The sequence below is a fragment of the Pseudomonas sp. NPDC089407 genome, from assembly GCF_044900445.1.
Lineage (GTDB): Bacteria > Pseudomonadota > Gammaproteobacteria > Pseudomonadales > Pseudomonadaceae > Aquipseudomonas.
Genome location: NZ_JBJDNB010000022.1, coordinates 11,941 through 114,918 on the forward strand (window position 1 = coordinate 11,941; position 102,978 = coordinate 114,918).

General features: G+C 62.8%; 92 protein-coding genes and 1 pseudogene. 49 read left to right on the plus strand and 44 right to left on the minus strand.

Features of this window, described 5'->3' with window-relative positions; translation table 11 throughout:
* Positions 1–763, minus strand: a 763-nt coding sequence (locus ACI2KG_RS17515; protein WP_404662739.1) for a hypothetical protein, incomplete at its 3' end; no start/stop codon positions are given.
* A gap of 521 nt (positions 764–1,284) precedes the next feature.
* Between ACI2KG_RS17515 and ACI2KG_RS17520 the strand changes: the two are divergent.
* The 8 genes and pseudogenes from ACI2KG_RS17520 to ACI2KG_RS17555 all read left to right on the plus strand — a co-directional run.
* Positions 1,285–1,512, plus strand: a pseudogene (locus ACI2KG_RS17520) (TyrR/PhhR family helix-turn-helix DNA-binding protein); the annotation flags it as partial.
* Between the two features lie 166 nt (positions 1,513–1,678).
* A complete protein-coding gene (gene gltS, locus ACI2KG_RS17525) occupies positions 1,679–2,884 on the plus strand; it encodes a sodium/glutamate symporter (protein WP_404662740.1) in 1,206 nt (401 codons plus the stop codon).
* A 384-nt stretch (positions 2,885–3,268) separates the two neighbouring features.
* A complete protein-coding gene (gcvH, locus tag ACI2KG_RS17530; protein WP_404662741.1) occupies positions 3,269–3,652 on the plus strand; it encodes a glycine cleavage system protein GcvH in 384 nt (127 codons plus the stop codon).
* A gap of 11 nt (positions 3,653–3,663) precedes the next feature.
* A complete protein-coding gene (gene gcvP, locus ACI2KG_RS17535) occupies positions 3,664–6,519 on the plus strand; it encodes an aminomethyl-transferring glycine dehydrogenase (RefSeq protein WP_404662742.1) in 2,856 nt (951 codons plus the stop codon).
* Positions 6,520–6,721: 202 nt separating this feature from the next.
* Entirely contained in the window at positions 6,722–8,098 is a 1,377-nt protein-coding gene (locus ACI2KG_RS17540; protein WP_404662743.1) for an L-serine ammonia-lyase, read from the plus strand.
* Positions 8,099–8,125: 27 nt separating this feature from the next.
* A complete protein-coding gene (gcvT, locus tag ACI2KG_RS17545; protein ID WP_404662744.1) occupies positions 8,126–9,247 on the plus strand; it encodes a glycine cleavage system aminomethyltransferase GcvT in 1,122 nt (373 codons plus the stop codon).
* Positions 9,248–9,605: 358 nt separating this feature from the next.
* The gene (locus tag ACI2KG_RS17550) at positions 9,606–9,818 is read left to right on the plus strand and encodes a cold-shock protein (RefSeq protein ID WP_086979009.1); all 213 of its coding nucleotides are present in this window, start codon (positions 9,606–9,608) and stop codon (positions 9,816–9,818) included.
* Positions 9,819–9,916: 98 nt separating this feature from the next.
* The gene (locus tag ACI2KG_RS17555) at positions 9,917–10,405 is read left to right on the plus strand and encodes an RDD family protein (protein ID WP_404662745.1); all 489 of its coding nucleotides are present in this window, start codon (positions 9,917–9,919) and stop codon (positions 10,403–10,405) included.
* 172 nt (positions 10,406–10,577) lie between these two features.
* Here ACI2KG_RS17555 and lptG read toward each other — a convergent pair whose 3' ends face one another.
* Positions 10,578–11,639, minus strand: coding sequence for an LPS export ABC transporter permease LptG (gene lptG / locus ACI2KG_RS17560; protein WP_201200085.1), 1,062 nt, complete (start codon positions 11,637–11,639; stop codon positions 10,578–10,580).
* The gene (gene lptF, locus ACI2KG_RS17565) at positions 11,632–12,747 is read right to left on the minus strand and encodes an LPS export ABC transporter permease LptF (protein WP_201200083.1); all 1,116 of its coding nucleotides are present in this window, start codon (positions 12,745–12,747) and stop codon (positions 11,632–11,634) included. The genes lptG and lptF overlap by 8 nt, the downstream gene beginning before the upstream one ends.
* A gap of 301 nt (positions 12,748–13,048) precedes the next feature.
* Between lptF and ACI2KG_RS17570 the strand changes: the two genes are divergently transcribed.
* The 5 genes from ACI2KG_RS17570 to rlmF all read left to right on the plus strand — a co-directional run bounded on the left by ACI2KG_RS17570 (position 13,049) and on the right by rlmF (position 19,524).
* Positions 13,049–14,542 (plus strand): leucyl aminopeptidase, encoded by a 1,494-nt coding sequence (locus ACI2KG_RS17570; RefSeq protein WP_404662746.1) that lies wholly within the window; start codon positions 13,049–13,051, stop codon positions 14,540–14,542.
* Between the two features lie 50 nt (positions 14,543–14,592).
* Positions 14,593–15,021: a DNA polymerase III subunit chi gene (locus tag ACI2KG_RS17575; RefSeq protein ID WP_404662747.1), complete on the plus strand. Its 429-nt coding sequence runs from the start codon at positions 14,593–14,595 to the stop codon at positions 15,019–15,021.
* Positions 15,022–15,026: 5 nt separating this feature from the next.
* The gene (locus tag ACI2KG_RS17580; RefSeq protein ID WP_404662748.1) at positions 15,027–15,392 is read left to right on the plus strand and encodes a DNA polymerase III subunit chi; all 366 of its coding nucleotides are present in this window, start codon (positions 15,027–15,029) and stop codon (positions 15,390–15,392) included.
* 217 nt (positions 15,393–15,609) lie between these two features.
* Positions 15,610–18,456, plus strand: a complete 2,847-nt coding sequence (locus ACI2KG_RS17585) for a valine--tRNA ligase (RefSeq protein ID WP_404662749.1) — start codon at positions 15,610–15,612, stop codon at positions 18,454–18,456.
* 117 nt (positions 18,457–18,573) lie between these two features.
* Complete coding sequence (gene rlmF / locus ACI2KG_RS17590) at positions 18,574–19,524, plus strand: 23S rRNA (adenine(1618)-N(6))-methyltransferase RlmF (protein WP_404662750.1); 951 nt, start codon at positions 18,574–18,576, stop codon at positions 19,522–19,524.
* 50 nt (positions 19,525–19,574) lie between these two features.
* On the opposite strand, the gene ACI2KG_RS17595 is transcribed toward rlmF, so the two are convergent.
* Positions 19,575–19,856, minus strand: coding sequence for an HU family DNA-binding protein (locus ACI2KG_RS17595; protein ID WP_003255106.1), 282 nt, complete (start codon positions 19,854–19,856; stop codon positions 19,575–19,577).
* Between the two features lie 370 nt (positions 19,857–20,226).
* Between ACI2KG_RS17595 and yejK the strand changes: the two genes are divergently transcribed.
* The gene (gene yejK, locus ACI2KG_RS17600) at positions 20,227–21,234 is read left to right on the plus strand and encodes a nucleoid-associated protein YejK (RefSeq protein WP_404662751.1); all 1,008 of its coding nucleotides are present in this window, start codon (positions 20,227–20,229) and stop codon (positions 21,232–21,234) included.
* A 124-nt stretch (positions 21,235–21,358) separates the two neighbouring features.
* Here the strand turns inward: yejK and ACI2KG_RS17605 are convergent, their stop codons facing one another.
* The 4 genes from ACI2KG_RS17605 to ACI2KG_RS17620 form a co-directional block, all read right to left on the minus strand.
* A complete protein-coding gene (locus ACI2KG_RS17605) occupies positions 21,359–21,652 on the minus strand; it encodes a GIY-YIG nuclease family protein (protein ID WP_404662752.1) in 294 nt (97 codons plus the stop codon).
* Positions 21,645–22,121 (minus strand): nuclear transport factor 2 family protein, encoded by a 477-nt coding sequence (locus ACI2KG_RS17610; RefSeq protein ID WP_404662753.1) that lies wholly within the window; start codon positions 22,119–22,121, stop codon positions 21,645–21,647. The genes ACI2KG_RS17605 and ACI2KG_RS17610 overlap by 8 nt, the downstream gene beginning before the upstream one ends.
* A 180-nt stretch (positions 22,122–22,301) precedes the next feature.
* Positions 22,302–23,582: a CynX/NimT family MFS transporter gene (locus ACI2KG_RS17615; protein WP_404662754.1), complete on the minus strand. Its 1,281-nt coding sequence runs from the start codon at positions 23,580–23,582 to the stop codon at positions 22,302–22,304.
* 13 nt (positions 23,583–23,595) lie between these two features.
* Entirely contained in the window at positions 23,596–24,246 is a 651-nt protein-coding gene (locus ACI2KG_RS17620; RefSeq protein ID WP_404662755.1) for a FadR/GntR family transcriptional regulator, read from the minus strand.
* Positions 24,247–24,384: 138 nt separating this feature from the next.
* On the opposite strand from ACI2KG_RS17620, the gene ACI2KG_RS17625 reads away from it, so the two are divergent.
* Positions 24,385–25,581 (plus strand): alkaline phosphatase family protein, encoded by a 1,197-nt coding sequence (locus ACI2KG_RS17625; RefSeq protein WP_404662756.1) that lies wholly within the window; start codon positions 24,385–24,387, stop codon positions 25,579–25,581.
* 188 nt (positions 25,582–25,769) lie between these two features.
* Here the strand turns inward: ACI2KG_RS17625 and hisC are convergent, their stop codons facing one another.
* The 10 genes from hisC to ACI2KG_RS17675 form a co-directional block, all read right to left on the minus strand.
* Complete coding sequence (gene hisC, locus ACI2KG_RS17630; protein ID WP_404662757.1) at positions 25,770–26,816, minus strand: histidinol-phosphate transaminase; 1,047 nt, start codon at positions 26,814–26,816, stop codon at positions 25,770–25,772.
* Between the two features lie 2 nt (positions 26,817–26,818).
* Positions 26,819–28,144: a histidinol dehydrogenase gene (hisD, locus tag ACI2KG_RS17635; protein WP_404662758.1), complete on the minus strand. Its 1,326-nt coding sequence runs from the start codon at positions 28,142–28,144 to the stop codon at positions 26,819–26,821.
* Positions 28,145–28,423: 279 nt separating this feature from the next.
* Positions 28,424–29,059 (minus strand): ATP phosphoribosyltransferase, encoded by a 636-nt coding sequence (gene hisG, locus ACI2KG_RS17640; RefSeq protein ID WP_404662759.1) that lies wholly within the window; start codon positions 29,057–29,059, stop codon positions 28,424–28,426.
* 93 nt (positions 29,060–29,152) lie between these two features.
* Positions 29,153–30,418 (minus strand): UDP-N-acetylglucosamine 1-carboxyvinyltransferase, encoded by a 1,266-nt coding sequence (gene murA, locus ACI2KG_RS17645; protein ID WP_400615380.1) that lies wholly within the window; start codon positions 30,416–30,418, stop codon positions 29,153–29,155.
* A 23-nt stretch (positions 30,419–30,441) separates the two neighbouring features.
* Positions 30,442–30,681, minus strand: a complete 240-nt coding sequence (locus ACI2KG_RS17650) for a BolA family protein (protein WP_003255121.1) — start codon at positions 30,679–30,681, stop codon at positions 30,442–30,444.
* A gap of 117 nt (positions 30,682–30,798) precedes the next feature.
* Positions 30,799–31,101, minus strand: a complete 303-nt coding sequence (locus ACI2KG_RS17655) for a lipid asymmetry maintenance protein MlaB (RefSeq protein ID WP_404662760.1) — start codon at positions 31,099–31,101, stop codon at positions 30,799–30,801.
* Positions 31,098–31,745 carry a phospholipid-binding protein MlaC gene (locus tag ACI2KG_RS17660; RefSeq protein ID WP_400615374.1) on the minus strand — a complete coding sequence of 216 codons (648 nt, stop codon included), beginning with the start codon at positions 31,743–31,745 and terminating at the stop codon, positions 31,098–31,100. Before ACI2KG_RS17660 ends, ACI2KG_RS17655 begins: the two co-directional genes overlap by 4 nt.
* Positions 31,746–31,754: 9 nt before the next feature.
* Positions 31,755–32,240, minus strand: coding sequence for an outer membrane lipid asymmetry maintenance protein MlaD (gene mlaD, locus ACI2KG_RS17665; protein ID WP_201198762.1), 486 nt, complete (start codon positions 32,238–32,240; stop codon positions 31,755–31,757).
* A complete protein-coding gene (gene mlaE, locus ACI2KG_RS17670; protein WP_201198760.1) occupies positions 32,240–33,037 on the minus strand; it encodes a lipid asymmetry maintenance ABC transporter permease subunit MlaE in 798 nt (265 codons plus the stop codon). The genes mlaD and mlaE overlap by 1 nt, the downstream gene beginning before the upstream one ends.
* Positions 33,037–33,846 carry an ATP-binding cassette domain-containing protein gene (locus tag ACI2KG_RS17675; protein ID WP_085623991.1) on the minus strand — a complete coding sequence of 270 codons (810 nt, stop codon included), beginning with the start codon at positions 33,844–33,846 and terminating at the stop codon, positions 33,037–33,039. The genes mlaE and ACI2KG_RS17675 overlap by 1 nt, the downstream gene beginning before the upstream one ends.
* A 245-nt stretch (positions 33,847–34,091) precedes the next feature.
* On the opposite strand from ACI2KG_RS17675, the gene ACI2KG_RS17680 reads away from it, so the two are divergent.
* From ACI2KG_RS17680 to ACI2KG_RS17725, 10 genes are all read left to right on the plus strand, one after another.
* Positions 34,092–35,066: an SIS domain-containing protein gene (locus ACI2KG_RS17680; protein WP_404662761.1), complete on the plus strand. Its 975-nt coding sequence runs from the start codon at positions 34,092–34,094 to the stop codon at positions 35,064–35,066.
* Positions 35,066–35,590: an HAD family hydrolase gene (locus tag ACI2KG_RS17685; RefSeq protein ID WP_201198754.1), complete on the plus strand. Its 525-nt coding sequence runs from the start codon at positions 35,066–35,068 to the stop codon at positions 35,588–35,590. Before ACI2KG_RS17680 ends, ACI2KG_RS17685 begins: the two co-directional genes overlap by 1 nt.
* Positions 35,591–35,598: 8 nt before the next feature.
* Complete coding sequence (lptC, locus tag ACI2KG_RS17690) at positions 35,599–36,171, plus strand: LPS export ABC transporter periplasmic protein LptC (RefSeq protein ID WP_404662762.1); 573 nt, start codon at positions 35,599–35,601, stop codon at positions 36,169–36,171.
* Entirely contained in the window at positions 36,158–36,682 is a 525-nt protein-coding gene (gene lptA, locus ACI2KG_RS17695; protein ID WP_029887549.1) for a lipopolysaccharide transport periplasmic protein LptA, read from the plus strand. The genes lptC and lptA overlap by 14 nt, the downstream gene beginning before the upstream one ends.
* Positions 36,683–37,408 (plus strand): LPS export ABC transporter ATP-binding protein, encoded by a 726-nt coding sequence (lptB, locus tag ACI2KG_RS17700; protein WP_027595607.1) that lies wholly within the window; start codon positions 36,683–36,685, stop codon positions 37,406–37,408.
* A 174-nt stretch (positions 37,409–37,582) separates the two neighbouring features.
* Positions 37,583–39,076, plus strand: a complete 1,494-nt coding sequence (locus ACI2KG_RS17705) for an RNA polymerase factor sigma-54 (RefSeq protein ID WP_404662763.1) — start codon at positions 37,583–37,585, stop codon at positions 39,074–39,076.
* A gap of 79 nt (positions 39,077–39,155) precedes the next feature.
* The gene (hpf, locus tag ACI2KG_RS17710; RefSeq protein ID WP_003255135.1) at positions 39,156–39,464 is read left to right on the plus strand and encodes a ribosome hibernation-promoting factor, HPF/YfiA family; all 309 of its coding nucleotides are present in this window, start codon (positions 39,156–39,158) and stop codon (positions 39,462–39,464) included.
* A gap of 12 nt (positions 39,465–39,476) precedes the next feature.
* A complete protein-coding gene (gene ptsN / locus ACI2KG_RS17715; protein WP_201198746.1) occupies positions 39,477–39,941 on the plus strand; it encodes a PTS IIA-like nitrogen regulatory protein PtsN in 465 nt (154 codons plus the stop codon).
* A gap of 2 nt (positions 39,942–39,943) precedes the next feature.
* On the plus strand, positions 39,944–40,798 hold the full coding sequence (rapZ, locus tag ACI2KG_RS17720) for an RNase adapter RapZ (RefSeq protein ID WP_404662764.1): 855 nt from the start codon (positions 39,944–39,946) through the stop codon (positions 40,796–40,798).
* A 19-nt stretch (positions 40,799–40,817) separates the two neighbouring features.
* Positions 40,818–41,090: an HPr family phosphocarrier protein gene (locus ACI2KG_RS17725; protein ID WP_056795941.1), complete on the plus strand. Its 273-nt coding sequence runs from the start codon at positions 40,818–40,820 to the stop codon at positions 41,088–41,090.
* Between the two features lie 158 nt (positions 41,091–41,248).
* Here the strand turns inward: ACI2KG_RS17725 and ACI2KG_RS17730 are convergent, their stop codons facing one another.
* The 6 genes from ACI2KG_RS17730 to pmbA form a co-directional block, all read right to left on the minus strand.
* Positions 41,249–42,142, minus strand: a complete 894-nt coding sequence (locus ACI2KG_RS17730) for a ZIP family metal transporter (protein ID WP_404662795.1) — start codon at positions 42,140–42,142, stop codon at positions 41,249–41,251.
* Positions 42,143–42,153: 11 nt separating this feature from the next.
* Positions 42,154–42,765, minus strand: a complete 612-nt coding sequence (locus tag ACI2KG_RS17735) for a superoxide dismutase (protein WP_400615362.1) — start codon at positions 42,763–42,765, stop codon at positions 42,154–42,156.
* Between the two features lies 1 nt (position 42,766).
* Positions 42,767–43,228 (minus strand): hypothetical protein, encoded by a 462-nt coding sequence (locus ACI2KG_RS17740; protein WP_404662765.1) that lies wholly within the window; start codon positions 43,226–43,228, stop codon positions 42,767–42,769.
* A gap of 27 nt (positions 43,229–43,255) precedes the next feature.
* Positions 43,256–44,632, minus strand: a complete 1,377-nt coding sequence (locus ACI2KG_RS17745) for a class II fumarate hydratase (protein ID WP_404662766.1) — start codon at positions 44,630–44,632, stop codon at positions 43,256–43,258.
* Positions 44,625–45,026, minus strand: a complete 402-nt coding sequence (locus ACI2KG_RS17750) for a FagA protein (RefSeq protein ID WP_400615355.1) — start codon at positions 45,024–45,026, stop codon at positions 44,625–44,627. Before ACI2KG_RS17750 ends, ACI2KG_RS17745 begins: the two co-directional genes overlap by 8 nt.
* A 243-nt stretch (positions 45,027–45,269) precedes the next feature.
* Entirely contained in the window at positions 45,270–46,616 is a 1,347-nt protein-coding gene (gene pmbA / locus ACI2KG_RS17755; protein WP_404662767.1) for a metalloprotease PmbA, read from the minus strand.
* 253 nt (positions 46,617–46,869) lie between these two features.
* Between pmbA and yjgA the strand changes: the two genes are divergently transcribed.
* The gene (yjgA, locus tag ACI2KG_RS17760; RefSeq protein WP_027595596.1) at positions 46,870–47,388 is read left to right on the plus strand and encodes a ribosome biogenesis factor YjgA; all 519 of its coding nucleotides are present in this window, start codon (positions 46,870–46,872) and stop codon (positions 47,386–47,388) included.
* 141 nt (positions 47,389–47,529) lie between these two features.
* Here the strand turns inward: yjgA and tldD are convergent, their stop codons facing one another.
* From tldD to mreB, 8 genes are all read right to left on the minus strand, one after another.
* On the minus strand, positions 47,530–48,969 hold the full coding sequence (tldD, locus tag ACI2KG_RS17765) for a metalloprotease TldD (protein WP_400615349.1): 1,440 nt from the start codon (positions 48,967–48,969) through the stop codon (positions 47,530–47,532).
* A 2-nt stretch (positions 48,970–48,971) separates the two neighbouring features.
* The gene (locus tag ACI2KG_RS17770; RefSeq protein ID WP_404662768.1) at positions 48,972–49,823 is read right to left on the minus strand and encodes a carbon-nitrogen hydrolase family protein; all 852 of its coding nucleotides are present in this window, start codon (positions 49,821–49,823) and stop codon (positions 48,972–48,974) included.
* A gap of 8 nt (positions 49,824–49,831) precedes the next feature.
* A complete protein-coding gene (locus tag ACI2KG_RS17775) occupies positions 49,832–53,659 on the minus strand; it encodes a YhdP family protein (RefSeq protein WP_404662769.1) in 3,828 nt (1,275 codons plus the stop codon).
* 88 nt (positions 53,660–53,747) lie between these two features.
* On the minus strand, positions 53,748–55,205 hold the full coding sequence (gene rng / locus ACI2KG_RS17780) for a ribonuclease G (protein ID WP_404662770.1): 1,458 nt from the start codon (positions 55,203–55,205) through the stop codon (positions 53,748–53,750).
* Positions 55,206–55,260: 55 nt separating this feature from the next.
* Positions 55,261–55,872, minus strand: coding sequence for a Maf family protein (locus ACI2KG_RS17785; RefSeq protein WP_404662771.1), 612 nt, complete (start codon positions 55,870–55,872; stop codon positions 55,261–55,263).
* A 32-nt stretch (positions 55,873–55,904) separates the two neighbouring features.
* Positions 55,905–56,393, minus strand: a complete 489-nt coding sequence (mreD, locus tag ACI2KG_RS17790) for a rod shape-determining protein MreD (protein ID WP_400615340.1) — start codon at positions 56,391–56,393, stop codon at positions 55,905–55,907.
* Entirely contained in the window at positions 56,393–57,445 is a 1,053-nt protein-coding gene (gene mreC, locus ACI2KG_RS17795; RefSeq protein WP_400615735.1) for a rod shape-determining protein MreC, read from the minus strand. The genes mreD and mreC overlap by 1 nt, the downstream gene beginning before the upstream one ends.
* 166 nt (positions 57,446–57,611) lie before the next feature.
* A complete protein-coding gene (gene mreB, locus ACI2KG_RS17800) occupies positions 57,612–58,649 on the minus strand; it encodes a rod shape-determining protein MreB (RefSeq protein WP_003255163.1) in 1,038 nt (345 codons plus the stop codon).
* 205 nt (positions 58,650–58,854) lie between these two features.
* On the opposite strand from mreB, the gene gatC reads away from it, so the two are divergent.
* The 5 genes from gatC to ACI2KG_RS17825 all read left to right on the plus strand — a co-directional run bounded on the left by gatC (position 58,855) and on the right by ACI2KG_RS17825 (position 63,700).
* A complete protein-coding gene (gatC, locus tag ACI2KG_RS17805) occupies positions 58,855–59,142 on the plus strand; it encodes an Asp-tRNA(Asn)/Glu-tRNA(Gln) amidotransferase subunit GatC (RefSeq protein ID WP_400615337.1) in 288 nt (95 codons plus the stop codon).
* Between the two features lie 15 nt (positions 59,143–59,157).
* Positions 59,158–60,609, plus strand: a complete 1,452-nt coding sequence (gene gatA, locus ACI2KG_RS17810) for an Asp-tRNA(Asn)/Glu-tRNA(Gln) amidotransferase subunit GatA (protein WP_404662772.1) — start codon at positions 59,158–59,160, stop codon at positions 60,607–60,609.
* 11 nt (positions 60,610–60,620) lie between these two features.
* A complete protein-coding gene (gene gatB, locus ACI2KG_RS17815; protein WP_404662773.1) occupies positions 60,621–62,066 on the plus strand; it encodes an Asp-tRNA(Asn)/Glu-tRNA(Gln) amidotransferase subunit GatB in 1,446 nt (481 codons plus the stop codon).
* Positions 62,067–62,221: 155 nt separating this feature from the next.
* On the plus strand, positions 62,222–62,596 hold the full coding sequence (locus ACI2KG_RS17820; RefSeq protein WP_404662774.1) for a septal ring lytic transglycosylase RlpA family protein: 375 nt from the start codon (positions 62,222–62,224) through the stop codon (positions 62,594–62,596).
* A gap of 60 nt (positions 62,597–62,656) precedes the next feature.
* Positions 62,657–63,700: a calcium/sodium antiporter gene (locus ACI2KG_RS17825; protein ID WP_404662796.1), complete on the plus strand. Its 1,044-nt coding sequence runs from the start codon at positions 62,657–62,659 to the stop codon at positions 63,698–63,700.
* Positions 63,701–64,027: 327 nt separating this feature from the next.
* On the opposite strand, the gene ACI2KG_RS17830 is transcribed toward ACI2KG_RS17825, so the two are convergent.
* The 4 genes from ACI2KG_RS17830 to ACI2KG_RS17845 form a co-directional block, all read right to left on the minus strand.
* Entirely contained in the window at positions 64,028–65,389 is a 1,362-nt protein-coding gene (locus ACI2KG_RS17830) for an amino acid permease (RefSeq protein ID WP_404662775.1), read from the minus strand.
* Positions 65,390–65,445: 56 nt separating this feature from the next.
* On the minus strand, positions 65,446–66,387 hold the full coding sequence (locus ACI2KG_RS17835; RefSeq protein WP_404662776.1) for an AEC family transporter: 942 nt from the start codon (positions 66,385–66,387) through the stop codon (positions 65,446–65,448).
* A 214-nt stretch (positions 66,388–66,601) separates the two neighbouring features.
* Positions 66,602–67,162: a response regulator transcription factor gene (locus tag ACI2KG_RS17840; protein WP_400615326.1), complete on the minus strand. Its 561-nt coding sequence runs from the start codon at positions 67,160–67,162 to the stop codon at positions 66,602–66,604.
* Positions 67,162–68,418, minus strand: coding sequence for an ATP-binding protein (locus tag ACI2KG_RS17845; RefSeq protein WP_400615324.1), 1,257 nt, complete (start codon positions 68,416–68,418; stop codon positions 67,162–67,164). The genes ACI2KG_RS17840 and ACI2KG_RS17845 overlap by 1 nt, the downstream gene beginning before the upstream one ends.
* Before the next feature lie 202 nt (positions 68,419–68,620).
* Here ACI2KG_RS17845 and ACI2KG_RS17850 point away from each other — a divergent pair, with 202 nt between their 5' ends.
* From ACI2KG_RS17850 to ACI2KG_RS17890, 9 genes are all read left to right on the plus strand, one after another.
* Entirely contained in the window at positions 68,621–69,337 is a 717-nt protein-coding gene (locus tag ACI2KG_RS17850) for an SIMPL domain-containing protein (RefSeq protein WP_404662777.1), read from the plus strand.
* Positions 69,338–69,736: 399 nt separating this feature from the next.
* Positions 69,737–71,362: an ABC transporter substrate-binding protein gene (locus ACI2KG_RS17855; RefSeq protein ID WP_404662778.1), complete on the plus strand. Its 1,626-nt coding sequence runs from the start codon at positions 69,737–69,739 to the stop codon at positions 71,360–71,362.
* A gap of 146 nt (positions 71,363–71,508) precedes the next feature.
* Complete coding sequence (locus ACI2KG_RS17860) at positions 71,509–73,101, plus strand: ABC transporter substrate-binding protein (protein WP_404662779.1); 1,593 nt, start codon at positions 71,509–71,511, stop codon at positions 73,099–73,101.
* Positions 73,102–73,335: 234 nt separating this feature from the next.
* Positions 73,336–74,715 (plus strand): OprD family porin, encoded by a 1,380-nt coding sequence (locus ACI2KG_RS17865; protein WP_404662780.1) that lies wholly within the window; start codon positions 73,336–73,338, stop codon positions 74,713–74,715.
* Positions 74,716–74,792: 77 nt separating this feature from the next.
* Positions 74,793–76,403, plus strand: coding sequence for an ABC transporter substrate-binding protein (locus ACI2KG_RS17870; protein WP_404662781.1), 1,611 nt, complete (start codon positions 74,793–74,795; stop codon positions 76,401–76,403).
* 91 nt (positions 76,404–76,494) lie between these two features.
* Positions 76,495–77,505, plus strand: coding sequence for an ABC transporter permease subunit (locus ACI2KG_RS17875; protein ID WP_201198680.1), 1,011 nt, complete (start codon positions 76,495–76,497; stop codon positions 77,503–77,505).
* A 10-nt stretch (positions 77,506–77,515) separates the two neighbouring features.
* On the plus strand, positions 77,516–78,442 hold the full coding sequence (locus tag ACI2KG_RS17880) for an ABC transporter permease subunit (RefSeq protein WP_201198679.1): 927 nt from the start codon (positions 77,516–77,518) through the stop codon (positions 78,440–78,442).
* A gap of 10 nt (positions 78,443–78,452) precedes the next feature.
* Positions 78,453–79,421: an ABC transporter ATP-binding protein gene (locus tag ACI2KG_RS17885; protein WP_400615309.1), complete on the plus strand. Its 969-nt coding sequence runs from the start codon at positions 78,453–78,455 to the stop codon at positions 79,419–79,421.
* Entirely contained in the window at positions 79,421–80,389 is a 969-nt protein-coding gene (locus ACI2KG_RS17890) for a peptide ABC transporter ATP-binding protein (protein WP_400615307.1), read from the plus strand. The genes ACI2KG_RS17885 and ACI2KG_RS17890 overlap by 1 nt, the downstream gene beginning before the upstream one ends.
* 137 nt (positions 80,390–80,526) lie before the next feature.
* Here the strand turns inward: ACI2KG_RS17890 and ACI2KG_RS17895 are convergent, their stop codons facing one another.
* Positions 80,527–80,712 carry a hypothetical protein gene (locus tag ACI2KG_RS17895; protein ID WP_404662782.1) on the minus strand — a complete coding sequence of 62 codons (186 nt, stop codon included), beginning with the start codon at positions 80,710–80,712 and terminating at the stop codon, positions 80,527–80,529.
* Between the two features lie 32 nt (positions 80,713–80,744).
* Positions 80,745–81,644 (minus strand): hypothetical protein, encoded by a 900-nt coding sequence (locus ACI2KG_RS17900; RefSeq protein ID WP_404662783.1) that lies wholly within the window; start codon positions 81,642–81,644, stop codon positions 80,745–80,747.
* Between the two features lie 212 nt (positions 81,645–81,856).
* Here ACI2KG_RS17900 and ACI2KG_RS17905 point away from each other — a divergent pair, with 212 nt between their 5' ends.
* On the plus strand, positions 81,857–82,657 hold the full coding sequence (locus tag ACI2KG_RS17905) for a helix-turn-helix domain-containing protein (protein ID WP_404662784.1): 801 nt from the start codon (positions 81,857–81,859) through the stop codon (positions 82,655–82,657).
* A 63-nt stretch (positions 82,658–82,720) separates the two neighbouring features.
* Positions 82,721–84,127, plus strand: a complete 1,407-nt coding sequence (locus ACI2KG_RS17910; RefSeq protein ID WP_404662785.1) for an NAD(P)/FAD-dependent oxidoreductase — start codon at positions 82,721–82,723, stop codon at positions 84,125–84,127.
* Positions 84,128–84,527: 400 nt separating this feature from the next.
* Here ACI2KG_RS17910 and ACI2KG_RS17915 read toward each other — a convergent pair whose 3' ends face one another.
* A complete protein-coding gene (locus ACI2KG_RS17915) occupies positions 84,528–86,111 on the minus strand; it encodes a peptide chain release factor 3 (RefSeq protein ID WP_404662786.1) in 1,584 nt (527 codons plus the stop codon).
* Between the two features lie 548 nt (positions 86,112–86,659).
* Between ACI2KG_RS17915 and ACI2KG_RS17920 the strand changes: the two genes are divergently transcribed.
* From ACI2KG_RS17920 to ACI2KG_RS17935, 4 genes are read left to right on the plus strand one after another with little or no spacing between them, the layout of a single operon-like run.
* Positions 86,660–87,373: an ABC transporter permease gene (locus tag ACI2KG_RS17920; RefSeq protein ID WP_043196954.1), complete on the plus strand. Its 714-nt coding sequence runs from the start codon at positions 86,660–86,662 to the stop codon at positions 87,371–87,373.
* 13 nt (positions 87,374–87,386) lie between these two features.
* Positions 87,387–88,301 carry a glycine betaine ABC transporter substrate-binding protein gene (locus ACI2KG_RS17925; protein ID WP_404662787.1) on the plus strand — a complete coding sequence of 305 codons (915 nt, stop codon included), beginning with the start codon at positions 87,387–87,389 and terminating at the stop codon, positions 88,299–88,301.
* The gene (locus ACI2KG_RS17930; protein WP_400734555.1) at positions 88,298–88,951 is read left to right on the plus strand and encodes an ABC transporter permease; all 654 of its coding nucleotides are present in this window, start codon (positions 88,298–88,300) and stop codon (positions 88,949–88,951) included. Before ACI2KG_RS17925 ends, ACI2KG_RS17930 begins: the two co-directional genes overlap by 4 nt.
* Positions 88,948–90,105 carry a betaine/proline/choline family ABC transporter ATP-binding protein gene (locus tag ACI2KG_RS17935; RefSeq protein WP_201198659.1) on the plus strand — a complete coding sequence of 386 codons (1,158 nt, stop codon included), beginning with the start codon at positions 88,948–88,950 and terminating at the stop codon, positions 90,103–90,105. Before ACI2KG_RS17930 ends, ACI2KG_RS17935 begins: the two co-directional genes overlap by 4 nt.
* Positions 90,106–90,240: 135 nt before the next feature.
* On the opposite strand, the gene ACI2KG_RS17940 is transcribed toward ACI2KG_RS17935, so the two are convergent.
* From ACI2KG_RS17940 to ACI2KG_RS17950, 3 genes are all read right to left on the minus strand, one after another.
* A complete protein-coding gene (locus tag ACI2KG_RS17940; RefSeq protein ID WP_404662788.1) occupies positions 90,241–92,670 on the minus strand; it encodes a TonB-dependent siderophore receptor in 2,430 nt (809 codons plus the stop codon).
* Between the two features lie 108 nt (positions 92,671–92,778).
* Entirely contained in the window at positions 92,779–93,741 is a 963-nt protein-coding gene (locus ACI2KG_RS17945) for a FecR family protein (RefSeq protein ID WP_404662789.1), read from the minus strand.
* Between the two features lie 20 nt (positions 93,742–93,761).
* Positions 93,762–94,259: an RNA polymerase sigma factor gene (locus ACI2KG_RS17950; protein WP_404662790.1), complete on the minus strand. Its 498-nt coding sequence runs from the start codon at positions 94,257–94,259 to the stop codon at positions 93,762–93,764.
* 494 nt (positions 94,260–94,753) lie between these two features.
* Here ACI2KG_RS17950 and ACI2KG_RS17955 point away from each other — a divergent pair, with 494 nt between their 5' ends.
* Positions 94,754–95,917 (plus strand): type III PLP-dependent enzyme, encoded by a 1,164-nt coding sequence (locus tag ACI2KG_RS17955; protein ID WP_012270610.1) that lies wholly within the window; start codon positions 94,754–94,756, stop codon positions 95,915–95,917.
* A gap of 156 nt (positions 95,918–96,073) precedes the next feature.
* On the opposite strand, the gene ACI2KG_RS17960 is transcribed toward ACI2KG_RS17955, so the two are convergent.
* Both ACI2KG_RS17960 and ACI2KG_RS17965 read right to left on the minus strand, forming a co-directional pair.
* Positions 96,074–96,823, minus strand: a complete 750-nt coding sequence (locus ACI2KG_RS17960) for a tetratricopeptide repeat protein (protein WP_404662791.1) — start codon at positions 96,821–96,823, stop codon at positions 96,074–96,076.
* 3 nt (positions 96,824–96,826) lie between these two features.
* Complete coding sequence (locus ACI2KG_RS17965; RefSeq protein WP_404662792.1) at positions 96,827–97,507, minus strand: Fe2+-dependent dioxygenase; 681 nt, start codon at positions 97,505–97,507, stop codon at positions 96,827–96,829.
* A gap of 222 nt (positions 97,508–97,729) precedes the next feature.
* Here ACI2KG_RS17965 and ACI2KG_RS17970 point away from each other — a divergent pair, with 222 nt between their 5' ends.
* Positions 97,730–100,033, plus strand: coding sequence for a TonB-dependent receptor (locus ACI2KG_RS17970; RefSeq protein ID WP_404662793.1), 2,304 nt, complete (start codon positions 97,730–97,732; stop codon positions 100,031–100,033).
* A gap of 253 nt (positions 100,034–100,286) precedes the next feature.
* Positions 100,287–102,842, plus strand: a complete 2,556-nt coding sequence (locus ACI2KG_RS17975) for a PepSY domain-containing protein (protein ID WP_404662794.1) — start codon at positions 100,287–100,289, stop codon at positions 102,840–102,842.
* The last annotated feature ends 136 nt before the right edge of the window (positions 102,843–102,978 follow it).

The following is a 102,978-nucleotide window of genomic DNA, read 5'->3' on the forward strand; positions in this document are numbered from 1 at the left end:
CCCGTGCCGCGGCTTCTGCCTCCGCCTGGGCCCGTGCCGCAGCTTCTGCCTCCGCCTGGGCCCGTGCCGCGGCTTCTGCCTCCGCCTGGGCCCGTGCCGCAGCTTCTGCCTCCGCCTGGGCCCGTGCCGCGGCTTCTGCCTCCGCCTGGGCCCGTGCTGCGGCTTCTGCCTCCGCTCTCTGTTGCGCCTGCGCAGCATGAAGAGCTTGTTGCAGCGCTGCTATCTGCGCTTGAAGCATTTGTATTTCGGCTTCTCGCAACTGCACCCTGTAAGCGGCACGATACGCGGCATTCAAAGCCTCCTGAACATTCGCAACTTTTATACGCCCAGTTGCAATATTCTGAAAAGTGGCACCGGCATAATATTCAGCAGTCTTACCAAATGGCGACGATCCGTAATAGCTATTCGCCTGTTCCCGCTGCTGAACTAAGTCAGCTATTTTATTTTCCAACAAAACTGACCGAGCAGCGATATCGCCCTGAAGGCTCGAAATATTCGATTGCGGGGCGTTACCCCGCTCATTACGTACAGCAACGACTTCTTGCTCAAGTACGGCAGCCAGCGCTGACAAACGTTCAAGATAAACCAACTTGGCCGAATCATCAGCTATCTTCATCGCGCTCGCGGCGGATACCTTAAAACCATCCAGAATCGGCCCCACATGATTGGCAACACTGCCCCCAGGTGCAGAAGCACCAGGGCGTGAAGGCTGTGCCCCGACAAAAGTTGGCGGCAGTATGACTTGTCTTTTTTTTCGACCCACAGGTATCTCCTTAAGAAACTTCTCATTAGCTTCGTGCGCGGCGATCACAACATTCGCTATTCGCGTTAATACTCATAACGAAAGATGCCGAAAAAAGTAAACCAGCCAAATTTCCACCCCCATCATCGAATGCAACTCGCTGCTGCGCCATTCCCAACCTAATACAAAACCTCGAAAAAAGTAGATGCCTCATTAAAAAACAGACAAGGCCTACAAGGGCGGGATCACTTTCATACAGACACTTCGCAACCATCACCCATTAAATGCTGATTACTGCCACATTATATTGAGGACCAAAGCACAAGCATGCACTAGGCTGAAAGCCTTGAAGAATAATCCAGATCATCCGTATTAATGCCAACACACAAGCCTTAGGTGCTTGTGCGCAAGGGCTTGATCTTCATACCGGTAATAGTTTCGGGCAACCCATATCATTTTGATGCCAAACAAGACAGACGGGCAGCAAACGAAGATCAAATTGTTGAATTGCCAAGGGGTAACCCCTGCATTGCCAGGCAGTTGAAAGCAAAAGAGTGAACATTGGTGACGTAGCTACCGCAGGTCCATCGGTAGCGCGACGCCATGTCGAAGCGGCGAGCCTGGAACAGGCGGTAGGGGATATCGAGCTTGAACTGCTTGACGGTTGTACGCCTGTTGCCCTCAGCCCGGCAGCTGGCAGGCGCCTGCAAACAGGCCGCACCGCCGTTGCCCAGCGCATGCGTAAATACGGAATACCCGGTAAAGCCTGATAGCTGCTGTAAAACCCCGGTTGTTATTCGGGCTTTTCCTACACAGGTGAAAGATACTCTCCCACGCATGCCTCGTAGAATGGTGACAGTGTAATCCCACCTGTCACCCCACTTATCCGCCGCAGAACGGAGGGTGGTTCGCTACTGGATATAACGAGAGCACCTGATGTTTGAACTCGATTTTTACGGGACACTTGTAGCCGCCTCTTTAGTGCTGTTACTAGGACGCGGCCTGGTCGCACGCATTGGTTTCTTGCGCACTTACAACATTCCAGAACCGGTTGCCGGCGGCCTGGTAGTCGCCTTGGCACTGCTGGCATTGCGCAGTTTTGATGTCCACGTGCAGTTTGATACCTCGCTGCAAGCCCCCTTGATGCTGGCGTTCTTCGCCACCATCGGCTTGAGCGCAGACTTCGCCAGCCTGAAAAAGGGCGGCCGCGTAGTCAGCGTGTTCCTGCTGGTGGTCACCGGCCTGCTACTGGTACAGAACGGCATGGGCATCGGCCTGGCCACGGCATTGGGGCTCGACCCGTTGATGGGCCTGCTGGCCGGCTCGATCACTTTGTCCGGCGGCCACGGCACCGGCGCGGCCTGGGGAGCAACGTTCAGCGAGAAGTTTGGCCTGGCCTCGGCCTCCGAACTGGCAATGGCTTCTGCCACCTTTGGCCTGGTACTGGGTGGCCTGATTGGCGGCCCCGTCGCGCGGCTGCTGATCAAGCGGGTAAAAACACCCGGCCTTGAAGAAGAAGTTCCGCAACTGCCCAAGGGCTTTGAGCGCCCCGACAAAGAGCGCCTGATCACTTCGTTTTCAATTGTCGAAACACTGGCGCTGATCGCGGTCAGTTTGCTCGCTGGCTCGTTGCTTAATGGCGTGTTGAAAGGCACCGCATTCGAACTGCCAACGTTCGTTTGTGTGTTGTTCGTCGGTGTATTGCTGCGCAACGGGCTCTCGGCCTTCGGCTTCTATCATGTGTTCGAGCGCGAAGTCTCGGTACTGGGCAACGTCAGTTTGTCATTGTTCCTGGCTATTGCCTTGATGTCGCTGAAACTGTGGGACCTGGCGGCACTCGCCTTGCCATTCTTTGTATTGCTCGGCGCACAGACGTTGGTCATGGCACTGTTTGCGATCTTCGTAACGTTCCGGGTCATGGGCCGGAACTATGATGCAGCGGTGCTGGCTGCCGGGCACTGTGGCTTTGGCCTGGGCGCTACGCCCACCGCGATCGCCAACATGCAGGCGGTGACCCAGCGCTACGGCGCCTCGCCTATCGCCTTCCTCGTGGTGCCGATGGTGGGGGCGTTCTTCATCGACATCATCAATGTCATCGTGATCAAGTTGTACCTGGCATTACCGATGTTTGTCGCGGGTTAAGCGATTTTCTCCTGCACTGGCCCATCGCCGGCAAGCCAGCTCCCACAGGATGAGTGCAACCTTCAGCATTGCATAATTCCTGTGGGAGCTGGCTTGCCGGCGATAGGGCCAGCGCAGGCAATGTAATGATTTAAATACACCGTACCGAAATCAATACAAAACCATTCCAGTGCGTCTACGCAAGGGTTTGATCCCCAAACCCTTTTCCATATTCCTCCCGTTGTAGCGATTTCATTCCAAAAGCATGACCAAGTGATTACGCCAAATCCTTAAATGATTGATTTAACAGACTTTTTATAGATTGGCCGCTTTTTTGCTAAGGGAATCCTAACCCCAAGAGCGCGGAGCCACCGCGCCCTACGCCCTGCTTCCCGAGGATTCCCCATGAGCGAGTTGCGTTTCACTGAAGATCACGAATGGCTGCGCGTCGAAGCCGATGGCAGCGTCACCGTGGGTATCACTGCCTACGCCCAGAACGCCCTTGGCGACGTGGTTTTCGTGCAACTGCCAGAGTTGCAGCAGTATGAAAAAGGCAGCGAAGCCTCCACCGTCGAGTCGGTAAAAGCCGCCAGCGGCGTGTACATGCCGCTGGCCGGCGAGGTGGTCGAGGTTAACGCCCAGCTTGAAGACAGCCCGGAACTGGTCAACGAAGACCCGATGGGCGAAGGCTGGTTCTTCCGCTTCAAGCCAGCCGATGCGGCCGCCGTCAGCGCCCTGCTCGACCAGCATGCCTACGACCGCTTGCTCAAAGCCAACGACGACGCCTGAGGAACCCCGCCATGACCTTCAACCTCGGCACCGCCAACGAATTCATCGCCCGCCACATCGGCCCGCGCGCCGCTGACGAGCAGGCCATGCTCGCCGCCCTCGGCTTTGACTCGCTGGAAGCCATGACCGCTGCGGTCATCCCCGACAGCATCAAGGGCACCAGCGTGCTCGGTTCACACGACGGCCAGAGTGAAGCCGATGCACTGGCCGCACTCAAGGCCATCGCCGGCAAGAACCAGCTGTTCAAGAGCTACATCGGCCAGGGTTACTACAACACCCACACCCCGGCGCCGATCCTGCGCAACCTGCTGGAAAACCCGGCCTGGTACACCGCCTACACCCCGTACCAGCCAGAAATTTCCCAGGGCCGCCTGGAAGCACTGCTGAACTTTCAGACCCTGATCAGCGACCTGACCGGCCTGCCGATCGCCAACGCCTCGCTGCTCGACGAAGCGACCGCTGCCGCCGAGGCCATGACCTTCTGCAAGCGCCTGTCGAAGAACAAGGCCAGCCACGCGTTCTTCGCCTCGGTACATTGCCACCCGCAAACCCTCGACGTGTTGCGCACCCGTGCCGAGCCGCTGGGTATCGACGTGGTGGTCGGTGACGAGCGCGAACTGGGTGATGTCAGCGCCTTCTTCGGCGCGCTGCTGCAATACCCGGCCTGCAACGGTGACGTGTTCGACTACCGCGAGGTGGTACAGCGCTTCCATGGCGCCAACGCGCTGGTGGCCGTGGCTGCCGACCTGCTGGCCCTGACCCTGCTGACCCCTCCGGGCGAATTCGAGGCCGACGTGGCCATCGGCAGCGCCCAGCGCTTTGGCGTGCCACTGGGCTTCGGCGGCCCGCACGCGGCGTACTTCGCCACCCGTGACGCGTTCAAGCGCGACATGCCTGGCCGCCTGGTCGGCGTCTCGATCGACCGTTTTGGCAAGACTGCCCTGCGCCTGGCCATGCAGACCCGCGAGCAGCACATCCGCCGCGAGAAGGCCACCAGCAACATCTGCACCGCCCAGGTGCTGCTGGCCAACATCGCCAGCATGTTCGCCGTGTACCACGGCCCGGCCGGCCTCAAGCGCATTGCCGAGCGCACCCATGCGCTGACCGCGATCCTGGCCGCCGGCCTGAAAGCGCTGGGCGTACAGGTAGCGGGCAGCAGTGCCTTCGATACCCTGACCCTGGCCACCGGTACTTCCACCGCCAGCCTGCATGCCCTGGCACGCGCCCAAGGCATCAACCTGCGCCAGGTCGACGCTGCCCACCTGGGCCTGTCGCTGGACGAAACCAGCAGCCAGGCTGACGTCGAAGCGCTGTGGCAGCTGTTCGCTGGCGACCAGGCACAACCTGACTTCGCCACGCTGGCCGCCAGCACCGGTTCGCTGCTGCCTGCCGCCCTGCTGCGCCAGTCGGCCATCCTCGAACACCCGGTGTTCAACCGCTACCACAGCGAAACCGAGCTGATGCGCTACCTGCGCCGCCTGGCCGACAAGGACCTGGCGTTGGACCGCAGCATGATCCCGCTTGGCTCGTGCACCATGAAGCTGAACGCTGCCAGCGAAATGATCCCGGTCACCTGGGCCGAGTTCGGCAACCTGCACCCGTTCGCCCCGGCCGAGCAGAGCCAGGGCTACCTACAGATGACCACCGAGCTGGAAGCCATGCTCTGCGCCGCTACCGGCTATGACGCCGTGTCGCTGCAACCCAACGCCGGCTCGCAGGGCGAGTACGCAGGCCTGCTGGCCATCCGCGCGTACCACCGCAGCCGTGGCGAAGGCCACCGTGACATCTGCCTGATCCCGTCGTCGGCCCACGGCACCAACCCGGCCACCGCGAACATGGCCGGCATGCGCGTGGTGGTCACTGCCTGCGACGCCCGCGGCAACGTCGATGTCGAGGATCTGCGCGCCAAGGCCATCGAGCACCGCGAGCGCCTGGCCGCGATCATGATCACCTACCCGTCGACCCACGGTGTGTTCGAGGAAGCGATTGGCGAAATCTGCGCGATCATTCACGACAACGGTGGCCAGGTGTACATCGACGGTGCCAACATGAACGCCATGGTCGGCCTGTGCGCCCCGGGCAAGTTCGGCGGCGACGTTTCCCACCTGAACCTGCACAAGACCTTCTGCATTCCGCACGGCGGTGGTGGCCCGGGCGTCGGCCCGATTGGCGTCAAGTCGCACCTGGCGCCGTTCCTGCCAGGCCATGCGCAGCTGGAAAACACCCAGGGCGCGGTGTGCGCTGCGCCGTTCGGCAGCGCCAGCATCCTGCCGATTACCTGGATGTACATCCGCATGATGGGCGGTGCCGGCCTCAAGCGTGCCTCGCAGATGGCGATCCTCAACGCCAACTACATCGCCCGCCGCCTGGAAGACCACTATCCTGTCCTGTATACCGGCGGCAATGGCCTGGTGGCCCACGAGTGCATCCTCGACCTGCGCCCGCTGAAGGACACCAGCGGCATCAGCGTCGACGACGTGGCCAAGCGCCTGATCGATTTCGGCTTCCACGCCCCGACCATGTCCTTCCCGGTGGCCGGCACGCTGATGATCGAACCGACCGAAAGTGAGTCCAAGGAAGAACTGGACCGCTTCTGCAACGCGATGATCCAGATCCGCGAAGAAATCCGCGCTGTCGAGAACGGTAGCCTGGACAAGGACGACAACCCGCTGAAAAACGCCCCGCACACGGCGGCCGAGCTGGTTGGCGAATGGGCCCACGGCTATAGCCGCGAGCAGGCGGTGTACCCGCTGCCGAGCCTGGTGGAAGGCAAGTACTGGCCGCCGGTCGGCCGGGTCGACAACGTGTTCGGCGACCGCAACCTGGTGTGCGCCTGCCCGTCGATCGAGAGCTATCAGGACGCCTGATCCGGCGTTCTGGCCTCATCGCCGGCAAGCCAGCTCCCACAGGGACCTCACCGCTTCCAAGGCAGGTGCAGTAGCTGTCGAAGCTGGCTCGCCAGCCCCCAGGGCTCACCTGTTTTTCGAAGCAGATGCAGTACCTGTGGGAGCTGGCTTGCCGGCGATCGAGTGCGCAGCACTCGCCTTTACCTACCGGAGGGAATGAGCAATGTCACTGAGCGTCTTCGACCTGTTCAAGATCGGCATCGGCCCCTCCAGTTCACACACGGTCGGCCCGATGCGCGCCGCGGTGCGGTTTGCCGAAGGCCTGCGGCGTGACGGCCTGCTGACGCGCACTGCCAGCGTCAAGGCCGAGCTGTATGGCTCGCTGGGTGCCACCGGTAAGGGCCACGGCAGTGACAAGGCTGTGCTACTGGGCCTTGAAGGCGAACACCCCGACCTCATCGACACCGACAGCATCCCCGCCCGCCTGCAGGCCATTCGCGACAGCGGCCGCATCAATTTGCTCGGCGAGCACAGCATTGCCTTTATCGAAAAGCAGCACCTGGCGATGATCCGCAAGCCGCTGGACTTCCACCCCAACGGCATGATCTTCCGCGCCTTCGACGATGCCGGCCTGCAAATCCGCAGCCGCGAGTACTACTCGGTGGGCGGTGGTTTTGTCGTCGACGAGGACGCCGCCGGCCACGACCGCATTGTCGAGGACAGCACCGTGCTGGCCTACCCGTTCAAGACTGCCAAGGAACTGCTCGGCCACTGCACCGCGCAAAACCTGTCGGTGAGCCAGGTGATGCTGGCCAACGAGGCGGCCTGGCGCCCGGAAGCCGAAACCCGCGCCGGGCTGCTGCGCATCTGGCAAGTGATGCAGGATTGCGTCGAAGCCGGCTGCCAACATGAAGGTATTCTGCCCGGCGGGCTCAAGGTCAAGCGCCGGGCACCGGCCCTGTATCGCCAGTTGAGCCGCCACCCGGAGGCCAGCCTGCGTGATGCGCTCTCGGTGCTCGACTGGGTCAACCTCTACGCCCTGGCGGTAAACGAGGAAAACGCCTACGGCGGGCGGGTGGTTACCGCACCCACCAATGGCGCCGCAGGCATCGTACCGGCGGTGTTGCACTACTACATGCGCTTCGTACCGGGCGCCAGCGAGGACGGGGTGGTGCGCTTTCTGCTCACCGCCGCCGCCATCGGCATCCTGTACAAGGAAAACGCCTCCATCTCTGGCGCCGAGGTGGGCTGCCAGGGCGAGGTTGGCGTGGCCTGCTCGATGGCCGCCGGGGCGCTGTGCGAAGTGATGGGCGGTAGCGTGCAGCAGGTCGAGAATGCCGCTGAAATCGGCATGGAACACAACCTGGGCCTGACCTGCGACCCGATCGGCGGGCTGGTCCAGGTGCCCTGCATCGAGCGCAACGCCATGGGTTCGGTGAAGGCGATCAACGCCGTTCGTATGGCCTTGCGTGGCGACGGGCAACACTTTGTGTCGCTCGACAAGGTCATCCGCACCATGCGCCAGACCGGCGCCGACATGAAAAGCAAATACAAAGAGACCGCCCGTGGCGGCCTGGCCGTCAACATCATCGAATGTTGACCCTACAACAACAGCAAGGAGTCACCGATGTCCGAAACACTGCTCAAGACCCCACTGCATGCCCTGCACCTGGAACTGGGTGCGCGCATGGTGCCGTTCGCCGGCTACGACATGCCGGTGCAGTACCCGCTGGGCGTGCTCAAGGAACACCTGCACACCCGCGAGCAGGCCGGCCTGTTCGATGTCTCGCACATGGGCCAGATCACGCTGCGCGGCGCAGATGCGGCCAAGGCCCTGGAAAGCCTGGTGCCGGTGGACATCATCGACTTGCCGGTGGGCATGCAGCGCTATGCCATGTTCACCAATGAGCAAGGCGGCATCCTTGACGACCTGATGGTCGCCAACCTGGGCGACGACACGCTATTCCTGGTGGTCAACGCCGCCTGCAAGGACCAGGACCTGGCTCACCTGCAAACGCACATCGGTAGCCGCTGTGAAGTGCAGCCGCTGTTCGAGGAACGTGCCCTGCTGGCCCTGCAAGGCCCGGCTGCGGTCAAGGTGCTGGAGCGCCTGGCCCCGGAAGTGGCAAGCATGACCTTCATGCAGTTCCGCCCGGTGAAACTGCTGGGTGAAGACTGCTTCGTCAGCCGCTCGGGCTACACCGGCGAAGACGGCTACGAGATCTCGGTACCGGCCCACGCCGCCGACGCCCTGGCCCGCCGCCTGCTGGCCGAGCCGGAGGTACAGCCGATTGGCCTGGGCGCTCGCGATTCGCTGCGCCTGGAAGCGGGCCTGTGCCTGTATGGCCACGACATGAACAGCGAGACCACGCCGATCGAAGCCAGCCTGCTGTGGGCAATTTCCAAGGTGCGCCGCGCCGACGGCGAACGTGCGGCCGGCTTCCCGGGCGCCGAGGCAATCTTTGCTCACCAGCGCGACGGTGTCGCGCGCAAACGTGTCGGCCTGTTGCCGCAAGAGCGCACGCCCGTGCGTGAAGGCGCGGACATTGTCGATGCCAACGATAAACCGGTCGGCAAAGTGTGCAGTGGTGGTTTTGGCCCGACACTCGGCGCACCGGTTGCAATGGGTTATATCGAGAGTGAACATGCCGCAGTCGACACCGCGCTGTTTGCCGTGGTGCGCGGCAAAAAGGTTGCCTTGAAAGTCAGCAAAATGCCTTTTGTGGCACAACGTTACTACCGTGGTTGAAACAGCTTTGTGAAGGTTAGGGGCAGGCACTCCATATTCGTTTTCGAACCTGCCCAATAACTTTTGAACATAGCGCCAGGCCAGGCGCCATGCCGTTTCCGACAAAGCGGTCGGTTATCGGCAAACGGCCGATTTTCCATACGACCAAGGGCTTGTTTTTCGCTCGGGAGTTGGCGTACATTCACTGCACTGTGTTTGCATGGGTCGCAACAGTTCGTGACCTGGGCCAGTAGCCGAGATTTGCTACAACCCGTTCGACGTCTCTTACTTTCCTGCAAAACAGCCCAGTAATCTTTCGCTTACAAAAAAGTGCGAAAGTAACTGTCATCAAAATTTAAGCTTCATAGGAAATAAGACAATGGCTGAGCGTCAGAACGGTACCGTCAAGTGGTTCAATGACGAAAAAGGTTACGGCTTCATCACCCCAGAAAGCGGTCCGGATCTGTTCGTGCACTTCCGCGCCATCCAAGGCAACGGCTTCAAGAGCCTGAAAGAAGGCCAGAAAGTGACCTTCGTCGCTGTACAAGGCCAAAAAGGCATGCAGGCTGACGAAGTCCAGCCAGAAGCCTGATACTTCTAAAAAAGAGCCCCTGCGTTGACGCGCAGGGGCTTTTTTTTGCTTGCAATTCCATAGAATGAGCCTTTTTTGCCTCTGGAGCTGCCCAAGCGATGCCCAAGCCTTACCTTAATCCTCAGGGTGACTTCCCCCCCGCTGGCCTGGGCCGACGGCTGGCCGCCATGTTCTACGACTTCCTGCTTTGTACTGCACTGCTGATCGTGACCGCCGGCGCGTACAAGATGATCCAGATGGCGATCATCGGCGAAGCACGCATGCGCGAGCTGACCGAGGTCGGCGCACTGGACGGCGACCCGCTACTGTCGACGGTGTTGCTGTTTGCCTTGTTCGGCTTCTTTGCCAAGTTCTGGACCCATGGCGGGCAGACCCTGGGCATGCAGGTGTGGGGCGTGCGGGTGCAGAACGCCGATGGCTCGGCCATCAGCCTGTGGCAGGCGCTGCTGCGCTTTGTGGTGTCGATTGCGTCGTGGCTGTGTTTGGGGCTGGGGTTCTTCTGGGTGTTGATCGACAAACGCAAGCGTGGCTGGCATGACATTTATTCGGAAAGCCAGTTGGTGCGGGTGCCGAAGCAGAAGAGATAATCCGGACCTTGTGTTGCCTGTTCCGGCCCTATCGCTGGCAAGCCAGCTCCCACAGGTACTCCACAGATCCTGAGGCTTGTGGAGTACCTGTGGGAGCTGGCTTGCCGGCGATAGGGCCATCAGCCACAAGAAAGCCGACCCTGAGGTCGGCTTTCTTGTGCAGCTCAGGTCATCAACCTGCCCGGCGCAACAACCACACACCGGCCAACGCACAGATACCCGCCGGGATCACCACCGCCAGCAACGGCGGGAAGCCGAACACCTGGCTCGAAGGCCCCAGCAGGTCCTGGCCAATACGGAACACGAAGCCCACCAGCACACCGGTGAACACGCGCTGGCCAAGGGTCACCGAACGCAGCGGACCAAAGATGAATGAAATCGCCATCAGCACCAGCGCCGCAGTAACCATCGGTTGCAGTACCTTGGTCCAGAACGCCAGCCAGTAACGGGCATTGTTCAGGCCTTGGTCAGACAGGTAGTGGATGTAGTCCCACAGGCCGGTGATCGACAGCGACTCCGGCGCCAGGATCACGGTATTGAGCAACTGCGGGGTCAGCGATACATCCCAGCGCTCGCTTGGGGCCTTCACCACCTCGGTGTGATCACCGCGGAAGAAGGTGGTGCTGACATCGCTGAGCAACCAGTGATCGTCATTGTACTGGGCACGGCGAGCAAAGCTGGATGTCTGGATTTTGCGCTCGCTGTCGAAGCGGTAGCGGGTTACCCCCAGCAGCAGGCCGTTGGGCTGCACGGCGTTGATGTGCACGAACTCCTCGCCCTGGCGGTGCCACATACCACGCTTGGAGCTCTGCGCCTCACCACCGCCCTGGGCCAGGGAACGGTCGGCCTGGGCCTTGTTCTCGGTCACCGGAGCCACGTACTCGCCGATCAGCAGGCCAACCAGCATCAGTACCAGCATCGGTTTCATCACTGCCCAGACAATGCGGCCGATGGAAACCCCGGCGGCACGCATGATGGTCAGTTCACTGCTGCTGGCCAGGCTGCCCAGGCCAATCAGGCAGCCGATAAGCGCGGCCATCGGCAGCATGTCGTACAGGCGCCGCGGTGCGGTCAGCAGCACGTAGTTGCCAGCTTCCATCACCGTGTAGGTGTCACTCAGGTCGCTCATCTCATCGATGAAGGCGAACAGCGAAGCCAGACCGAGGATGATCCCCAGCACGGCCAGGATGGCCAGCAGCACGCTCTGGCCGATGTAGCGATCGAGCTTAGCCATGGGCCACCTCCGCACGGCGGGCGGCGCGCTTGAGGCGCAATGGCTCCCAGTACATCAGGCCAAGGCCGATCAGCAGGAACAGGCCGTGGACCCACCACATGCCCAAGGCAATCGGCAGCTTGCCCTTCTCGAGGGCGCCGCGCACGGAAATCAGCATTGTCAGGTAAGCCATGTACAGAAGAATTGCCGGCAGCAGCTTGAGGAAGCGGCCCTGGCGCGGGTTGACCCGGGACAATGGCACCGCCAGCAGCGTCACCACGAACACCAGGATGGGCAGCGACAGCCGCCATTGCAGCTCGGCGCGCTCGCGCAGGTCGGTCTTGCCGAACAGGTCGAGGGTCGGGATGGCTTCGCGCTCGGTGACTTCCTCGGCGACTTCCGGCTTGGGCAGCAGGACGCCATAGGTGTCGTACTTGATCGCACGGTAATCGGCCTGGCCGGGGTTACCGTCGTAGCGGTAGCCGTTTTCCAGCACCAGGTACCGATTGCCATCGGCCTGGATTTCCTGGTGGCCCTTTTCGGCGACCAGCACCGACGGGGCACGGTCCTTGGTTTTATCCTGGTTGAAGCGTTTTTCGGAGATGAACACACCACCGAGCTTGACGCGGTCGTCCGACAGCTGCTCGGTGTAGGTCACCCGCGAACCGTCACGCAAGGTCTGGAAACGGCCCGGAACCAGCGTGTCGAACTCGGTCAGGGTGTCCTGCTGGGCGATGATCTGCTGCACCTGGGCCACGCCCAGTGGTGCCAGGCTCAGGCTCAGCCAGGCCACCAGCAGGGCAACCAGTGCCGCTGGCGCCATGGTCAGGCCCAGCAGGCGCTGCTGGCTCATGCCGGTGGCCGACAGCACGGTCATCTCGCTTTCCAGGTAAAGGCGCCCGTAAGCCAGGAGAATGCCGAGGAACAGCCCCAAGGGCAGGATCAGCTGCAGGAAGCCCGGCAGGCGAAAGCCCATGATAAGGAACAATACCCCCGGGTCGAGCACGCCCTGGGCGGCCTGGGCCAGGTACTTGATGAAGCGCCCGCTCATGATGATCACCAGCAGCACGGCGCTGACGGCGCTCAAGGTCACCAGGACCTCGCGGGACAGATAACGAAAGACGATCAAACCAGACACTCCTGGGTTGTCAGGGCGGACTGCCATGAAATGGCGCCAAACAATGACTTAGTACATCCAAGACCAATGCCGGTTCGCCAAAGGCGAACCTCCATGTAAAGTGCGCGCATTATCCTGTGATTGACTGCCCCTGTCACTTGGCCGCGCATGAAGGTGCACAACGGGGTTGTCAGCACGCTTGCCGCAGGCTCAAACTGGCTGCTTTTCCGCTGGCACGCGTCGACGCGGCCAGGCCCGTCCAGAGCGCTGGAGCACACAGCGCCGTACGTATCGATCATTCGGGGATCCTGACATGGAACTGGTTGTAAAAAGCGTAGCTGCTGCATCCGTAAAAACCGCCACTCTGGTCATTCCGGTAGGTGAAAGCCGCAAACTTGGCACAGTTGCCAAGGCCGTCGACCAGGCCAGCGAAGGCGCCATCAGCGCGGTACTCAAGCGCGGCGACCTGGCCGGCAAGCCAGGCCAGACCCTGCTGCTGCAAAACCTCCTGGGCCTGAAGGCCGAGCGCGTGCTGCTGGTAGGCAGCGGCAAGGACGAGGCCCTGGGCGACCGCGCCTGGCGCAAGCTGGTCGCCAGCGTCGCCGGCGTGCTCAAGGGCCTGAATGGCGCAGACGCCGTGCTGGCCCTGGACGATATTGCTGTCAGCAACCGCGATGCCCATTACGGCAAATACCGCCTGCTGGCCGAAACCTTGCTGGACGGCGAATACGTGTTCGACCGTTACAAGAGCCAGAAAGCCGAGCCGCGCGCCCTGAAAAAGGTCACCCTGCTGGTGGACCAGGCCAGCCAGGCCGAAGTCGAGCGCGCAATCAAGCACGCCAGCGCCATCGCCACCGGCATGGCCTTCACCCGCGACCTCGGCAACCTGCCGCCAAACGTGTGCCACCCAAGCTTCCTTGCCGAGCAGGCCAAGGACCTGGGCAAAGCCCACAAGGCGCTGAAGGTTGAAGTGCTGGACGAGAAAAAGATCAAGGACCTGGGCATGGGCGCTTTCTACGCCGTGGGCCAGGGCAGCGACCAGCCGCCACGCCTGATCGTGCTCAATTACCAGGGCGGCAAGAAGGCTGACAAGCCATTCGTGCTGGTTGGCAAGGGCATCACCTTCGACACCGGCGGCATCAGCCTCAAGCCGGGCGCCGGCATGGACGAAATGAAGTACGACATGTGCGGTGCCGCCAGCGTGCTGGGCACCCTGCGTGCCGTGCTCGAGCTGCAACTGCCGATCAACCTGGTGTGCCTGCTGGCCTGTGCCGAGAACATGCCGAGCGGCGGCGCCACCCGCCCGGGTGACATCGTCACCACCATGAGCGGCCAGACCGTGGAAATCCTCAACACCGACGCCGAAGGCCGCCTGGTGCTGTGCGACACCCTGACCTACGCCGAGCGCTTCAAGCCACAGGCCGTGATCGACATCGCCACCCTGACCGGCGCCTGCATCGTCGCCTTGGGCAGCCACACCACCGGCCTGATGGGCAACAACGACGACCTGGTCGGCCAGTTGCTCGACGCCGGCAAGCGCGCTGACGACCGCGCCTGGCAGCTGCCGCTGTTCGATGAGTACCAGGAGCAGCTGGACAGCCCGTTTGCCGACATGGGCAACATCGGTGGGCCAAAAGCCGGCACCATTACCGCCGGTTGCTTCCTGTCGCGCTTCGCCAAGGCCTACAACTGGGCGCACATGGACATCGCCGGTACCGCCTGGATCAGCGGTGGCAAGGACAAGGGCGCCACTGGCCGCCCGGTCCCGCTGCTGACCCAGTACCTGCTGGACCGCGCCGGCGCCTGACGCCGTGATGCCGGTGGTGCCTTGCGCACCGCCGGCCGGCGATACCGATCATGAGCAAAGTCGACTTCTACATACTGCCAACCGACTCGTTGTCGGCGCGGCTCGATTTCGCCTGCAAGCTGTGCGAAAAGGCCTGGCGCCTCGGCCACCGGGTCTACCTGCATTGCCAGGACGCCGAGCAGCGCGACGAGCTGGACCTGCGCCTGTGGCGCTTCAAGGGCGAAGCTTTCGTACCCCACGACCTGGCCGAGGCGCATGCCGATGCTGGCGTGGCCCTGGGCCTGGCTGACAATGCTGGTGACCACCATGACCTGCTGATCAACCTGGGTGCCGGTGTGCCAGGCTTTGTCGGCCAGTTCGAACGGGTGGCGGAAATTGTCGTCGAGGAGCCCGGCATTCGCCAATCGGCCCGAGAGCGATTCCGTTTCTACCGCGAACAGGGCTATGCTCTGCAAGACCACCGCTTACAGCGACTTTGACGACGATGGACAAGCACTCTCCCCTGCCCGACTCCGCCCATCTGCTCGACGACCTTGAGTCGATCCGCCAGTTGCTGGGCGACGCCGACCTGCAACCACCGCTGCTGACCGAAACGGTGGAGCAGATCCCGTTATTGCTCGACGAGCCCGCCGGCAACCCCGCGCCTGCTGCGCAACCCGCAGCGGTCGAGCCCGAGGAAGACCCGCAGACGCGCCGCCAGGACACCCTGCTGCACCTGGAAAGCGAACTGCGCGCTGCGGCGCAGATGATCATGCAGGACGTGATCAACGACTTTACCCCGCATATCGAGAACGAGATCAAGCGCCGGCTGGATGCGCGGATCGAGCGGTTGATCAAGCGTTCCGAGTAAACCGGGCAAAGTCTGCTGATGTAGCCAATGGCCTCATCGCCGGCAAGCCAGCTCCCACAAGTTTTGCACAAGGCCCCCGGGCTGCGATCATCCTGTGGGAGCTGGCTTGCCGGCGATGAGGTCTGCCCGGGCAACATAGGACTAGCTGTCGCCTGCGGCCCCCAGCTTGGTTATACTTCCCGGCTTTCCCGAATAAATGCACAGGGTCCCGCCGCGCATGGATAAGACCTACCAGCCGCACGCTATCGAAACTTCCTGGTACAACACCTGGGAGTCCGAGAACTATTTCGCCCCACAAGGTGCAGGCGAGTCCTACACCATCATGATCCCGCCGCCGAACGTGACCGGCAGCCTGCACATGGGCCACGGGTTCAACAACGCGATCATGGACGCCCTGATCCGTTTCCGCCGCATGCAAGGCCGCGACACCCTGTGGCAGCCAGGTACCGACCACGCCGGTATCGCCACCCAGATGCTGGTGGAACGCCAGCTCGAAGCCAAGGGCCAGAACCGCCATGACCTGGGCCGCGAACAGTTCCTGGAAAAAGTCTGGGAATGGAAGGATCAGTCGGGTGGCAACATCAGCCGCCAGATCCGCCGCCTGGGCTCGTCGGTAGACTGGAGCCGCGAGCGCTTCACCATGGATGACGGCCTGTCCGAAGCGGTCAAGGAAGCCTTCGTGCGCCTGCATGAGGACGGCCTGATCTACCGCGGCAAGCGCCTGGTCAACTGGGACACCAAGCTGCACACGGCCATTTCCGACCTCGAAGTGGAGAACCACGACGAGAAGGGCCACTTGTGGAACCTGCGCTACCCGTTGGCCGACGGCGCCAAGACCGCAGAAGGCCAGGACTACCTGGTAGTTGCCACCACCCGCCCGGAAACCCTGCTGGGTGACGCCGCCGTTGCGGTCAACCCGAACGACGAGCGCTACCAGGCATTGATTGGCAAGTTCGTCGAACTGCCGCTGGTCGGCCGCCGCATCCCGATCATCGCCGACGACTACTGCGACCCAGCGTTCGGTACCGGCTGCGTGAAGATCACCCCGGCCCACGACTTCAACGACTACGAAGTCGGCAAGCGCCACAACCTGCCGCTGCTGAACATCTTCGACAAGAACGCCTTCGTACTGGCCAGCGCCCAGGCCTTCAACCTCGACGGCAGCGTCAACGAGCAGGTCGACACCCAGCTGCCGGCCCAGTACGCCAACCTCGACCGCTTTGTCGCGCGCAAGCAGATCGTTGCCGACCTGGACGCCCAGGGCTTGCTGGTCAGCATCGACGACCACGCGCTGAAAGTGCCGAAGGGCGACCGCTCCGGCACCATCATCGAGCCGTGGCTGACCGACCAGTGGTACGTCTCCACCAAGCCGCTGGCAGAACCTGCCATTGCCGCCGTGGAAGACGGTCGCATCCAGTTCGTGCCCAAGCAGTACGAAAACATGTACTTCTCCTGGATGCGCGACATCCAGGACTGGTGCATCAGCCGCCAGCTGTGGTGGGGCCACCGCATTCCGGCGTGGTACGACGAGGCCGGCCAGGTCTATGTTGGCCGCAACGAAGATGAAGTGCGCGCCAAGCACAAGCTGGGTGCCGACGTGGTCCTGCGCCAGGACGACGACGTACTCGACACCTGGTTCAGTTCGGGCCTGTGGACCTTCTCCACCCTGGGCTGGCCGGAGCAGACCGAATTCCTCAAGAAGTTCCACTCCACCGACGTGCTGGTGACGGGCTTCGACATCATCTTCTTCTGGGTTGCGCGCATGATCATGCTGACCATGCACCTGATCAAGAACGAGGACGGCACCCCGCAGGTACCGTTCAAGACCGTGTACGTGCACGGCCTGGTGCGTGACGGCCAGGGCCAGAAGATGTCCAAGTCCAAGGGCAACGTGCTTGACCCGCTGGACATCGTCGACGGCATCACCCTCGACGCCCTGCTGGAAAAACGCACCAGCGGCATGATGCAGCCCAAGCTTGCCGAGAAAATCGCCAAGCAGACCAAGGCCGAGTTCCCCGAAGGTATCGCCAGCTACGGCACCGACGCCCTGCGCTTCACCTTCTGCTCGCTGGCCTCGACCGGCCGCGACATCAAGTTCGACATGGGCCGCGTAGAAGGCTACCGCAACTTCTGCAACAAGATCTGGAACGCTGCCCGCTACGTGCTGGACAAGGGCGAGGACTGCGGCCAGAACGGCGAAGCCTACGAGCTGTCGCTGGCGGACCGCTGGATCATTTCGCAGCTGCAGCGCACCGAAGCCGAAGTGACCCGCCAGCTGGAGCAGTTCCGCTTCGACCTGGCCAGCCAGGCGCTGTACGAGTTCATCTGGAACCAGTACTGCGACTGGTACCTGGAGCTGTCCAAGCCGGTACTGTGGGACGAGAACGCCCCGGTCGAGCGCGCCCGTGGCACCCGCCGCACCCTGGTACGCGTGCTGGAAGTGGCACTGCGCCTGGCGCACCCGTTCATGCCGTTCATCACCGAAGAAATCTGGCAGCGCATTGCGCCGCTGGCCGGTATCGAGGGCAAGACCATCATGCTGCAGCCGTGGCCGGTGGCCGTTGAGGCGCGCATCGACGCCGCTGCCGAAGGTGACATCGAGTGGCTGAAAGAGCTGATGGTCGGCCTGCGCAACATCCGCGCCGAGATGAACATCGGCCCGGGCAAGCCGCTGCCGCTGTTCCTGAAGAACGCCAACGCCGATGACCAGCGCCGCCTGCAGGAAAACGAAGCCCTGCTGAAGAAGCTGGCCAAGGTCGAATCGTTCACCGTCCTGAGCGACGCCGACGAAGCGCCACTGTCGGCCACCGCCCTGGTCGGTGACCTGCAAGTGCTGGTGCCGATGGCCGGGTTGATCGACAAGGATGCCGAGCTGGCGCGCCTGAACAAGGAAATCCAGCGTTTGCAGGGTGAGGTCGCACGTGTGGGTGGCAAGCTGTCCAATGCCGCCTTCGTCGACAAGGCCCCGCCTGCGGTGATCGAGAAGGAACGCGCCAAGCTGGCCGAGTCCGAACAGGCCCTGGCCAACTTCACCGAGCAGCATGCGCGGATTGCAGCGCTGTAACCCAAAGTGAAGCCATAGCGGGCTGCTTCGCAGCCCATCGCCGGCAAGCCAGCTCCCACAGGAAAGCACTGTAGCTGTGGGAGCTGGCTTGCCGGCGATGCTTTTCAGGATCCGACCATGACCGACAAACCCACCCTGCACCCGCGCAACCGCCACCAGGGCCGCTACGACTTCCCCAGCCTGATCAAGGCCCACCCTGACCTGGCGCGCTTCACCATCACCAACCCCCACGGCAAACCCAGCATCGACTTCGCCAACCCTGAGGCCGTGCGGGTGTTCAACCGTGCCCTGCTCAAGGCCCAATACGGCATCCAGCACTGGGATATTCCCGCCGACTACCTGTGCCCGCCCATTCCCGGCCGCGCCGACTACATCCACGTAGCCGCCGACCTGCTGGCAACAGACAATGCCGGCGAAGTCCCCAAGGGCGCCCAAGTACGTGCGCTGGACATCGGCGTGGGCGCCAACTGCATCTACCCGCTGTTGGGCCACAGCGACTACCGCTGGCGCTTCCTTGGCTCGGACATCGACCCGGTAGCCCTGGCCTCGGCCAAGGCGATCGTCCAGGCCAATGGCCTGGGCAAGGCCATCACCCTGCGCCAGCAGGCCAACCGGGCACACATCCTCAGTGGGCTGCTGCAGGAGGGCGAACACTTCGACCTGACCCTGTGCAACCCGCCCTTCCATGCCTCACGCGACGAAGCCACCCGCGGCAGCCAGCGCAAATGGAAGAACCTTGGCAAGCAGGACCCCAAGCGCAAGCTGCCGGTGCTGAACTTTGGTGGCCAGAACAACGAACTGTGGTGCGAGGGCGGCGAAATCCGCTTTGTCACTCAACTGGTCGGCGAAAGCGTGCAGTTCGCCGAGCAAGTACTGTGGTTTACCAGCCTGGTGTCCAAGGCCAGCAACCTACCGGGGATTGAAGCCGCGCTGAACAAGGCCGGCGCCAAGGCCGTGCGCATCATCGAAATGGGCCAGGGGCAGAAACAGAGCCGCATGGTCGCCTGGAGCTTCCACGACGATGCAGCGCGCCAGGCCTGGCACGCCCAGCGTAAATCACAGGTATGAAAAAACCGCGCCCGGGCAAGCCGGGCGCGGTTTCGTCAAAGCTTCAACAATTACTTGTTGATGGCGTCGGTCAGCACTTTGGCTGGAACGAACTTGACGACTTTCTTGGCAGCGATTTCGATGGCAGCGCCAGTCGAAGGGTTGCGGCCGGTACGGGCAGGACGCTCGGAGACTTTCAGCTTGCCGATGCCTGGCAGGGTGATTTCAGCGCCGTTTTCCAGTTGGTCGGCAACGATCTGGCCCAGTTGCTCCAGAGCGTTCTTGGCGGTGGCTTTTGGCGCGGCGATCGATTCGGCGATGTCGGCAATCAGTTGGTCTTTGGTCAATGCCATGGTGGTGTTCCTTCCCTATCAAATTCGATGGTTATGCAGCGAACTACGACGTTATCGGGCCAGCCCCTTGAAGTGGAGGGCCGCGCCAATCGCGTATGTAGATACGTAAATCGGCGTTTGGTTCGACACGACGACAGCAAGCTGCCAGCAATGCGCCACACGAGGGGCACAAGACCGCGCAAAGCTACCACAGGAATGGATAAATATCCGCTGCGCACTTCGATTTAATGCAGGTTTTTCGGGGGTTTTAGCTTAAAACGCACAAAACTGAACAAAAAACGAACAACCGGCATTTCTGCCAACATACGGCCACTGCATCACCTGGTGTCTGGGTTAAACTGGACGACTTTTGCAGCTCGCCGAGAATTCCATGCCAATCCGACATTGCATCGTTCACCTGATCGACAAAAAGCCCGATGGCAGCCCCGCCGTACTGCATGCCCGTGACTCCGAACTGGCCGCTTCCGACGCCATCGAAAACCTGCTGGCCGACCTCAACGACAGCTATAACGCCAAGCAAGGCAAGGCCTGGGGCTTTTTCCACGGCGAGTCGGGGGCCTACCCGCTGAGCGGCTGGCTGAAGCAGTACCTGGATGCCGAGAAGGATTTCACTGCCTTCAGCCGCATTGCCGTGGAGCACCTGCAGAAGCTGATGGAAGAGTCCAACCTGTCCACCGGCGGCCACATCCTGTTTGCCCACTACCAGCAAGGCATGACGGAGTACCTGGCGATCGCCCTGCTGCACCACAGCGAAGGCGTGGCAGTGAACGCCGAACTCGACGTCACCCCTTCCCGCCACCTCGACCTTGGCCAGTTGCACCTGGCGGCGCGCATCAACCTGTCGGAGTGGAAGAACAACCAGAACTCCAAGCAGTACATTTCGTTCATCAAGGGCAAGAACGGCAAAAAGGTTTCGGATTATTTCCGCGACTTCATCGGCTGCCAGGAGGGCGTCGATGGCCCGGGTGAAACCCGCACCCTGCTCAAGGCCTTCAGCGACTTCGTAGAGAGCGAGGACTTGCCGGAAGAGTCGGCCCGCGAAAAGACCCAGACCCTGGTCGAATACGCCACCACCCAGACCAAGCTGGGCGAGCCGGTGACGCTGGAAGAACTGTCCAGCCTGATCGACGAGGACCGGCCCAAGGCGTTCTACGACCACATCCGCAACAAGGACTACGGCCTGTCGCCGGAAATCCCGGCGGACAAACGCACCCTCAACCAGTTCCGCCGCTTCACCGGGCGGGCCGAGGGGCTGTCGATCAGCTTCGAGGCGCACCTGCTGGGGGACAAGGTGGAATATGACGAGGAAGCCGGGACCTTGATCATCAAAGGGCTGCCGACCACCTTGGTGGACCAGCTCAAGCGCCGCAAGGACTGATGGCCCAGGGGGCTGCTTTGCAGCCCATCGCCGGCAAGCCAGCTCCCACAAGGATCGCGCAAGGCTTCAAGCCGGCGCGGTCGAGGTGGGAGTTGGCTTGCCGACGATGGGCCGCGAAGCGGCCCTAGATCATGCAAGAAGCATCATAGGAGGCCACCAGCGCCTCCTTCGCCGACTTGCGCAGCCGCTTCACCAACCGCTCCTGTCGCAGCGCCTCGCCCTTGTCCGGCCACTGCTCCACATACACCAGCGCCTGCGCGGGGCTGGTCTTGAAGTAACGCGCGCCCTGCCCTTTCTGATGCGCCACGAAACGCCGCTGCGGGTCATCGCTGATGCCGCAATACAACGAACCATTGGCCGCCCTTACCAGGTAGACGTACCAAGGCTTGCCGACAACCACTTCGACGGCTTCACTCACCTCGGGCCTGCTGGAACGCACGTAGTCCCTTGAATGCCTGCGAGCGCACCTTGTTCTGCACCAGCGGCGACCAGCCCAGCAATACACCAGGCACGCCCAACGCCTGTCGCGACCAGCGCCACAGGTCGAAGGTGTCGTCGTGCTGGCAGATCATCCCATCACGAATGACGAAGCGCGCCTGGATGTCGTTGACCACCACCCGGCCGGTCTGGCTGAACAGGTAGGTCGCCACCCAGTGCGCAGCGCCACCGCGCTCATCGGCGCGGACATTGTCGAACGACAGGGTGAAATCCTTGGCACGGGTAGTAAGCATCCGCCACATGTCGCCCGCGTCCCGGCCGCGCAGGGTGCCGAACACCGGGTCACTGAAAACGATATCGTCGCTGTAGCAGGCGATCATCGCTTCGGCGTCCAGGCGCTGGAAGGCCTGATAGAAGCGCGTGATCAAGTCGCGGTTGGCGTCGCTCATGGGGGCTGGTCCGTCCTGGGGGTAGAAAGCAGCACGATAATCTGCCCCGGGTGCATATGCCAGTACCGGCCTCTTCGCGGGTGAACCCGCTCCCACAGGATTTATACAAGCTTCGGACCTGTGGTTTTCGTGTGGGAGCGGTCGTGCCCGCGAAGAGGCCGGCACTGCGAAAAAACACCCTCAGACTTTTTCGCTGCTCACCTGAACATGCAATGCCCGCCCGGCACCCAGCCCGAACACGATGGCGCCAATTCCCAGCACGGCAAAGATCCACCCCACCGCCGCCCAGCCCCCGGTAAGGTCATGCACAAGGCCCACCGCAAACGGCCCCATCGACGCCAGGGTATAACCCACCCCTTGGGCCATGCTCGACAGGTTCGCCGCCACATGCGCGTCCTTCGAGCGCAGCACGATCAAGGTCAGCGCCAGGGCAAAGGTGCCGCCCTGCCCCAGGCCCAGCACCACCGCCCACCCCCACAGCCCGGAAAGCGGTGCATACAGGCAGCCAAACAGCCCTGCCAGGGTGATCAGCATGACCACCACGATCGCCAGGCGCTGGTCCTTGCCGCGGGTGGCCAGCCACGGCGCGCTGAGCGAGCTGACCAACTGCACGATCACCGAACCCGACAGCACCAGGCCCGCCTCGGTCGGGCTCAGGCCACGCCCGATCAGGATCGAAGGCAACCAGCCAAATACAATGTAGGCCAGTGACGACTGCAGCCCCATGTACAGCGTCACCTGCCAGGCCAGCGGGTCACGCCACAAGCCGCGCACGCGGTAAGCCACCTTGTGCAGGCCATGCCCTTGTCGGGCTTGCGGCAGCCACACCAGCATGGCCAGCACGGCCGGCACCACCCAGAAACCCAGGCCCAGCGCCCAGCTTTCGTCGAAATACCTGGCCAACGGTACGGTGGCACCCGCCGCCATCGCTGCGCCCAGGCACAGGGCCATGGTGTACACGCCGGTCAGCGTGCCAGCGTGCTGGGGGAAGTCGCGCTTGACGATACCCGGCAACAACACACCGATAATGCCGATACTGGCCCCCGCCATCAGGCTGCCAAGGAACACCCCGGCAACGCCAAAGCTGCTGCGCACCACAATGCCCAGCGCCAGGGTGACAAGGATGCCGACGATCACCCGTTCGCTGCCAAAACGCCGTGCCAGCAGCGGCGCCAGTGGCGCAAACAGCCCCAGGCACAACACCGGCAAGGTGGTCAGCAAGCCGGCCTGCGAGGCATTCAGACCCAGGCCATCGGACACCTGGCCCAACACCGGCGCCATGCTAGACAGCGCCGGGCGCAGGTTCAGTGCCACCAGCACCAGGCCGAGCAACAGCAACCAGCGCCGGCGCAGTTGCACGGGCTGTTGCTGCACTTGCTCGTCGTCAGCTTCGGCGTCGATCAGCAACTCATCGAGGTCCCGCTCGTGCGACGGGGTATTACGGGTGATGGATTCAGCCATGGCCTTCTCGGGTTCAGGATTCGATGAGGGTACGGCTCAGGCGTTTGGCCCGCTCCGCGTCACGTTGCTCGATGGCGTCGAGGATCTGCCCGTGCAGATCGAACGTAGCCTGACAGCGTGGCACGGTCGCCATGTTGTGCTGCAGCGCCGCCGCCACCACGCCAGAGAAATAACGGTACAGCTCGCTGAGCGCAGGGTTGTGCGCGGCATCGACCAGCCGCTGGTGAAACACCAGGTCGCACGTTACATAGGTGTCGACATCCCCATGAAAATGCCCGGCACTGCCGGCCAGGGCATCTCGCAGCCCCTGCAGGTCAATTTCGGTACGCCGCAGCGCGGCCAGGCCAATGGCCTCGACCTCAAGAATGTGGCGGGTTTCACGGGCCTGCTCGGCGGTACAGCGGGACATTGCCTGCACCGCTTGCAGCGGGTCCTGGGCGGTGCGTAGGTAGCTGCCATCACCTTGGCGTATCTCTACCAGGCCGCTGAAAGCCAGTACACGCATGGCCTCGCGCACGGTGTTGCGGCTAATGCCCAGCTGCAGGGCCAGTTCCGGTTCGGTAGGCAGGCGCTGGCCGACCTGCCAATCGCCCAGCACGATACGCTCGCGCATGCGCTCAACCGCCAATTCGACCAGGGAACGCTTGGTCAGCTCTGTACTCATTCGACTCAACCAATCATCCGATGAATTAAAGTAGCTTACCGGATGGTAAACGGCGCCGTAAACCACCTGTCATTTCTGCCAGTTGTTGCCAACTCGCTTTGTTGCAACCCTCGTGGCGTACTTCAAGGATGCCTCTACATGCGACTAGCGAGCCTGTTGTTACTGCTGTTCCTGACCCTCCTGCCAGGGTGTGATCCCGCTCAACCACCAAGCCGGCCCAAGGCCTTGTTCATAGGCCTGGACGGGGTGCAGTTGGAGCAATACCTGAAACTGGGCGACGCCACCCACCTGAAACAGCGGCTGTACTACGGCAAGGCCTACGCGGGCGGTATCAACGGCAAAGCCAGTGAACAAGCCACATTGAGCGCCCCCGGCTGGGTCACCTTGCTGACGGGTGTATGGAGCGACAAACATGGCGTTGTTTCCGACGCCGAGTCGCTGCGTGCCAACCCGACGTTTCCCAGCCTGTTCAAACGCCTGCGCCTGGCCCTGCCCAATGCCTACCTCTCCAGCATCGTCAACTGGCCCCCCATCAACACGGCCTATCTGCTGGAGGATGCCCATGGTGCCGACGTACGCGAGAGTGGCTTGTCCGATGAGCAGGTGGTTGAGCGCACATTGCAGATCCTTGGCAACACGCCCGCTGACTTCACCTTCATTCAACTGGACGAACCTGATCAGGTCGGCCACCAGGAGGGTTATGGCGAGGGCGGCAACAATCGCTATCAGCAGGCCTTGCGCAAGGCCGACAGCGAGATCGGTCGGCTGCTGGACAAAGTGGAGCAAAGACGCCGCATGTTTCCGCTGGAGGACTGGCTGGTGATCGTCAGCACCGATCATGGCCGCGACTATTGGGGCAAGGGCCATGGCAGTGCTTCGGAGCAGGAAAAAACCATTTTCATTGCCAGCAACAAGCCAATGAATGAGGAGCTCACCAAGCCGAGCATTCCGGCGGAAATGCCGGGTCCGGATTACCTGTACGGGCTCCCCGCACAGACCTCGGTGGCCCCCACCATCCTGCGCCACATGGGCCTCAAGCTGCAGCCGGACTGGCTGCTGGACGGCACACCCTTGCTAGGTGATACCGGCGTGCGCAAGGCGCGGGTCGATGAAAGCAAAGGGCGGTTGCGCTGGAACAGCGAGGCCACGGGTTACCTGACAATACTGAAAAACGGGCATGTGGTAGCCCAGGTTGCCGCCAGGGACGAGCAATGGACAGATCCGGACGGGATGGCGCAGCAGAATGATTACGTGCTGATGCTGGATGGTACGCCGGCAGCGGTGCGCAACAGGCCGGCGGCCAAGGCGTTTGTTATTGAAGAGAGCAGTTACTAAGCGGGACGCGTTTTATGCAGGAAATCACCCAACCCTTCCCGGCTGCGCTGTCGCGCAGGGAGTAGCGGTCGTTGTGGGAGCGGGCTTGTCCCGCGAAGCAGGCGACGCGGGCATGGCACCGGCGTTGCCGGTGTTCGCGGGACAAGCCCGCTCCCACAGGGACAGTCCTGCAGGAACGGCGTTGTGGGTCAGTTCAGCGCATCCAGCAGTGCCTGGTTCATCTCCGGTGTGCCGATGGTGATGCGCAGGAACTGGGCAATGCGTGCCTGCTTGAAGTGGCGCACGATCACGCCCTGCTCGCGCAGGCGTGCCGCCAGCTCAGCGGCATCCTGCTGCGGGTGGCGGGCGAAGATGAAGTTAGCGGCCGAAGGCAGTACTTCGAAACCCTTGGCCTGTAGTTGCTCGACCAACGCCTCGCGGCTGTCGATCACCTTGCGGCAGGTGTCTTCAAAATATTCGCGGTCTTCGAACGCAACTGCTGCACCGACAATCGCCGCACGGTCCAGCGGGTAGGAGTTGAAGCTGTTCTTGATCCGCTCCAGCGCCTCGATCAGGTCGGGGTGGCCGACTGCCAGGCCAACGCGCAGGCCTGCCAGCGAGCGCGACTTCGACAAGGTCTGGGTAACCAGCAGGTTGTCGTAGCGGTCCACCAGGCTGATGGCCGTTTCGCCACCGAAATCGATGTAGGCTTCATCCACCACCACCACCGAATCACGGTTGGCCTGCAGCAACTGCTCCACCGCCTGCAACGGCATTAGGCAGCCCGTCGGCGCGTTGGGGTTGGGGAAGATGATGCCAGCGTTGGGCTTGCTGTAATCCTCGATGCGAATCTGGAACTGCTCGTCCAGCGCCACCTGCTCGAAGGCAATGCCGTACAGCCCGCAATAGACCGGATAGAAGCTGTAGCTGATGTCCGGGAACAACAGTGGGGCATCGTGCTGGAACAGGCCGTGGAAGATGTGCGCCAGCACTTCGTCCGAACCGTTGCCGACAAACACTTGCGCCGGGGTTACGCCGTAGTACTCGGCCACGGCCTGCTTCAACCGGTCACCGTTCGGGTCCGGGTACAGGCGCAGGTTGTCGTTGAGCTCGGCGCGCATGGCTTCCAGCGCCTTGGGCGACGGGCCATAGGGGTTTTCGTTGGTGTTCAGCTTGACCAGGCGGGCCAGTTTCGGCTGCTCGCCCGGCACGTAAGGCACCAGGTCCTTGACGAAGGGGCTCCAGAATCGACTCATGCTCAGTTCCCCTTCTCTTGGGTCAGGATACGGTATTCAGCGCTACGGGCGTGGGCAGTCAGCGACTCGCCACGGGCTAGGACCGAAGCCGTGTGGCCCAGTTCGGACGCGCCCTGTTCGGAGCAGAAAATGATCGACGAACGCTTCTGGAAGTCATACACCCCCAGCGGCGACGAGAAACGCGCGGTGCCGGAGGTCGGCAGCACGTGGTTGGGGCCAGCGCAGTAGTCACCCAGCGCTTCGCTGGTGTGGCGACCCATGAAGATCGCGCCGGCGTGGCGAATCTGCGGCAACCAGGCCTGCGGGTCGGCCACTGACAGCTCCAGGTGCTCCGGGGCGATGCGGTTGGCCACTTCGATGGCCTGTTGCATGTCGCGCACATGGATCAGTGCGCCACGGCCGTTGATCGACTTCTCGATGATCTCGGCACGCTCCATGGTCGGCAGCAGCTTGTCGATGCTGGCAGCAACACGGTCGAGGAAGGCAGCATCCGGGCTGACCAGGATGGCCTGGGCGTCTTCGTCATGCTCGGCCTGGGAGAACAGGTCCATGGCGATCCAGTCCGGGTCGGTCTGGCCGTCGCATACCACGAGGATTTCCGACGGGCCGGCGATCATGTCGATGCCGACCTGGCCGAATACATGGCGTTTGGCGGTGGCAACGTAGATGTTGCCGGGGCCGACGATCTTGTCCACCTGTGGCACGCTTTCAGTGCCATAAGCCAGCGCCGCCACGGCCTGGGCACCACCGACGGTGAACACGCGGTCGACACCGGCGATGCAGGCAGCCGCCAGCACCAGCTCGTTGACCTCGCCACGCGGGGTCGGCACCACCATCACCACTTCGGCCACACCGGCAACCTTGGCCGGAATGGCGTTCATCAGCACCGACGATGGGTACGACGCCTTGCCGCCCGGCACATACAGGCCGGCACGGTCCAGCGGGGTAACCTTCTGACCAAGCACGGTGCCGTCGGCTTCGGTGTACTGCCAGGAATCCTGCTTCTGCCGCTCGTGGTAGATGCGCACACGGTTGGCGGCCTTCTCCAGGGCTTCACGCTGGACAGGGGTAATGCGGGTCAGCGCCAGCTCCAGGCGCTCGCGGTTGAGGATCAGGTCGTCAATCGACTTGGCATCGACACCGTCGAAACGCTGGGTGAATTCCACCAGTGCTGCATCGCCGCGCTCGCGCACGGCCTTGATGATGTCGAGCACGCGCTGGTTGACCGCGTCATCGGACACACTTTCCCAGCTCAGCAGATGGTCCAGATGTCGGGCGAAATCCGGATCAGCAGCGTTGAGACGGGCAATTGCAGTGGACACGGTCATGGCGAGGGCCTCGAAATATTAGCGGATGCTCAGGCGCCCTAGGGGATTGTGCGAAAAGTGCCTGCGCGACGATCATGCTACGTTAAAAACAGGCTCGGAATGCTCATTTGCAACTAGCAAACTCCGCTTCCTCGCCTGTTTTCGCCTTGCCTGATCGCCGCTCGGCGACTTTTCGCACAATCCCAAGCTACCAGTCCATCCGCGCGGGCACCCGAGAAAAATGGCTATGACGCGGATAGACGGGCGCGACAGCGAAGGCCGCGCGCAGTCGGTAGAGAGTCAGCCGCGGTGTCGCGATTCGACCGCTCCGCGCAGCGTGTCGATCAGGCTCTGGATGCGGGCGTGCTGCATTTTCATGGAGGCCTTGTTGACCACCAGGCGCGAGCTGATCGTGGCGATCAGTTCCTGGGGTTCCAGGCCGTTGGCACGCAGGGTATTGCCGGTGTCGACCACGTCGATGATCTTGTCAGCAAGGTTGATCAGCGGTGCCAGCTCCATCGAACCGTACAGCTTGATGATGTCGACCTGGCGGCCTTGTTCGGCGTAGTAGCGCTTGGCTACGTTGACGAACTTGGTGGCCACGCGCAGGCGGCCCTTGGGTTCGGCTGCACCGACCGCACCCGCGGTCATCAGCTTGCACTGGGCAATCTGCAGGTCCAGCGGTTCGTATAGGCCTTGGCCGCCGTACTCCATCAGCACGTCCTTGCCGGCCACACCCAGGTCGGCGGCACCATGCTCGACATAGGTCGGCACGTCGGTGGCACGCACGATCAGCAGGCGCACGTCTTCCTGCGTGGTAGGGATGATCAGCTTGCGGCTCTTGTCCGGGTTCTCGGTCGGCACGATGCCGGCCTCGGCCAGCAACGGCAAGGTATCGTCGAGAATACGGCCTTTGGAAAGCGCGATGGTCAACATTGGAACGTCGGTCCTTAAGCGGCTACTGCCGGCCGGGCTGTTACAGCCCGACCGCATTCAATTCGAAGGGTGCATCCATGCACCCGTGGGCTATTAGCCCGGTACGCGGCGGATTTTCGCGCCGAGCATCTGCAGTTTCTCTTCGATGCACTCGTAGCCACGGTCGATGTGGTAGATGCGATCGATCAGGGTATCGCCTTCGGCAACCAGTGCCGACAGCACCAGGCTGGCAGAAGCGCGCAGGTCGGTGGCCATGACCGGAGCACCTTTGAGCGCCGGGACGCCGGTGACGATGGCGGTGTTGCCTTCGACCTGGATCTGCGCACCCATGCGGTGCATTTCGTAAACGTGCATGAAGCGGTTTTCGAAGATGGTCTCGATGACTGCGCCCGTGCCTTCGGCAATGGCGTTCAGCGAGATAAACTGCGCCTGCATGTCGGTCGGGAATGCCGGGTACGGTGCGGTACGCAGGTTGACGGCTTTTGGCCGCTTGCCGTGCATGTCCAGCTCGATCCAGTCTTCACCGGTGGTGATGTCGGCACCGGCTTCCTTGAGTTTTTCCAGTACGGCTTCAAGGATGGTCGGGTCGGTGTCCTTGACCTTGACGCGGCCACCGGTCACGGCAGCAGCAACCAGGTAGGTACCGGTTTCGATACGGTCCGGCATCACGCGGTAGGTGGCCGAAGCCAGGCGCTCGACGCCGTCGATGGTAATGGTGTCGGTGCCAGCACCCTGAACCTTACCGCCCATGGCGTTGATGAAGTTGGCCAGGTCGACCACTTCCGGCTCACGCGCAGCGTTCTGCAGCACGCTGCGGCCTTTGGCCAGAGCAGCGGCCATCATGATGTTCTCGGTACCGGTCACGCTGACGGTATCGAAGAAGAAGTGCGCACCGCGCAGGCCACCTTCAGGCGCCTTGGCCTTGATGTAGCCGCCTTCGACTTCGATCTTCGCGCCCATGGCTTCGAGGCCACGGATGTGCAGGTCGACCGGGCGCGAACCAATGGCGCAACCGCCAGGCAGGGCCACTTCGGCCTCGCCGAAACGGGCAACCATCGGGCCCAGCACCAGGATCGAGGCGCGCATGGTCTTGACCAGCTCGTAAGGCGCGACCAGGGTCTTGATGGTGCGAGGGTCGATTTCCACCGCCAGCTTTTCGTCGATCACAGGCTCGATGCCCATGCGCCCGAACAGCTCGATCATGGTGGTGATGTCGTGCAGGTGCGGCAGGTTGCCCACGGTGACCGGGCCATCGGCCAGCAGGGTCGCCGCCAGAATCGGCAGGGCTGCGTTTTTCGCGCCCGAAATGCGGATCTCGCCATCAAGACGAGGGCCGCCAGTAATAATCAGTTTGTCCATTGGAGTCTCGCCGCCACGTTGGCTCAGGTGCGCTCAGCCCAGGCTGCGCTGCTGAAAAATTTCATGGTTACCGCATGGATGCTGCCATTGGCGATCCACGGATTCAGGTGAGCATAGATCGCCTGCTGACGTTTGACCGGGCTCAGGCCAGCCAACTCATCGCTGATCACGTTCAACTGGAAGTTGCAGCCTTCGCCTTCAACTTCGACCCGGGAACCCGGCAATTTCTCTTCAAGGAAGCTTTTAACTTCTACGGCCTGCATGCTCAACCTCAATCGGCGCCCGATGCGCACGGGTCGGCCATCATACAAAAAAGCCCCTCGCCTGCGAAGCCCAACGAGGGCTTCGCTGACCGAGGGGCCATCATCCGTGCCGGGCCATCAGGTTGCCAGCACTTCATCGAGGTCGTAGACCTCGGCAATTTCCCGCATGTCGTCGGGCATCCCGCGTACTTCGCATGCCTTGCCGGAGGCTTGACCATCACGAATGTACGCAAGCAATAGCGACAGGCCGACACTCGACGACTTCTCAACCGCCGAGCAATCAAGGACCAGGCGCGGTTCACGCGAACTGTCGATCAGCGCCTTGCCCTGTTTGCGCAGGGCCGGGCCGCTGCGGTAGTCCAGCACGCCAGCCAGGCGCAGTACGCCCGGCTCGGCCATGCTCACGGCGGCCTCACTCATTTGACGGTCTTCTCTGGCGAGCTGTCGGCGGCCTGCTTGGCCTTGGCCACTTCGCCGGCCCAGCCGTCGATGGTCTTGTCCAGGTCGTTGCCGTTGCGCTGCATGGCATCGGCGAACTGGTCGCGGAACAGCTTGCCGATGTTGATGCCGTTGACGATCACGTTACGCACTTTCCATTCGCCACCCAGGTTTTCCAGGGTGTACTGCACCGGGTACACGGCGCCATTGTTGCCAGTGACCTTCATGCCTACGGAGGCGCGCTTGCCGTCATCGGCCTTGGCCGGGTCTACGACGATACCCTGGTTGTTGTACTCCAGCAGCGCGTTACCGTAGAACTGGAACAGGCTGCGCTTGAAGTTTTCCTGGAAGCGCTGCATCTGCTCGGGCGTGGCCTTGCGCGAGTACTTGACGGTCATGATGCTTCTGGAAATACCGTCGGCATCGACCACCGGCGCGAGAATCCGGTCAAGGGTATCGTAGAACGCTTGCGGGTTGGCTTTGTACTGCTCCTTGTTCGCCTTGAGCTCACCCAGCAGCTCGGTGGTGGTGCTCTGCACCACGTCGTGCGGCGACTGCGCCGCCAGTGCCATCAGGGGGAAAGCCGCCAGCAGAACCAGCAGGCCACGTCGCAGGATCGAAATCATGGAAACTCCTCAATTAGCCGGTTGTGCTTCTTTCGGTTCCTTGCCAACGGAGTTGAGCAGGAACTTGCCAATCAGATCTTCCAGCACCAGTGCCGACTGGGTGTCATGGATGGTCGCACCCTCCTTGAGCACCTCTTCTTCACCGCCCACGCTGATGCCGATGTACTTCTCGCCAAGCAAACCGGCGGTCAGGATCGAGGCCGTGGAATCGGTCGGCAGGTTGTCCACCGACTTGTCCAGCTGCAACGTCACCCGACCGGTGTAGGAATCACGGTCCAGATCGATGGCGGTGACCTTGCCGATGGTCACACCGGCCATGGTCACTTTAGCTCTGACCGTCAAACCGGCAATATTGTCGAAGTAGGCATAAACTTTATAGGTATCGCTGCTCGGGCTGGCCGACAGCCCGCTGACACGCAGGGCCAGCAGCAGCAGCGCCAGGATCCCGGCCAGGAGGAACAGGCCGACACCGATTTCCAGGGTGCGGTTTTGCATCAGAAATCTCCAAACATCAAGGCGGTCAGAATAAAGTCCAGACCCAGCACTGCCAACGAGGCATAGACCACGGTCTTGGTGGTGGCACGGCTGATCCCTTCTGAGGTGGGCTCACAGTCGTACCCCTGGAATACGGCGATCCAGGTCGAGACGAAAGCGAACACCAGGCTCTTGATCAACCCATTGAGCACGTCGTCAGTGAAAGAAACACTGTTCTGCATGTTGGCCCAGAACGAGCCTTCGTAAACGCCCAGCCAGTCCACTGCGACCCACGAGCCACCCCAGATACCGACCACGCTGAAGATCAGCGCCAGCAGCGGCAGCGAGATGAAACCGGCCCACAGGCGTGGCGCAACGATGTACTTGAGCGGGTCGACGCCGATCATTTCAAGGCTCGACAGTTGCTCGGTGGATTTCATGTTACCGATTTCGGCAGTCAGCGCAGAACCGGCACGGCCGGCAAACAGCAACGCCGTCACCACCGGGCCAAGCTCACGCAGCAGGGTCAGCGCAACCATCTGCCCTACCGCCTGCTCGGAACCGTACTTGGTCAGGATGCTGTAGCCCTGCAGCGCCAGCACCATGCCGATAAACACGCCGGACACGACAACGATTGCCAGCGACAGCACACCTACCGAGTAGAGCTGCTTGGTCAGCAGCTGGAAGCCGCCGCCAATGCCACCGCGACCGACCAGCGCATGGAACAGGAACAGGCAGGAACGCCCCAGCACCGCCAGCACGTCGATGGCCGAACGGCCCAGCAGGCGGACACGTTCGAGTAAGGATTTTCTGCGCATCAACGCGCCCCCAGCAGGTCGGCGCGGTAATCAGGCGCGGGAAAGTGGAAGGGTACCGGGCCATCCGGGTCGCCCTTCATGAACTGGCGAATCCGCGGGTTGTCCGAACCCATCAGCTCATCGGGCGTGCCCTGGCCCAGCACCTGGCCGTCACCTACCACGTAGATGTAGTCGGCGATGCTGGCGGTTTCTGCCAGGTCATGGGAAACCACGATACTGGTGATACCCAGGGCATCGTTGAGCAGACGGATAAGTCGCACCAGCACCCCCATGGCGATCGGGTCCTGGCCGACAAACGGTTCGTCGTACATGAGGATCTGTGGGTCCAGGGCAATTGCACGGGCCAGCGCCACGCGGCGCTTCATGCCACCGGACAGCTCGTCGGGCATCAGGTCGATGGCACCGCGCAGGCCCACGGCCTGCAGCTTCATCAACACGATGTCACGGATCATTTCGTCCGACAGCTGGGTATGCACGCGCAGCGGGAACGCGACGTTCTCGAACACATCGAGGTCGGTGAACAGCGCGCCGCTCTGGAACAGCACCCCCATCTGCTTGCGGGCATCGAACAGGTCACTGCGCGACAGCGTCGGCAGGTTCTGACCGGCAACCCATACCTCACCGCTGGCGGGGCGCAACTGCGCACCCATCAGGCGGAGCAACGTGGTCTTGCCGCAACCCGATGGCCCCATGATGCCGGTGACCTTGCCGCGCGGGATGCGAATGTCGACGTTGCTGAAAATGCTGCGCGAACCGCGTTTAAAGGTTACCCCCTTCAACTCGACCGCGTAGGCGCTATCCACACTCATCTAGACTCCTTGCTAATGCAGCCTCGTCCATATGGACGCCGGCCTCCATCCGGAAGGCACACACGCCCCTGGCAGGCCGAATAGCGGCGAACTATAGCACCGCCCAGCACGCCTCCCCAAGGCCATGCAGGCTTCGTTCAGCTCTGAGACAGGCATTGGGGCATTGCGAGGCTAATGGAAAAGGTGAGGGTTTCTTTCATTGCGGCTATAATCGCCGCCTTTTCATCAGGCACTGCTTTATCGACATGAGCCAATCCAGCGAGCTGATTCAATCCGCGCAGCGCACCGTGCGCCTGGAACTCGAGGCCGTCGAGGGCCTGCTGGCGCGTATCGACAAGCATTTTGTCAAAGCCTGCAAACTGATCCTGGCCAGCCAGGGCCGGGTGGTCGTGCTCGGCATGGGCAAGTCCGGGCATATCGGCAACAAGATCGCCGCCACCCTGGCCAGCACCGGCACACCGGCATTTTTCGTGCACCCGGCCGAAGCCAGCCATGGCGACATGGGCATGATCACCCGCAACGATATCATCCTGGCGCTGTCCAACTCGGGCAGTACGGCCGAGATCGTCACGTTGCTGCCGCTGATCAAGCGCTTGGGCATTACGCTCATCAGCCTCACCGGCAACCCGGATTCCACCCTGGCCCAGGCGGCAGAGGTCAACCTCGACGCTCGGGTCGCACACGAGGCTTGCCCGCTGAACCTTGCCCCCACCTCCTCGACCACGGCTGCCCTGGTGCTGGGTGACGCGCTGGCCATTGCCCTGCTCGAAGCCCGCGGCTTCACGGCCGAAGACTTCGCCTTTTCGCACCCGGGCGGCGCACTTGGGCGGCGCCTGCTGCTGAAGGTCGAGCATGTCATGCATGCCGGCGACGAGCTGCCCAAGGTGCTGCGCGGCACGCTGCTCAAGGACGCACTGCTGGAAATGTCACGCAAGGGCCTGGGCATGACCGCCGTCCTCGAACCGAATGGCAGGCTGGCCGGGATTTTCACCGACGGCGACCTGCGCCGCAGCCTGGACCGCAACATCGACGTGCACACCACGCTGATCGACCAGGTAATGACCGTACACGGCAAGACTGCCCGCGCCGAGATGCTCGCTGCCGAGGCACTGAAAATCATGGAAGACCACAAGATCAACGCACTGGTGGTCGTCGACCAGGAAGACCGGCCAACCGGCGCCCTGAACATGCACGACCTGTTGCGTGCCGGAGTAATGTGATGAGCCAGAACCTCATGCAACGTGGCAAGGCCATCAAACTGGCAGTGTTCGATGTCGACGGTGTCCTCACCGATGGCCGCCTGTACTTTCTTGAAGACGGCAGCGAGTTCAAGACCTTCAACACCCTCGACGGCCAGGGCATCAAGATGCTCATGGCATCGGGCGTGACCACCGCGATCATCAGCGGGCGCAAGACCCCGGTGGTTGAACGCCGGGCCAGAAACCTCGGCATCCCGCACCTTTACCAGGGCCGCGAAGACAAATTGGTGGTGCTTGACGGCCTGCTCGCCGAACTCGGCCTAAGCTATGAACAGGTCGCCTACCTGGGTGACGACCTGCCCGACCTGCCGGTGATTCGCCGGGTCGGCCTGGGCATGGCAGTGGCCAATGCCGCGCCCTTCGTTCGCCAGCACGCCCATGGCGTGACCCAGGCACGGGGCGGTGAAGGTGCTGCCCGCGAATTCTGCGAACTGATCATGCAGGCCCAGGGCACCCTGGATTCTGCCAACGCCAACTACCTGTAAGGCTGCCCATGCTCAGCAAGAAAGTCCGCAATATCGCGCTGCTGGCGGTCATCGCCGCCGTGCTCGCAGCCATCGGCTACTGGAATGTCAGCCCGGAGAGCTTCCTCGACCAGCCTGTGGCGCAGGTCGATGAGAGCGCAATCGACTACTATGCGATCAACGCGCATAGCGTGCAGTTCTTGCCGGACGGCAAGCTGCAGTACGAAATGACCGCTGACAAGGTCGAGCACCTGAAGGCCACTGAAGTGACCCTGGTCACCACGCCGAACCTTCACATGTACCGCGGCACCGAGTACCCCTGGCACGTCCAGAGCGAGCGCGCCGAGGTAAGCCCGGACGGCAGCGAGGTCGAACTGATCAACCAGGTACGCGTTGCCCGCACCGACGAAAAGCAGCGCGATACCATTATCACCAGCTCACGCATGACCGTATTCCCGCAGAAGCAATATGCGCAGACCGAGCAAGCCGTTAGAATCGACGGCGCCGGTGGCACAACCACGGGCAAGGGCATGAAAGCGTATTTGAAAGAAGGCAAGATGGACTTGCTCTCTAACGTAAGAGGACAGTATGAGGCTCGTTAAAACCCTCCCCCTTTTGCTCAGCCTGAGCGCAGCACTGGGAAGCGCGAGCGCCTTCGCCCTGCCGAATGACCGTGACCAGCCGATCCGCATCCAGGCCGACAACGCGCATCTGGACGACAAGCAGGGTGTCGCGACCTATACCGGTGACGTCATCATCACCCAAGGCTCGATGATGATCAAAGGCAACACCGTGACCATGACGCGCGCCGCCAACGGCGACATCGACGTGGTCACCTCGGTTGGTAACCTGGCCTACTTCGAGCAGCAGCAGAGCGCCGCCAAGCCCGACAAGATGAAAGGCTGGGCCGTGACCATCCAGTACCAGGCGCAGAAAGACACCGTGATCCTCACCGACCGCGCCAAGGTCGAGAACGAGGGCAACACCACCGAAGGCGAGAAGATCGTCTACAACACCAAGTCGCAGGTGGCAACCGCCGGCCGCGGTGGCAACGTGACCCAGCCACGTCAGCGTATCGACATGGTGATCCAGCCCAAGAAGAAGGCCGAGTAAATGGCAACCCTCAAAGCCCAGCACCTGGCCAAAAGCTACAAGGGGCGCCAGGTCGTGCGTGATGTCAGCCTGTCGATCGACAGTGGCCAGATCGTCGGTTTGCTTGGCCCCAACGGTGCCGGCAAGACCACCTGCTTCTACATGATCGTCGGCCTGGTGCAGGCCGAGCAGGGTCGCGTACTGATCGACAACCTCGACGTCAGTCACCAGCCCATGCACGGCCGCGCCCGCGCTGGCATCGGCTACCTGCCGCAGGAAGCCTCGATCTTTCGCAAGCTGTCGGTGGCCGACAACATCATGGCCATCCTCGAGACCCGCAAGGAGCTCGACCGCGACGGCCGGCGCAAGGAACTGGAAAGCCTGCTGCAGGAGTTCCACATCAGCCATATCCGCGACAACCTTGGCATGAGCCTGTCCGGTGGCGAGCGCCGCCGCGTCGAGATTGCCCGCGCCCTGGCAACCGCCCCCAAGTTCATCCTGCTGGACGAACCGTTCGCCGGTGTCGACCCGATCTCGGTCGGTGACATCAAGCAGATCATCCACCACCTCAAGGCCAAGGGTATCGGCGTACTGATCACCGACCACAACGTGCGCGAGACCCTGGATATCTGTGAAACCGCCTACATCGTCAACGATGGCCGGCTGATCGCCGAAGGTGACGCCGAAACCATCCTGGCTAACGAACTGGTCAAAGAGGTTTACCTGGGTCACGAGTTCCGGCTCTGACCCGGCACGCGCCTGGAGCACTGGCTAAAAGCCCTGAAACCGGGGGTAAAGTTGTTACGTACTCTAGGCAAACGCTACAATTTAAGGCATAAAACTTGCTTGATCTGGCGCCCCGGCGCCCTCGTGTAGTGGATGGCGCATGCGCGCCGGCGAACAAGGTATTAAGCCCCAGCCATGAAACCATCGCTCGTCCTAAAAATGGGCCAGCAACTGACGATGACACCGCAGTTGCAACAGGCCATCCGCCTGCTCCAGCTTTCCACCCTGGATCTCCAACAGGAAATCCAGGAAGCGCTGGAGTCGAACCCGATGCTCGAACGTCAGGAAGACGGCGACGACTTCGATAACAGCGACCCGATGGCGGACAACGCCGAGAACAAGCCGGCCGCCGAAGTCCAGGACAACAGCTTCCAGGAAAGCACTGCCAGTGCCGACAACCTGGAAGACGGTGAATGGAGCGAGCGCATCCCCAACGAGCTTCCGGTCGATACCGCCTGGGAAGACATCTACCAGACCAGCGCCAGCAGCCTGCCGAGCAACGATGACGACGAGTGGGATTTCACCACCCGCACATCGGCCGGCGAAAGCCTGCAAAGCCATCTGCTGTGGCAGCTGAACCTGGCGCCGATGTCCGACACCGACCGCCTGATCGCCGTCACCCTGATCGACAGCATCAACGGCCAGGGCTACCTCGAAGACACCCTTGAAGAAATCTGCGCCGGCTTCGACCCGGAGCTGGATATCGAGCTGGACGAGGTCGAGGCGGTGCTGCACCGCATCCAGCAGTTCGAACCGGCCGGTGTCGGTGCCCGCACCCTCGGCGAATGCCTGTTGCTGCAACTGCGCCAATTGCCCGCCAACACCCCGTGGATGGCCGAGGCCAAGCGCCTGGTCAGCGATTTCATCGATTTGCTCGGCAGCCGCGACTACAGCCAGCTGATGCGCCGCATGAAAATCAAGGAAGACGAGCTGCGCCAGGTCATCGAACTGGTGCAAAGCCTCAACCCGCGGCCCGGCTCACAGATCGAGTCCAGCGAACCCGAGTACGTGGTGCCTGACGTCATCGTGCGCAAGGACAGCGAGCGCTGGCTGGTGGAGCTGAACCAGGAAGCCATCCCGCGCCTGCGCGTCAACCCGCAGTACGCCGGTTTCGTGCGTCGCGCCGACACCAGCGCCGACAACACCTTCATGCGCAACCAGCTGCAGGAAGCGCGCTGGTTCATCAAGAGCCTGCAAAGCCGTAACGAAACCCTGATGAAGGTCGCCACGCAGATCGTCGAGCACCAGCGCGGTTTCCTCGACCACGGCGACGAAGCGATGAAGCCGCTGGTACTGCATGACATTGCCGAAGCGGTAGGCATGCACGAGTCGACCATTTCGCGGGTAACCACGCAGAAATACATGCACACGCCGCGTGGCATCTACGAACTGAAATACTTTTTCTCCAGCCACGTCAGCACCTCCGAAGGCGGAGAATGCTCGTCTACGGCGATCCGCGCGATCATCAAGAAACTGGTTGCAGCGGAAAATCAGAAAAAGCCATTGAGTGACAGCAAGATCGCTGGTTTACTGGAGGCACAAGGCATCCAGGTAGCCCGTCGCACCGTCGCCAAGTACCGCGAGTCCCTCGGCATCGCACCGTCGAGCGAGCGCAAGCGACTGATGTAGCCCCTGAGATGTGCCACAGCGTTTGTGGGGCAGGTGCAAGACCTGCCTCTTTATGCACGGGCAACAAAGGAGAAGCTGTATGCAAGTCAATATCAGTGGACAGCATGTAGAAGTCACCCAGCCACTGCGCGATTACGTGCTTGAAAAGCTCGCCCGCGTGGAGAGTCACTTCGACAAGATCACCAACGTGCAGGTCATCATGAAGGTCGAGAAGCTGCAACAGAAGGTCGAGGCGACCCTGCAGATTCCCGGCGGCGAAGTGGTAGCCAACGCCGAACACGAAGACATGTATGCAGCGATCGACGCCTTGGCCGACAAGCTCGACCGCCAACTGAAAAAACACAAGGAAAAACAGCAAAGCCTGCTGCAAGGTGCAGCTGCCCGCTGATCCCCCTCATCCATGATCCGACTTGAAACCATCCTGACCCCCGGCCGTTCCCTCGTGAACGTGCCGGGCGGCAGCAAGAAGCGCGCCCTTGAAAAGGTCGCCACCGTCATCGCCGAACAAGTGCCGGAACTGGAGATGCAAGACGTCTTCGAAAAACTGGTCGCCCGGGAAAAACTCGGGTCGACCGGTTTTGGCAATGGCATCGCCATTCCGCACTGCCGGCTTGAAGGCTGCTCCGCTCCAGTCAGCGCCCTGCTGCACCTGGAAGCCCCCATCGATTACGATGCCATCGATGGCGCGCCGGTGGACCTGCTGTTCGTCCTGCTGGTACCTGAAGCCGCCACCGATGCCCACCTGGAACTGCTGCGCCAGATTGCCAGCATGCTCGATCGCAAGGACGTCCGTGATCGCCTGCGTGCGGCCACCAGCAACGAGGCCCTGTTCCAGGTAGTCCTGGACGTACAGAACGAGCACTGAACATGCACCTGATCATCGTTAGCGGCCGGTCCGGCTCCGGCAAGAGCACCGCCCTCGATGTCCTGGAAGACAATGGTTTCTATTGCATTGACAACCTGCCCGCCGGGCTGCTGCCGCAGCTCGCGGAAAATGCACTGATCAACACCGAGCTGCTGCAACCCAAGGTGGCCGTGTCGATCGACGCACGCAACCTGCCCAGCCACCTGTCGCGCTTCCCCGAGCTGCTTTCAGAGGCCCGCGCCCGCCATATCAAGTGCGACGTGCTGTACCTGGATGCCGATGAAGACACCCTGCTCAAGCGCTTTTCGGAAACCCGCCGCCGCCACCCCCTGACCAATGCCGACCGGTCGCTGGCAGAGGCCATTCGTGTGGAAAGCGAGCTGCTGGGGCCGATCGCCGACCTGGCAGACCTGAAAATCGACACCACCAGCCTGAACCTTTACCAGCTGCGTGATTCGATCAAGTTGCGCCTGCTCAACAAGCCCGAGCCTGGCACGGCGTTTCTGGTCGAGTCGTTCGGTTTCAAGCGCGGGATGCCGGTCGATGCCGACCTGGTGTTCGATGTGCGCTGCCTGCCCAACCCGTACTGGAAGCCCGAACTGCGTGAACACTCCGGCCTGGAACAGCCGGTGATCGACTACCTGGCCGCGCAGCCGGATGTCGAAGACATGTTCAACGACATTTCCAGCTACCTGCTCAAGTGGCTACCCCGCTTCGCCGCCAGCAACCGCGCCTACGTCACCATTGCCATTGGCTGCACCGGTGGCCACCACCGCTCGGTGTACATCACCGAACGCCTCGGCCAGTTGCTGCAACAATCCCTGAAAAACGTCCAGGTTCGCCACCGCGACCTCTAGCCCAAGGATCCGCCCCACCATGCCCGCCCGCGAAATCACCATCATCAACAAGCTGGGCCTGCATGCCCGGGCGGCAGCCAAGTTCGTCGGCGTAGCCGGCCGCTTCCCCTGCCAGGTGCGGGTCGGCCGCGCGCCGGACAAATTGGTGGATGGCAAGAGCATCATGGCGGTGATGATGCTGGCAGCGGGCAAAGGCACCCAGGTGCACCTGCATACCGAAGGTGAACAGGACACCGATGCCATGGATGCGCTGGTCGAACTGATCAACAACTTCTTCGACGAAGGCGAATAAATCCCTGCACGGTCCATGTAGGAGCGGCCTTGTGTCGCGATAGGGCTGCAAAGCAGCCCCAGGATTTCAGCATTAAACCACCCATTGCTGGGGCCGCTTTGCGGCCCTTTCGCGACACAAGGCCGCTCCTACAGGGAGCGCGTGAACCTGATGACGAATCAGGACATCGCCGTATCCATCACCATCATCAGGCAAAAGCCGATACACAGCCCCAGGCTGGCCAGGCGGTGATGGCCGTTGCTGCGCGATTCGGGGATGATTTCCTGGGTGACCACCAGCAGCATCGCCCCCGCCGCACAGGCCAGGCCCAGCGGCAGCAAGAGCTCGGCAACATTCACCAGCCAGGCACAAATGACCGCAGCCACCGGCTCGACCAGGCCTGAAGCCGCGCCGATCAGGAAGGCCTTGAAGCGCGGCATGCCCGCCCCCGCCAGCACCAGTGCAATCACCAGCCCCTCGGGAACATCCTGCAAGGCGATACCCATGGCCAGGCTGTCGGCGTCGGCCATGCCACCACCGGCCGACACGCCGATGGCCATGCCTTCGGGGATGTTGTGGGCAATGATGGCAATCACGAACAGCCAGATGCGCGCGGCAATCACCGGCTGGTTCTCGCTGCCGACCAGTGCTTCTGGCGAGGCGCCGGAGACCTTGAGGTCGACCAGGAACAGGCACAGTGCACCGAACATCAGGCCGAAACTGATCAGGCCACCCGCGCCCCATGGGCTGAAGCCGATGGACTGGGCTGCATCCAGCCCCGGGATGATCAGGGAAAATGCGGTCGCCGCCAGCATCACCCCGGCGCCGAAGCCCAGCAGGGTATCAGCCAACGCCACCGGCATGTTGCGAATCACCAGTACCGGTACTGCGCCCAGCGCCGTGCCCAGTGCGCATAAAGCGCCGCCCTCCAGGGCGCGCAGCATGCGCGGTTCCAGGTCCAGCCAGGCGAGGCCACGGGCCGCCAGTAACGCGGTGCCAGCCAGCAACAGCAAAGTCCCAAGCGCCAGACGGAACAGGCGCACACTGCTGACAGACATCACCTCTGAGCGCATACCGGTCCGACTCACTTCAGGGCTTCGAGGTAACGGCGTTCCACTTCCGCCCAGTCAATGACGTTGTAGAAGGCACCAATGTATTCCGGACGGCGGTTCTGATACTTCAGGTAGTAGGCATGCTCCCACACGTCCAGGCCGAGGATCGGCGTGTTGCCATGCATCAGCGGGCTGTCCTGGTTACCGCTGCTCTCCACCACCAGGGTTTTCTGCGGGGTCACGCTGAGCCAGGCCCAACCGCTGCCGAAGCGCGTCAGTGCAGCCTTGGTGAAGGCGTCCTTGAACGCCTCGAAACCGCCCAATTGCGCAGTCACAGCTTGTGCCAGCTGGCCGACAGGCTCACCGCCACCCTGCGGCGACATCACGGTCCAGAACAGGCTGTGGTTGGCGTGCCCGCCGCCGTGGTTGGTCACTGCGCCACGCAGGTTTTCCGGCAGCTGTTTGACGGCGCCGACCAATTTTTCCACCGGCCACTCGGCCCATTCGGTGCCTTCGACGGCAGCATTGAGGCCGTTGACGTAGGTCTGGTGGTGCTTGGTGTGGTGAATTTCCATGGTCTGGGCGTCGATGTGCGGCTCCAGCGCGTCATAAGCGTAAGGCAATGCAGGCAAGGTATGGGGCATGTCAGTGAATTCCGTAGGCTTGGGTTCTAGGTGCCACGTCCGGCTGGGCAGCGAGTTCGCTGGCCCCGGCACTGTGGCGATTGAGCAGGCGTTCGGTACGCGGGTACTGGCCGTACTCGGCGATGAAACTGAGCAGTTCGGTGTAGGTGCGCCCACTGTGGCGCAAGGCGGCGTCACGCAGCGCCTGCGGCAAGCGCGCCTCCTGGCTGGCCTGCAGCAGCCGCTGATGCGCGGCGCAAAGGTAATCGGCGCTTTCCTGCGGCTGGTTCAGGCGCAGGTGCAGGTCGGCCAGGTTGTGGTGGGCGATGACGAATGCAGCCACCGCTTCGTCGACGTCATGCCAGCGCTCGAACAACACCTGGGCCAGCGCCAGGGCTTGCAGGTAGTGTTCCCGGGCATCGACCAGCTCGCCCTGTTCGAACAGGCGGTTGGCGGTTTCCGTGGTGCGTTTCCAGTGCTGCATGGTTGCCTCCTATGCGGTGACGCAGGGTCAGATACCGCCGGCGGTAAGTTTTTCCGGGTCCAGCAGGGCTTCCAACTGGTCACGCGACAGGTCGGTGTGTTCCAACGCCACATCGATGACCGGACGGCCCTGCTTGTAGGCGGTCTTGGCGATTTCGGCGGCCTTCAGGTAGCCAATGATCGGGTTCAGTGCCGTGACCAGGATCGGGTTGCGCGCCAGGGCTTCCTTGAGCTTGCCCTCGTTGACCTTGAAGCTGGCGATGGCCTTGTCAGCCAGCAGGCGGCTGACGTTGGCCATCAGTACGATGCTTTCCAGCAGGTTGCGGGCGATCACCGGCAACATCACGTTCAGCTCGAAGTTGCCGGACTGGCCCGCAATGGCGATGGTGGCGTCGTTGCCGATTACCTGGGCGGCGACCATGGCAGTAGCCTCCGGGATCACCGGGTTGACCTTGCCGGGCATGATCGAGGAGCCTGGCTGCAGCCCTTGCAGCTCGATTTCACCCAGGCCAGCCAGCGGGCCGGAGTTCATCCAGCGCAAGTCGTTGGCGATTTTCATCAGCGCCACGGCGGTGGTCTTGAGCTGGCCAGACAGGGCCACGGCAGTGTCCTGCGAACCGATCAGGGCGAACAGGTTCTGCCCTGGCGTGAACTCGACCTGGGTCAGGCCGCTGAGCTGGCGGGCGAAACCGGCAGCAAACTGTGGGTGGGCATTGATGCCGGTACCCACGGCGGTACCACCCTGGGCCAGCGCCTGCAGGCTCGGCAATGTGGCTTCGATATGGGCCTTGGCACCGTTGATCTGCGCTGCCCAGCCATCCAGCACCTGGCTCATGCGCACCGGCATGGCATCCATCAGGTGGGTACGGCCGGTCTTCACGTACTGATGCACCTGCGCCGATTTGGTCTCGATTACCTGTACCAGGTGGCTCAACGCGGGCAGCAGTTGCTCGTGCAAGGCCAACGCGGCACTGACGTGAATGGTGGTCGGGATAATGTCGTTGCTGCTCTGACCACAGTTGACGTGGTCATTGGCGTTGACCGCCTCGCCCAGTACACGGCTGGCCAGGGTGGCGATCACCTCGTTGGCGTTCATGTTCGAGCTGGTGCCGGAGCCGGTCTGGAACACATCCACCGGGAAGTGCTGGATGAAATCCTCGGCCAGCAGTTGCTCGACGGCCTTGACGATGGCCTGGCCCTGCGCGGCAGACAGCTGCTCCAGCTCGACGTTGGCCTTGGCCGCAGCGGCCTTGGCCAGCAGCAAGGCGCGAATGAACTGGGCCGGCATGCGCTGGCCGCTGATCGGGAAGTTGTCGACCGCGCGCTGGGTCTGGGCGCCGTACAGGGCCTGGGCCGGCACCTGCAGCTCACCCATGCTGTCACGCTCGATACGGGTATTACTCATCATCAAATCCTTGCATCAGTTCATCGGGGGAAATCGACGGCAGCAGGCGGCAATTGGCCAACTGCAGGGCGTAGGTCTGCCAGCGCTGGTTCTGTTCCTGGCGGTCGAGGTTGCGCAAGTCCAGCAGCGGGCGCCAAGCCTGGTCCAGGCACAGGCAGCGCCAATGCCAAGGCAGCATGCGGTCGCAGGCGGTATCCAGCAGCAGGCGGAAGGCGGTCAGTGCCACGGTCCATGGCGAGGTTTCGGTACAGCACACCAGGTAGCGGCCTTCGGCCAGGTAATGCTCGATCAGGCGCGGCTCGTCGGGTTCGAGCGCACAGCGGATGCGCCGGCTGAGCCAGCGCCAGTTTTCCAGGTAGGGCAGTTCGCGGAGGACGGGTTTCATGAACATCATCGCCGGGTTACTGGATAATGATATTCATTATTAAGTGATAAACAGAATCACTTCAAGGGAAAGGTGATGAATAAAAAACCCGGCGTGGGGGCCGGGTCTCAAGATGCAATGAAAAATTTGGAGTGCCTGTACCGGCCTCTTCGCGGGTAAACCCGCTCCCACAGGGACCCGCATAGGGTCTGATGCCTGTGCAGTACCTGTGGGAGCGGGTTCACCCGCGAAGAGGCCGGTGCAGGCTAACGATCAGCTACCCGCCACCGTCATCCGCTCGATCAGCACCGACCCTGTATGGATATTGCTGCGGGTTTCAAGATCGCTGCCAATCGCTACAATCTGCTGGAACATGTCTTTCATATTGCCGGCAATGGTCACTTCCTGCACCGCGTGCTGGATCTCGCCATTCTCGACCCAGAACCCTGCCGCGCCACGGGAGTAATCCCCGGTTACCATGTTCAGGCCGTGCCCCATCAGCTCGGTCACCAGCAGCCCGCGGCCCATGCGGCGGATCAGTGCAGCCTGGTCTTCAACACCATGGCTGACGAACAGGTTGTGCACACCGCCCGAGTTGGCCGTGCTCGGCAAGCCCAGCTTGCGCCCGGAATACGTCCCCAGCAGGTACGACACCAGCTCGCCTTTGTCGACGAACGGTTTGGCGTAGGTGGCCAGGCCATCACCGTCGAACGCGGCGCTGCCCAGCGCGCGCGGAATGTGCGGGCGCTCGTCGAGGGTCAGCCAGGAAGGGAACAGGCGCTGGCCAATCGTGCCCTCAAGGAACGACGACTTGCGGTACAGGTTGCCACCGGAGATGGCCGACAGGAAGCTGCCGAACAGGCCGCCGGCCAGCTCGGCCGAGAACAGCACCGGCACCTCGCACGTCGGCACCGGGCGCGCGCCCAGGCGGCTGGCGGCACGCTGGGCAGCCCGCACGCCAATGCTGCGCGGGTCGGCCAGCAGGTTGCCCTGGCGGTTCACGTCATACCAGTAATCACGCTGCATCTGCCCGTCACCTTCGGCGATCATCACGCAGCTCAGGCTGTGCCGGGTCGAGGCGTAGCCACCGATGAAACCGTGGCTGTTGCCATACACGCGGCAGCCTTGGTGGGTGTTGAGGGTAGTGCCGTCAGCGTTGAGGATGCGCGGGTCGGCGTCGAACGCCGCCGCCTCGCAGGCCAAGGCCATCTCGATGGCCTTTTCGGGCTCGATGTCCCAGTCGTGGTACAGGTCCAGGTCCGGGATCTCACGGGCCATCAGCGCCGCGTCGGCCAGGCCGGAGCATTCGTCTTCCGACGTATGCTTGGCAATCGCCAGCGCAGCGGCGACGGTTTCGCGGATCGCTTCCGGGCCACTGGCCGAGGTGCTGGCCGAGCCTTTGCGCTGGCCAACGTAGAGGGTGATGCCAAAGCCCTGGTCGCGGTTGAACTCGACCGTTTCGACCTCGCGCTGGCGTACCGTGGTGGACAGGCCCTGCTCCAGCGACACTGCCACTTCGCAGGCACTGGCCCCCTGGCGGCGCGCCTCGGCGATAATTGCCTCGACCTGCTCCTGCAATGCTGGCAGGTCTTTTGGACCTACGCTCTGGACTGCACTCATGGTTCTCTCCACTAAAATTCTGCGTACGGCTTAGGGTCATTCTACGACCGGGCCGGACAAGCGGCCCCCGGCTGGTTATCATGGCGGCGATTTCTATGCTTTGTACGAAAAGTGCCTGCGCGACGATCATCCTGCGTTGAAAACAGGCTCGGAATGCTCATTTACAATCTGTAAACTCCGCTTCCTCGCCTGTTTTCGCCTTGCCTGATCGCCGCTCGGCGACTTTTCATAAAAACCCAAGCGGACTGCCACCATGGTTGATTCAAACGACGCCTACGACGGCGAAAAAAGCAAAACCCAGATCAAGCGCGAACTGCATGAGCTGGTTGAACTCGGCGAGCGCCTTACCACGCTCAAAGCCGATACCTTGGCCCGCCTGCCGTTGACCGACGAGCTGCGCAAGGCCCTGGCCGAGGCCAGCAAGCACACCGCTCACGGTGCCCGCAAACGGCACATGTCGTTTGTCGGCAAGCTGATGCGCGTACAGGACCTGGATGCCATCCACGCCTTGCTCGAGCAGATGGACAGCTCGACCCGCCAGTACAACGAACGTTTCCACGGCCTGGAACGTTGGCGCGACCGGCTCATCGACGGTAATGACGAAGACCTTGAGCGTTTCGTCAACGAATACCCCGACACCGACCGCCAGCAGCTGCGCTCGCTGATCCGACATGCCCAGCACGAAAAGGCGCGGAACAAACCGCCGGCCGCCGCGCGCAAGGTGTTCAAGTACATTCGCGACCTCGACGAGCTGCAGCGCGGCTTGCGCTGAGTTCTGCTAAGGGGGCCTGCTGTGGGAGCGGGCTTGTCCCGCGAAGCAGGCGATGCGGTGCCAGCTGGCACCGGCTTCGCCGGTGTTCGCGGGACAAGTCGGAACGCCGCACCGCCGCTCCCACACTGGTCCCCAAGGCCATCACGCGCCAGTACCGCCTACGGTAATCGCATCCAGCTTCAAGGTCGGCTGCCCGACCCCGACCGGCACCGACTGCCCGTCCTTGCCACACGTCCCTACCCCGCTGTCCAGCGCCAGGTCGTTACCGACCATCGATACCCGGCTCATCGCCTCCGGACCATTGCCGATCAGGGTCGCGCCCTTCACTGGCGCGGTAATCTTGCCGTCTTCGATCAGGTAGGCCTCACTGGTCGAGAACACGAACTTGCCGCTGGTGATATCCACCTGGCCACCGCCGAGGTTGGCGCAGTAGATGCCTTTTTTCACCGAACGGATGATTTCCTCCGGGTCGCTTTCACCGGCACGCATGTAGGTGTTGGTCATGCGTGGCATCGGCAGGTGCGCGTAGGATTCGCGGCGGCCGTTGCCGGTGACTGCCATGCCCATCAGGCGCGCGTTCAGCTTGTCCTGCATGTAGCCCTTGAGCACGCCGTTCTCGATCAGCGTGGTGCACTCGGTCGGGGTACCTTCGTCGTCCACGCTCAGCGAGCCACGGCGGCCTTCGAGGGTGCCATCGTCGACGATGGTGCACAGGCTCGATGCCACTTTTTCGCCAATGCGGCCACTGAACGCCGAACTGCCCTTGCGGTTGAAGTCACCTTCCAGGCCATGGCCGACGGCCTCGTGCAGCAGCACGCCCGACCAGCCCGAACCCAGTACCACGGGCAAGGTACCGGCCGGTGCCGGGACGGCTTCCAGGTTCACCAGTGCCTGGCGCAATGCTTCGCGGGCATAGCCCATGACCCGCTCTTCGGTGAAGAAGCGGTAGTCGGTACGCCCGCCACCGCCCTGCCCGCCGCGCTCGCGGCGGCCGTTCTGCTCGACGATGACGCTGACATTGAAGCGCACCAGCGGGCGCACATCGGCGGCCAGGCTGCCATCGGCGGCAGCAATCAGGATGCGCTCCCAGACGCCGGCCATGCTCACGCTGACCTGCTGGATACGTGGGTCGAGCGCACGGGTGGCCGCATCGACACGCTTGAGCAGTTCGACCTTTTCGGCACGGCTGAGCACATCGAGCGGGTTGTCCGCGGCGTACAGCGCGGTCACTTCCTGGCTGCGGAAGGCCTGCACCGTGCCGTTCTGTCCGGCACGGGAAATCGAACGGGCAGCGCGGGCTGCCGAAGTCAGCGCTTCGAGGTTGATCGCATTGCTGTAAGCGAAGCCGGTTTTTTCACCGGACTGGGCACGCACGCCGACGCCTTGGTCGAGGTTGAAACTGCCCTCTTTGACAATGCCGTCTTCAAGTGCCCAGGTTTCCGAGATCTGCCCCTGGAAATACAGGTCGGCAGCATCGATACCAGGGCCGGCCAACTCACCCAGCACGCTCTGCAGGCTGTCCAGGGTCAAGCCGCCTGGTGCCAGGAGCTGCTCACTGACGGTGGATAACATCTGGCTCATAGTCACTCCGAGGTGTGCGCAGGCCGCAACGCGCCCTGCGAGAAAAAGCGCCGGTGCGATACCACCGGCATGCGCGCCCGGATGGACGCCTGTTCATCAATGTCGCGCTCGGCGAGCAATACCGCTTCGCCTCGCGCCTGTTCTGCCACGATACGCCCCCAAGGGTCGACGATCGCCGCATGGCCATGGGTCTCCCGTGGGCCTGGGTGGGTGCCGCCCTGCGCCGCCGCCAGCAGGTAGCACTGGGTTTCGATGGCCCGGGCGCGCACCAGCACCTCCCAATGTGCCGCCCCGGTCACTGCAGTAAAGGCAGCCGGTGCGGTGATCAGTTCCGCGCCGGCTGCACGCAGTGCGCTGTAAAGCTCGGGGAAGCGCAGGTCGTAACACACGCTCAAGCCCAGCCGCCCGACCGGCGTATCCGCCACCACCACCTGCGCGCCATGGGCGTAGTCATCCGACTCACGGTAGCGACCGCGGTTGTCGGTAACGTCCACGTCGAACAGGTGCAGCTTGTCATAACGTGCCGCCACATCGCCGTGTTCGTCGATCAGCAGCGAACAGGCATGGGCCTTGGCGTCGGGCTGGCCGACCGGTGGCAAGGGCAAGGTACCGGCGACTATCCATAACTTGAGGTCGCGGGCGGTGCGTTTCAACCAGGGCAGGATCGGCCCTTCACCCAAGGCTTCGGCACGGCCGATCGCCGCAGCGTCCTTGCGGCCCATGGCGGCAAAGTTTTCCGGCAGTACCGCCAGCCTCGCGCCGCCCAAGGCAGCCTGATGCAACAGGGCACCGGCACGCTGCAGGTTGGCCAGCACATCGTCCTGGCTGACCATCTGGATAACCGCTGCCTTCATGGGCGCTCCTAACGGGATTTTTCGAAAGGTTTCACAAATGTGATTCTAGGCTCTTTCACCGGGCCTTCGACACGGTAATGCACGCTGGCAAAGCGCGACACGCGGTCACCGATGAGCCGGTCGACCAGGAACAGCGCCCCGCCTACCGCCGGCGCACCGACAATCAGCGCCGCCAACGGCAGGTTGTTGGTGACCGGCAGGCTGACCTGCAAGTTGGCATCGACCCGGTCATGGACCAGGTCCAGGGTGCCATCCAGCTCGAAGTTGCTCGACGGGCCGGTTACGCTGATCGGCTCACGGGTCACGTAGACCCCGCTGCTCGCCACCAGCAAGCCTTTGACCCGGTCATAGGCCAGGCCCTTGTCGAACAGGTCGGAAAAGTCCAGGCGCAGGCGCCGGCCAATCGAGTTGAAGTTGAGCAGGCCAAATACCCGCAACGCCTGGGCACCGCCCTCGACCTCGACAAACTGGCCAGTGCGCAGCGCCGCGTTCATGCTGCCCGAGAAGCGCGTCAGGCTCACCGCAGCCGGCGAACCCGGCCAGCGCCCGTCCACGTCCAGGCGGAAGTCACGGCTGGTCACGGTCGGAGCAAAACCCCAGGCCTTGAGCACGTCGCCCAGGTTCTTGCCGTCCAGGCGCCCCTTGTACCAGCTGCTGGTGTTGCCCACTTCGCCTTCCCAGCCTCCGCCACCGTCAATGCGTAGGCCTTTGAAGTCGAGGTCGATATCGCTGGCGGTAACACCCCGTGCGGTAGGCCGCAGCTTGATCGAGGCACTGCCGAACAGGTCGTCACCGCGGTACAGCTTGTCGATGCTCAGGTCCAGTGCCGGAACCTTGCGTGGGTCGAAGGAGGCCAGTGGGTCCGGGCCATCCTCAGCCCGTTCTTCGGCCTGTTTTTCGGCCGGGCTGGGCGCCGGCAGGCGCAGGGTCTGCATGCGTACGACCATTGGCGCGCCCTTGGCATCCGGCACCCGGGCATTGCCGATGACTTCCTTGCTGTCGAGGCGCAGGTCCCAGGCCGGGCCGCCTCGGGCCAACCGAACCACAGCCTGGTTCAGGTCCATGCCAAAGGCTTTCAACTGGCCGATGCTCAGGTCGACGCTCTGCAGGTTCTGCCGGGCACTTCCGCCTGGGTCGTTACCGCCCAGGCGTTCCGCCTGTTCTTGCCACGGGGCCAGGTCCAGCGTGTCCAGCCGCCCACGTACCCGCAGGCCCTGACCGGCTGGCACCTGGGCGTCCCCGGTACCCAGCAGCAATTCGCCACGCCCCTGCAGCAACTTGTCGGCCGGGGCCGCGTAGGCAAAGCGGGCCAGGTCGCTGAAACCCGCATCGAAACGCCGCTCCTGCCCCTGCAGGCTCATGCTGAAACGGCTGTCGCGGGTTTCTGCGGCAGCCTTGCCGAACGGCGCAGGCAGGTCGATGGCCAAGCCCTTGAGGCTGGAAGTGACGCTCAGGCGGTTGTCCCGGCTACCCAGGCTCAGCTGCAACTGGTACGGCAGGTCACCGGAAGCCGGCAGGGCCTGGCTGAACTGCAGCCACTCGGTCAACGCCTTGAGTGATACCTGGCCATTGGCGTCGATGCGGGTCTGCATTTGCCCAGCCTGGCCTTCAGCAGTGATTTGCGCCGTAACCGGTTTGCCAAAGGCCTGCAGGCTGATGGCTTTGCCGCTCAGGCCCTTGTCGAAGTCGAAGCTGAAATCACCCTTCAGGCGGCTCAACTCAAGGCTTGGCGGGGCGACCTTCAAACGCGCATCGCGGGTGGCGAAGTCCACCTGCACTTTCGGTCGCTGCCCATGTTCCAGCGGGATATCGAGCTTGACCTTGCCCTTCAGCGGCCCCTCGCCCTCCCAGCCGGCGAAGATCTCACCCGTGCCGATTGGCGCCTCCTTGAGAATCTTCAGGCCATCACCCAGGCTGCCGTCGAAGTTGCCATCAAGGAACAGGTGGCTGTGCTGGCCCTCGTCGACATGCGGGATATCGACCTTCACATCGCTGACCTTGGTGTCCAGCAGCACGCCGCGCTGGGCCTTGATGCGCACGCCACTGTCTTCGATGAACACATCGCCATCCACATGCTGTACCTGCGGCCAGCCAGGCTGGAAGTCCAGCGCTGCGTCATGCACCTTGAAGAACAGGCTGATGCTGCGCGCCTCTGGCGCAGCGCCATGGTTCAGCGAGCCCTGGTACTGGAAGTAGCCTTGGTCCACCGCGCCTTTGACGATGGCACTGCGCAGCCACTCGTCGAGCGCCGGGCTGAGTACTTCGGGCAAGTACTTGGCGGTGTAGCGACCATCGCCGTCGGTCAGGCCGACGCGCAGGTCCATGTAGTCTTCGCGGCCTTCCTCGAACAACAGGCGGATCAGGAAGTCACCGGCGATCTTGCCCTCTTCGCCCAGCACCTTGAGGTAGGGCGCGACCAAGGTGAAGCCCTCCTTGTCCAGTGCCCAGGTCAGCCGTGCATTGGCCTTCTGGTAATGCCAGGGTTTGGCGAAGATCGGGTACAGGTGCAGCATGAACGCATCGGTATCCAGGCGCAGCTCGCCGTGGCCCAGGTCGCCACTGATGCTGCCACTGACGTTACCGGCTGCCGGGGCACTGTGATAGGCATCGAAACCGACCTTTTCCAGGTTGGCTTCAAACTGCAGGCGCTGGTCACCTTCCGCCTTGGGCCGGGCCTCCAGCCGCACATTGCGCAGTGCACCCGTCACCTTGAGGCCATCGACCACGGCCATGACGTTGTCCGGCAACGGCGCCAAGGCGTCGATCAACGGGGTCAGCGGCGTCAGGTGGAGCCGATCTGCCTGCACCTTCCAGCTTTCCTCGGCGTCGCTCTGGCCAGGACGTTGCTGCAGCTGCAGGTGCGATTCCCAACGGGACTTGCCGATGTCCATGGCCAGGGAGTCGACAACAACATCGAAACCTTGCTCCCGACGCTGGAACCAGGCGCCCAGGGCCAGGTTGTTCAGGGTGGCCGCCTTGCGCCCACTGTAGGCGCCCTTCAGTTCAGGCGCATTGAGCCGGACCACGGCCTGCTGCAACTGCCCCTTGCCCCAGTCGACCCAGAATTCACCGCCGGCGCGCAAGGCTTCGGCGTGCCATTGCCCCAGCAAAGCGGGCGGTAACCAGTGCGACCAATCACTTTGCGGCAGGCTCAGGTAGGCCTCGACCTGGCCATCACGCCAGGCCTTGGCTGATACGCGGCTGCGCAGGTTCAGCGCCAAGGGCTGGCCATCGGGCAGGGTTGCCCGCAAGTCCAAAGCCTGGCGCGAGGCACCGGCCTGCAGGCCGGCACTCACATAAGTCAGGGTCAGCGGGTCGCGCTGCCAGGGGTGCAGGGTAACCTGGCTGTCGAACACATCGACCCGGCCCAGCTGGCGCAAGCGCTGCAGCAGGTCGGCAGGGTCCAGCGGCGTGTCGTCTTTCTTCGGCAGCCCTTCAAGGTTCCAGGCGCCCTGCTCGTTCTGACGCAGGATCAGTTGCAGGCCGCCCAGCTGAATGCGCGCCAGGCGCACTTCACGAGCGGTAAGGCTGGCCCAGACATCGGGCACCACCATGACCTCGTCCAGGCGCAGCGCCGTGGCACCCTCGCCCAATTGCAGGTCGCGCACTCGCAGCACCGGCGCCAGCCCGCTCCAGTGGCCTTCCAGCGCACCAACATGCACGGGCAAGCCCAGCGCCTGCTCGGCCTTGCTCTCTACGTCGGCACGGTACTCGGCGACCAGCGGCACCAGTTCGCGGCCAAGGCTGACATACAGCGCCACCAATACCGCCAACAGGGCACATATGCCCAACCCCCAGCGGGTCAAGGCGACAAGAACGCGGGTCAGACGTCCCATGGCCGTGGCCCTCCAAGTCGTTTATCCATGATGGCCCGTCGCGCAGGTTTTGCCAGCGCGACGATGCAGCCGCGGGTTTCAGAAGGCCTCAGAGCAGCACCACGTCGTATTGTTCCTGCGAATACATCGACTCGACCTGGAAGCGAATGGTTCGACCGATGAAGGCCTCCAGTTCTGCGACGTTGCCCGATTCTTCATCCAGCAGGCGGTCGACTACCTTCTGGTTGGCCAGCACACGATAACCTTCGGCCTGGTAGGCACGTGCCTCACGCAGGATTTCGCGGAAAATTTCGTAGCAGATGGTCTCGGGGGTTTTCAGCTTGCCGCGGCCCTGGCAGGCAAGACACGGTTCGCACAGCACCTGTTCCAGGCTCTCCCGCGTGCGCTTGCGGGTCATCTGCACCAGGCCCAGCTCGGTAATGCCGATGATGTTGGTCTTGGCGTGATCGCGCTCCAGCTGTTTTTCCAGGGTGCGCAGCACCTGGCGCTGGTGCTCTTCATCTTCCATGTCGATGAAGTCGATGATGATGATGCCGCCGATATTGCGCAGGCGCAGTTGCCGGGCGATGGCGGTGGCGGCCTCGAGGTTGGTCTTGAAGATGGTCTCTTCGAGGTTGCGGTGGCCGACGAAAGCCCCGGTGTTGACGTCGATGGTGGTCATCGCTTCGGCCGGGTCGACCACCAGGTAGCCGCCGGACTTCAACGGTACCTTGCGCTCCAGGGCACGCTGGATCTCGTCCTCGACGCCGTACAGGTCGAAGATCGGGCGTTCGCCAGGGTAATGTTCGAGGCGGTCGGCGATTTCCGGCATCAGTTCGCCGACGAACTGCGTGGTCTTCTGGAAGGTTTCCCGCGAGTCGATGCGGATCTTCTCGATCTTGGGGTTGACCAGGTCGCGCAGGGTACGCAGGGCCAGGCCCAGGTCTTCATAAATGACCATGGGTGCACCGCAGGTCTTGATCTGGGTGCCGATCTGCTCCCACAGGCGACGCAGGTAGCGGATGTCCTGAAGGATTTCCTCGGCACGCGCGCCCTCGGCCGCGGTACGCAGGATGAACCCGCCGGCATCCTTGATGTTTTCGCTCTCCATGCAGTTGCTGACCACCTGCTTGAGGCGCTCGCGCTCGGCTTCATCCTCGATCTTCAGCGAAATGCCGACATGGCTGCTGCGCGGCATGTACACCAGGTAGCGCGACGGGATCGACAGCTGGGTGGTCAGGCGCGCGCCCTTGCTGCCGATCGGGTCCTTGGTCACTTGCACCACCAGGGCTTGGCCCTCGTGCACCAGTGCCGTGATGTTCTCCACGGCCGAACCTTCGCGCTGGGAGATTTCCGAGGCATGGATGAACGCTGCGCGCTCCAGGCCAATGTCGACGAAGGCCGCCTGCATGCCTGGCAGCACACGCACCACCTTGCCCTTGTAGATATTGCCGACGATGCCACGGCGCTGGGTGCGCTCGACATGCACTTCCTGCAGTACCCCGTTTTCCACCACCGCCACGCGTGATTCCATTGGCGTGATGTTGATCAGGATCTCTTCACTCATGGCAGGCTCTCGTCAAAAGGTTTTTTCTAATGATGGATGGCGTAAGCAATGCTGGCTACTGCGGGTTTGTTACCTCAGGCGTATGCGCGAGCGACTGCCAGCAGGCGATGCCGAACTGGCCAAGCAAATCGGCCGTTTCACTGAGCGGTAAGCCGACCACTGCCGAGTAACTGCCGACAAGGCCGGTGACGAACACCGCTCCCAGGCCCTGGATGGCATAGCTGCCGGCCTTGTCGGCAGGCTCGCCGCTGGCCCAGTAGCGTTGCGCTTCGTCAGCGCTGATCGCGCGGAAACTTACCTTGCTGGTGACACACAGGCTGAGCACGCGCTGGCCATCGTCAAGGGCGACCGCCGTCAGTACCTGGTGCTCACGGCCTGACAGGTCAGCCAGCATGGCCAGGGCATCTTCGCGGTTTTCCGGCTTGCCGAGAATACGACCATCGAGCACCACCGCAGTGTCTGCGCCAAGCACTACAGCAGAGCCAGCGAGGCTGGCCAGACCGGCGGCCGCTTTGGCCCGCGCCAAGCGCTCGACGTAGGCCGGGGCGCTTTCGCCGGGGAGTGGAGTTTCATCGATGGGGGCGCTGACGACGCTGAACGGCACGCCGATCTGGGTCAGCAGTTCACGACGGCGGGGCGAGCCGGAGGCCAGGTATAGCGGGTTCATGCAGACATCTCCCTGTCAGTGGCGTATCGCCGTCAGTTGATACGCAAGCGGCGGCGCAGGTCGCGCAGGGCGAAGCTGATCCACGGCCAGAGCAAGGCACTGATCACCGCTGACCAGACCAGCGCCAGGGTCGGCAGGCGGTTGCCGGTCAGGGCGCTGAGCCACAGCTGGATCAGCTGGGCGATACCGAAGATCACCAGTATGACCAGGCTTTGCTGCCACATGGGGAACATGCGCAGGCGCTGCTGCAGCGACAACACCAGGAAAGTGATGAGGGTAAGGATCAGCGCGTTCTGCCCCAGCAGCGTGCCGTACAGCACGTCCTCGGCCAGGCCCAGCACGAACGCCGTGGTCATGCCGACCTTGTTCGGCACCGCCAGGGTCCAGAACGACACCAGCAAGGCCAGCCACATGGGCCGGAACACTTCCATGAACTGCGGCATGGGCGAGACGCTGAGCAGCAGGCCGATGGCGAAAGTCAGCCAGATGACCCAGCCATTGTTGCGGCGTGATGCAGCCATCATTGTCTCCGGGGGGGAACGGGGGCAGCAGGTGCGGCAGCCGGGGCTGCGGGCTGCGCGGCCGGGGTAGCTGGGGTGACCGGAGCTGCCGGGGTGGCCGGCGCAGCAGGTGTAGCCGTCGCTGGCGTTGCCTGCTCGCCACTGGTGGCCGGCTGGCCGACAGTCGCAGCGCCCTTGCGGTCAGCCTCTTCCTGGGCGATGGCCGCCTCCGTGGCGCGCTGCTCCGGGGTACGCCGGTCACTGAACACCAGCAGCATGTAGCGGCTGCGGTTGAGCGCGGCGGTGGGGATGGCGCGAACGATGGCGAACGGCTGGCCAGAGTCGTGGATCACCTCATTGACCGTGGCCACCGGGTAACCGGCCGGGAAACGCTGGCCCATGCCGGAGCTGACCAGCAGGTCGCCTTCCTTGATGTCGGCAGTATCGGCCACATGGCGCAATTCCAGGCGCTCCGGGTTGCCGGTGCCGCTGGCGATAGCGCGCAGGCCGTTGCGGTTGACCTGCACCGGAATGCTGTGGGTGGTATCGGTCAGCAGCAGCACCCGCGAGGTATAGGGCATCAACTCGACCACCTGGCCCATCAAGCCACGGGCATCGAGCACCGGCTGGCCGAGGAACACGCCATCACGCTCGCCCTTGTTGATCAGGATGCGGTGGGTGAACGGATTGGGGTCGACACCGATCAGCTCGGCCACTTCGACCTTTTCGTTGACCAGTGCCGAGGAGTTGAGCAACTCGCGCAGGCGCACGTTCTGTTCGGTCAGGGCCGCCAGCTTTTGCAGGCGCCCCTGCAACAGCAGGGCCTCGGTCTTGAGCTTCTCGTTTTCGGCGATCAGCTCGGTGCGGCTACCGAACTGGCCGGCCACGCCCTGCCAGGCACGCTGCGGCAGGTCAGTGATCCAGTACGACTCCATCAGCACCAGGCCCATCTGGCTGCGTACGGGCTTGAGCACGTCGAAGCGCGCGTCGACAACCATCAACGCGACCGACATCACTACCAGAACGAGCAGGCGAACGCCCAGCGAAGGGCCCTTGGAGAAAAGCGGTTTAATGGGCCGTTCCTCGTGGACGACTCAGGAGGTCATTGGACATGGAACAACGCACCAGCCTGGTTGCGGATTGATGGATACGGCGCCCGGAACGGGCGCCAGCCCGGCACATACAGGTAGCACTGTGCGTACTACCTGTAAACCGGGCGCTCGTGAACAGCGAGCGGGATCACTCGCTGGAGAGCAGGTCCATCGCGTGCTTGTCCATCATCTCCAGGGCGCGACCACCGCCACGGGCGACACAGGTCAGCGGGTCTTCGGCGACGATCACCGGCAGGCCGGTTTCCTGGGCCAGCAGCTTGTCGAGGTCACGCAGCAGCGCGCCACCACCGGTCAGCACCAAGCCACGCTCGGCAATGTCCGAGGCCAGCTCTGGCGGCGATTGCTCAAGTGCGCTCTTGACCGCCTGGACGATGGTCGCCAGCGATTCCTGCAGCGCTTCGAGCACTTCGTTGGAGTTCAAGGTGAAGGCACGCGGTACGCCTTCGGCCAGGTTACGGCCACGCACGTCGACTTCACGGACTTCGCCGCCCGGGTAGGCAGTACCGATTTCCTGCTTGATGCGCTCGGCGGTGGATTCGCCGATCAGGCTGCCGTAGTTGCGACGCACGTAAGTGACGATGGCTTCATCGAAGCGGTCGCCGCCGACGCGGACAGATTCGGCATAGACCACGCCGTTCAGCGAGATCAGGGCGATTTCAGTGGTACCGCCGCCGATATCGACGACCATCGAACCACGGGCTTCTTCGACCGGCAGGCCGGCACCAATGGCAGCGGCCATCGGCTCTTCGATCAGGAACACTTCACGGGCACCAGCACCCAGGGCCGACTCGCGAATGGCGCGGCGCTCTACCTGGGTCGATTTGCACGGTACGCAGATCAGCACGCGCGGGCTTGGCTGCAGGAAGCTGTTCTCGTGAACCTTGTTGATAAAATATTGCAACATTTTTTCGCAGACGCTGAAGTCGGCGATGACGCCGTCCTTCATCGGACGAATGGCTGCAATGTTGCCAGGCGTACGGCCCAGCATGCGTTTGGCTTCGGTACCGACGGCGACGACGCTTTTCTGGTTGCCATGGGTACGGATGGCAACAACCGAGGGCTCATTCAGGACGATACCGCGCTCACGCACGTAAATAAGGGTGTTGGCAGTACCCAGGTCGATGGAAAGATCGCTGGAAAACATGCCACGCAGTTTCTTGAACATGGGAAAGTGACCCTGGGGAAAGCGTGGGTAAAAAAGTGCGGCAAACTCTAACAATGGCAGGGATTTTGGGCAAGGAGCCAATATGTTAAATTGGCTGTTTTTCCGAGCACGCCAGCAGAAATTCGCGGCCGTTAGACCGCCAGAAAGCTGACATGTTCCTCACTGCGGACCCAAATTCCGTTCTTTGTTTCCCTTGGAGATCCTCATGGCGCTTGAACGCTGCGACGTGGAGAAAATCGCCCATCTGGCCCGCCTGGGCCTGAATGATGGCGATCTGCCACGCATTACCGACGCCCTGAACAGCATTCTCGGGCTGGTCGACCAGATGCAAGCGGTCGATACCACTGGCATCGAGCCCCTGGCCCACCCGCTGGAGGCCAGCCAGCGCCTGCGTCCCGACCAGGTCACCGAAAGCAACCAGCGCGACACCTACCAGGCGATCGCGCCATCGACCGAAAGCGGTCTGTACCTGGTTCCCAAAGTCATCGAGTAAGGGATAGAGCCTGCCATGCATCAATTGACCCTGGCCGAGATCGCCCGCGGACTCGCCGACAAGTCGTTTTCCTCCGAAGAGCTGACCGGCGCCCTGCTGGCGCGCATCAAGCAGCTCGACCCGCAGATCAACAGCTTTATCAGCGTCACCGAAGACCTGGCCCTGGGCCAGGCGCGTGCCGCCGACGCCCGTCGCGCCGCCGGCGAGACCGGCGCGCTGCTGGGTGCACCCATCGCCCACAAGGACCTGTTCTGCACCAGCGGCGTGCGCACCAGCTGCGGCTCGAAGATGCTCGACAACTTCAAGGCGCCGTATGACGCCACCGTGGTCGCCAAGCTGGCCGAAGCCGGCATGGTCACCCTGGGCAAGACCAACATGGACGAATTCGCCATGGGTTCGGCCAACGAATCCAGCCACTACGGCGCGGTGAAGAACCCGTGGAACCTCGAGCACGTACCAGGCGGTTCGTCGGGTGGTTCGGCTGCGGCCGTGGCTGCGCGCCTGCTGCCGGCCACCACCGGTACCGACACCGGCGGCTCGATCCGCCAGCCGGCGGCACTGACCAACCTCACCGGCCTGAAACCGACGTACGGTCGTGTTTCGCGCTGGGGCATGATCGCCTACGCCTCCAGCCTCGACCAGGGCGGCCCCCTGGCCCGTACTGCCGAGGACTGTGCCCTGCTGCTGCAAGGCATGGCCGGTTTCGATGCCAAGGACTCCACCAGCATCGAAGAACCGGTGCCGGACTACAGCGCCAACCTCAACGCGTCCTTGCAGGGCCTGCGCATCGGCCTGCCGAAGGAATACTTCGGTGCCGGCCTCGACCCGCGCATTGCCGAGCTGGTCCAGGCCAGCGTAAAAGAGCTGGAAAAGCTCGGTGCCGTGGTCAAGGAAATCAGCCTGCCGAACATGCAGCACGCCATTCCGGCCTACTACGTGATCGCCCCGGCTGAAGCGTCCTCCAACCTGTCGCGCTTCGACGGCGTGCGCTTCGGTTATCGCTGCGAAGCACCGAAAGACCTCACCGACCTGTACAAGCGTTCACGCGGCGAAGGTTTCGGTGTTGAAGTGCAGCGTCGCATCATGGTCGGCACCTACGCCCTGTCGGCCGGCTACTACGACGCCTACTACGTGAAGGCGCAGCAGATCCGCCGCCTGATCAAGAACGACTTCATGGCTGCCTTCAACGATGTCGACCTGATCCTCGGCCCAACCACGCCAAACCCGGCCTGGAAGCTTGGCGCCAAGAGCAGCGACCCGGTCGCCGCCTACCTGGAAGACGTCTACACCATTACCGCCAACCTGGCGGGCCTGCCGGGCCTGTCGATGCCAGCCGGCTTCGTCGACGGCCTGCCGGTCGGCGTGCAACTGCTGGCGCCGTACTTCCAGGAAGGCCGCCTGCTCAACGTCGCGCACCGCTACCAGCAAGTGACCGACTGGCACACCCGTGCCCCCAACGGCTTCTGAGGAGTTCACACATGCAATGGGAAGTTGTGATCGGGCTGGAAATCCACACTCAGCTCGCCACCCAGTCGAAGATCTTCTCCGGCAGCGCTACCACCTTCGGCTCCGAGCCGAATACCCAGGCCAGCCTGGTTGACCTTGGCATGCCCGGCGTACTGCCGGTGCTGAACCAGGAAGCCGTGCGCATGGCGTGCATGTTCGGCCTGGCCATCGATGCCGAGATCGGCAAGCGCAACGTGTTCGCGCGCAAGAACTACTTCTACCCGGACCTGCCCAAGGGCTACCAGATCAGCCAGATGGACTTGCCGATCGTCGGCAAGGGCCACCTGGACATCGCCCTGGAAGACGGCACCATCAAGCGCATCGGGGTTACCCGTGCGCACCTGGAAGAAGACGCCGGCAAAAGCCTGCACGAAGACTTCAGCGGCTCGACCGGTATCGACTTGAACCGCGCCGGCACCCCGCTGCTGGAAATCGTCTCCGAGCCTGACATGCGCAGCGCCAAGGAAGCCGTGGCCTACGTGAAGGCGATCCACGCCCTGGTGCGCTACCTGGGCATCTGCGACGGCAACATGGCCGAAGGCTCGCTGCGCTGCGACTGCAACGTGTCGATTCGCCCGAAAGGCCAGACCGAGTTCGGCACCCGCTGCGAGATCAAGAACGTCAACTCGTTCCGCTTCATCGAGCGCGCGATCAACAGCGAGATCCAGCGCCAGATCGACCTGATCGAAGACGGCGGCAAGGTGGTGCAGGAAACCCGCCTGTACGACCCGAACAAGGACGAGACCCGCTCCATGCGCAGCAAGGAGGAAGCCAACGACTACCGTTACTTCCCCGACCCGGACCTGCTGCCGGTGGTGATCGAGGACAGCTACCTGGCAACCATCCGTGCCGGCCTGCCCGAGCTGCCGCCGCAGAAGGTCGAGCGCTTCCAGAGCCAGTACGGCCTGTCGGCGTACGACGCCAACGTGCTGGCTTCCAGCCGCGAACAGGCAGACTACTTCGAAGAAGTGGTGAAGATTGGTGGCGACGCCAAGCTGGCCGCCAACTGGGTCATGGTCGAGCTGGGCAGCCTGCTGAACAAACTGGGCGTGGAAATCGACCAGGCGCCGGTCAGCGCTGCGCAACTGGGTGGCATGCTGCTGCGCATCCGCGACAACACCATCAGCGGCAAGATCGCCAAGACCGTGTTCGAGGCCATGGCAGCCGGTGAAGGCGATGCTGACAGCATCATCGAGAGCAAAGGCCTGAAACAGGTCACCGATAGCGGTGCGATCGACAAGATGCTCGACGAAATGCTGGCTGCCAACGCCGAGCAGGTCGAACAGTACCGTGCGGCCGATGAAGCCAAGCGTGGCAAAATGTTCGGCTTCTTCGTCGGCCAGGCCATGAAAGCCTCCAAAGGCAAGGCCAACCCGGGGCAGGTGAACCAATTGCTCAAGGCCAAGCTCGAAGGGTGAGCTGAAAAAAAGCGGCGAGGGCTCTGCCCTCGATCGCCGGCAAGCCAGCTCCCACAGGTACAGCACCACTCTCAAGGGCGGCGAGCCTCCTGTGGGAGCTGGCTTGCCGGCGATGGGCCGCACAGCGGCCCCAATTGCAGCATCGGAGCATTAAATTGCTAAAACGATCCTTAGGCACCCTGGCCCTCTTCTCCCTCCTGGCCGGCTGCGCCAGCCATGACACAAACCCGCGCGGCTACGACCAGACGGGCACCGCCTCCTATTACGGCTCACGCCACCACGGCAAACGCACCGCCAGCGGCGAACCGTTCAACCAGCACGGCCTGACCGCCGCCCACCGCAGCCTGCCGTTCGGCAGCCGCGTCCTGGTTACCAACATGGCCAACCAGCGTAGCGTAGTGGTGCGCATCAACGACCGTGGCCCGCATACCCGCGGCCGCCTGATCGACCTGTCACGCGCTGCCGCAGAAAAAATCGGCATGCTCCGTAGCGGAACGGCGCGCGTGCGAGTACAAGGGCTTAGCGACTGACGCGACAGGAGTCCGACCATTTTCGACCTGGCCACCCTCCCCACCTTTAGCCTGCTGCAACTGGGCATTGCTCTGCTGTTGCTGGTCGGCGGTGCCGAACTGCTGGTGCGCGCAGCCTTGCGCCTGGCGCAGCGCCTGCACGTACGCCCGCTGATCATCGGCCTGAGCCTGGTGGCCTTCGGCAGCACCGCACCACAACTGACCGTGAGCCTGCAGGCCGCCTACCAAGGCGCACCCGATGTGGCGGTCGGCAGCGTGGTCGGCAGCAATATCTTCAACGTACTGGTCATTCTCGGCCTGGCCGCGCTGATCATCCCCTTGCGGGTGTCACGCCAACTGGTACGCCTGGACATACCCCTGCTGATCGTCGCCAGCGGGCTGGTCTATGCGCTGTCCGCCAACGGCGACCTGGGCCGGGTCGAGGGGGTACTGCTGCTGCTTGGCCTGGCCGGTTACCTGGCGATGCTCTGGCACCAGTCGCGCCACTATGCCCGTACCTACCCTGCCCCGGATGCTGCCCGGGCCAGCGCCGGGCGCTTCTGGACTGGCACGCTGCTGCAGGTGCTGGCCGGCTTTGCCCTGCTGAGCCTGGCAGGCCACTTGCTGCTGGAGGCCGCCACCGAGGTGGCCACCGACCTGGGCTTGTCCGAGCGCATCATCGGCCTGACGGTGGTTGCCATCTGCACCTCACTGCCAGAACTGGCCGCCGCGCTGATCGCCGCCCTGCGTGGCGAACGGGAGATTGCCGTGGGTACGGTGATCGGCAGCAACCTGTTCAACTTGCTGGGGGTGTTGGGCCTGACGGCACTGGTTACACCCGAGCCATTGTCGATTTCACCCAATGCACTGTCTTTCGACCTGCCAGTGATGCTTGGCGTTGCTGCTCTGAGCCTGCCGGTGTTCTATTCCGGCTACCGCATCACCCGTGCCGAAGGGCTGGTGTTCCTGTGCTTGTACCTGGCGTACGGCCTGCATGTGGCGGCGTTTACCATGGGCTTGCCGCTGGCTGGCCGGCTGGAAAAGTTGATGCTGTTTTATGTGCTGCCGGTGCTCGCCATGGTGTTGCTCTTTACCACGGTGCGTGCCTGGCGGCGGCAGCATTGAGTTGCGTCAGGGCCACAAGGCGCATGCCTTTAGCCTTGCAGCGCCAATGAGATCGAGCGCCGCCCGCGCGGCGCTTCGCGGGGCAAGCCCGCTCCCACATCTGTTTCTGGCCAGTTACTCCTGTGACATTTGCGCGCGCACCTATGCGTATGGCCCGATATCGAGTCGTACAAACAAGGCGGACAGCGATGGTATTACAGGATTGATTGGCCCGAAACAGATGTGGGAGCGGCCTTGTGCCGCGAAGCGCCGCGCGGGCGGCGCTCGATTTCATAGGCGATGCAAGACTGAAGTCAGGCAAACGGGCATATGGCCGCCCAACCCGATTCAGCTCTTGGCCTGCCGAGCCTTCTTCAACCTGAAAGCCACCCACAACACCGCAATCCACGCCGGGATCAGCATCACCGAGATGCGGATCGGCGGGGTCAGGTACATCACCACCAGGATCAGCACGATGAAGGCCAGGCACAGGTAGTTGGTCAGCGGGTGCCCCAGGCTCTTGTAGAAGGGGGTAATCCCGGCGGCCAGCTTGGCCTTGCGGAACTTCAGGTGGGTAATGCTGATGCTCGCCCAGTTGATTACCAGCGCCGACACCGCCAGCGCCATCAGCAAGCCAAAGGCCTCACCCGGCATCAGGTAGTTGATCACCACACACAGGCCTGTGGCGAACGCCGATACACCCAGCGCGGTCAGCGGCACGCCGCTGCGGCTCACCTTCAGCAACTGGCGTGGCGCATCGCCCTGGCTGGCCAGGCCGAACAGCATGCGGCTGTTGGCGTACACGCAGCTGTTGTACACCGACAGCGCAGCAGTGAGCACCACGATGTTGAGGATGGTTGCCACCAGGTCGCTGTCCAGTTCATGGAAGATCATCACGAACGGGCTACCGCCCTGCACGACCTTCTGCCAGGGGTACAACGACAGCAGCACCGCCAGCGCGCCGATGTAGAAGATCAGGATGCGGTACACCACCTGGTTGGTGGCCTTGGGGATGCTCTGGCGTGGGTTGTCAGCCTCTGCAGCGGTGATACCCACCAGCTCCAGGCCACCGAACGAGAACATGATTACCGCCAGGGCCATCACCAGGCCGCTGACGCCGTTAGGGAAGAAGCCGCCGTACTGCCACAGGTTGGCCACGCTGGCATCCGGGCCGCCGTGGCCGCTGCTCAGCAGCCAGGCGCCAAAGCCGATCATGCTGACGATCGCCACCACCTTGACCAGGGCGAACCAGAACTCCATTTCGCCGTAAACCTTCACCTGGGTCAGGTTGATCAGGTTGATCACTACGAAGAAGATCGCCGCGGTGGCCCAGGTCGGGAACTCTGGCCACCAGTACTGCACGTAGATACCCACCGCCGTCAGCTCGGCCATGCCGACCAGCACGTACACCACCCAGTAGTTCCAGCCCGAGACAAAACCGGCGAACTCGCTCCAGTACTGGTGGGCAAAGTGGCTGAAGCTGCCGGCAACCGGCTCTTCCACCACCATTTCGCCCAGCTGGCGCATGATCAGGAAGGCCATCAGGCCGGCGATGGCGTAGCCCAGCAGCACGGAGGGGCCGGCCAGCTGGATGGTCTGGGCAATGCCCAGGAACAACCCGGTACCGATGGCCCCGCCCAGCGCGATCAGCTGGATATGGCGATTCTTCAGCCCGCGCTGTAACGGCTCGGGCGTACTCTGGTCTTGCATGAAGTGTCCTTTGGCTCAGTGAGGCAGTGTTGTTGCTGTTATTTGCAGTCAAGGATCTAGATCCATCCGCCCCACTGCAAGATGAAAATACCGATGTTGGTGGTGATCGCCGCCATTAGCGTGGTAATCACGATGATCGACGCAGCCAGCTGGTGGTTGCCGTTGGCCGCCCGCGCCATCACGTAGCTGGCTGCTGCGGTCGGGCTACCGATGTACAGGAACAGGATGCCCAGCTCTGCACCGCGGAAACCGCACAACCAGGCGCCAAGGGTACCCACCAGCGGCAACCAGACCATCTTCACCAGGCTGGCATCGAAGGCCAGCCGGCCACTGTCACGCAGCGCCGCCAGCGACAACGTGCCACCGATACAGATCAGCGCCAGCGGCAGGGTCATCTGCGCCAGGTAGTCGCCCGAAGTCAGCAGCCAGTTGGGCAGCGGTACCTGGCCGTAGGCCATTGGTGTGGCCACCAGCACGCTGATGATCAGCGGGTTGCTGAAGATGCTCTTGCAGATGCTCCACGGGTCGGACTTGAGGTCCGGGCTGTACACCGCCAGCACCACCGCCGACAGCGAGTTGTACATAAGGATGACCAGGCCGGCGAGCACCGCCCCCAAGGATATACCGTAGTCACCGTACAGGCTGGCAGCCAAGGCCAAGCCGATTACGCCGTTGTTGCCGCGAAACGCGCCCTGGGTATAGATGCCGCGGTCGGCCAGCGGGCTGCGCCAGATGGCCAAGCCCCAGGCTATGGCGAAGCCGACCAGGGTGGCGACGATGAAATAGAAGATGACGCCGGGTTTGACCGCGGCGGCCAGGTCAGCGTGGTAAATGCCAAGGAACAGCAGCGCCGGCATGCACACGTTGAACACCAGCTGCGAGGCGACGCGGTTGAAGTTATCGTCGATCAGGCGGATGCGTTTGAGCAGTATGCCCATGAACAGCATGGCGAAGACCGGTGCCGTGATGTTCAGTGTCTGGATAAGAAGGGCGAGCATGCAAGCGATCCTGGAGGGGGTTGCCGTTAGGCGGCTAATGATACGCCAACAGCCGGGATTTGCGGGGATCGCGGGGTGTTATAGAGAAACTTCTGTCTGCACCGGCCCTTCGCCGGCAAGCCAGCTCCCACAGGGACGCCACAGGTTCCGGTATCTGTGCAATACCTGTGGGAGCTGGCTTGCCGGCGATGAGGCCGGTACTGACAGTAAAGAATCAGCGCCGAACCGGCCGCTTCTGCAATTTGCGCTGCAAGGTCCGGCGGTGCATGCCCAGCGCCCGGGCAGTCGCCGAGATATTACCCTCATGCTCGTTCAGCACGCGCTGGATGTGCTCCCACTGCAGGCGGTCAACCGACATCGGGTTTTCCGGCACCAGGGTATCCAGATCGGTGTGTTCCGACAGCAGCGCCGCCAGCACATCATCGGCATCAGCCGGCTTGCACAGGTAGTTGCAGGCACCGCGCTTTACCGCTTCCACCGCCGTGGCAATGCTCGAGTAACCAGTCAGGATCACTACGCGCATTTCCGGGTCCAGCTCCAGCAGCTTGGGCAGCAGCACCAGGCCGGAGTCGCCGTCCATCTTCAGGTCAAGCGTGGCGTAGTCCGGCAGGTCCTGCTGGGCCAGAATCAAGCCTTCCTCGGCCGAACTGGCCGTGCTCACGCGGAAACCGCGGCGGCTCATGGCCCGGGCCATGACCCGGGTAAAGGTGGCATCATCATCCACCAGCAGCAGGTGCGGCAGCTCTTCGCTTTCGACCTGGTTTTCATCGCTCATCATTCATCTCCTCGCTTGCCATAGGGCAGGCGCAGTTCGGTCAGGGTGCCACCCTGTTCATGACTATAGAGTTTCACCGAACCGCCCGCACGGGTCACGCTGGCCTTGCTCAAGAACAGGCCCAGGCCGAAGCCTTTGCCCTTAGTGGTAATGAAGGGTTTGCCGATGGCTTCGGCTATGGCCGGCGGCACGCCGGGGCCATGGTCGCGGATACTGATGACGATGTCCTGGGCGTCCCAGTCCAGGCGCACTTCAAGGTCATCGGGGCAGGCATCGGCTGCATTGTTCAACAGGTTCAGCAGCGCCTGGGTCAGGTCGGGGGGCGGGGTCAGCCGTGGCACCTTGCCGTCGCGCAGGCGCTGGAAGCGGTAGCTGGCTTCCGGGCGCATCAGGTGCCAGCGGTTCAGCGCTTCGTCCAGCCATGCCGTCACATCCTGCTCCACGATGGCCAGGCGGCGGTTGGCTTCGGCTGCGCGCACCAGCTGCTGCAGGGTCTCTTTGCACAGTTTTACCTGGTCCTGAAGGATCTGCAGGTCTTCCTGTAACAGCGGGTCGGTGTGGTCCTGGCGCATCTCGTTGATCAGCACGCTCATGGTCGCCAACGGCGTGCCCAGTTCATGGGCGGCGCCGGCGGCCTGGGTGGCCACGGCCAACAACTGCTCGTCGCGCAGGCTTTCTTCACGCCGCTCGGAACGCAGTTGCTCCTGGCGGCGCAGCTCCTCGGCCATGCGCGCGGCAAAGAAGGTGATCACCGCCGCAGCCAGGGCAATACTCAGCCACATGCCGTACACCTGCATCTTGTCCCGCGCCATCGGCAGGCCTTCGAGCGGGTAGAACTGCACCAGCAGCAGGCTGTAGGCGGTCAGGGCAATACCGGAAAGGATCAGCGAATACAGCCATGGCAGGGTTACCGCAGCAATCGCCAGCGGTACCAGGTAGTACGACACGAACGGGTTGGTCGAACCACCGGAGTAATACAGCAAGGCACTGTGGATCAGCAGGTCACAGGCCAGCTGCAGGGCGTATTCCATTTCGGTGACCGGCACCGACAGGCGCAGGCGCAGGGCCGTGAAAGCGCACAGCAGCGAAGACAAGGCCAAGGTGCCGGCCAGCGACAGCCAGGGTAACGGCAGCAATTCGGTCCAGTAGGCAACGCCCACCGAGCCGGCCTGGGCAGCCAGGACCAGGACCCGGATGACGGTCAGGCGCCAGAGGTTCTGGCGGGTAGCGGACAGCGGTTGTACGGCAGCGAGCATGAGCTCTCCTGATGAGTGCTCCAGAAAAATCGGCTGGAGTATACCGAAGCCGCGCGCCCTGCTGCAGCGATGCGGCAAAGCGCCACACTTTGTCACACAGTCATGGTGGCACTTTTGAACCCACTACACTGTTCCCGGTCTGATGGCCCATGCGTGGCATGGATGACCAGAGCCCACGCCTTTTATTGCCAAGGAGTAACCCATGCAAATCCCACGTCGCGGCGCCGCCCTGCTCATGTCCTGCGGCCTGCTCGCCAGCCTGCCGGCCCTGGCTGCCGATGAACCGCGCTACAACCAGGTATCGCTGCGTGCCGAAGTCAGCAAGGAAGTGGCGCGCGACCTGATGGTTGTGACCCTGTACAGCGAAGCGCAGAACACCGACCCGGGCAAGCTCGCCAAACAGATCACCGAGACCATGAACAAGGCCGTGGAGCAGTCGCGCCAGGTCAAAGACGTGAAGATCAGCCAGGGCAGCCGCAACAGTTACCCGGTGTATGACAGCAAGGGCCAGAAGATCACCGGCTGGCGCGAGCGTGCCGAACTGCGCCTGGAAAGCGCCAACTTCCCGGCCCTGTCGCAGCTTACCGCCGACCTGCTGCAAACGCTGAAAATGGGTGGCATGGACTTCTCGATCGCCCCGGCCACGCGCAAGTCCAGCGAAGATGCACTGCTCAAGGATGCAGTGGATGCCTTCAAGGCGCGCGCGCAACTGGCCACCGAGGCGCTGGGTGGCAAGGGCTACAAGGTGGTCAGCCTGAACCTGAACAGCAGCGGTTACCCGCGCCCGTACATGCGTAGCGCGCCGATGGCGATGAAGGCCATGGGGGCGGATGAAGCGGCGCCGGCGCCGGATATTGAAGCCGGGACCAGTGAAGTGAGCATGAATGCGGATGGGTTGATCGAAGTGCAGATGCCTTGAGGCCCTTGGGGGTGCTTCGCGCCCCTATCGCGACACAAGGCCGCTCCTACAGGGGACCGCGCCAGACTTGAGCACGCGCTTGATGTAGGAGCGGCCTTGCGTCGCGATGGGCTGCAAAGCAGCCCCAATTACGCAGTTTCAGACCTTTCCTACGCACCACCAAGGTGCTTCCTACAAATACCCCCTCCCCGAAACATCCTGCAAAAAGCCATCATTTTGCCTGCGCAAACGTTTAACTTTTATGAAAGTTATACCAATGCGACATCCATGTACGCCCGTACCACTTTTCTGGCGCCAACTATCCTTGTGTGTATTGCATTGGGAACACCCCCTGCATAAGTATCCGCAGGTCGGCTCACGAGGCCACCTCATCCGAAAAATGACAACAATGAGGCCACCATGCTCAAACACGCAGTCATTCCGTTCCTGCTAGGTGCAGGCTTGCTCACCGGTGCACCGTCGGTACTAGCCGCGTCAAACCTGGTGTTTTGCTCCGAAGGCAGCCCGGCCGGCTTCGACCCGGGGCAGTACACCACCGGCACCGACTTCGACGCCTCCGCCGAGACCGTGTTCAACCGCCTGACCCAGTTCGAGCGCGGCGGCACTGCGGTGATTCCGGGCCTGGCGACCAAATGGGAAGTGTCTGACGACGGCAAGGCCTACACCTTCCACCTGCGCGAAGGGGTAAAGTTCCACGCCACCGACTACTTCAAGCCAACCCGCGCATTCAACGCCGACGACGTGCTGTTCACCTTCAACCGCATGCTCGACAAGGACCACCCGTTCCGCAAGGCCTACCCCACCGAGTTCCCGTACTTCACCGACATGGGCATGGACAAGAACATCGCCAAACTGGAGAAGCTGGACGACCACACGGTCAAGTTCACCCTCAATGAAGTCGACGCCGCGTTCATCCAGAACCTGGCCATGAGTTTTGCCTCGATTCAGTCCGCCGAATACGCCGACCAGTTGCTCAAGGGCGGCAAGGCAGCCGACATCAACCAGAAGCCGATCGGCACCGGCCCGTTCGTGTTCAGCAAATACCAAAAGGACGCGCAGATCCGCTTCAAGGGCAACAAGGACTACTGGCAGCCCGCTGACGTGAAGATCGACAACCTGATCTTCGCCATCACCACCGACGCTTCGGTGCGCATGCAGAAGCTGAAGAAGAACGAGTGCCAGGTCACCCTGTTCCCGCGCCCGGCCGACATCGCGCCGCTGAAGGCCGACAAGAACCTGCAGATGCCGCAGCAAGCAGGCTTCAACCTCGGCTACATTGCCTACAACGTGATGGACAAGATCAAGGGCAGCAACGAGCCCAACCCCATGGCCCAGTTGAAGGTGCGCCAGGCGCTGGACATGGCCGTGGACAAGAAGAAGATCATCGAGTCGGTCTACCAGGGCGCCGGCCAGCTGGCGGTCAACGCCATGCCGCCGACCCAGTGGTCCTATGACGACAGTATCAAGGACACCCCCTTCGACCCCGAGAAGGCCAAACAGCTGCTCAAGGAAGCCGGCGTCAAGGAAGGCACCGAAATCACCCTGTGGGCCATGCCGGTGCAGCGCCCGTACAACCCCAATGCCAAGCTGATGGCTGAAATGCTCCAGTCCGACTGGGCCAAGATCGGCATCAAGGCCAAGATCGTCAGCTACGAATGGGGCGAATACATCAAACGTTCCAAAGGCGGTGAACAGGGCGCCATGCTGATTGGCTGGAGCGGCGACAACGGTGACCCGGACAACTGGCTGGGCACCCTCTACGGTTGCGATGCCATCGAGGGCAACAACTTCTCCAAGTGGTGCTTCAAGCCCTACGACGACCTGATCAAACAAGCCAAGGCCACCTCCGACCAGGCCAAGCGCACCGAGCTGTACCAAAAGGCACAGCATATCCTCAAGGAGCAGCTACCGATCACCCCGATCGCCCACTCCACCGTGTACCAGCCCATGAGCACCAAGGTGAAGGACTTCAAGATCAGCCCGTTCGCGCTGAACTCTTTCTACGGCGTCAGCGTGGACAAATAGGGTAACCCCGGCACCCGTCAAACGGCGGGTGCCCTTCACCCTCACCACCTCTTCATGTCGTCCTGCGGCCATCCGCTGCGGGGTCGGCGAACTGTTGCCGTCATTCGTACCCCGAAGCGGTGCAAACAGATGAAAAAGGATTTGCCATGCGCCACGCTACCCACCTTTGCGCCCTGCTGGCCCTGGGCCTGCTTAGCCAGTCTCCAGCCGTGCTGGCCAACAACCTGGTGTTCTGCTCCGAAGGCAGCCCCGCCGGTTTCGACACCGCCCAGTACACCACTGCCACCGACAACGACGCCGCCGAGCCCATCTACAACCGCCTGGTCGAGTTCGAGCGCGGCGGCACCGCCGTGCACCCTGCCCTGGCAAGCCGCTGGGAGGTTTCCGAAGACGGCCTGCGCTACACCTTCCACCTGCGTGAAGGGGTGAAGTTTCACAGCAACAAATTCTTTACCCCGACCCGCAACTTCAACGCCGACGACGTGCTATTCACCTTCAACCGCATGCTCGACAAGGGCCACCCGTTCCGCCAGGCCTACCCCACCGAGTTCCCCTACTTCATCAGCATGGGCCTGGACAAGAACATCGCCCGGGTCGAGAAAGCCGACCCGCTGACCGCGGTCTTCACCCTGAACACGGTCGATGCCGCGTTCATCCAGAACCTGGCCATGAGCTTCGCGTCGATTCTCTCTGCCGAATACGCCGACAAGCTGCTAGCCAGCGGTCGCCCCAGCGACATCAACCAGCAACCGATCGGCACCGGGCCATTCGTGTTCCAGCGCTACCAGAAGGACTCGCAGATCCGCTACAAGGGCAACAAGGCCTATTGGGCGCCAGACCAGGTGAAAATCGACAACCTGGTGTTCTCGATCAACGTCGACCCTTCGGTGCGCATCCAGAAGCTGCGCCGCAACGAATGCCAGGTCACCCTGCACCCGCGTCCGGCCGACCTGCCGGCGCTCAAGGCCGACAGCAAACTGCAGGTGCTGCAGCAACCGGGCTTCAACCTCGGCTACATCGCCTACAACACCCAGCACCCACCGTTCGACCACCTGGAAGTGCGCCAGGCGATGGACATGGCGGTGAACAAGAAGGCCATTCTCCAGGCGGTGTACCAGGATTCCGGCCAGCTGGCGGTCAACGCCATGCCACCAACCCAGTGGTCCTATGACGGAACGCTCAAGGACGCGCCCTACGATCCGGATAAGGCCAGGCAGCTACTGCAGCAGGCCGGGGTCAAGCCGGGTACCGAGGTCACCCTGTGGGCCATGCCGGTGCAACGCCCTTACAACCCCAACGCCAAGCTGATGGCTGAAATGCTCCAGTCCGACTGGAACAAGCTCGGCTTCAAGGTGCGCATCGTCAGTTATGAATGGGGCGAATACATCAAGCGCATGAAAAGCGGCGAGCACGACATCGCCCTGATCGGCTGGACCGGAGACAACGGCGACCCGGACAACTGGCTGGGCACGCTCTACAGCTGCGACGCCATCGGCAGCAACAACTACTCGCTGTGGTGCGACCCGCAGTACGACAGCCTGGTCAAGCAGGCCAAGCAGGTCACCGACCCGGCGCAACGCAGCGCCCTGTACCAGCAGGCCCAGCAGCGGCTCAAGCAGCAGGTGCCGATTACCCCGGTGGCCCATTCCACGGTGAACCAGCCGCTTAGCGTCAAGGTTTCCCAGTTCAAGGTCAGCCCGTTTGGGCGCAATGATTTTTCCGGTGTGAGTGTTGATTAAGCGTTAACCGGGGCCGGCCTAATCGCCGGCAAGCCAGCTCCCACAAGGTTCTTCACAAACCTCGGGTTCCTCATGAATCCCTGTGGGAGCCGGCTTGCCGGCGATTAGGCCAGCCCAGCCAACACAACACCCCAAAGTTCAGCCCCGGCGATCCCGCGGCAACCCTGGCAACACCGCAGCAAGCACCCGGCCCACAAGGCCGGCCATAACTAGAAAAGAAAGGGAGCTTCAACCTTGAGAGTATTCACCTTGACCGCACTGGCCTTATCCATCAGTGCCTTTTCCACCGTGGCCCAGGCCGACCCACAGAGCCAGGACTTCATCCCCATCACCCTCAAAGGCACCAGCGAACAAGCCCAGGCCGGCGGCTTCATCGACGGCCAGAGCGTGTCCGGTAGCACCCGCAACTGGTACGCCCGCGAACGCGCCGCACGCGCCCCGCTTTGGCGCTACTACAAGAACGACGGCACCCGCCACGACACCCATAGCCGCGAAAACTGGGTGCAGGGCACCATCCTCAACTACAGCTCCGGCTTCACCGAAGGTACTGTGGGCATCGCCGTCGAGGCCGCCGGCTACAACGCCATCGCCCTGCAACAAAGCCGTGAAGCCATCGCCGGCCCCAACAACCGCACGCTGACCCACAGCGATGGCGACCCCATCGGCCAGTGGAGCAAACTGGGCCTGGGCAACATCAAGGCGCGCGTGTCCAACACCACCCTCACCCTCGGCCGCCAGACAGTGGACACGCCGATGATCGCCTACATCGGCAACCGTGCGCTGCCGTCGAGCTTCCAGGGCGCGTTCCTGCACAGTGCCGAGTTCGACAACCTCAGCTTCGACCTGGGTACTTTCGACCGCGTGTCGCCACGTACCGAACAAAGCCTCAGCAAGTTCCGCAGCGAGTACAGCGCCACCGGCGTCGAAACCGACCGCGCCAGCACCGCCGGCATCAACTACCAGCCGCTAAAAAGCCTGAGCACCAGCCTGTACGCGACCAAGGTCGACGACTTCTGGAACCAGTACTACTTCGGCGCCAACCATGTGCTCGGCGACAGCGCAGTGCTCAGCCTGAGCACCGGCCTGAACTACTACAAGACGGTCGACGCCGGCAGCCAGAAGATGGGCAAGATCGACAACGACACCTACAGCCTGTCGCTCGACCTGACCCACCAGGCCCACACCCTCGGCGCCTCCTGGCAGCAGGTCAACGGCAACGAGTACTTCGACTACCTGCACGAAACCAACGGCATCTACCTGGCCAACTCGCTGCTGTCGGACTTCAACGGCCCCAACGAGAAGTCGCTGAAGCTCTCCTACGTGCTGAACATGGCGCCCTATGGCGTGCCGGGGCTCAAGTTCAACCTGTACAACGCCCGCGGCTGGGGCATCGACGGCACCCACTACCGTGGCACGGCCTATGACGTGAAGGGCCTGGATGGCGAAACCCACTACGAGTGGGGTATAGGCACCAGCTACGCGGTACAGAGCGGGCCGCTGAAAGACACCAGCATCCGTGCCACCTACACCACCCACCGCGCCAGCAAGGCCCAGGGCGATGGCAGCCTGGATGAGTTCCGCGTGGTCACCACCATTCCATTCAACATTCTCTGACCGTTGACGCCACGGTCCGCTTCACGGCGGGCCGTGGCGGCTACGCTGGAACCATGCAAGCAGGGAGACTTCACCCCATGCACAGAGCATTCATCAAACGGCTACCGCTACGCCTGGCACTGGCCGCGCTGGTACTCGGCAGCGCCACGCAACTGGCAGCCAAGCCGCTGGTAGTGTGCACCGAAGCCAGCCCGGAAGGGTTCGACGTGGTCCAGTACACCACCGGGGTCACCTTCGATGCCGCCGCAGAAACGCTGTTCAACCGCCTGGTCGACTTCAAGCCCGGCACCACCGACATCGAGCCGGCGCTGGCCGAACGCTGGGACATCTCGGCAGACGGGCTGACCTATACCTTCCACTTGCGCCAGGGCGTGAAATTCCACAGCACCGACTACTTTACCCCCACCCGTGAATTCAACGCCGACGATGTGCTGTGGAGCCTGCGCCGGCAGCTCGACAAGGCCCATCCGTGGCACGACAAGACAAGCGTCGGTTACCCCTATTTCGAAAGCATGGCCTTCAGGAGCTTGCTCAAGTCGGTGGACAAGGCCGACGACCACACTGTCGTGATCACCCTCACCCGCCCGGAAGCGCCGTTCCTGCGGGACATGGCCATGGCATTTACCTCGATCTACTCCGCCGAATACGGCGACCAGTTGCTCAAGGCCGGCAAAACTACCGAACTGAACAGCAAACCCATCGGCACCGGGCCGTTCGTTTTCCAGCGCTACAACAAGGACGCCCAGGTCCGCTTCAAACCCAACCCGGACTATTTCCGCGGCAAGCCACCCGCGGACGCCTTGGTGTTCGCTATAGCCACCGACAGCAATGTGCGGCTGCAGAAGCTGCGCGCCAACGAATGCCAGGTCGCCGTGTACCCCAAACCGGAAGACGTGCCGTCGATCAAGGCCGATTCCAGGCTCAAGGTGGCCGAGACCGAAGCACTGGTGACTGGCTACATCGCCATGAACACCCAGCACAAATACCTCAGCGACGTGCGCGTGCGTAAGGCCATCAACATGGCCTTCGACCGCCAGACCCACGTCGACCAGCTGTTTGGCAAAGGCAATGCGCTGGTGGGCGTCAACCCCTACCCGCCGACCATGATCGGCTACAACAAGGCCAACCAGAACCCGCCGCGAGACCTCGGCAAGGCGCGCGCCCTGCTCAAGGAGGCTGGCGTACCGGAGGGCACGGTCATCACCCTGTTCACCCGCAACGGCGGCGGCATGACCAACCCTAACCCGCGTCTTTCTGCCGAGATGTTGCAAGCCGACCTCAAGCAGATCGGTCTGCGGCTGGATATCCGCGTGATGGAATGGGCCGAGATGCTGCGCCGCGCCAAGAAAGGCGAAGCCGACCTGGTGTCCACCGGCTGGGCCGGCGACAACGCCGACCCGGACAACTTCCTCACCCCACTGCTCAGTTGCGAGGCGGCCAGGAACGGCGAGAACTATGCGCGCTGGTGCAACCCTAAGTTCCAGGAGCTGATCAGCCGCGCCCGCGAGGTGATCGACAACGACGAACGCGCAAGGCTCTATAGCGAGGCATTGAAGGTGTACGATGACGACCAACCCTGGATCAGCATGGCCCACCCCAAGGTGTTCACGGCCATGCGTGACAACGTGGAGGGCTACGTGATCAGCCCTCTGGCCAAAAACAACTTCGCCACCACCAAGGTGAAGTAGAACAACAACGACCGCCGGCAACCCTCACGGGGCCCGGCGGCACTGCCGTCGCGCGCTGTTGGCCGCACGGCCTGATGAGGTAACCCCGACAATGTTGAGTTTTATTGCCCGGCGCCTTGGCCTGCTGATACCGACCTTTTTCGGCATCACCTTGCTCACCTTCGCGCTCATACGCCTGATCCCCGGCGACCCGGTGGAAGTGATGATGGGCGAGCGCAGGGTCGACCCCGAAATGCATGCCCAGGCCATGGAGCGCCTGGGCCTGAACAAGCCACTGCCGGTCCAGTACCTGGACTACGTCGGCAAGCTGGCCCAGGGCGACCTTGGTGAGTCGCTGCGTACCCGCGAAAGCGTGTGGACCGAGTTCCTCACCCTGTTCCCGGCCACCCTCGAACTGGCTTTCGCCGCCCTGTTGTTCGCCGGCATCGTCGGCCTGCTGGCCGGGGTGATCGCCGCGCTCAAGCGCGGTTCGCTGTTCGACCATGGGGTGATGGGTATCTCGCTGGCCGGCTACTCGATGCCGATCTTCTGGTGGGGCCTGATCCTGATCATGTTCTTCTCGGTGAGCCTGGGCTGGACCCCGGTGTCCGGGCGCATCGACCTGCTCTACGACATCGAACCAAAAACCGGCTTCATGCTTATCGACACCCTGCTCAGTGATGAGGAAGGGTCATTCAAGGACGCGGTGATGCACCTGATTCTGCCCGCCATCGTGCTCGGCACCATCCCGCTGGCGGTGATCGCGCGCATGACCCGCTCGTCGATGCTTGAAGTGCTGCGCGAAGACTATATCCGCACCGCCCGTGCCAAAGGCCTGTCGCCAGCCCGCGTGGTGTTCGTGCATGGCCTGCGCAACGCGCTGATCCCGGTACTGACCGTGTTCGGCCTGCAAGTCGGCACGCTGCTGGCCGGTGCGGTGCTGACCGAAACCATCTTCTCCTGGCCGGGCATCGGCAAATGGCTGATCGAAGCCATCGGCGCCCGTGACTACCCCGTGGTCCAGAACGGCATCCTGTTGATCGCCTGCCTGGTAATCCTGGTCAACTTCGTCGTGGACATCCTCTACGGCCTGGCCAACCCACGCATCCGTCATCAGCGCTGAGGCCTTTGCCATGACTAGCCCGATTCCGAAATCCGTGTCACCGGCCAGCCCGGTGGACCAGAGCCTGCTCTATCCCTCGCCATACAAAGAATTCTGGCAAGCCTTCGCGCGCAACAAAGGCGCGGTAATGGGCCTGGCTTTCATGAGCCTGGTGGTGTTCTGCGCGCTGTTCGCGCCGTGGGTGGCCCCGCATGACCCAAGCGAGCAGTACCGCGACTTCCTGCTGACCCCGCCGGTGTGGCTGGAAGGCGGCACCTGGCAGTTCATCCTCGGCACCGACGAACTCGGCCGCGACCTGCTTTCGCGGTTGATCCAGGGCGCACGGCTGTCGCTGCTGATCGGCCTGTCGTCGGTGGTGATGTCGCTGATCCCGGGTATCCTGCTGGGCCTGCTGGCCGGGTTCTTCCCGCAATTGCTCGGCCCATCGATCATGCGCCTGATGGACGTGATGCTGGCCCTGCCGTCGCTGCTGCTGGCGGTCGCCATCGTCGCCATCCTCGGCCCTGGCCTGATCAACACGGTGATCGCCATCGCCATCGTGTCGCTGCCCTCCTATGTGCGCCTGACCCGCGCCGCCGTGATGGTCGAGCTGAACCGCGACTACGTCACTGCCGCCCGCCTGGCCGGTGCCGGGCTGCCACGGCTGATGTTCGTCACCGTGCTGCCCAACTGCATGGCACCGCTGATCGTGCAGGCCACCCTGAGTTTTTCCTCGGCGATCCTCGACGCCGCTGCGCTGGGTTTCCTCGGCCTTGGCGTTCAACCCCCCACCCCCGAGTGGGGCACCATGCTGGCCTCGGCCCGTGACTACATCGAGCGCGCCTGGTGGGTGGTGAGCCTGCCCGGCCTGACCATTCTGCTCAGTGTGCTGGCTATCAACCTGATGGGCGACGGCCTGCGCGATGCGCTGGACCCGAAACTCAAGAACGCCGCCTGAGGAGAACGCCATGTCACTGTTGCAGATCAACAACCTGAATGTGCGCTTCGGCGACGCCAACGCAGTACCGGTGGTCGATGGCCTGAACCTGGCGGTGGAGGCCGGCGAGATCCTGGCCATCGTCGGCGAGTCGGGTTCTGGCAAATCGGTCACCATGATGGCCCTGATGGGCCTGATCGACGCCCCCGGGCGCATCACCGCCGACGCCCTTACCTTCGACGGCACCGACATGCTCAAGCTCAGCGGCCGGCAGCGGCGCAAGGTGGTGGGCAAGGACATCGCCATGGTTTTCCAGGACCCGATGACCGCGCTTAACCCCAGCTACACCGTGGGCTACCAGATCGAAGAAGTGCTGCGTCAGCACCTGGGCCTGAAAGGCAAGGCTGCCCGCCAGCGGGCACTGGAACTGCTGAAAAAAGTCGAGATCCCGGCTGCGGAAAGCCGCCTGGATGCCTACCCGCACCAACTGTCCGGCGGCATGAGCCAGCGCGTGGCCATTGCCATGGCGATTGCCGGCGAACCCAAGCTGCTGATCGCCGACGAGCCGACCACCGCGCTGGACGTGACCATCCAGGCGCAGATCATGGAACTGCTGGTGAACCTGCAGAAAGAGCGCAACATGGCGCTCATCCTGATCACTCACGACCTCGCCGTGGTTGCCGAAACCGCCAAGCGGGTGTGCGTGATGTACGCCGGCGAAGCCGTGGAAGTAGGGCAGGTGCCGGAGCTGTTCGACGTCCCCGCCCACCCTTACAGCGAAGCGCTGTTGGCGGCGATCCCCGAACACAGCATCGGCGCCGAACGCCTGGCCACCTTGCCCGGCATCGTCCCCGGCCGCTACGACCGCCCGGTCGGCTGCCTGCTGTCGCCGCGCTGCCCCTACGTGCAGGACAACTGCCGGCGCCAGCGCCCGCCCCTTGAGCCACAGGCCCATAGCCTGGTGCGTTGCTTCTACCCGCTGAACCAGGAGGTGGCGTAATGGCCGTCGTTCTATCCGCCCGGGACCTGACCCGGCATTACGAAGTCTCCCGCGGGCTGTTCAAGGGCCATGCGCTGGTGCGTGCGCTGAATGGCGTGTCGTTCGAACTGGAGGCCGGCAAGACCCTGGCCGTGGTTGGCGAGTCCGGCTGCGGCAAGTCGACCCTGGCCCGCGCCCTGACCCTGATCGAAGAACCTTCGTCCGGCTCGTTGCAAATTGCCGGCACCGAGGTAAAAGGCGCCAGCAAGGCCGAGCGCAAGCAACTGCGCCGCGACGTGCAGATGGTGTTCCAGAGCCCCTACGCCTCGCTTAACCCACGGCAGAAGATTGGCGACCAGTTGGCCGAGCCGCTGCTGATCAATACTTCGCTGAGCAAGGCAGAACGCCGCGAGAAAGTGCAGAAGATGATGGAACAGGTCGGCTTGCGGCCTGAACACTACCAGCGCTACCCACACATGTTCTCCGGCGGTCAGCGCCAGCGGATTGCCCTGGCCCGGGCGATGATGCTGCAGCCAAAGGTGCTGGTGGCAGATGAGCCGACTTCGGCGCTGGACGTGTCGATCCAGGCCCAGGTGCTGAACCTGTTCATGGACTTGCAGAAGGAGTTCAACACCGCCTACGTGTTTATCTCGCACAACCTGGCGGTGGTGCGGCATGTGGCCGATCATGTGCTGGTGATGTACCTGGGGCGGCCGGTGGAGATGGGGCCGAAAGAAGACATCTACGAGAAGCCGCTGCACCCGTATACCCAGGCGCTGCTGTCGGCGACACCGGCGATTCACCCCGACCCTTTAAAGCCGAAGATTCGCATTGCCGGGGAATTACCGAACCCGCTGAACCCGCCGGATGGGTGTGCGTTTCACAAGCGTTGCCCGTATGCGACCGAGCGGTGTGCGAAGGAGGTGCCGGCATTGCGGCAGGTGAGTACTCGGCAGGTGGCTTGTCATTATGCCGAGCAGTTTCTTTAAGTTTTAGATTGCCGGGGCTGCTGCGCAGCCCATCGCGACACAAGGCCGCTCCTACAGGGGACCGCGATCACAGGGGAATGCGTCCCTTGTAGGAGCGGCCTTGTGTCGCGATGGGCCGCAAAGCGGCCCCAAAAATCTCAATGCATAAACAACCAGATCAGGATGATCACCGGTATCGGCACCCCGATCATCCACAGCAATATCGAGCGCATGCTCTCCTCCTTCTGCAAAAAGTGAAGGGCGGCCAAAGCCGCCCCTCCTTCAATCAATGCATGAACAGCGCGATCAGAATGATGACCGGAATCGGTACGCCAATCATCCACAGTAATATCGAGCGCATGTCAGTTCTCCTCGCTTAACGTTGAAGGGTGCGATGGGCTACATAGTCGCCTTCAAGCCACTGCACACGGTCGCGCTGACGGCCACCGTAAAGGGCTGCCAGGCTGGCGAAGAATGCGCCGCACAGCAGGGCAATGAATGTCCACAGCGCAGTCCAGGCAGCCACCTTGGCAGCCGTGTCCGCCGCTTGCTTGGCATCGGTTTTCAGTTGTTGTACCTGCGCCATCACCTGGTCGACACGGGCTTCGGCTTCGGCCTGGCTCAGACGCGTGCGCTGGGCTACCAGCTGGGCCAGGTAGGCGCGGTCTTCCGCAGGCAGTGCACCGTTGCCCGCAACGCCTTTGGCCAGAATGCGCGCGGCTACACCGTTGGCCGCATCGTCGCTGACCGGCGCCGGCCCCTCGCCACGGAACAGGCTATCGACGAAATAGCCCATCGAATCGTTGTTGCTACCCGCGGCAGCTGCACCACCAGCAGCTACTGAAGCCGTAGCCGCCTGTGAGGCGGCACTGGCCCCGGCACCCACCAGATTACCTGCGGCACCCAGCACCAGCATCGCCGCTACCAGCGTGGCTACAGCCCAAGACAGGAACCCGTGGGCGGTATCACGAAAGTACACCTCATCGCCATGCAGGTTGGCCCATTTCACCCGCAGGCGCCCGGCAATATAGCCGCCCAGGCCTGAGGCAATGATTTGGGTTACCAGCAGCCAGATGATCGTTGAAATACCCAGAGCTTTGGCACTGGCCCCTTCGTCAGCCCAGGGCGAGGTAACGGCAAAGCCGAGCCCGGCACCAAGCACCACCAAGATGAGCGACACCGAGGCGGCGGCAGCCGCGCCAGCGAAGATTGCAGCCCAGGAAACACCTGAGCGGCTTTGTGTATCGACAGTGGGATAATCGGCAGGGGTGATCATGATGTGTGCGCCTTATGTTGTGAGCGAGAATTCCATTCGCGCATTAACCATTGCAGCGGCTGTGCCAGTTGTGACAAAAAATGACGCCCAATAAAATCAACAAGTTACAAAAAAGCAATGGCAGGCAACCGTGCAAAATGCGCGAAACCTGCCAATGGGTCATGTGTTCTGCACTCTTGAACCGGTTGCTGCGCACCCTGCATCATTCGCCCATGAAGCTCCCTGACGACACTGCCCAGACACCGCTCACCGCCGACACCGTGCTGCGCTACCACCTGTGCTGGAAGCACCGCGACCTCGACGGCGTCATCGCGCTGTACCACCCCGATATCCAGTACCACGACTTTTTCCAGAACCGCGTACTCGGCTACGAAGAGCTGCGCGACTACGTACGCGCCTCCCTACCCCATGAGGCCGGCGAAGACATCGTTCACAGTGACCGCATCCGCGTCGATGGCTGCACTGCGTTCATCCAGTACCAGGTCACGGTGCAAGGCGGCGACGGCCTGGTGGCGTTCCAGTCCAGCGAGGCGATTACCGTCAAGGACGGGCTGATCTGGCGGGTCAACGAATACGCCACCCTGGTGCGCCAGAACGGCCGCGGCCTGGCCAGCAACGGGCCGCGCCCGGCCACCAGCCGCCTTGGCCTGTCACCTCGGCAGCTGTCGACCATGGCCCAGGACCTGGAGTACTACTTCCAGCGCCAGCGCCCGTACCTGGACCCGGAGCTGGACCTGCAGCAGGTTGCAGAGGCCAGTGGCTACAGCCGCAACCAGATCTCTTACCTGCTGAACCAGGTGCTGGGGCAAAGCTTCTACCGCTACGTCAACCAGGCGCGCCTGCAGCACCTGATGGCCAGCCTCGACGATGACAGCATCGAAGCGCCCATCGACGACCTGGCGTTCAGCGCCGGCTTCAACTCGCTGTCGGCCTTCTACAAATGCTTCCGTGAACACACCGGGCTTACGCCCAAGGCCTACCTGAAGCAAATTTCCCTGCGTGCACGCACGTAAGACAGCCCCCGCCGACAGCACTAGGATCGCTCACAGACTTTGACGGATGTGGAGCCGAACCCGATGCAACCCCTGCGCACGCTCAGCCTGTGGATGGACCAGCTCGACGAGCCGCTGTGCGCCCGCCCGGCCCTGCGCGACGACCTCGACGCCGATGTGTGCATTATCGGCGCCGGCTATACCGGCCTGTGGACCGCTTACTACCTCAAGCGCCAGGCGCCACAGCTGAACATCGCGGTCATCGACGCCAACATCGCCGGCTTCGGCGCCTCCGGGCGCAACGGCGGCTGGCTGATGGGCAACCTGCTCGGCGAAGACCGCCTGCTCGCCACCTTGTGGCCGCAACAGCGCCGCGCCAGCATCGACCTGCTGCATGGCATCCCCGATGAGGTGCACAGCGTGCTTCAGCGCGAAGGCATCGACTGCGACTACCGCAAAGGCGGCGTGCTGTACTGCGCCGCGCGCTACCCGGAACAGGAGCGCAGCCTGCGCGCCTACCTCGATGACCTGTATCGCCAGGGCATGACCGAGGACGATTACCGCTGGCTGCGCCCCGAGCAACTGGACGCCCAGCTGCGGGTCAGCAATGCCTATGGCGCCATCTACAGCCCGCACACCGCGACCATCCAGCCGGCCAAGCTGGTGCGCGGCCTGGCTCGGGCGGTGGAAGCGCTGGGCGTACCGATCTACGAGAACACCCCGGCCATCGACTGGCAACCCGGCGAAGTACGCACCCCGCTGGCGCGCCTTCGCTGCCAGTGGAGCGTGCCCGCTGTCGAAGGTTACGCCGCCAGCCTGCCGCCACTGGGCAAACATCAACTGCCTGTACAAAGCCTGCTGGTGGCTACCGAGCCATTGCCGGAATCCACCTGGGAGCAGATCGGCCTGAGCCAGGGCCAGGCCTTCAGCGAAAGCAGCCGCCAGGTCACCTATGGCCAGCGCACCGCCGACAACCGCCTGGTGTTCGGCGCCCGCGGTGGCTACCGCTTCGGGGGCCGCCTGCGCGAAAACTTCAACCTCGACGAGCAGGAAATCGAGCTGCGCCGCTACCTGTTCAGCGAGCTGTTCCCGCAACTGAAGCACGTGCGCATCACCCACTCGTGGGGCGGCAACCTGGGCATGGCGCGGCGCTTTCGCCCGCACATGCTGTGTGACCGCCAGCGCGGCACTGCCCTTGCCGGCGGCTACGGCGGTGAAGGCGTCGGTGCCACCAACCTGGGCGGGCGCACCTTGGCGGCGCTGATCCTGAACCAGCACAACGAACTGACCGCGCAACCGTGGGTACTCGACAACCGCCCCGTTTCGAGCCTGGCCAGCTGGCCACCCGAGCCCTGCCGCTGGCTGGGCTACAACGCGATCATCCAGAGCTTCGTCCACGAGGACCGGACCCTCGCCAACCCCGCCAGCGCGCCGTGGAGGCGGCGCCTGGCCAGTAATCTTGCGGACTTCATGGAAGGCTTCATGCGGTGACCTTGGGGAGGTGCTTGCCTTGAGGGATGCAGTGCCTGGTAGAACGAGCGCCGCCCGCGCGGCGCTTCGCGGGACAAGCCCGCTCCCACATTTGTTTCGGGCCAATTACTCCTGTGCCTCTGGCGCGCGCACTCTTGGATGAACGACTGGACACTGATGAAGAGCAGCGGCGTCCCCTGCGATATTGAAGAGGACACAAGGCGGACAGTGGAGACTTCACAGGAGGGACTGGCCCGAAACAGATGTGGGAGCGGGCTTGCCCCGCGAAGCGCCGCGCGGGCGGCGCTCGATCTCGCAGGCGATGTTGAAAGCCCGCCGAACACCTCGCCTTTCTTAACTGACCGGGGTCAAAGCAGGCAACTGACATTCGTCAGTTGCAGCTTGAAACCTGTAGCTGCTCTTAGTGGTGTTCGCGAGTCGCGCGGAACTTGATGTCCGGCCAGCGCTCTTCCATCAGCGCCAGGTTGACCCGGGTCGGCGCCAGGTAGGTCAGGTGGCCGCCACCGTCGATGGCCAGGTTTTCCATGGCCTTGTTCTGGAATTCCTCAAGCTTCTTCTTGTCGTCACTGCTGATCCAGCGTGCCGACCACACGGTGATTGGCTCGTAGGCGCACTCGACCTTGTACTCTTCCTTCAGGCGGCTGGCGACCACGTCGAACTGCAGCACACCGACTGCACCGAGGATGATGTCGTTGCTGCGCTCGGGGAAGAACACCTGCGTCGCACCTTCTTCGGCCAGCTGCTGCAGGCCCTGACGCAGCTGCTTGGATTTCAGCGGGTCCTTAAGGCGTACGCGGCGGAACAGTTCCGGAGCGAAGTGCGGGATACCTGTGAAGCCCAGCGCCTCGCCTTCGGTGAAGGTGTCGCCGATCTGGATGGTGCCGTGGTTGTGCAGGCCGATGATGTCGCCGGCAAAAGCCTCTTCCAGCTGCTCGCGCTCGGAAGAGAAGAAGGTCAGCGCATCGCCGATGCGCAGGTCTTTGCCGGTGCGCACGTGGCGCATTTTCATGCCCTTCTCGTATTTGCCCGAGCAAATGCGCATGAAGGCGATACGGTCGCGGTGTTTCGGGTCCATGTTCGCCTGGATCTTGAACACGAAACCACTGAACTTCTCTTCCACCGGCTCCACAGTGCGCTCATGAGCGACACGCGCCAACGGGCGCGGAGCCCAATCGACAACAGCGTCAAGCACGTGGTCCACACCGAAGTTGCCCAGTGCAGTACCGAAGAATACCGGCGTCAGTTGGCCATTGATGAATTCGTCCTGATCGAACTCATGACATGCACCCTGTACCAGCTCAAGCTGTTCGAGGAAGCGATCATATTCGTCGCCCAGGTGGGCACGGGCTTCATCGGAGTCGAGCTTCTCGATGATCTTCACCTCGGTACGCTCATGGCCATGGCCCGGGGTGTAGACGATGATGTAATCACCTTGCAGGTGGTACACACCCTTGAAGTCGCGGTAGCAACCGATCGGCCAGGTGATCGGCGCGGCCTTGATCTTCAGCACGGCTTCGATCTCGTCGAGCAGTTCGATCGGGTCGCGGATGTCACGGTCGAGTTTGTTGATGAAGCTGACGATTGGCGTGTCGCGCAGGCGGCACACGTCCATCAGGGCGATGGTCCGCGGCTCTACACCTTTACCGCCGTCCAGCACCATCAGCGCCGAGTCCACCGCGGTCAGGGTGCGGTAGGTGTCTTCCGAGAAGTCTTCGTGGCCGGGGGTGTCGAGCAGGTTGATCATGTGCTCGCGGTACGGGAACTGCATCACCGAGGTGGTGATGGAGATGCCGCGCTGCTTCTCCATTTCCATCCAGTCGGAGGTGGCGTGGCGGTCGGACTTGCGCGACTTCACGGTACCGGCGACGGCAATGGCCTTGCCCATCAGCAGCAGCTTCTCGGTGATGGTGGTCTTACCGGCGTCGGGGTGGGAAATGATTGCGAAAGTGCGGCGCTTCGCGACTTCGGCGGCCTGGTTGGTCATGGGAAATCGCCTGACTGGGGGATTTAAAAGGGGCGATATCATACCTGAAGTTGGGCCTGGACCAAAACCTGAGGAATGAGAGGCGCCTGTTCCGGCCCTTTCGCGGGTGAACCCGCTCCTACACAGATTGCAAATGCCGTGCGGTCCTTGTAGGAGCGGGTTCACCCGCGAAAGGGCCGGACCTGCCACACCACATTCATCAAACAATCGCTTTATCACGACAGAAGGCCACAGAGCAGTTAATTCAACGCCTGCAGCACATTAAACCGCTGTTTTTTCTCGCCAATTTTCCACCACGCCAGTGATTAACGCTGGCCAAATGCCGCCTCAGATGGGAACCTTTACGCCCTCGGAGACGTCCACTCCCCTGCAACCCGCTTCGGTTGGAGACTGGTTTCATCAGCAATTTCGGGCCCGACGGGGTTCGGCTCATGGCCTGATCGCAGCCTTCGGCCTGCATCACGCTGCTACTCGCGAACACACCACCCGCCGCCAAAACTGGCCGGCTTCCAAGAAGTGTGCTCGCCGACAACACAAGGAGTCCGCCTGTGGCTAAACGCTACGGTAAAGGGCTGTTGGGATGCGCCACCGTGCTCGTCATCCTGGCCCTGCTGATCCACTGGATCGGCATCGACACGATCGCGCGTTATCGCGACGATCTTGGGTTCTACCTGCAAGCGCACCTAGTACTGGTGCTGGCTTCGATGGCGGCGGCGCTGGCCGTGGGCATCCCTGCCGGCATTGCGCTGAGTCGACCGCACCGGGTCGACAAAGCCGAGCGCTTCATGCAGTTCTTCAACGTTGGCAACACCATTCCCCCCCTGGCCGTTCTGGCCATCGCCCTGAGTATCCTGGGCATCGGCGCCGGGCCTGCGATCTTCGCGCTGTTCCTCGCCTCCCTCCTGCCCATCGTGCGCAACACCTACGAAGGCCTGAAAAACGTCCCCGCCTCGCTCAAGGAAGCCGCCACCGGCATCGGCATGACCCCGCGCCAGCAACTCTGGCAGGTGGAGTTGCCTAACGCCGTACCGATCATTGTCGGTGGTGTACGGGTGGCCCTGGCATTGAACGTGGGCACCGCACCGCTGGCATTCCTGATCGGCGCCAACAGCCTCGGCAGCCTGATCTTCCCCGGCATCGCCCTGAACAACCAGCCACAGCTGCTGCTGGGTGCCGCCTGCACCGCACTGCTGGCACTGGTGCTGGATGCGGCGGTGAGTTTCTCCAGCAAGCGCTGGCTGGAACGTGGCCTGGCCCAATAAGGATAGGGAACGTATGAAGAAGAGAATCGCCTTGCTGCTGGGCGCGGCCCTGCTGTTCGCAGGATTCGCCCAGGCAGCGGAAAAACCGCTGGTGCGCATCGGCGCCCGGGTATTTACCGAACAGACCGTGCTCGCCGAAATCACTGCGCAATATTTGCGTGCCAACGGCTTCGATGTGCGCGTCACCACCGGCCTTGGCAGCAACATCGCGCGCCAGGCCCAGGAAACCGGCCAGCTCGACCTGATGTGGGAATACACCGGCGTGTCGCTGGTGTCGTACAACCACATCGACGAGCGCATGCCCAATGCCGAAGCCACCTTCGCCCGGGTGAAGGCGCTGGATGCGAAAAAAGACCTGATCTGGCTGACCCCGTCGAAGTTCAGCAATACCTACGCGCTGGGCTTGCCCAAGCAGGTGGCCGAGGCCTACCCGCAGATCAACACCATCAGCGACCTCAACCAGGTACTGCGTGACGAAAACCAGCGCACCCACCTGGTGGCGCTGGACACCGAGTTCGCCAACCGCCCCGACGGCCTGGTCGGCCTGCGCGAGATGTACAAGCTGCCGCTGGACCGGCGCAATATCCGCCAGATGGATGGCGGGCTGGTCTACACCGCCATGCGCAACAACCAGGTGTTCGCCGGCCTGGTGTACACCACCGACGGCCGCCTGAGTGCGTTCAACCTCAAGCTGCTGGAAGACGACAAGCACTACTTCCCCGACTACACCGCAGCGCCGGTGGTACGCAAAGCCGTGCTCGACGCCAACCCGCAACTGGCCGGCCTGCTCGAGCCGCTGGCCGAACAGCTGGACGACGAAACCATGCGCCAGCTCAACGCCAAGGTCGATGTCGAGCACCAGAACCCGACCGCCGTGGCCGCCGCCTTCTTGCGTGAGCACCCATTGAACAGCGAGGGCCAGCCATGAACCTGATCGATACCTTCAACCACCTGGACTGGGCCCAGGTGCTGCAACTGACCTGGCAGCACATCATGCTGGTTGGCGTGGCCGTGGGCCTGGCGATTCTGGTCGGGGTGCCGCTGGGCATCCTCATGACTCGCTTCCCGGCGCTCGCCGGCCCGCTGCAGGCCAGTGCCACGGTGCTGCTGACCATCCCCTCGATTGCCCTGTTCGGCCTGTTGCTGCCGTTCTACTCGAAGTTCGGCCAAGGGCTTGGCCCGTTGCCGGCGATTACCGCAGTGTTTTTGTATTCGCTGCTGCCGATCATGCGCAACACCTACCTGGCCCTGACCAATGTCGAGCCTGGCATCCGTGAAGCCGCACGCGGCATCGGCATGACCTTTGGCCAGCGCCTGCGCATGGTCGAGCTGCCCATCGCCGTGCCGGTGATCCTCGCCGGCGTGCGCACCGCCGTGGTGATGAACATCGGCGTCATGACCATTGCTGCCACCATCGGCGCCGGCGGCCTTGGCGTGCTGATTCTTACCTCCATCAGCCGCAGCGACATGTCGATGCTGCTGGTCGGCGCCGTACTGGTCAGCCTGCTGGCGATCATCGCCGACCTGCTGCTGCAAACCCTGCAACGTGCCCTGACTCCAGAAGGACTGCGCTCATGATCGAACTGAAGAACCTCAGCAAAACCTTCAACGTCAACGGCAAGGACGTCAAAGCCGTCGACTCGGTAAGCCTCACCGTCAACGAAGGGGAAATCTGCGTGTTCCTCGGCCCTTCGGGCTGCGGCAAGAGCACCACGCTGAAAATGATCAACCGCCTGATCGCGCCGACCTCCGGCCAGGTTTTCATCAATGGCGAAGACACCACCGGCCTGGACGAAGTGACCTTGCGCCGGCACATCGGCTACGTGATCCAGCAGATCGGCCTGTTCCCCAACATGACCATCGAGGAAAACATCACCGTGGTGCCGCGCCTGCTCGGCTGGGACAAGCAGAAATGCCACGAGCGTGCCCGCGAGCTGATGCACATGATCAAGCTGGAGCCCAAGCAGTACCTGCAGCGCTACCCGCGCGAGCTGTCCGGTGGCCAGCAGCAGCGTATCGGCGTGATTCGCGCCTTGGCCGCAGAAGCGCCGGTGCTGTTGATGGACGAGCCGTTTGGTGCGGTCGACCCGATCAACCGCGAGATGATCCAGAACGAGTTTTTCGAGATGCAGCGGGCGCTGAACAAGACCGTGATCATGGTCAGCCACGACATCGACGAGGCGATCAAGCTGGGCGACAAGATTGCCATCTTCCGTGCTGGCAAGCTGCTGCAGCTGGACCACCCGGATACCTTGCTGGCGCACCCGGCGGATGAGTTTGTGAGCAACTTCGTTGGCCAGGACAGCACCCTCAAGCGCCTGCTGCTGGTACGCGCCGAAGATGCCGCAGACAATGCTCCGGCGGTAAGCCCGGAGACGCCGGTGAGCGATGCGCTGGAACTGCTCGACGAGCACGACCGCCGCTACGTGGTGGTGACTGATGCGCAGAACAAGGCGCTGGGTTATGTACGCCGGCGTGATATGCATCGCCAGCAAGGGACGTGTGGCGATTTCCTGCGCCAGTTCAATGCCACGGCTTCGCACGATGAGCACTTGCGCATCCTGCTGTCGCGCATGTACGAGTTCAACCGCGCGTGGTTGCCGGTGCTGGATGCCGAGCAGGTGTTCCTGGGCGAGGTGACGCAGGAGTCGATTGCCGCGTACCTGAGCTCGGGGCGTTCACGTGGGGCCAAGACCAGCATTGTCTCGCCGGCTGAGGCGGTGGTTTCGTAATTGCTGGGGGTGCTCTGCACCCCATCGCCGGCAAGCCAGCTCCCACAGATACCGCATCAGCTTCCGGGCCTGTGCAATACTTGTGGGAGCTGGCTTGCCGGCGATGGGGCGCAAAGCAGCCCCTGCGATCTCGGCTCAGAACCCTACACTAGCCTGCACATAAAAGGTCCGCGGCTCTCCCACATAGATCCCGGCATTGTTGTCGCTGGAGCGGGTGAAGTACTGCTTGTCGAACAGGTTCTTCACCCCCGCCGCCAGCTTCAGGTTGGACATGTCTGCGCCGAACTCATACCCGCCACGGGCATGCCAGGTGACATAACCCGGAATATCGCCATACTGCCCATCCGCACTCGGCTCGGTGATGTAGTCACCATTGAAGCTGCCATCGGCATTGATCCCGGTCCCCGGCGCACGCTGCTTGGATTGGGCGTAGGCGTCCAGGTTCCAGGTCCAGCGGTTGACCGCGTAACGCACCCCGGCAGTGGCCACCTGGCGTGAGTAGAACGGCAGGTCACGGCCCTTGAAGCCCGGAATGTCCCCTTCATAGGTTGCGCGGGTATAGGTGTAGCCACCGCTCACCGACAGCCCGTCCAGGCGCGGGTCCAGCCCAGCCAGGTCATAACGCACCGAGGCCTCTATACCCTGGTGCTTGGTCGCGCCGAGGTTGGTCCAGCCGACGTCGTTGCTGATGTACTGCAGTTCGTCATCGAAGTCGATGTAGAACGCGGTCAGCTCGCCAGCAAAACCGCCATCGTCATAACGCGTACCGATTTCATAGGTCTTGGCCTTTTCCGGCTCCAGGCCATTGGCCGTACTGTTGCCAGTACCGCCCTGGCCCAGCTGGAAGTACTGCAGGCTGCCGAACGAGGTCTCGTAGTTGGCGAACACCTTCCAGGCGTCGGAGATGTGATACATCACGCTAAGCGCTGGCAGCGGCTCGTTGCTGGTGATGCTGCGGTTTTTCTCCGGCACCGGGCGGTTGTTGGCATCCAGCACCGGGCGGTCGCGCCAGTCGGTGTTGATGTGCTCGAAGCGAATGCCCGGGGTAATGGTCCAGTTGCCGACGTCGATCTTGTCGTCGATGTAATAAGCGCTGGCCTCGGTGCCGCCACTGCGGTCCTGGAACACGTGGCCATCGGAGGTCGGAGTGGGCGTTGGCACATTGTCAATCAGCGCCAGGCGGGTCGACTGTTCGCGCATCGCTTCCTTCAGGTAGCGGTAACCGACGCTGACTTCCTGGGTGGTCGGGCCGGCGAAGAAGATTCGCGACAGGCGTGGCTCGATGGCAAAGGTGTGGTAGTTGCGCGGGTACGACGACAGGGTCTTCATGTCACGCGCAGCAATGGCGCTGCCGCGGAAACTGTCGGTGTAGTAGGTCAGCACTTCGAACTGGGTGGCATCGTCGAGCTGCCGTTGCCACTTGAACGACACGTCCTTGCGCCGACCAGCGAAATAGTCGTAGTCACGCAGCGACTGGTACGGGTTGCTGTCGTACTGGGCCTGGGTCAGACCACCCGGCATGTCGGCACGGCCGTCGTAGTAGTGGAAGTTGAGCCAGAACTCGTCGACATCGGTCGGCGCCCAGTGGGTCTTGAGGATAACGTCGTCGATGTCGTTACCGTTGTTGCTTGCACGGTAGCCGTTGCCGTTCACCCCGGTGTACAGCAGCGCGACGCCCATGCCGTTGTCTGCCGTGCCGCCAACGAAGGCCGACTCGGTGTGCTTCCAGCCGCCACGCTGGGAGGTTTCCAGGGTGGTGGAGAGTTCCGCCGAGGCTTTCTCCGGGATTGCCCGGGTAACGAAGTTGATCACCCCACCGACGTTCTGCGGGCCATAGCGCACAGAGCCTGCGCCACGCACCACGTCGATGCTGTCGAGGTTGCCCGAGGAAATCGGCGCCATCGACAGCTGCGGCTGGCCATACGGCGCGAAGGCGGCGGGGATGCCGTCGATCAGCACCGTAGAGCGCGGCGACAGGCGCGAGGTCAGGCCACGCACGCCAACGTTCAGTGACAGGTCGCTGCCACCGGTGCCATTGGAGTCCTGCACCTGCACGCCCGGAATGCCGCGCAGCACATCGCGCACGTTCATTGCGCCCTTCTCCACCATGGCCTCACGACGTACCACGGTACGCGCGCCGGGGTGGTTCTGCACCACGCTCTGCTGGGCATCACCCAGCCAGTCGCCGACCACCTTTATGTCGGTGGGCGCCAGCTCCAGGCTGCCGGTGGTGAGCGTGCCATCGGCCTGGGCCGGCTTGATCACCACGGTGTCCTGGGACATCTCGTAGGTCAGGCCGCTGCCTTGCAGTAGGTGCTGCAGCGCCTGCTCGGGCGCCATCTGGCCCGATACCGCCGGGGCCTGCTTGCCAGCCACCAACTCGGGGCTGAAGAACAGCTGCAGGTTGGTCTGCTGGCCAAGCTGGTTCAACGCCGATGCCAACGGCTGAGCCTGGATCTGGAGGGTGCTGGCGGCCTGCGCGGCCTGGCTGTTGACGGCCGCGGCACTGACCGCCAGGGCCAGCGCCAGGGCGCGGAAGCGTGGGAGGGACTTGTTGTTGTTCACGTCGTCGAAACATCCTGGAATGCGGAATAAACGCCAACCGCGTGCAAATGGAAATGCTTGGCAGTTGCAGCTGGCGAGGAAGACGAACGAGCGGAAAAAAACCTGAATCTATTTCGCAATTATTTCGCGAGAGCCGTCTTCATGGGCCTTGATGGCCACCGGCAGGATGCTCGGCAAGGCGCGCAGCAGGGCGTCGGTGTCGTCGGTGTTGAAGGTGCTGGACAGGCGCAGTTGGGCAACCTTGCCTGGGGCAACCCGCAACGGCTGGCTGCGGTAGCGTGAGGCTTCGGCCACGACTTCGGCGAGGGTCGCGTTGTCGAACACCAGCTTGCCCTGACGCCAGGCGGTGACTGCACCGGCGTTGACCGCATAGGGTGCGGCGACCAGGCCTTGCGCATCTATATGCGAACCCTGCCCGGCCGTGAGTTGCGCCAGCGAAGCCCCCTGGCCCTGTACGCGCACAGAGCCCTGCTCCACCGCCACCCGGGTGCTGGCCGGGCCCAGGCGCACATCGAAGCGGGTGCCGGTGACGGTGACGCTGCCTTGGGCAGTATCGACCACGAAAGGCCTGTTGCTGTCATGGGCGACGCTGAACATCACTTCACCGGCATTCAGGCGGATATGCCGTTGCCCGGCACTGAAATCGACCTCCAATTGCGTACTGCCATTGAGTTCTAGGTGTGAACCATCTGGCAGTTCGACCTGGCGGCGCTCGTTAAACGCGGTGTGCAAGCTGCCCTGGTGGTTCAGTTGCTGGTAGTGCCAGCCCCCCCAGCCCAGGCCCAGCGCCATCACCGCCACACTGGCGGCCAGCGCCTGACGCAGCAAACGCCTGCGTGGCAACTGCTGTACCGGGTCTGGCTGGCACAGGGCCTCCAGGCGCTGGCGTGGAATGAAGTCGGCGGCCTGCCACACGCGGCAAAGATGCGCGTATTCCTCGCGGTGGCGCTCGTCGCTGGCCAACCAGGCCCGCAACTGTTTCTGCAGCCCGGCATCCTTGGGCGCATCCTGCACGCGGACGAACCATGCGGCCGCCTGCTCGCGGACGGTCTCGGTACCGTGCTGTTTCATCGAAAGGGTCTCCTGACTCGTCATGCCGACACATCCAGCTGCTCACGCAGGTGCCGGAGCGTGCGGATCATATACTTTTCGACCATGTTCTTGCTCAACCCCATGCGCTCGGCGATCTCGGCCTGGGTCAGGCCTTCGAGCTTCTGCCAGATGAACACCTGCCGGCAATTGAGTGGCAGCTCGGCCAGCGCCCGCTCGACGCTGTCGGCCAGTTCCAAGGCGTGTACGTAGGCCTCCGGGTCGCCGCTGCCGGCCGCGCCCGCGCCGAAGGCTTCCAGTTCTAGCGCCTGGCGCCGGTCCTCGCGGCGGAAACCGTCCACGGCAATGTTGCGCGCAGTCTGGTGCAGGTACGCGCGCGGCTGCTCGACCTGCTCGCGCGGGTTTTCCAGTACCCGGACAAAAGCATCGTGCGTGAGGTCCTCGGCCTGCTGACGACTGCGCAATTTGCGCGTCCAGGTGCCGATCAGCTCATGGTAGTGGTCGAGGAAGCCTTTGGGTCCGGACACGGTCGGGGTCATCAGGGAGGCAGATAAGGGTGCGAATAGTAATGTTTCTCATCAAAACCGGCAAATCCGCCAGTCGGTAACAAAAAATTTATGCGTCATTTCCTGTACGGGGGTACTAGAAAATTGTGGCCATAAATATGAACACCTCTGGCCCCTTCGCGGGTGAACCCGCTCCTACAGGGAGAGCGAAAAGCCTGTGGGAGCGGGTTCACCCGCGAAGAGGCCAACAGGGTCTATTCCACAATTTTTTACGCTTGAAACATTGCGGGGAACATCAGCCGGTCACACGAGTCGGTTATTCAAATGGCGGGTCGTCGATCCACGCCGATCGCGCCCGGATTGCCTGTTGATTCTGCATTCTTCACGCCCTAAAGTGCGCGCCGAACGTCCATGCTGGAAACGATCCATCCGGCTCAAGTACTGAGTAGGCGAACCAAAGTGGGGATACGGAGGACGTTCAGTTTGCAGCCACTTAATCTTTTTGTTTGCCCATGGAGTCCCTGAGCATGTCGATCCAGGTCGAAGACTATTTCGCGCGTGACACCTTCCAGAAAATGAAGGCGTTCGCCGACAAGCAGGAAACCCCGTTCGTACTCATCGACACCCAGATGATCAGCCAGGCGTATGACGACCTGCGCGCCGGTTTCGAATTCGCCAAGGTGTACTACGCGGTCAAGGCCAACCCGGCCGTCGAGATCATCGACCTGCTGAAAGAGAAAGGTTCGAGCTTCGATATCGCCTCGATCTACGAGCTGGACAAGGTGATGGACCGTGGCGTCAGCGCCGACCGCATCAGCTACGGCAACACCATCAAGAAATCCAAGGACATCCGCTACTTCTACGAGAAGGGCGTGCGCCTGTATGCCACCGACTCCGAAGCCGACCTGCGCAACATCGCCAAGGCCGCCCCGGGCTCGAAAGTCTATGTGCGTATCCTGACCGAAGGTTCGACCACTGCCGACTGGCCACTGTCCCGTAAATTCGGCTGCCAGACCGACATGGCCATGGACCTGCTGATCCTCGCCCGCGACCTGGGCCTGGTGCCTTACGGCATTTCCTTCCACGTTGGTTCGCAACAGCGCGACATCAGCGTGTGGGATGCGGCCATCGCCAAGGTCAAGGTGATCTTCGAGCGCCTGAAGGAAGAAGACGGCATCGAACTCAAGCTGATCAACATGGGTGGCGGCTTCCCGGCCAACTACATCACCCGTACCAACAGCCTGGAAACCTACGCCGAAGAGATCATCCGCTTCCTGAAGGAAGATTTCGGTGACGAGCTACCGGAAATCATCCTCGAGCCAGGCCGTTCGCTGATCGCCAACGCCGGTATCCTGGTCAGCGAAGTGGTGCTGGTCGCGCGCAAATCGCGCACCGCCGTCGAGCGCTGGATCTACACCGATGTGGGCAAGTTCTCCGGCCTGATCGAAACCATGGACGAAGCCATCAAGTTCCCGATCTGGACCGAGAAGAAAGGCGAGGCCGAAGAAGTGGTCATCGCCGGCCCGACCTGCGACAGCGCCGACATCATGTACGAAAACTACAAGTACGGCCTGCCGCTGAACCTGGCCATCGGTGACCGCCTGTACTGGCTGTCGACCGGCGCCTACACCACCAGCTACAGCGCGGTGGAATTCAACGGCTTCCCGCCGCTGAAGGCTTACTACCTGTAATGCAGAACGGGGCCGCAAGGCCCCGTTTTCATTTGTGCTTCCCTGCACCGGCCCTATCGCCGGCAAGCCAGCTCCCACAGGTACGGCGTCGTTTTCGAAACCTGTGGTGAACTTGTGGGAGCTGGCTTGCCGGCGATAGGGCCTGCACAGGCAACCTCACTCCCCGCGCCGTTCGATCTCTTCGGCATAGCGCCCGGCAAACGCCATCAATACCGGCCCCGCCCCCTGCAAGGTCACCAGCGCCGCGCGCAGGAAGTTCATGTTCCCCTCGACCCGCGCCTGCTCCAGCCACTGCCCAGCCTCCGCCAGCTGCCCGCGCTCGACCAGCACCAGCGCCAGGCTGAACATACCGCGAAAATCCCCCGCTTCGGCCGAACGCCGATACCAGCGCACCGCCCGCACCGGGCTGGGCGCCGTGGCGATCCCTTGCTCCAGGTAACGCCCGTACAGGTTCATCGACTTGGCATGGCCTAACTGCGCCGCCTGCTCGTAACACATCAGCGCCTGCGCCTGGTTGGCCGGCACCCCACGCCCGGTGGCCAGCAGGTTGCCGAGGTTGTACAGGCCCCAGTCCAGCCCGGCATCGGCCGCACGGGCATAGTGCACGGCAGCCTGCGACAGGCTTACCTCACCCCCCCAGCCATGCTCCAGGCAGCGCCCGAGCATGTTGTGCGCCATGGCACTGCCACCCTGGGCGGCAATACCGAACCAGCGCCGGGCAACACTGGCATCCTCTTCGATACCGCGGCCGTCGAGCAGGATCTGCCCCAGCAGCAACTGGGCCTCGACCACGCCCTGCCCCGCCGCAGCCAGGATCGCCTGCGCAGCCTTGCCAGGGCTTTCGTCGAGCATCGCCTGCAAACCGGCCACATCCACCACTTCTTCACGTCGCAACTGATAGGACACGGCTCAGACCTCAGCCCAGCGGCGCAGCAAGTTGTGGTAAGTGCCGGTCAGCTGCAGCAACGAAGGGTGCTCCGGCACATCGGCGGTCAGTTGCTGGATGGCGTTGTCCATTTCGAACAGCAGCGCCCGCTGGCTGTCTTCGCGCACCAGGCTCTGGGTCCAGAAGAACGCGGCATAGCGCTGGCCCCGGGTCACCGGGTTGACCTTGTGCAGGCTGGTGCCGGGGTACAGCACCAGGTCACCGGCCGCCAGTTTTACCTGCTGCACGCCGTAAGTGTCCTGGATCACCAGTTCGCCGCCGTCGTAGCTGTCCGGGTCGCTGAGGAACAGCGTGGAAGACAGGTCGGTGCGCACCCGCTCCGGGCTGCCCTTGGGCTGGCGCAGGGCGTTGTCGATGTGGAAGCCGAAGTTGCCGCCCTCGCGGTAGCAGTTGATCAGCGGCGGGAACACCTTGTGCGGTAACGCTGCCGACATGAAGCGCGGGGTTTTCCACAGGCGGTCGATGAGCGCGCTGCCGATTTCCTTGGCCAGCGCGTGGCCCTCCGGCAACTGCAGGTTGTGCTTGGCCTTGGCCGACTGGTAGCCGGCCGTGACCTTGCCATCGGCCCAATCGGCCTGCTTCAGTGCCTTGCGGATACGGGCCAGTTCATCAGCATCGAACAGGCCTGGGATGTGAAGCAGCATGGCGGCAGCACCGTTAGGAAATGTTAAGGCGCCAATGATATTGATTCCTTTTTGCGTGGCACAAGCCCCATTCGCCGCTTAAGACGTTTCAGCTGTGTGAAACCGTAAAGGTAAATTGTAAAGATTGTAAATTTTTCACGAATGGTAACGGCTCTCAATTGTGAGTCACAATTGCTTACATTAGTATCCGCCGCCTCAATACCTTGGGGAAGGTCCTAAGCAATGCGCCAGTACGTACCATCTGCAGTGAGCTCACCACGCCTGATCGTGTCTGCCATCGGTGTCGCCCTGAGTGCCTCGTCGGTTTACGCCGCCGACCCGGCCCCCAACAGCGCAATCACCCTCGACGCTACCAGCGTCAACGGCAAGGCTGAACAAGCCAGCACCGATTACAAGGTCGAGAAGGCCGCCTCGCAGAAGTACACCGCACCGCTGGTGGACACCCCGCGCTCGGTCACCGTGATCCCGCAGCAGGTGATCAAGGACACCAACGCCCTGACCCTTCAGGATGCCCTGCGCACCGTGCCCGGCATCACCTTTGGTGCCGGTGAAGGTGGCAACCCGCAAGGCGACCGCCCGTTCATCCGTGGCTTCGACGCCCAGGGCGACACCTACCTGGACGGCGTGCGTGACACTGGCGCGCAAACCCGCGAAATCTTCGCCATCGAGTCGGTGGAAGTGGCCAAGGGCCCGAACTCGGCCATCGGCGGCCGTGGTGCGGCCGGCGGTACCATCAACCTGGTCAGCAAGCGCGCCCACCTGGGCAACTCGCTGGACGGCGCCTGGACCTGGGGCAGCGACCAGACCCAGCGCTACACGTTCGACGGCAACTACCAGTTCAGCGATACCGTTGCAGGCCGCCTGAACCTGATGACCCACGAAAGCAACGTCGCCGGCCGCGACAAAGTCAACTACGACCGTTGGGGTATCGCCCCGTCGCTGGCCTTCGGCCTGGGTACGCCGACCCGCGTCAACCTCGACTACTACCACCTGGAAAGCGACGACCTGCCGGACTCGGGCATTCCGTACACCCTCCCGACCAATGGCAGCGGCGGCCGTACCTCGGCGCACCCGAGCAAGCCGTACGACGGTGGCGACAGCGACAACTTCTACGGCCTGACCGGTCGCGACTTCCGCAAGAGCCGCGTGGACATCGCCACTTTTGCCATCGAGCACGACCTGACCGACGCGCTGACCATCAAGAACACCCTGCGTCACGGCAACAGCATGCAGGATTACATCCTGACCCAGCCTGACGACAGCAAGGGCAACGTCAACAACGGCAGCGTCTGGCGCCGTGCCAACACCCGTGTTGGCAACACCGCCACCACCACCAACCAGACCGACCTGTTTGGCGAGTTCTACGTCGGCGGCCTGAAGAACAGCTTCTCTACCGGTATCGAGCTGAGCCGTGAAGAGAGCAAGCGTTCCAGCTACACCGTGGACACCAACACCGGCCTGGGTTCGACCGGCTGCAACCCAAGCCTGATCGGCGCCAACAGCGGCTACAACTGCACCTCGCTGAGCAACCCGAACCCGGATGACCCGTGGAACGGCAGCATTGCCCGCAACTACGCCGGTACCGACACCAAGAGCAACACCCGCGCCCTCTACGTGTTCGACACCCTCGAACTGTCGCCTGAGTGGCTGCTGAACATGGGCCTGCGCTACGACCACTTCGACACCCAATACCGTACCTACGACGCCTCTGGCGCCACCGTGGTCAACGCCAAAGGCGTAGCTTCTAAAGGCAAGGACACCAGCGAGTTCGTCACCGGCCAGTTGGGCCTGGTATGGAAGCCCGCAGACAACGGCAGCATCTACGTCTCCTACGCCACCTCCGCCACCCCGCCAGGTGCGATGCTGGGCGAAGGTATGGAAGCCAACCCGCTGGGCAATACCACCGACCGCTCCGGCAACCTGTTGAGCAGCGACATGGAGCCGGAAGAAACCACCAACTACGAAATCGGCACCAAGTGGGACCTGCTTGACCAGCGCCTGTCGCTGACAGCGGCGCTGTTCCGCACCGAGAAGGAAAACGCACGCGTCCAGGTGGATACCACCAGCTACGAAAACGTCGGCGAAACCCGCGTACAAGGTATCGAACTGTCGGCCAGCGGCAAGATCACCGACAAGTGGCAAGTGTTTGCCGGCTACACCTACATGCAAGCGCGCCAGATCGACGGCGGCCCGCTGGGCAAGGCCAACGACGGCAACCAGCTGCCAAACACCCCGAACAACAGCGCCAGCCTGTGGACCACCTACTCCATTACGCCGAAGTTGACCATCGGTGGCGGTGCGTTCTATGTGGATGAGGTTTACGGCAGCGTGGCCAACACCACTGTGGTCGACAGCTATGTGCGCTACGACGCCATGGCCGCCTACAAGCTGACCAAGAACGTCGACCTGCAGCTGAACGTGCAGAACCTGACCAATGAGGTGTACTACGACAAGGCCTTCTCCACCCACTTCGCCAACCAGGCGGCCGGGCGGACGGCACTGCTGACCACCAGCGTGCACTTCTGATGGCGGGACGGGGTTGATCTGTTGAATGGGCTGCGCCTGTGCCGGCCCTTTCGCGGTTAAAGCCGCTCCTACAAAGATTGCGCAAGGTTCGAGAACTGCGCGGTCTTTGTAGGAGCGGCTTTAGCCGCGAAGAGGCCAGTGCAGGCAACCACTAAAAGACACCCACCCCTGCCCCGTTCATTGAGCGGGGCTTTTGCGTATCAAGGCATAATGCACGCCGCGCAGGTAGCGGCAGCAATTCAAGGTGAGAGACGTGGTGAAGAAGACGCTGTTCCAATTGCACTGGTTCTTTGGCATCACCGCTGGCCTGGTGCTGGCCTTGATGGGCATTACCGGGGCGCTGTACTCGTTCCAGGAAGAACTGCTACGCGCATTCAATGCCGATGTGCTCAAGGTCGAAGTACGCGCCGAAGGCGTGCTGCCACCGGCCGAACTGGTCCAGCGGGTCGAAGCCCAGCAGCACGACAAGGTGTCGATGCTGTGGGTGGACGTACGCGAAGGCAACGCCGCACGCATCTTCTTCACGCCGCCACCGGGCGAGCGCCGCGGCCAGCTGCGCTATGCCGACCCGTATACCGGCGAGCTGAAGGGCGAAGCGGCCGGGCAAGGCTTCTTCAACCTCATGCTCACCCTGCACCGTTTCCTGGCCATGGGTGATACCGGCCGGCAGATCACCGGAGCCTGCACCCTGATGCTGGTGTTCTTCTGCCTCTCCGGCCTGTACCTGCGCTGGCCGCGCAAGGCGCTGGACTGGCGCACCTGGCTGACCTTCGACTGGGCCAAGAAAGGCCGCGCCTTCAACTGGGACCTGCACGCCGTGGCCGGTACCTGGTGCCTGCTGTTCTACCTGTTGTTTGCTCTGACCGGGCTGTTCTGGTCTTACGAGTGGTACCGTGAAGGCCTGAACAAGCTGCTGGCAGACGCACCGGCAGCTGGCCAGCAACAGAAGCGCGGCGAAGGCCGTGGCCGTCACGGCCCGCAGAAGGTCGACAAGAACGCCCCGCCACTGGTGGTCGACTACGACGCCATCTGGGCCAACCTCAAGGACGCCGCCGGCCCTGGCCTTGCCGCCTATAACCTGCGCCTGCCACCGGTTGGGGGCCAGCCGGCCAACCTGTTCTACCTGCTCGATAACGCCGACCACCCACGCGCCTTCAATACCCTGGTGCTGGACCCGGCCACCGGCCAGGTGAAAAGCCACGACCGCTACACCGACAAGTCTTTCAAGGCCCAGTTGCTGCAGAGCGTCTACGCCCTGCACGTCGGCGAATACTTCGGCCTGCCGGGGCGTATCATCGTCACCATCGCCAGCCTGACCATGCCACTGTTCTTTGTCACCGGCTGGCTGCTGTACCTCGACCGCCGCCGCAAGAAGCGCCAGGTGCGTGCCGCCCGTGGCAACGTTGCCAGCAATGGTGGCAGCGGCGACAGCTGGCTAATCGGCTTTGCCAGCCAGAGCGGCTTTGCCGAGCAACTGGCCTGGCAGAGCGCCGGCCAACTGCAGGCCGCCGGCCTGCCGGTGCAGGTACGCGCGCTGGCCGAGCTGGGTGAAGACGACCTGCGCCAGGCCCGCCGTGCGCTGTTCGTGGTCAGCACCTTCGGCGACGGCGAGGCGCCCGACAGCGCCCGAGGTTTCGAGCGCAAGGTGCTCGGTCAACCGTGGGCGCTGAACAACCTCAACTACGCGCTGCTCGCCCTCGGCGACCGCCAGTACCCGCATTTCTGCGGCTTCGCACGTCGCCTGCAGGCATGGCTGGGCGAGCGCGGTGCCAGCAGCGCGTTCAGCCCGGTGGAAGTGGACAACGCCGACCAGGCTGCCTTGCAGCAGTGGCAGCAGGAACTGGCGCAACTGACCGGTGCCCAGCCCGTGGCCGCCTGGCAGCCGCCCAGCTTCGGCAACTGGTCGCTGGTAAGCCGCCAGCTGCTCAACCCCGGCAGCCAGGGCCAGCCGGTGTACCTGCTGGGCCTGCAGCCGCAAGCGCCGGCCAGCTGGGAGCCCGGCGACCTGGTGGAGATCCTGCCGCTCAATGGGCAGCCACGGATCGACGCGTTCCTCAACGGCATGGCACTGGACGCCGCTGCCCAGGTACAGGTGAATGGCCTGAGCGAAACCCTTGCCCAGGCCCTGGCTGGCCGCCAGTTGCCGACCCGTCGCGATCACCTGATCGGCTTGCAGCCGCAAGCGCTGGTCGATGCATTGGTGCCGATCGGCAGCCGCGAATACTCCATTGCCTCGATTGCCAGTGATGGTGTGCTGGAGTTGATCGTGCGCCAGGAACGCCATACCGATGGCAACCTCGGCCTGGGCTCCGGCTGGCTGACCGAGCACCTGCCGTTGAACGGCACGCTGAGCCTGCGCCTGCGCCGCAACAGCGGCTTCCACCTGCCGGAAAGTGCCGCACCGATGATTCTGATCGGCAACGGCACCGGCCTGGCCGGCCTGCGTAGCCTGATCCGGGCGCGGGTGAATGGCGGTGAGCAGCGTAACTGGCTGCTGTTCGGCGAGCGTAACCGGGCGCATGACCTGCTGTGTGGTGACGAGCTGCAGGCCTGGCTGGACAGCGGCGACCTGGCACGCCTGGACCTGGCATTTTCGCGGGATCAGGCCGAGAAGGTGTATGTGCAGGATGTGTTGCTGCAGCAGGCTGAAGAGTTCAAACGCTGGGTGGCGGACGGCGCCTGTGTGTATGTCTGCGGGAGCCTGCAAGGGATGGCTGCGGGGGTGGATGCAGCGCTCAATGGCATGCTGGGTGAAGCCGCTGTGCAGCAGTTGATCGAGGATGGGCGGTATCGGCGGGATGTGTATTGATCATTCATTGATGTAGCCGGCACTGGCCCTATCGCCGGCAAGCCAGCTCTCATCAAACAAAATGCAACCCACTGTTTTTTAAGCACTCAGGCAGCCACCACTTGATACCCCAGCTTCCGGGCTTTGCGAAGCAAAG

Bases quoted from the DNA above. Each gene is read 5' to 3' on its own strand.
- yjgA (WP_027595596.1), top strand. From the start codon at position 46,870: ATGGTTGATTCAAACGACGCCTACGACGGCGAAAAAAGCAAAACCCAG.
- mreB (WP_003255163.1), bottom strand. From the start codon at position 58,649: ATGTTCAAGAAACTGCGTGGCATGTTTTCCAGCGATCTTTCCATCGAC.
- ACI2KG_RS17625 (WP_404662756.1), top strand. From the start codon at position 24,385: ATGCGACTAGCGAGCCTGTTGTTACTGCTGTTCCTGACCCTCCTGCCA.
- gcvT (WP_404662744.1), top strand. From the start codon at position 8,126: ATGTCCGAAACACTGCTCAAGACCCCACTGCATGCCCTGCACCTGGAA.
- ACI2KG_RS17855 (WP_404662778.1), top strand. From the start codon at position 69,737: ATGCTCAAACACGCAGTCATTCCGTTCCTGCTAGGTGCAGGCTTGCTC.
- ACI2KG_RS17685 (WP_201198754.1), top strand. From the start codon at position 35,066: ATGAGCCAGAACCTCATGCAACGTGGCAAGGCCATCAAACTGGCAGTG.
- hisD (WP_404662758.1), bottom strand. From the start codon at position 28,144: ATGACCGTGTCCACTGCAATTGCCCGTCTCAACGCTGCTGATCCGGAT.
- ACI2KG_RS17660 (WP_400615374.1), bottom strand. From the start codon at position 31,745: ATGATTTCGATCCTGCGACGTGGCCTGCTGGTTCTGCTGGCGGCTTTC.
- lptC (WP_404662762.1), top strand. From the start codon at position 35,599: ATGCTCAGCAAGAAAGTCCGCAATATCGCGCTGCTGGCGGTCATCGCC.
- ACI2KG_RS17775 (WP_404662769.1), bottom strand. From the start codon at position 53,659: ATGGGACGTCTGACCCGCGTTCTTGTCGCCTTGACCCGCTGGGGGTTG.
- ACI2KG_RS17705 (WP_404662763.1), top strand. From the start codon at position 37,583: ATGAAACCATCGCTCGTCCTAAAAATGGGCCAGCAACTGACGATGACA.
- ACI2KG_RS17650 (WP_003255121.1), bottom strand. From the start codon at position 30,681: ATGCAGGCCGTAGAAGTTAAAAGCTTCCTTGAAGAGAAATTGCCGGGT.
- gatB (WP_404662773.1), top strand. From the start codon at position 60,621: ATGCAATGGGAAGTTGTGATCGGGCTGGAAATCCACACTCAGCTCGCC.
- mlaE (WP_201198760.1), bottom strand. From the start codon at position 33,037: ATGCGCAGAAAATCCTTACTCGAACGTGTCCGCCTGCTGGGCCGTTCG.
- mreD (WP_400615340.1), bottom strand. From the start codon at position 56,393: ATGGCTGCATCACGCCGCAACAATGGCTGGGTCATCTGGCTGACTTTC.
- mlaD (WP_201198762.1), bottom strand. From the start codon at position 32,240: ATGCAAAACCGCACCCTGGAAATCGGTGTCGGCCTGTTCCTCCTGGCC.
- ACI2KG_RS17965 (WP_404662792.1), bottom strand. From the start codon at position 97,507: ATGCTGCTTCACATCCCAGGCCTGTTCGATGCTGATGAACTGGCCCGT.
- ACI2KG_RS17745 (WP_404662766.1), bottom strand. From the start codon at position 44,632: ATGAGTAATACCCGTATCGAGCGTGACAGCATGGGTGAGCTGCAGGTG.
- ACI2KG_RS17550 (WP_086979009.1), top strand. From the start codon at position 9,606: ATGGCTGAGCGTCAGAACGGTACCGTCAAGTGGTTCAATGACGAAAAA.
- lptA (WP_029887549.1), top strand. From the start codon at position 36,158: ATGAGGCTCGTTAAAACCCTCCCCCTTTTGCTCAGCCTGAGCGCAGCA.
- ACI2KG_RS17740 (WP_404662765.1), bottom strand. From the start codon at position 43,228: ATGCAGCACTGGAAACGCACCACGGAAACCGCCAACCGCCTGTTCGAA.
- rapZ (WP_404662764.1), top strand. From the start codon at position 39,944: ATGCACCTGATCATCGTTAGCGGCCGGTCCGGCTCCGGCAAGAGCACC.
- ACI2KG_RS17620 (WP_404662755.1), bottom strand. From the start codon at position 24,246: ATGAGTACAGAGCTGACCAAGCGTTCCCTGGTCGAATTGGCGGTTGAG.
- ACI2KG_RS17730 (WP_404662795.1), bottom strand. From the start codon at position 42,142: ATGCGCTCAGAGGTGATGTCTGTCAGCAGTGTGCGCCTGTTCCGTCTG.
- ACI2KG_RS17540 (WP_404662743.1), top strand. From the start codon at position 6,722: ATGTCACTGAGCGTCTTCGACCTGTTCAAGATCGGCATCGGCCCCTCC.
- ACI2KG_RS17735 (WP_400615362.1), bottom strand. From the start codon at position 42,765: ATGCCCCATACCTTGCCTGCATTGCCTTACGCTTATGACGCGCTGGAG.
- ACI2KG_RS17610 (WP_404662753.1), bottom strand. From the start codon at position 22,121: ATGAGCGACGCCAACCGCGACTTGATCACGCGCTTCTATCAGGCCTTC.
- ACI2KG_RS17675 (WP_085623991.1), bottom strand. From the start codon at position 33,846: ATGAGTGTGGATAGCGCCTACGCGGTCGAGTTGAAGGGGGTAACCTTT.
- ACI2KG_RS17785 (WP_404662771.1), bottom strand. From the start codon at position 55,872: ATGAACCCGCTATACCTGGCCTCCGGCTCGCCCCGCCGTCGTGAACTG.
- gltS (WP_404662740.1), top strand. From the start codon at position 1,679: ATGTTTGAACTCGATTTTTACGGGACACTTGTAGCCGCCTCTTTAGTG.
- ACI2KG_RS17570 (WP_404662746.1), top strand. From the start codon at position 13,049: ATGGAACTGGTTGTAAAAAGCGTAGCTGCTGCATCCGTAAAAACCGCC.
- ACI2KG_RS17955 (WP_012270610.1), top strand. From the start codon at position 94,754: ATGTCGATCCAGGTCGAAGACTATTTCGCGCGTGACACCTTCCAGAAA.
- gcvH (WP_404662741.1), top strand. From the start codon at position 3,269: ATGAGCGAGTTGCGTTTCACTGAAGATCACGAATGGCTGCGCGTCGAA.
- ACI2KG_RS17925 (WP_404662787.1), top strand. From the start codon at position 87,387: ATGAAGAAGAGAATCGCCTTGCTGCTGGGCGCGGCCCTGCTGTTCGCA.
- ACI2KG_RS17575 (WP_404662747.1), top strand. From the start codon at position 14,593: ATGAGCAAAGTCGACTTCTACATACTGCCAACCGACTCGTTGTCGGCG.
- ACI2KG_RS17840 (WP_400615326.1), bottom strand. From the start codon at position 67,162: ATGAGCGATGAAAACCAGGTCGAAAGCGAAGAGCTGCCGCACCTGCTG.
- ACI2KG_RS17860 (WP_404662779.1), top strand. From the start codon at position 71,509: ATGCGCCACGCTACCCACCTTTGCGCCCTGCTGGCCCTGGGCCTGCTT.
- ACI2KG_RS17845 (WP_400615324.1), bottom strand. From the start codon at position 68,418: ATGCTCGCTGCCGTACAACCGCTGTCCGCTACCCGCCAGAACCTCTGG.
- ACI2KG_RS17890 (WP_400615307.1), top strand. From the start codon at position 79,421: ATGGCCGTCGTTCTATCCGCCCGGGACCTGACCCGGCATTACGAAGTC.
- gatC (WP_400615337.1), top strand. From the start codon at position 58,855: ATGGCGCTTGAACGCTGCGACGTGGAGAAAATCGCCCATCTGGCCCGC.
- ACI2KG_RS17905 (WP_404662784.1), top strand. From the start codon at position 81,857: ATGAAGCTCCCTGACGACACTGCCCAGACACCGCTCACCGCCGACACC.
- ACI2KG_RS17770 (WP_404662768.1), bottom strand. From the start codon at position 49,823: ATGAAGGCAGCGGTTATCCAGATGGTCAGCCAGGACGATGTGCTGGCC.
- gatA (WP_404662772.1), top strand. From the start codon at position 59,158: ATGCATCAATTGACCCTGGCCGAGATCGCCCGCGGACTCGCCGACAAG.
- pmbA (WP_404662767.1), bottom strand. From the start codon at position 46,616: ATGAGTGCAGTCCAGAGCGTAGGTCCAAAAGACCTGCCAGCATTGCAG.
- ACI2KG_RS17880 (WP_201198679.1), top strand. From the start codon at position 77,516: ATGACTAGCCCGATTCCGAAATCCGTGTCACCGGCCAGCCCGGTGGAC.
- rng (WP_404662770.1), bottom strand. From the start codon at position 55,205: ATGAGTGAAGAGATCCTGATCAACATCACGCCAATGGAATCACGCGTG.
- ACI2KG_RS17655 (WP_404662760.1), bottom strand. From the start codon at position 31,101: ATGAGTGAGGCCGCCGTGAGCATGGCCGAGCCGGGCGTACTGCGCCTG.
- ACI2KG_RS17835 (WP_404662776.1), bottom strand. From the start codon at position 66,387: ATGCTCGCCCTTCTTATCCAGACACTGAACATCACGGCACCGGTCTTC.
- hpf (WP_003255135.1), top strand. From the start codon at position 39,156: ATGCAAGTCAATATCAGTGGACAGCATGTAGAAGTCACCCAGCCACTG.
- ACI2KG_RS17580 (WP_404662748.1), top strand. From the start codon at position 15,027: ATGGACAAGCACTCTCCCCTGCCCGACTCCGCCCATCTGCTCGACGAC.
- ACI2KG_RS17885 (WP_400615309.1), top strand. From the start codon at position 78,453: ATGTCACTGTTGCAGATCAACAACCTGAATGTGCGCTTCGGCGACGCC.
- ACI2KG_RS17555 (WP_404662745.1), top strand. From the start codon at position 9,917: ATGCCCAAGCCTTACCTTAATCCTCAGGGTGACTTCCCCCCCGCTGGC.
- hisG (WP_404662759.1), bottom strand. From the start codon at position 29,059: ATGTTGACCATCGCGCTTTCCAAAGGCCGTATTCTCGACGATACCTTG.
- ACI2KG_RS17725 (WP_056795941.1), top strand. From the start codon at position 40,818: ATGCCCGCCCGCGAAATCACCATCATCAACAAGCTGGGCCTGCATGCC.
- ACI2KG_RS17930 (WP_400734555.1), top strand. From the start codon at position 88,298: ATGAACCTGATCGATACCTTCAACCACCTGGACTGGGCCCAGGTGCTG.
- ACI2KG_RS17870 (WP_404662781.1), top strand. From the start codon at position 74,793: ATGCACAGAGCATTCATCAAACGGCTACCGCTACGCCTGGCACTGGCC.
- ACI2KG_RS17850 (WP_404662777.1), top strand. From the start codon at position 68,621: ATGCAAATCCCACGTCGCGGCGCCGCCCTGCTCATGTCCTGCGGCCTG.
- rlmF (WP_404662750.1), top strand. From the start codon at position 18,574: ATGACCGACAAACCCACCCTGCACCCGCGCAACCGCCACCAGGGCCGC.
- ACI2KG_RS17830 (WP_404662775.1), bottom strand. From the start codon at position 65,389: ATGCAAGACCAGAGTACGCCCGAGCCGTTACAGCGCGGGCTGAAGAAT.
- tldD (WP_400615349.1), bottom strand. From the start codon at position 48,969: ATGAGCCAGATGTTATCCACCGTCAGTGAGCAGCTCCTGGCACCAGGC.
- ACI2KG_RS17950 (WP_404662790.1), bottom strand. From the start codon at position 94,259: ATGACCCCGACCGTGTCCGGACCCAAAGGCTTCCTCGACCACTACCAT.
- ACI2KG_RS17945 (WP_404662789.1), bottom strand. From the start codon at position 93,741: ATGAAACAGCACGGTACCGAGACCGTCCGCGAGCAGGCGGCCGCATGG.
- ACI2KG_RS17910 (WP_404662785.1), top strand. From the start codon at position 82,721: ATGCAACCCCTGCGCACGCTCAGCCTGTGGATGGACCAGCTCGACGAG.
- ACI2KG_RS17680 (WP_404662761.1), top strand. From the start codon at position 34,092: ATGAGCCAATCCAGCGAGCTGATTCAATCCGCGCAGCGCACCGTGCGC.
- lptG (WP_201200085.1), bottom strand. From the start codon at position 11,639: ATGGCTAAGCTCGATCGCTACATCGGCCAGAGCGTGCTGCTGGCCATC.
- ACI2KG_RS17585 (WP_404662749.1), top strand. From the start codon at position 15,610: ATGGATAAGACCTACCAGCCGCACGCTATCGAAACTTCCTGGTACAAC.
- ACI2KG_RS17750 (WP_400615355.1), bottom strand. From the start codon at position 45,026: ATGATGTTCATGAAACCCGTCCTCCGCGAACTGCCCTACCTGGAAAAC.
- yejK (WP_404662751.1), top strand. From the start codon at position 20,227: ATGCCAATCCGACATTGCATCGTTCACCTGATCGACAAAAAGCCCGAT.
- ACI2KG_RS17900 (WP_404662783.1), bottom strand. From the start codon at position 81,644: ATGATCACCCCTGCCGATTATCCCACTGTCGATACACAAAGCCGCTCA.
- ACI2KG_RS17970 (WP_404662793.1), top strand. From the start codon at position 97,730: ATGCGCCAGTACGTACCATCTGCAGTGAGCTCACCACGCCTGATCGTG.
- gcvP (WP_404662742.1), top strand. From the start codon at position 3,664: ATGACCTTCAACCTCGGCACCGCCAACGAATTCATCGCCCGCCACATC.
- ACI2KG_RS17935 (WP_201198659.1), top strand. From the start codon at position 88,948: ATGATCGAACTGAAGAACCTCAGCAAAACCTTCAACGTCAACGGCAAG.
- ACI2KG_RS17615 (WP_404662754.1), bottom strand. From the start codon at position 23,582: ATGGCTGAATCCATCACCCGTAATACCCCGTCGCACGAGCGGGACCTC.
- ACI2KG_RS17875 (WP_201198680.1), top strand. From the start codon at position 76,495: ATGTTGAGTTTTATTGCCCGGCGCCTTGGCCTGCTGATACCGACCTTT.
- lptB (WP_027595607.1), top strand. From the start codon at position 36,683: ATGGCAACCCTCAAAGCCCAGCACCTGGCCAAAAGCTACAAGGGGCGC.
- hisC (WP_404662757.1), bottom strand. From the start codon at position 26,816: ATGAGTCGATTCTGGAGCCCCTTCGTCAAGGACCTGGTGCCTTACGTG.
- ACI2KG_RS17595 (WP_003255106.1), bottom strand. From the start codon at position 19,856: ATGGCATTGACCAAAGACCAACTGATTGCCGACATCGCCGAATCGATC.
- ACI2KG_RS17915 (WP_404662786.1), bottom strand. From the start codon at position 86,111: ATGACCAACCAGGCCGCCGAAGTCGCGAAGCGCCGCACTTTCGCAATC.
- ptsN (WP_201198746.1), top strand. From the start codon at position 39,477: ATGATCCGACTTGAAACCATCCTGACCCCCGGCCGTTCCCTCGTGAAC.
- murA (WP_400615380.1), bottom strand. From the start codon at position 30,418: ATGGACAAACTGATTATTACTGGCGGCCCTCGTCTTGATGGCGAGATC.